Genomic DNA, 115343 nt, shown 5'->3' on the forward strand with positions numbered 1-115343 from the left:
CGGGGATTCAAATTTTGAACTGTTTCAAGGATAAAAACATTTCGCATCAAGAAGTGGAAATGGTACTAATTGGAAACCATGGCCCATTTACTTGGGGTAAAGATGCTGCTAAGGCAGTATATAACAGTAAGGTGCTGGAAGTGGTGGCAGAAATGGCCTATTTAACACTTCAAATCAACCCAAGTGCACCAAGATTAAAAGATTCATTAATAAAAAAACACTACGAGCGTAAGCACGGTAAAAATGCCTATTACGGTCAATAATTAATACACACAATTATGATTGATATATCACAAAAGGAAGTTTGGTTCATCACAGGAAGCCAACATCTATACGGCCCAGAAACATTGGAGCAAGTGGCCAAAAACTCTTCGGAAATTGTTGAAGCTTTGAACGCATCTCAGCAAATTCCTGTAAAAGTAGTTTTCAAGCCAACGGTAAAGACTACCGAAGAAATTTATGAAACCTTAACCGCAGCTAATCAGGAGGCTAACTGTATTGGGATTATTACTTGGATGCATACGTTTTCACCAGCTAAAATGTGGATTCGTGGGTTAACGGCACTTCAAAAACCTTTGTGTCACTTACATACGCAATTCAACAGAGACATTCCTTGGGATTCCATCGATATGGATTTTATGAACTTGAACCAAGCGGCCCACGGTGACCGTGAGTTTGGATTTATAGTAAGCAGATTGCGTAAAAACAGAAAAGTAGTGGTTGGTCACTGGTCTCAAGAATCTGTTCAAAAGAAAATTGGAGATTGGACTCGTGTTGCTGCAGGATGGGACGATTGGCAAGGTGCTAAGTTTGCTCGTTTTGGAGACAACATGCGTTTTGTTGCTGTAACTGATGGCGATAAAGTAGAAGCGGAAACTAAATTTGGTTTTTCAGTGAACACTTATGCTGTTGGTGATTTAGTAGAAGTTATCAACGGTGTATCTGATGAAGCTATCGCTGAATTGGTTAAGGAATATGAAAGTTCTTATAACATGGTTGATTCCTTGTTGGAAGGCGGAGAGTACAGACAGTCTTTAATTGAAGCAGCTCGTATTGAATTAGGACTTGAGAAGTTCCTGGTTGATGGTGGGTTTAAAGGATTCACCGATACGTTTGAAGATTTACACGGAATGGTACAATTGCCAGGTATTGCTGTACAACGTTTGATGCAAAAGGGATATTCCTTCGCAGGAGAAGGTGACTGGAAAACGGCTGCTTTGGTACGTGCTATGAAGGTTATGGGAGCTGGATTGGAAGGTGGAAATGCCTTTATGGAAGACTACACTTACCACCTAGATCCTAAAGAACCTAGAATTTTAGGATCGCACATGTTGGAAGTAGATCCTGTATTGGCGGCTTCAAGACCTTCTTGTGAAGTACATCCTTTAGGAATTGGAGGAAAAGCAGATCCTGTACGTTTGGTATTTAATGGTAGAGCAGGCGATTCTTTGGTTGCTGGTTTAATGGACTTTGGAAACCGTTTCAGATTGTTGATCAACAAAACAGTTGGTGAAGAAGTGAAAGAAGCCTTGCCTAAATTGCCTGTAGCAAGAATTATGTGGAAACCATTACCAGATTTCGAAACTGCATGTACGGCTTGGATTTTAGGAGGTGGAGCCCACCATACTTGTTACAGTGAAAATGTATCGGTTGAGCAATTGGAAGATTTTGCCGAAATTGCGGGCATAGAATCTTTGGTGATTGATGAACATACAACCATCAGGGATTTTAAAAATACCATACATACCAATGAGGCCTACTATAGATAATAGTAGGTTAGGACTAACTAAAATTAATTAAACATGAAGATTCTAAAACGTTCCTTGTTTTATGCACTAATGTTGCTGTTAACCTTGAGCAATATTCAGTGTAAAAATGAAAAAAAGGAAGAATCAGAAACAACAATTCCAGTGAAAGAGAAATTAACAATTGATAAGGAAATATTTGGCACGATGCCAGATGGTCAAGAGGTAGAGAAATTCACCTTGAAGAACCATAACGGGGTAGAAATGCAGGTAATAACTTATGGAGGAAGGATTACTTCCCTTAAAATACCTAATAAGCAAGGAGCGTTTGAGAATGTCATACTTGGGTTTGATAAGCTAGAGGATTACTTGGCGGATAACCCATTCTTTGGTGCGTTGATCGGACGCTACGGAAACCGAATTGCCAAAGGAAAATTTACTTTGGATGATAAGGAATATAGCTTGGCAACCAACGATGGACCAAACCACTTGCATGGTGGTGTGGATGGTTTTGACCGCGTAGTTTGGAAAGCCGAAGCTATCGAAGGCGAAGAGGATTCAACGTTGAGATTGAATTATTTGAGCAAGAATGGAGAAGAAGGTTATCCAGGAGATTTGAACGTGACCGTAACGTATGTGTTGACCAAAGACAATGAGTTGAAGGTTTCGTATAAAGCCACTACCAACAAAACTACGGTGGTGAATTTAACCCAGCACAGTTACTTTAACCTGTCTGGAGATTTTTCAAAATCTATTTTAGACCATGAAGTGGTATTGGATGCAGATGCATTTTTACCAGTAGATGCTACCTTGATTCCAACAGGAGAAATCAGAAGCGTGGAAGGAACACCTTTCGATTTCAGAACGGCAAAAACTGTAGGAAAAGATATTGAAGCAGATAATGAGCAATTGACTTTAGGAAAAGGTTACGATCATTGTTGGATATTGAACGGAGAAGCTGGAAGCTTGAGAAAAGTAGGTTCTGCTTTTGATGCTACTAGTGGACGTTTTATGGAAGTATTTACCGATGAACCTGGAATGCAATTCTACACCGGGAACTTTTTGGATGGCACTTTGCCAATGCCAGATGGTGGGACTTATGGACATAGAACAGGGTTTTGTTTAGAAACACAACATTATCCAGATTCTCCTAATCAGCCAGAGTTTCCTTCTACGGTTTTACAACCAAAAGAAACCTATACAACGACGACCATTTATAAATTTTCAACTAAATAAGAAGAGCAAATGAAGACTTTAGATACTTTAGATTGGATATTTATTGGGGTATATTTTCTGGTATTGGTAGGAATTGCCGTTTGGATCATCAGAAAAAAACAAAATAATACAGAAGACTATTTCCTCGCGGGAAGAAATGTGGGATGGTTTGTGGTTGGAGCGTCTATTTTTGCCTCCAATATCGGGTCAGAACACGTTGTAGGATTGGCGGGAGCCGGAGCAGGAAATAAATTACCAATGCTTATTTACGAGATTCAGGCCTGGGTGGTATTGATTCTCGGTTGGGTATTCTTACCATTTTATGCCAGAAGTGGTGTGTTTACCATGCCTGAGTTCTTGGAAAAACGTTTCGATTCGCGTTCACGTTGGATCTTGTCCATTTTCTCCATTGCAGCTTATGTACTTACCAAAATTTCGGTAACCATTTACGCAGGAGGTGTGGTAGTGTCCGCTTTATTAGGAATTGATTTCTGGACTGGAGCTTTGGCTACGGTAATCTTAACAGGATTGTATACCGTTGTAGGAGGAATGCGTGCGGTAGTATATACTGAAACCCTACAAGCAATTGTATTGGTAGTAGGTGCTGCAGCATTGACCTTTATTGGTTTGGACCACGTAGGTGGTTGGGAGAGTATGGCCGAAACGGTTTCTCCTGAGTACTTGAACATGTGGAGACCAGCTACAGATCCTGATTTCCCATGGCCAACCTTGTTTATTACAAGTACCATTGTAGGGATTTGGTATTGGTGTACCGACCAATATATCGTTCAAAGAACCTTGACTGCTAAAAACATTAAGGAAGGAAGACGAGGAACTATTTTTGGAGCTTTGTTAAAGTTGCTTCCTGTATTCTTGTTCTTGGTTCCAGGGATTATTGCCTTGGCATTAAAAATGAGAGGAGAGTTACATTGGGATACCCCAGATCAGGCCTTCCCTGTATTGATGAGTAATTTGTTGCCTTCTGGTTTAAGAGGATTGGTTGCAGCAGGACTTTTGGCAGCATTGATGAGTTCTTTGGCTTCGGTGTTCAACTCTTGTTCTACCTTATTTACGGTTGATATCTATAAGAAATTAAGACCGAATACACCTGAAAAGAAATTGGTGCAAACAGGACAAATTGCAACGGTGTTTATCGTAATCATCGGAATTATTTGGATTCCTATTATGGCCAATATTTCTGGAGTATTGTATGAATATTTACAAAGTGTACAGTCCTATATTGCGCCTCCAATTACAGCGGTATTTTTATTGGGAATCTTCTCAAAGAGAATCAACGGAACGGGAGCTTATGTTACTTTAGTCGTAGGATTGATAGTAGCAGCCATTAGAATTGTATTGGAATTGGTAAAAGGTTCGCTTGATCCAAACGGAGTATTGTTCTTCTTGGGAGACATGAACTTCTTGACCTTTGGTGCATGGTTCTTCTTATTCTGTGTATTATTGATCATTACAGTAAGCTTCTTGAGTAAAGCACCGTCAGAAGAAAAAGTGGCCAACCTTACGTTCTCTACAATTTCTGAAGAAGAAAAAGCCAACAACAAAAGCAGTTATAGCTGGGTAGATATCTTTATTTCTATCGTAGTTATTATTATTGTTATTGGAGTGATGGTATTCTTCAATGGAAAATAAAACATAAAGTGTTATACGAAAAAAGCGGGCCTTGGCCCGCTTTTTTTATAGGTGATGTTGAGGTTAAAACTTCATTACAAATCCACCGTAAGGTTGTACTTCTACAGTTTTTACAGTAGCTGCATTTACGGGTTCCAATACAAATTTATCATCTTCATCAGCAATCATGGTTCCGTTACCTTCTCCAATAAAAGAAAGGTCCATTTCTAAAGTTTTGGCTTTGTCTTCTCCATTGATGCCAACTACATACCAATTCCCGTTGTACTTTCTTGCCATTACGACATCTTTTCCTGGGAATCCGGACACAAATTTACTGCTGTCCCAATTTACTGGAATATCGTTTAGGAAGTCTACGATATAGTCTGGTTGCTTTTTCATGCCTTCTGGAATTTCTGCCATATGTTGCACCCCTGATGTAAATAGAATAGGCAACGCTAACTCAAAAGTGTTCGTCGTCTTTCTGTTGATGTTGGTAATGGAATCCAGTACCATTGGAGTGAAATCCATTGGGTCAAATACATTTCTGGTAAAAGGTAACATTGTACAGTGGTTAGGCTGTAAATCGGCGTTTTTTTGGTCGAAGGTTACAAATTCTTCCCCCATAATGGATTCCATCGTCATTAAGTGAGGGTAGGTACGTTGCCAACCTCTAGGCAGTGTACAACCGTGGAAATTCACCAAAAGCTTGTATTGGGCGGCATCTTTAAGGATGTCATGGTAATACGCAATCATGGATTGCCCATCGCCTCCAAAGAAATCAATCTTAACACCAGAAACCCCTAAATCCACTAACTTTTGAAATTCAGCTGCACGGTTGTCATGAGTAAGCAGTTTACTTTTTGGAGTATAAGGTGTCTCATTCCAATCTCCTGAAGAGTTATACCAAACCAATATTTTAACACCTTTAGAATTGGCATATTCGGCTAATTCCTTGATTTTCTCATTACCTATTTTTTGGTCCCAATTCACATCGATAAGGCAGTAAGGCCAATTCATGGAAGCAGAATAATCGATGAACTTTTTTGTAGTTTCATAAGTAATAAAATCATCTTTCAACAAAACCCAACTCCAAGAGGCAAGCCCTCCTTTTATAAATGATGTGTCCATATCCATAGCAGGCTTGGCAAGGTCGGTTCCCAAGGTGCTTTCGGTAACTGTGGCAAGATCGCCAATGGCAAGGATGCGCCAAGGAGTTTCCCAAGGTAATTTGGATTCTGGGTTAAGGGCACCGCCTGGGAAGAACTCTTCTTTTTGTGGAAATACCACTTGCAGCGACTTTTTGTCGTCCTTATACTGTAAATGGGTACCACAGTAATTAGGTTCCAAAGCAGTTTCTGAAATCAATACCCAAGTATTATTGCTATTGAAAAGTGCAGGGTATACCCAGCCTTCTCCAATCTCCGATTTGGTGTTGATAGCTACATTTTGATAGTAGTGTTCTTCGTAGGAAGGATTGGTGCTGCTCCAGCCAGTTTTAGCTTTGGACATAGGTTGTACCCAAGCTTTGGCTGACGTTGGGAAGTTGTAAGTAGTCAGTTCTTCCGTGATTTTTTTAATGTCTTCAGAAGTGTTTGGGAATATATATTTAAAGGCAATCCCATCATCTGAGAGATTAAAGACAATTTGCATAGGTTGTCCATTTTCGTTTTCAAGGTCAACGGTGTATTGGTTGGCCTCATAGCTCATATGCTTTTGCTTGCCGTGAAGCATGCTATACTTATCCGAAACTTTTGTTGCTTCGGAAATGCCCTTTAAGGTCATGTTGTTGAAAAAGTTGGCATCCTCGCGCACAAGCCCCAAACTTGAAGAGTCAATCACTAATTCGGTCTTGTCATACACTAGGTAGTATGGCTGCTTGTGGGCGTTTAGGCCAACTTCAACGGATATGTTATTTGAGGGGTTGGACAGTAGTTTTTGCGTTTCCTTTTTGGAACAGGAAACACTTATAATTGCAATAAGTAGTAGGGTTAATTTTTTCATTTTAAATGTTAATTAGACACTTTAAAAGTACTAAATATCTATGGTTTTTACTGTCGATTTTAGGCTAGAAAGGATCTGGTTTTTGCAACTGTTTGTGACAGAGAAGGTTTGTTAAAAATAAAATGCTGTCAATTTCAAAAAGTCATTGGTTTTTGGTAAATTAACTATCTGTTAATTAATTGTTTAAACCGTAAAAAGACTATGAGACATTTTAAAAAATTAATGGTATTCCTTTTGGTAGGGAATCTGGCGTTGACACTGTCCGCACAATCAAGTAAAGATCAAAAAATAATCGAGGAAGCCGATAAGGCGGTTGCAACCTTATTGGAAGTGAATCCAGGATTACGTGAGTATTTCGACAAATCGGCTGGCTGTGTGGTATTTCCCAATGTAGGGAAAGGTGGGCTTATTATTGGCGGGGCTTCAGGTAATGGTGTATTGTATGAATATGGCCATAAAAAGGGAATGGCAAGTGTAAAGGAAATCAGTGTGGGGGCTCAAATTGGAGGGCAGGCCTTAATAGAGGTGATCTTTTTTGAAACCAAGGAGGAAGTTGATAAGTTTAAGGAAAGTAAATTTGAATTTGACGCAGGTATTTCGGCAATAGCACTAACAGAAGGGAAAAGTATGGATATGAAATACAAGGATGGCGTAGCGGTGTTTACACACACCAAGGGAGGTTTGATGGCCGAAGTGTCTGTTGGAGGTCAGAAATTTAAATACAAATCATTCTAAAAAGATGTATTCAAGACGTTATAAAGGGCCTTTTAAAAAGGTCTTTTTTTGTGGGGCATTTTGGGCAAGTTAATTGAATTATTACTAGCTTCTTCAAAACTCTTTCGTACATTAGGTGCTTCGTAATGCGTTGCCATGTTAAAAAGAGAAAATGATGTTTTTCAGCTCCTTTTTGAATCTGTTTCGGAGGGAGTTGTTGTTGTAAACCAAAATCACAAAATAATTGCTACGAATACTTCTGCCGAAAGAATGTTTGGCTATGAACATGATGAACTCTTGGAGCAGCCGTTGTCAATTCTTCTTCCTAAAGCTAATCAACACGGTCATGAGAAAAAAGTAAGCATGTTTATTGCTGAAGACAGGTCTCGACAAATGGGGAAAGGTATGGATCTGTTCGCATTGAGAAAGGACGGAAAGCTCTTTCCGGTGGAAATTGGTTTGAATATTATAGAACTTCATGGCGAAAAGATTGTCATGGCCATCATTAGTGATATTTCCATAAGAAAGCAGCACGAGAAGGAGATTCTGGACTTGAATGCCGAGTTGGAGCAAAAAGTAGCCAAGAGAACACAGGACTTAAGTGATTCGGTAGAGGAGCTTCAACTGCTGAATTTGGAATTAAGAAAGGAAAATGAAAAGCGCTTGGAAGCCGAAAGAAAGGTGAAAAAGGCCCTTAAAAAGGAAAAGGAACTCAACGATTTAAAGACCAAATTCCTCTCCTTGGTATCGCATGAATTTAAAACGCCGCTAAGTGGTATTTTAACCTCTACCATGCTGTTGAGCAAATATAAACTGGAGGAGCAGCAGGAAAAGCGCGATAAGCAAATAGGCAACATCACCAATAAAGTACATTACCTTAATAACATTCTTACAGACTTCCTTTCCATAGAAAAATTGGAAACAGGGAATATCAGCTATCAGGTAAGCACTTTTAAGTTGAGTAAAGTGGTGAACGAAGTAGTGTATGACTGTAATATGCTATTAAAAGAAGGTCAGAACATCATTTACCCAGAAGATATTGATGACATCAGTCTTACCCAAGATGAAAAAATTGTAGAATTGGGATTGTCCAATTTAGTACGTAATGCCATCAAATATTCTCCAGAAAATTCTACCATCAAAATCGTGATCAAGCAGAAAAAGGACGATACCATTTTTAAGGTGATTGATGAAGGTATGGGGATTCCTAAAAAAGATCAGAAAAACATATTCAAACGTTACTTTAGGGCAGAAAATGTATTGCTGGTAGAAGGTACCGGAATTGGACTGAATATTGTGAAAAGTCACTTGAAAAATTTGGGCGGGAACCTTACCTTTGACAGCAAAGAAAATCAGGGGACAACCTTTATCATGTCGATCCCAAATAAAATTGAAATATGAAGAAAATACTGTTGATTGAAGATGATACCATGCTTAGGGAAAATACCGCCGAATTATTAGAACTTTCTGGGTATACGGTAAATACGGCTCCTAATGGTAAACAGGCAATTGAACATATAAAAGAGGACCTTCCAAACATTGTGATATGCGATATTATGATGCCCGAGCTTGATGGTTATGGGGTGTTGGAAGCCTTATCCAAAGATGAAGCAACAAAGTATATTCCTTTCATATTTTTATCTGCTAAAACAGAGCGTAAGGACGTTAGAAAAGGGATGGAACTGGGTGCCGACGATTATATCCCAAAACCTTTTCAGGAAGACGAGCTTATCAATGCCATAGAAAGCAGGTTGGCCAAGTCTGAAATTTTAAAAGACCAACGCGCTACCAATGATGTTGCTGTGGAAGAAGCTGATGTTGATGAATTGGAAACCCTAAACGACCTTAAAAACTTTTTTGATGACAATGGCGAAGTGCTGTGTTTTCAGAAAGGGGACACCATTTATGAGGAAGGCCAAAATTCAAACTTCATTTATTTAATCACTAAGGGATCTGTAAAAAGTCATAAACTGGACGAGTTAGGCAAAGACCTTACCACAGCACTTTACAATGAAGATGATTTGTTTGGTTACGCTTCTTTTTCGCAGGACAGACCTTATCAGGAAACTGCTACGGCCATTGTAGATACCCAAGTGGCTTGTATTTCAAAGAAAACCCTCAAGGAGTTGTTGGATCACAATCACAAAATTGCCTTGGAATTAATGCAATTGCTTACCAACGATATTTTGGGGATCAAGGATCAATTGCTGCAAATGGCCTATAGTTCCGTAAACAAAAAGACGGCTACGACCATTATTAAATTTGCCGAAAAACTGAACCACGATACCAATAAGGCCATTACAATTTCGAGAAGTGATTTGGCTAGTGTGGCTGGAATTGCACCGGAAACTTTAATAAGAACGCTTTCCAATTTTAAGAAACAAGGCATTATAGAAATCAAAGGTAAAAACATCCGAATCCTAGATTTGGAGCGGCTTCAGGACATGCATTAGCATTTGTTTCCTTTGAGGGTATGATTTAAATCATATTTTTAGTTTCACTTTCAAATTACTTTTGTGTAAGAAAGTGTGAACAATGAAAAATATACTATTACCAACAGATTTTTCAGAAAATTCATTGAACTCTATAAGATACGCCCTTAAGTTTTATGAAGGGGAAACTTGTGAGTTCTTTTTGCTGCATATAATTGTGTTGAAAAATGGTATGTCCAATTTGTCGGCAGCAGAACTTTCTGCCCATCAGGAAAAGGTACTTGCAAAATTGGAGCAGCTGCGTCAAACTTTGGAACAAGAGTTACCACAAGGGCATCACTTCACATTACACATTTTGACAGACTATAACTTTTTTGTGGAATCCATCCGCAATCAGGTGAAAACTCAAAAAATAGATGTCATTGTTATTGGTACCAAAGGTGCCAATGAATTTAAGAATGCGGGAATAGGAACCCATACCCACGAAATCATTACCAAGGTAAAATGTAATGCTTTGGTGGTACCTGAACATGCCAAGTTTAAAGATTGCAAGGAAATTGTCTTTCCAACGGATTTTTCCATGATTTATAATGATGATACCTTAAAGTCTATAGGTGCTATTTTAAAGCGCTTCGACACTAATTTTAGGGTATTGCATGTATGTAAAAAGGACAGTGAACTCTTCCCAGATCAAGTAAAAAACAAAACCTACTTAGAAGCTTTTTTGAAATATTTTCATCATAGTTTCAATTTCTTCAATGATAAAAAATTGGAGGCAGCCATTCAGTCTTTTGTAGAGGATCAAGGGGTAGATTTAATTGCCTTGGTAGCAAAAAACCTTAACTATATGCAACGCTTGTTGTTTCAGCCAAGTGTTAAGAAACTAACCTATTTAACGAATATTCCATTTTTGGTGTTCCATGAACACCGGCCAACCAAATAGCTTTTTTTATTGCATGAAAACCAATTGTCTCCTATTGGAGATGGTTGGTTTTTAAACTGATATATGTCATATGCAAATGATGGCATACATTTTATTTTTGGCAAAAATTATATTGAAATGAATTGTAACCTAGTCAATAAATATAACGTTCCAGGACCTCGATATACCAGTTATCCAACGGTACCATTTTGGGATGTGGATTCCTTTTCTTTGGAACAGTGGAAAGCCTCCTTAAAAACATCCTTTGTTGAAAGTAAGGAAGAGGGCATTAGTCTTTACATCCACCTGCCTTATTGCGAAAGTTTATGCACTTTCTGTGGTTGCAATAAACGTATTACCAAACGTCATGATGTAGAGAAACCTTATATAGATTATGTTTTACGTGAATGGGCGCTGTATTGTGAAATTTTGCCTGAAAGACCTAGTATTAAAGAGCTGCATTTAGGTGGAGGAACCCCTACTTTTTTCTCACCAGAGCATTTGCAGCTACTTATCCAAGGTATTCTGGAGAATGCAGATTTGGCAGAAGGTTATGAATTCAGTTTTGAAGGACATCCTAACAATACTACGGAAGCACATTTACAGACCTTGTATGATTTAGGATTCCGAAGAGTGAGTTTTGGGGTTCAGGATTATAATGAAAAAGTACAAAAGGCCATTCACCGTGTGCAACCTTTTGAAAATGTAAAGAGAGTCACCGAATTGGCAAGAGCGATTGGATATACTTCGGTTGGACATGACATTATTTTTGGACTGCCATTCCAGGAGATGCCACATATTGAAACAACCATAGCATACACAAAAGCCTTAAAGCCAGATCGCATTGCCTTTTATGGCTATGCCCACACACCGTGGATTAAAGGGAATGGTCAACGAGGATTTAATGAAGAAGATTTGCCTTCGGCAGAAAGTAGACGCCAACAATACGAAAACGGAAAAGCCTTGTTGGAGCAGGTAGGTTATATGGAGATTGGTATGGACCACTTTGCCCTGCCTACAGATTCTATGTATACAGCTATGAAAACTGATCAGTTGCATAGAAACTTTATGGGCTATACGGCTTCAAAAACCCAAATGATGATTGGTTTGGGAGTTTCCGCTATTGGAGATAGTTGGTATGCTTTTGCCCAAAATGCCAAAGATATTGAAACCTACAAACAGTTGATAGATGAAGGATTGATCCCTGTATTTAGAGGTCACATATTAAATGAGGAAGATTTAATCATCAGAAAACATATTTTAGGATTGATGTGCCAATTCAAAACGTCTTGGGAAAATGAGGGAACATACTTTGAGAGTTTGCCAGAAGTAGTGTCTCAACTGGAAGAAATGCAACAGGACGGCCTTATTGAAATAGGGGATCACGCTATTAAGATTACAGAAAAGGGTGTGCCATTTGTGCGGAATGTATGCATGGCTTTTGATGTGAAACTTCAAAAAAAGAGTTCGGGAAAACCTATATTTTCCATGACTATTTAAATGAAAATCGCCTTTGGGCGATTTTTTTATTTTCTTCTTTTTAATTCAAAAGAATTTTCCATTCTTGCGAACCCTTGTAGTAAAAATTTTACATGGCTCAAATTGCTTATTGTCAGTTGTTTATGTCAGTGTATGATTATCGTCATATTTTAATTCTTACATCGGTTGCATCTTTGTACCATAATTAAAAACAAAACGGATATGAAAACGCTTAACAAAATGAACATCGCTCTTAGTGTACTGGCACTTCTGTTCATTTCGTCTACGGCCTCTTTTGCACAACAGTTCAAGTTGAACAACCAAAGTTCTACTTTGGTGGTGAAAGGAACCTCAAGCTTGCACGATTGGGAGGAGACTGCAGAAACTCAAAAAGGGAGTTTGGACATTGCAACAACAGATGGCCTTACAATCAATAGTCTTAAAATTGAAATCGAGGCAGAAAGCTTGAAGAGTGGAAAGTCTGCAATGGACAAGAACACTTATAAAGCCTTAAACACTGGAAAATATAAGTACATCACTTTTGAGCTTTTAAACACCAAAAGTGTTCAGGATCTAGGAAATGGAAAATATAAAGTGGCCGCCGAAGGAAACTTGACCATTTCAGGAGCCAGCAATAAAGTGACCTTGGATTTCGAGTTAACGCTAAAAGGAAATCAAGCAACGCTTAAAGGTAGTAAGGATATTAAAATGACCGACTTTAAAGTTGAACCTCCAACAGCAATGTTTGGTGCAGTAACCACTGGAGATGCGCTTACCATAGAATTTAATACCATCATGATAAACTAAATAAAAACAACAAAATCTAACGCAAAAAAAATTAAAACATGAAATCAATTTTTACAAATTCAGTAGTGGCAGTAATGTTAATCGGAGGACTTAACGGTTTTGCCCAAAAAAATAATAGAAGTTTAGACAATTATAGAGAGCCAGATAAAAACGGGGTTAATGTATTCGAAGATGTGAAGGATACTATTTCAACTTTCGATGGTCTTAGAGTAAGAGTAGGTGGATCTTTCGCCTTACAATTCCAAGGTTTGGATCATGAAGCTTCAGGAGTAGATGTAGATGGAAACCCTCTTGCTTTAGCAGAATTAGGAAGCAACTTTAACCTAGCGACAGCAAACTTAGATTTGGACGTGGCACTTGCAGATGGGGTACGTATGCACTTAAGAACTTATTTGAGTTCTAGACATCACCCAGAACCATATGTAAAAGGGGGATATTTCCAAATTGACAAATTAGACTTCATCAAAGAAGGACTTTTGGAAGACCTAATGAAACACACCACTATTAGAATTGGGCACATGGAAAACAACTACGGTGATGCTCACTTTAGAAGAAGTGATAACGCGCAAGCTATCTACAACCCATTTGTTGGAAACTTGATCATGGATGCCTTCACTACAGAAGTAGGCGCTGAACTTTACTATACTCACAGTGGATTCCTTGGAATGGTAGGTTTCTCTAACGGTAAATTGAACCAATCTACAGTGAAAAACGATGCTAACGGAGCTTCTTTCTTAGCAAAAGTAGGATATGACAGCCAAGTTACAGATGATTTGAGATTACGTTTAACAGGATCTCTTTACAACACAGGTAGCGTTGCAAGTTCTTACCTATACAGTGCAGACCGTACAGGATCTAGATACTACCACGTAATGCAAGCAGAAGGAGCTGATGACAACTTCAGATCTGGACGTTACAATCCAAACTTTGGTAACAAAGTAACAGCTTTCATGATCAACCCATTCGTGAAATATGGAGGATTGGAGTTCTTTGGAACTATTGAAATTGCTAACGGTAGACGTAATTCTGAAGCTGAAAGAAGAAGTGCTAACCAATACGCTGGAGAGTTAATCTACAGATTTGGACGCAACGAAAACTTCTACGTAGGTGGTCGTTACAACATGGTGAGTGCTGAAGAAAGAACTGGTGAGGATGTAGATATTTCAAGATTCAATTTAGCAGCAGGTTGGTTCATGACAAACAACATTCTTGTAAAAGCTGAGTACGTAAACCAAACTTATGATGGGTACGCAGTAGACAACATCTTACACGATGGTCAATTCGATGGACTAATGATGGAAGCCGTAATTAGCTTCTAAATTATAAAAGAGCTGCTTAATATGTTGTATTAAGTTAGTGTTGATTGATGGATAAGGCCTCATTTAAAATACTAAATGGGGCCTTTGTTTTTAATCAATTTAAAAAGAGCCAACAATCTTTTAAATTTAATTGTAGTGTCACCCATCTTTGGGTTTTGGATTGGAAAATAATCCTTAAATTCGTAGTTAACTATTTTTATTACAGATGTTTAAGGTGGGTTTTGAGTCAAGTGGGCTCAATTTAGCCAGAGTATTCAATAGAATGGGAGGTAATAAAGTAGTTTATGTAAATTCGCACCCCGATTACCAAAAACAGCTACAAAGCCAAATTGCACTAAAAGATATTGGTAAATAACACGAAATCTTTTTCGATATTGATCTTAAAGATTTCAATTCATAAAATAACAAGGAATCTCAGTTATGCGATTCTTTAAATTACTAACCAAAAGTAAACAACCATGAACAAAGGACTTTATATTGCAACCTTGGAGACCAATAGTGGTAAGTCAATCGTGTCCTTGGGACTTATGCAGGCGCTTTTAGGAAAAACTCCCAAAGTAGCATATTTCAGACCCATTATAAGTAATCAGGAGGAGGGTGTTAAGGACAACCATATAGATACAATTCTTACATATTTTAATTTAGACATCCCTTATGAAGATGCCTACGCCTTAACCCGTCAAGAGATCATTCAGAACCGAAATGCTGGGAAAATAGGCGAGTCCTTGGATATCATTATCAAGAAGTACAAGGAACTCGAAGACCAATATGATTTTGTGTTGGTAGAAGGTAGCGATTTTGTTGGAGAAGGCAGTGTGTTTGAATTTGACTGGAACGTTAATATTGCTAAAAATCTGGGTTTACCTACCGTAATTGTGAGCAGTGGGGTAGGGAAAACTTTAGAGAAGTTTATTGGCAGTTTAGAAATGGCCTATAAAACGTTTAAAAGTCAAGATGTGGAAATTTTGGCACTGATAGCCAATAAAATCCAACCAGAAAATACCAAGTTACTTCAAAAATCTATCAAGTCATTTATTCCGGAGGAAGTGGAGGTACTTACCATCCCGTTGGTGGATACTTTGGCATTTCCAACCTTAACCGAAATTACAGATGCCTTGGAAGGAAAGGTGTTGTTTGGAGCAGAGCATATGGGCAACCAATCGGGGAATTTTGCCGTGGGAGCTATGCAGCTTCGCAATTTCCTGACACATATTAAGGAGGGAAGTTTGCTAATCATGCCAGGGGACCGTGCCGATTTGATTTTGGGATCCTTACAGGCCCATTTGTCGAGCAACTATCCAAATATTTCAGGAATCGTCCTTACAGGAGGTTTGATGCCAGAAGAGCCTATTTTAAAATTGATCGATGGACTTTCCAATGTGGTGCCTATCGTGTCTGTGAACAAAGGTACTTTTGAGGTGACCCAAAGAATAGGTAGTATTAAATCTAATATTTATGCCGAAAGCAAAGAGAAAATACTAACCTCGATAGCTACCTTCCAGAAAAATGTTGCTATAGATGACATATTCGAGAAATTGACGGCTTTTGAAACCAAGGTGATGACACCTCGAATGTTTCAGTATAAATTGATTCAGAAGGCTAGAAAGGAGAAAAAATGCATCGTACTTCCAGAAGCGACAGATTCACGTATCCTTACGGCAGCGGCAAGACTCTCATTGTTGGATTTGGTAGACTTGGTATTGTTGGGTAATAAGAAGGAAATCAAAACCAAGATCGATGAATTGGGATTGAACATGGATGCTTCCAAAATCCAGATTATTGAACCTGCCAAATATGAAAAGTTTGAGGATTATGTAGAAACCTTCTACGAATTGCGCAAACACAAAAAAGTAAACATGGACATGGCTAGGGATATGATGTGTGATCTGTCCTATTTTGGTACCATGATGATTTATAAAGGCGACGCCGATGGTATGGTGTCTGGAGCCATCCATACCACGCAACATACCATTCGTCCCGCACTTCAGTTCATTAAAACCAAACCGGGTTGTTCCATTGTATCGTCTATATTCTTTATGTGTTTGGATGATAGAGTATCCATTTTTGGGGACTGTGCCATCAATCCAAACCCAAATGCCGAACAATTGGCCGAAATTGCAATTTCTTCTGCAAGAAGTAGTGAGGCCTTTGGTATTGAGCCAAAAGTAGCCATGTTATCTTATTCTTCTGGATCTTCTGGTAAAGGTGAAGATGTTGATGTGGTAAGGGAAGCCACCCAAATAGTAAAACAACAGTGTCCAGATTTGAAGGTGGAAGGGCCAATTCAATATGATGCCGCGGTAGACCCTGTGGTTGGAAAAAGCAAAATGCCAGATTCGGAAGTGGCAGGACAGGCCACAGTGTTGATTTTTCCAGATTTGAATACAGGAAACAATACCTATAAAGCGGTTCAGCGTGAAACTGGCGCTTTGGCCATCGGACCAATGTTGCAGGGACTCAATAAACCCGTAAACGATTTAAGTAGAGGTTGTACCATAGACGATGTGTTCAACACCGTGATTTTAACAGCCATTCAGGCCCAAGGCCTATAATTTTTAGACTATTATATGAAAACACTTGTAATAAATTCAGGAAGTTCTTCTATTAAATTCCAATTGATTGAAATGCCTTCAGAAACTGTCGTTGCCTCTGGTTTGGTGGAGCGCATTGGTTTGGATGTGGGGGCAATTGTTTATAAAAAAGGTACTGAGGGGATTACCCTAAACATACCGGTTTCGGACCATGCTTTCGGTTTGTCCGAAGTAGCCAAATTGCTAATGGATCCTAAAAAAGGTGTCATTTCCAACGTAGATGAAATTGATATAGTTGGTCACCGTATTGTGCATGGCGGAAAGGATTTTTCGGATACTATCGAAATTGATGAGAAGGTGAAAAACAAAATCAAAAGTTTGTTTTCTTTGGCGCCTTTGCACAATCCTCCAAATTACGAAGGTGTTTTGGTAGCTGAGCGTATTTTTCCAAATGCCAAACAAGTAGCAGTGTTTGATACGGCATTTCACCAATCGTTGCCTAAAAAAGTATACAAGTATGCTATTGAAAACAAGTATTTGGATCAAGGAATTCGAGTGTATGGATTCCATGGAATTTCGCATAAATACGTATCGGAGCAGGCAGTTGAGTTTTTAGGAAATCCAAGTGCTAAGATCATCACCATCCATTTAGGAAATGGCTGTAGTATGACAGCGGTTCATGAAGGTAAAAGTTTGGATCATACTTTAGGATTTGGACCTAACGAAGGTTTGATTATGGGGACAAGGAGCGGTTCCATAGATCAATCGGTTATTTTTTACTTGATGAATAAGTATGGTTATTCCAAAGAAGAAATGTCAGACATTTTATCTAAAAAGAGTGGGATGTTGGGCTTAACAGGATTCAGTGACTTACGTGAGATAGAAGCAGAAGCAGAGAAAGGAAATGAAGAATGCTTATTGGCATTGGAAATGAACGCTTACCGTATTAAGAAGTTTATAGGCGCTTATGCCGCTGCATTGAATGGTTTGGATGCCATTGTATTTACAGCAGGAATTGGCGAGAATAGTGACGTGTTGAGAGGTTTGATATGTGAGGATATGGAGTTTTTGGGAATTAAATTGAATACAGAATTGAATGCCATTAGGTCTAAGGATTCCAGAGATATCAGCACACCAGATTCTAAGGTGAGGGTTTTGGTAATCCCAACCAATGAAGAGCTGGAAATTGCCAAAGAGAGTTATGAGTTAGTTGCTGAGTAAAAGGCATAAAAAAACCTCCCAATCGGGAGGTTTTTTGTTGTTATTCGGTTTTGAAATTGTTCAAACCATTTTCTAACCAAGTGTGATATTCTTCGGCGTCTGGAGTGTAACCAACAGGTGTGTTTAAATTGTCTCCGTTGTGGTCCATCAACACATAGAAAGGTTGTGTATTGGTCTTGTATTTAATGGTTTGGAATTCACTCCATTTTTGTCCAATATACTTTAATTGTTTTCCTGGTTTCAATTGCGATTCCATTACTTCTCCTTTAGGTAGCGGACGCTTGTCATCTACATATAATGAAATTAGTACCACGTCGTTTTTCAAAATGTTTAAGATGTTGTCTTTAACCCAAACATTTTGTTCCATTTTACGGCAATTTACGCAAGCCCATCCCGTAAAGTCAAGCATCACTGGTTTTCCAACTTGTTTTGCATAAGCCAATCCTTTGTCGTAATCGTTAAAAGCTAAAATTTGATGAGGGGCCAATAAATGGGCACCGTCAGGAAGGTCCTCGTGACTTGCAGAAGCAGCGGCTCCGCCACCTTTTGAATTTCCAACGCCGTATGGAGACTCACTATAATCTAATGGAGGAGGGAAGGCGCTGATTAAATTTAAAGGCGCTCCCCAAAGTCCAGGAATCATATAAATAGTGAACGACAATACTAAAAGTCCTAAACTCAATCTTCCAACAGAAATATGTGAAATAGGCGAATCGTGCGGTAATTGGATTTTTCCGAATAGGTAAAAAGCCAAGGCTCCAAAAATAGCAATCCAAATAGCTATAAATACTTCTCGTTCTAAGAAGTGTGTTTGTAATACCAAGTCGGCATTGGATAAGAATTTGAATGCAAGAGCTAATTCTAAAAATCCTAGAACAACCTTAACCGTGTTTAACCATCCTCCAGATTTAGGCAAGGAGTTTAACCATCCTGGGAATGCTGCAAACAAGGCAAAAGGTAAGGCTATGGCCAAAGAGAATCCTAACATTCCAACAATTGGTCCTACTTGACTTCCTCCAGCTGCAGCTTGTACTAATAAGGTTCCAACAATTGGTCCCGTACAAGAAAAGGACACGATAGCTAAGGCTAGAGCCATAAAAAAGATACCGATCATCCCGCCTCTATCGGCTTGTGAATCTACTTTGTTGGCCCATGAGTTAGGAAGCAATATTTCGAAAGCTCCCAAAAAGGAGGCCGCAAAAACCAACAATAAGATAAAGAATATGAGGTTGAACCATACGTTTGTAGATAGGGCATTAAGGGCATCGGCTCCAAATATTAAACTTACCAAAATCCCTAAAAGCACATAGATTACGATAATTGAAACACCATAAATAACAGCATTTCTGATTCCTGCAGCTTTACTTTTACTTTGTTTTGTAAAAAAGCTTACGGTCATTGGAATCATAGGGAATACGCAAGGAGTGAGCAAGGCGGCAAAACCAGAAAGGAAGGCTACAAAGAAAATTCCCAAAAGGCCTTTTTCATCTTCGGTGGATGTTTCACTAATCTCGGCAGAGTTGTCAACTGAAGCAGCTGCACTTTTCGACAAGTCGAAATTTAAATCTACATAAGTAGGGGCAGTACACTGCGTGTTATTGCAGGACATAAACTCTACTTCTGCAGTTACGGTTTTTAAAGTATTGTCTAATACTTTGATGCGTTGTCTAAATTCAGTAGTGTTTTCAAAGAATTTAATTTCCATATTGAAAACAGGGTCATTTACCGTCTGGCCATCTGCTTCTGTTGTATTACCAATAACTTGATAAGTGGCATCTTCATAGTACATGAAAGTGGTTGCGATAGGACCGTCATCAGGAACTTTTTGTGAGTAAAGATGCCAACCATTATCAATGGTGGCTTTGGACACTAAGTTGTATTCGGTATCAGAAACTTTTTCAACAGCAGTCGTCCATTTTACGGGTTCAATGATGTTGGAGTTTGCTGCGGCATTGTCTTCAGTTTTGTTAAAGACTGCTCCATCTTCGGCTGCTGCCGCTACACTTTTTGTAAGGTCGAAAGTTAAATCAACAAAGTTAGGAGGTAGACAGCGTTCGTCGTCACAAACCATAAATTCTACTTCCCCTTTTACTAAAGATAATTCGGAATTTAAAATTTTAATACGTTGCCTAAATTCGGCATGGTATTCAAAAAACTTAATCTCCATTTGGAAGACAGGGTCATCTACAACATGTCCCTCTTCTTCAAGGGTTTCTTTAATTAGTTCGAAATCGGTGGTTTTGTTGTAAGAAAAAGTGGTGGCTATAGGGCCATTTTCCGGAACATTTTGTGAGTAAAGGTGCCATCCCTTATCAATGGTGGCTTTGGAAATTAAATAATACTCAGTTTCGGAAATTTTTTCAACAGCAGTAGACCATTTTACAGGTTCAAGAACTTGTGCTTTAGTAGCGCTAATGGACAGGATTAAAAAAAATAAGCTTGATAAAAATTTCTTCATTAGGTAACATAATTTTAAAAAATCTGCAAAACATAAGTAGTTTTAGAGATAATTGTAAGATTGTCGGCAAATTTAAAAGAACTTATCTTATAAACCCATAAACGATTCTTAAAATTCACTTTAAAAAAGGACTTAATCACAACAAAAAAGCCGAACTTGAATGTTCGGCTTTTTTGTTGTTTTAAAGTATTTTATGATTTTGTGTCAATATCGAGTCCGTCGTGTTTCCATTTTGAAAATCCACCGTCCAAATCGTAGATTTTTACAAATCCAGCTTCCTTAAGTTTTTCGGAGCATTCAGCGCTTCTCTTGCCTGTTCGGCAATAGAGAATCACAGGTTTGCTTTTGTCCAATTTGGAAATATCCTCATCAAAAGTAGGGGAGTTGAAATCTATATTTTGTGATTCGGGGATGTATCCTTCATTATGTTCTTCTGAAGAACGTACATCGATAAGCTGAACATCTTCTAATTCCAAAAGCGTTTGCATTTCCTCGGGTGTCACCAAGTTGATTTCACCATCGCTTTTGGAATCTAATCCACAACTTGTGGAAAGAACCATCAAGGCCAAACTTAAGATGATTAGAAAATGTTTCATAAATATTGTTTTAGAGGGACGCTACGTCTCCAGTCCATTCGCTGAAACCTCCCAATAAATTGTTGGTTTTTTCAAAACCCAATTGGTTCATAATGGCACAAGCTTGACCGCTTCTATTTCCAGATCTGCAATACACATAATAGGTTTTACTTTTGTCCAAGTTTTCCAGTTCATAGATGAATCCTTGTCCTTTGTAGATGTCTATATGTATTGCATTAGGGATAATGCCTTCTTCGTCAACTTCGTCTTGGGTTCTAACGTCCAATACCACAGCGTTATTGTCTTGGGATAGCTGTTCAGCCCATTCTTCTTGTGTTAAATCTGCCATTCTTTTGTATTTTTAGAACTACAAAATTAACTTTTCTTTACCATATAGACGAAAAAAAATCCGAAGTGTTACACTCCGGATTCTTATTTTTAAGGATGTTAGGTCTTAAATCTTGATAGAGCACCCAATGGCCTTTGTGTGTGGTTCCTTGATGTCTTTACCTTGTAAAAGGGCGTCAACGGCATTTTCTACATATTTGGTGTTAACGGCAGAAGCATCTTGGTAGTTATCATCAATGGCTCCAATATATTTAACTTGGTTCCCTTTATTGGTTTTTTGAAGCACATACACATGAGGTGTTTTTGTCGCTCCATATTGAGGGAAAATCTCTTGGTTTTTATCTATCAAATAAGGGAACGTAAAGCCTTTTTCTTGAGCTCTTACTTTCATGGCTTCCAGGTTATCTCCTGGTTTAATGTCTGTGTTGTTTGGCATGATGGCAATAACGGGATATCCTTTTTGTGCGTATTTTTTATTCAAATCGTTGATGCGGTCTTCATAGGCAACTGCATACGGGCAAGTGTTACATGTAAAGACCACGATGAATCCTTTGGCATCACTGTAATCGGATAAGGAAATCATTCTTCCATCAATATTTTCCAGTTTAAAATCTGTTGCCATGTCTCCCACGCTATACCCAGGTTCTGTTGTAACAGAAGTGAAGGCCGAAAGAGTTAAAATGGCAACAAAGGCAAATAAAAGTTTCATTGTTTTCATAATAATTAGTTTATAAAGTGTTGAAGTTCGGATTCAAGTTCGCTATAATCAAATGATTTTTCAAAAAACTTTCGATCCTTGGCGTTGAAGATTAAGGTAGCAGGCAAAGCACCAGTCCAAGTGTCGCTTACTTTTGGGATCCAAGAGTTAGAATCTGGGTCATTTAAGGCAACGACCTTAGATTGCAATTGATTCTTTTCTATAAAAGGAATCAATTTTGACTCATATTGATTCGGAAAATCAAGGCTTATTAAAATGACTTCCACATTCTTGTCTTTAAAGTTAGTTCCCAATTGTTCAAAATAGGGAAGCTCTTTTACACAAGGGGCACACCAAGTAGCCCAAAAATTCACTACATAGGTTTTATCATCATTGGAAGTAAGGTAAGGTTGAATACCATCAAAATTATGCACTTCTAGAGCATATGGCTGTTTTTCAACTATGTTGTTTTCGGCAATCGGCTCCTTGGATTTGTTGTTTTGACAAGAGAATATTCCAAGTAGGGCAATAAAAACTAGAATCTTTTTCATTAGCTAAAGTTATAAAGTGTATCTGTAGGAATTAATTTTTTAACATAAAATTAAGGACAAGAAAAGGAAGGCTGATGAGGTATTTTCTCTCTGAAAATTATTTTTTGAGAAAAAATTTGAAAAACAGGAGAACATTTATATCTTTGAAACTCAATAAACAAACAATGCAAACAATTTTAAATAATACATGGTGGTGGAGTTCCCGAAATCAAATTTTCGTGAATTAGACCCTATTGTATATTTAAATTTCAATATAAAGGCTTGTCGTTCACGACAGGCCTTTTTTTATATCATGAATTATCCAACATTATGAAAACCTTTAGTCTCTATACACATTACAAGAAAATCTTGGCAGATACCATTACGCCGGTATCAGTGTATCTCAAAATACGAGATCAATATCCCAATAGTATTTTGTTGGAAAGTAGCGATTACCATACCAGCGACAATAGTTTTTCTTATATCTGCTGTAATCCTATTGCAACGTTTAAGGTGGAGGATAATGTGATAACCCACACCTTTCCGGACGGCAGTGTATTGGTTAACAAAATCAAGCAGAATACAGAGGTGATAGAGAAGATTCATAAGTTTACACATCGTTTCAAGGTGCATTCCAATCATCAATTTAAGTTTATCAATAATGGGGTATTTGGATATATGGGCTATGATGCGGTGCGGTTTTTTGAAGATATCGAGATTTCAAAAAAGGAGGATTGTTTGGGAATTCCCGATATTTTTTATGCCGTTTACCAAAATATCATTGCTATCAACCACTATAAAAATGAGGCCTATATTTTTGCCCATTGTTTCGAAGCTGAAAATAATATTGATGAAATCCATCAACTCATACAATCCAAAAACTATACTGTTTTCAATTTTTCGAAGGAAGGAGAACCAGCATCCAATCTTTCCGACGAAGAATATATGGCCAATGTGGAACTGGCGAAACAGCATTGCGCTAGAGGAGATGTGTTTCAATTGGTACTGTCTAAAAAATTCTCACAGCATTTTAAGGGAGATGAATTCAATGTGTACAGAGCGTTACGAAGCATTAATCCTTCGCCGTATCTGTTTTACTTCGATTATGGCGATTTTAAAATTTTTGGAAGTTCGCCCGAGGCACACTTGGTAGTAAAGGATGGTCGGACGGAAATTCATCCCATTGCAGGTACCTTTAAGCGCACTGGGAATGATGAGGAAGATGCTCAATTGGCGAAGCAATTGGCCAATGATATTAAGGAAAACAGTGAGCATGTGATGCTTGTTGATTTGGCGCGCAACGATTTGAGTCGGCACGGAAGTGATGTTAAGGTGGAAACTTATAGGGAAATTCAGTTTTTTTCACATGTCATCCATTTGGTAAGCAAGGTTATTGGAGAAAAGCACGCTTATACCCAAACCATGCAAATTGTGGCTGATACCTTTCCTGCAGGTACGCTTACGGGTGCACCCAAACATATGGCCATGCAGTTAATCGAGAAATACGAAAAAACAAGCCGGGAGTTTTACGGTGGTGCGATTGGGTTTATGGACTTTGATGGGAATTTTAACCATGCCATTATGATTCGCACCTTTGTGAGCAAGGATCATGTATTGCATTGGCAAGCAGGTGCAGGGCTGGTTTCCAAATCTGTTCCAGAAACCGAACTGCAGGAAGTTTATAACAAGTTGGGAGCTTTAAACAAGGCGCTTGAACTTGCAGAAAATATATAGGAATTAAAAAAGGATATTCAGAATTAACGAATAGAGAAAATGAAAAAGATTTTAGTCATCGACAATTACGACAGCTTTACCTACAACCTTGTCCATTATTTGGAAGACTTGGATTGTGAGGTGACGGTAATACGAAATGACCAACTTAGTTTGGAAGACGTGGAGCCTTTCGATAAAATATTGTTGTCTCCAGGACCGGGAATTCCTGATGAGGCAGGGTTATTAAAGCCAATCATTCAAAAGTACGCGCCTACCAAAAGTATTCTTGGGGTGTGCTTGGGGCAACAGGCAATTGGAGAAGTCTTCGGAGGAAGTTTAATCAATTTAGAAACCGTGTTTCATGGCGTGTCTACTCAAGTAACCATTTGTGTGGATAATGAACAACTTTTTGAAGGATTGGATAAAACCATAGAAGTAGGACGCTACCATTCTTGGGTGGTGGCTCCAGACTTGCCAGATAGTTTGGAAGCAACCTCTTATGACAGTAATGGGCAGGTGATGTCCTTACGGCATAAAGTGTACGATGTAAAAGGAGTGCAGTTCCATCCTGAATCGGTTTTGACACCTCAAGGAAAACAAATGTTGGAAAATTGGATCAAGGAATAGGTTTCAATATAAAAAACGAGTTCCAACAAAAGATTTAAAACACATGAAAGAAATATTAAACAGACTTATCAATCAGGAGTACATTTCCAGTGAGGAAGCCAAAGAGGTTTTGGTGAACATTTCCAAAGGGGAATACAACAACAGCCAAATTGCCTCTTTTGTCACCATTTATATGATGCGCGGGATCACGGTGGAAGAATTGAAGGGATTTAGGGATGCTCTTTTGGAACTGTGTATCCATGTAGATTTGGATGATTATGATGCCATAGATTTATGTGGTACTGGTGGCGACGGTAAGCATACGTTTAATATTTCAACCTTGGCTTCTTTTGTGACAGCTGGAGCAGGGGTAAATGTGGCCAAACATGGTAATTATGGAGTCTCTTCGGCGAGTGGCTCTTCCAATGTGTTGGAACATTTAGGTATTAAATTCAGTAATAAAAGAAACTTTTTAAAACGGAGCTTGGACAAAACGGGCATTTGTATTCTACATGCACCCTTATTCCATCCTGCTATGAAAAATGTGGCGCCGATTAGGAAGGAATTAGGAGTAAAGACGTTTTTCAATATGCTTGGTCCCATGGTGAATCCGGCAAAACCTAAATACCAGGCGGTTGGGGTGTTTAATCTGGAATTATTGCGTTTGTATAGTTATTTATACGAAGGTTCCGATAAAGTATATAGTATCGTTCATGCATTGGATGGTTATGACGAAATTTCCTTAACGGGAACAGCCAAAGTGGTGCAAAGGGACGCTGAATTTATGTTGACTCCAGAATCGTTTGGGGTTCAAACCTTAACTTCAGAGTCTATTCACGGAGGTGGCTCTGTGGAATCTTCAGCGAAAATATTCATGCATATTTTGCAAGGTCAGGGCACCGAGGCACAAAACAGTGTGGTATGTGCCAATGCTGCTATGGCCATCGCGACGGTAAAGGGCACCGATTTGGAAACAAGCTATGGAATGGCTAAAGAATCCTTGGAGAGTGGAGAAGCCCTAAAACGTTTTAACCTGTTATGGGATTTAAGTCAGTAGCTATGGATATTTTACAACGAATTATCAAAGACAAAAGACAAGAAGTACAATTCCGAAAAGGACTCATTCCTTTTTCTCAATTGGAGCAATCGGTATTGTTTGGTAGAGCTACGGTTTCCATGTGTGAACGGTTGAAAAATAGTACTTCGGGCATTATTGCCGAGTATAAACGACGGTCGCCATCTAAAGCCGTAATCAATCAAGATACCAATGTGTTTGATGTGGCCAAAGGCTATGAAAAGGCAGGGGCTTGTGGCATGTCGGTGTTAACGGATGGAAAGTATTTTGGTGGCTCTTTAGACGATTTGCTTTTGGCTAGGGCCAGTTGTGGATTGCCATTGTTGCGAAAGGAATTCATAATAGATGAATTCCAAATAGTGGAGGCCAAGGCCCATGGTGCGGATGTCATCTTACTTATCGCTGCAGTATTGAGTAGGAATGAAATCAAACAATTTTCAGAATTGGCAAAAAGTTTAGGATTGGAAGTGTTGTTGGAAGTCCATAACCAAGAAGAGCTTCAAAAATCCCTAATGCCTAGTTTGGATCTGTTGGGAGTTAACAATCGCAATCTAAAGACTTTTGAGGTGAGCTTGGAAACGAGTAAAGAGTTAAGTGCCCTAATTCCTGATGAATTTGTAAAGGTGTCGGAAAGTGGTATAAGCAATGTAGAGGCTATCAAAATATTAAGGTACTATGGGTTTTCGGGGTTCTTGATTGGGGAAAACTTTATGAAAACAAGCAGTCCTGGGGAAAGTGCAATGGAATTTATGAAACAATTGGAGCAATGAAACTGAAGGTATGTGGTATGAAATATTCGGATAATATCAAGGCGGTAGCTGCTTTGAAACCGGATTATTTGGGGTTCATTTTCTATGAAGGCTCTAGTCGATTTTTTAAAGGAACCATTCCTGAAATTTCAGATGCTATTAAAAAGACGGGGGTGTTTGTAAATGCGTCCATTCAAGAGGTCATTAAAAAGGTAACTGATTACGGCTTGAAAGCAGTACAGTTGCATGGCGCTGAATCGGTAACGTTTATAGATGGTTTGAAAAAGGAATTGAATAAGATATCCGATTCATCTGTGGAAATTATTAAAGTCTTCAGTGTAGATAGGAATTTCAATTTTGATAACATCAAACCTTTTGAAACCATGAGCGACTATTTTTTGTTTGATACCAAAGGAGATTTACCGGGAGGCAATGGGGAGCTATTCAATTGGAAAGTTTTGGAGAGTTACCCCTCGGCGAAACCTTATATTTTGAGTGGCGGTATAGGACCAACAGATGTGCCGATATTGAAGCGGTTTTTAAAATCTTCGGCAGCAAAATATTGTTATGCCATAGATGTGAACAGTAGGTTTGAAATTACGGCAGGACATAAGAATGTGAATGAACTAGAAAACTTTATAAATGAGCTACAACGTCAATAACAAAGGATATTATGGGGAGTTTGGAGGGGCCTTTATCCCAGAAATGCTCTATCCAAATGTAGAGGAACTACGTCAGAATTATTTAAAGGTAATGGCTGAACCCGAGTTTCAGGCTGAATTTAATCAATTGCTCAAAGACTATGTGGGCAGACCTTCGCCATTATACTTTGCCAAGCGATTGTCCGAAGTGTATAACACCAGAATCTATTTGAAACGTGAAGACCTTAATCATACTGGCGCTCATAAAATCAATAATACCATTGGGCAGATTTTGATGGCTAAACGCTTGGGTAAAACCCGAATTATTGCCGAAACAGGGGCAGGGCAACATGGTGTGGCAACGGCTACGGTATGTGCCTTGATGGGATTGGAGTGTATTGTATACATGGGAGAAATTGACATTGAAAGGCAAGCACCTAATGTAGCCCGAATGAAAATGTTGGGTGCCACCGTGGTTCCAGCGTTATCAGGAAGCAAGACTTTGAAAGATGCCACTAATGAAGCCATTAGGGATTGGATCAATAATCCTGTCAATACGCACTATATTATTGGGAGTGTGGTAGGGCCGCATCCATATCCAGATATGGTGGCGAGGTTCCAATCGGTGATTTCAGAAGAAATTAAGGAGCAGTTACTAGCACATGAACAAACCTCAAAACCAGACTATGTGGTGGCCTGTGTGGGAGGGGGCAGTAACGCGGCAGGGGCTTACTATCATTTTTTAGAAGACACTTCTGTAAAGTTGATTGCTGTGGAGGCGGCAGGTCATGGGATTGATTCAGGAGAAAGTGCAGCGACTTCGGTTTTGGGTAGAGTGGGGATTATCCATGGAAGCAAAACCTTATTGATGCAGACCAAGGATGGCCAGATTACAGAGCCTTATTCTATTTCTGCGGGCTTGGATTATCCTGGAGTAGGGCCCATGCATGCGCATTTGTTTGCTTCTGGGAGAGCAGAGTTTTTGGCAGCTACAGATACCGAAGCCATGACCGCTGGAATGAAATTGGCGCAATTGGAAGGGATTATACCTGCTATTGAGAGCGCCCATGCTTTGACAGTTTTTGAAAAGAAACAGTTCAATCCCAATGATATTGTCGTGCTCTGTTTGTCGGGGAGGGGAGATAAGGATCTCGATACATACATCAATTATTTTAAGCTATAGAAGATATGATGAACCGCATTCAAACAAAGCTCAAAGAAGATAAAAAGTTACTGTCCATTTATTTTACTGCAGGATTTCCTAACCTAGAGGATACAGCATCCATTATAAATGAATTGGAGCAAAGCGGAGTGGATATGATTGAAATTGGCTTACCATTTAGTGATCCTTTAGCGGATGGCCCTACCATTCAGGCTAGTTCTACTCAAGCTTTAAAAAATGGCATGACCACAGAGGTCTTGTTTCAGCAGCTTAAAAACATTAGGGAGACAGTTTCAATTCCATTATTGCTGATGGGCTATTTCAACCCAATCCTACAATATGGAGTCAAAGAGTTTTGTGAAAAATGTCAGGAGGTTGGAATTGATGGACTTATCATTCCTGATTTACCTGTAGATGTTTATGTAGCAGACTATCAAAAAATGTTTGAAGCCCATGGCTTGCTGAACGTGTTTTTGATTACGCCTCAAACTTCTGAGGAACGTATAAAATTTATCGATTCTATTTCCAATGGGTTTATTTATATGGTGAGCAGTAGCAGTGTTACGGGGAGCCAAGAGGGGTTTGGAGAGGAACAAACCAATTATTTTAAGCGAATTGCCAAAATGCAATTGCACAATGCTCAAATAGTAGGTTTTGGAATTTCCAATAAACAAACCTTTTCACAGGCATCAGCTTATACTAAGGGAGCAATTATAGGGAGTGCTTTTATCAAACACTTAAGAGAAAATAGGGAAGGAACTATAAAAGACTTTGTAAAGACAATTTTGGAATAAAGTTAAAGGGTAATAAGTTGACTTTGAATTTTTAAGTGCCTGTATTTCAGCTTCTGAAGTGCAAGTTTCAGCAATAAAAGTAGTATTTTTATAATAGATTGTTGAATTTAAGTCCTTTGCAGTTAATGAAGCTAAAGTTACCACTATGCGTTTTTATGGTCTTAGGGTGTTCCTTGCAATTGCTCGCTCAAGAAACCAACTACAAGTTTGAAAATTACGGAAACCGTTCGGTGTTGCTCTTGGGTAATGTAACGGGAAGTGTAAACGATTTGGGGCTTACCTATTACAACCCTTCGCGTTTGGCGTTGGCCAAAAACACCACCTTTACCATTAACGCCAAGGCATACGACTACAGCAGGATTCGGCTCAATAACAATGTGGGGCCCGAAGATGCGGCTATCCGCAGCAAAAATTTCGACGGAATTCCATCCATGGTAGCAGGAACTTTTAAGTTTAAGGGCGAACAATTTGCCTATTCTTCATTTTCTAAATTCCGAAACAGTATAGATCTTAATTATGATACCCCATTCAAGGAAGCTGATATTGTTGATATCGTTGAAGGGAATGAGATGTATTCTACACGAATAAAACTCAAAAACGCTGTAAAAGATGAGTGGGTCGGGATTACTTGGGCCAAATCCCTAAATGATCGTTTGAGTATTGGGGTTAGTGGTTTTTTCTCGATTTATAGAAATTCCGGGGGAACTGCTTTAGGTAATACCGTAAAGTATGGAGAAGACAAAGTGGCCTATTTTAATGAGGAAATCAATTACAGTCAGGAATCTTATGGCTTGTTTTGGAAAATTGGTGCCAGCTATCGAGGTAAGGGGGTAGATTTTGGTATGACCATGTCTTTGCCATATTGGGAACTTCTCAGTAATAGCCGATACGGTTACAATAAGGTGATCTCAGGAGTTGGAACAGGAAGTGATCAATCGGTTATAGCAGGATTTAAGGATTTGGATGCCAAACGCAAGCAACCTTTTGGTTTGGCTGTGGGGGCTGGGATTCCTTTAGGGAAAAGCATGTTGCATTTGAATGTGGAGTGGTTTAATGGTTTAAATTCCTACTCGCGTTTTTCCGTGCCGGAATTTGAAATTAGTGATACCGAAACATTATCTCCTGATTTCTATCAAGATTTAAAATCGGTGGTGAATTTTGGAGCTGGAGCAGAAATCTATGTTCGTCATAATTTAAATGCCTATGTCAGTTTCTCGACAGACTATTCTGCTGAAAAGGAAAGTTCCAATTTCTTTGATTTATCCAGTTCCCATGCTAGTTTGCTCAATATGGGAGACGATTTTTTACATATGGCAGCTGGGTTTGATTATTCCCTAAAATGGGGTCGAATCATATTGGGAGGTACATATGCCAATGGTTCTTCTGAATATACGACTTCTCTAAATTTGTTGGGTGAATTTTTGGGAGCCACCAACGAAACTTCAAAATTAGACTATACCAGATGGCGCTTTGTGGTTGGAATTGAAGTGCCATTTTTTGACAACATCATTCCTATTAAAAAGGATGAAGAAAAAGAAGAGGAACCTTGATAGAATAGATATTTCTTTTTTAAGCCTCTGTTTATTGTAGTCCTTCAGTAAGAATTTTCAAAATGAAACAACTCTTGGTTTTGATAATACCTTGTTTATTGCTTTTTGGATGTAAAACCTCAAAAAGTATAGAAGCAATAAACTTTGCTCTTCAGGAAACCCTTTGGAATTATATGGATTCAGATTGGACCTATCAAGTGCGGTTTGAGAAAAATGGCCTATTGGTAACCACCCATCCTAATGATACTTCTAAAGATAATGATACTTGGGAACAGCATGGTGAAGAGGTTATTTTGAAATTTAATGACGGCTTTTCAACATATACAGGAAAAATGATTTCTTCCAACGTCATTGAAGGAACTGCTAAAAGTAAATACGCTACTTGGAAATGGCGTATGGAACGGATTGAATAACTTTTTAATCCAAATAATCCATTACCAATCGGTAGGCATTAGGAAAATTTAATAACTGCGCTTCCAAAATTTCAGGTGCCATAGAGGCATTAGTTGGGTATTGCCCATTTTTAGGCACCAAGCGTCGATAGCCTTTACTGTACACATAAAGTTCCTTCCATTCACCTTTTTGCTTTTGGTCATTTTCAAATGAGGTTATAGGAACATATATTGGTGGTCTGGTAACGGAAATTTCAGAGAGCACTTCCCCAGATTTGTTCAGGATAAACAAATTGCAGCCTCCTGTCCCACAAAGCATGGGGTCCATTACGTAAAGCAGGTATTCATAGTCGCTTGGGTCGTGGTTAAGATCCACCATAGCTTCCAAGAATTTTAGTTTGTCCAAATCTTCTTCGGAATAGCCAAGGTTTTGGGAAGTCATCACTTTTTTTAGTCGGCTTCTATCGGTTGTATTTAAAAAGTGGTTTATAAAACCTTGTTGGTATTCTTTAAATAAGCCCTTGTATATTTCACAATTGATTCTAGGTAGGCTTGCTTCTTGGCCATCCGGAGTTTGATAGCCTAATAAAATATGGTCTTCTTTTATGGCATAGGTTCTTTGTTCTTTGTAAGTTTCACCTTCGGCCAAATATTCCGCTGTAACATCAAATGCCTGCTTGTCTTTGTTCCAAACACCTTTTAGATGTCCTTTGGCTTCATCTTTTCCAAAATAGGATACATAAAATTGACCAGTAACTTTTCCGTCATCATCCTTTTCAAGACGAATGAATTCATAATTGTATTCATTGGGATAGTTAACCGCTTCCGATTTTTGGGCGAAACAAAATAGATGTTCCTCAAATGCTTGTACTGTATCGACGTTCTTTGTTGTGGCTTGGGAAAGCACAGCTTTTTTAATTAAAGAATCACCTTCTTCAATTATTGGATGCTCTTTATCAGATGTTTGAGATTGTTTACAGCTTTGTATAAAGCATAGAAGGATTAAGTAGCAAATTAGAAAGGTATAATAAGGTGTAATCTGTTTCATAATCCACAATATTACTAGGTTGGAACAGGGCTAAGGCTAAGTTGAACTAACGATTTGAACGCTTAGGCTTAGTGAATATAAGTAATTTACATGGAATTGTAACAGAGGACGCTACATCAAAATGAACTCGTGGACTTAGGATCTCGGCTTGCCAATACCTCTGTCGTACATCACGATGCTTCCCGCAACGGAAACATTCACACTTAATTGTGAGTTGAACTTTACTAAGAAATGAGCCTTTTCAATAGCCTTTTTGGAAAGTCCGTGGTCTTCGGCCCCCAAAAGGTAGACACAGCGTCTAGGATGGTGGAAAGTTTCCAAAGGAACGGCATCTTCAGTAAGTTCTACACCCACCAAACGAGCACCTTTAGGCATATTATTGAAAAAATCCTCAAAAGTATCATAATGAAAATAGGGCATGGCCTTTACGGCATTGTGGGTATCACAGGCCTGTTTGGCATAGCGGTTACCAATGGTAAAGATAAAACTGGCCCCCATGTTTTGTGCCGAACGCCATAGCATGCCTAGGTTCTCTGGAGTTTTTCCATTTTGGATTCCAATGCCAAAAAACTCATTTGTAAAGTTATCGTTCATAGGCTGCAAAAATAGGAAAAGCCTAAGCTTTTAAAAAGTATAATTAGGCCTTGGTGTCCAAAATAAGCTTATAATCGCCTTCAAAAATATTGTTGGGGTAGCGGGTTTTCAATAATTCTGCAATATGTGGTAAAGCAAGGTTGTCCAAAACAATTTTCACATCCACACCTTCTTCAGGAATTATCAATACCATGTCCAACCGATTATTGTCATTGGCAAGCTCTTCGTTTTGCAGTACATGGCGAATACCAACCCTTAGGAAATTGAGGTTTTGGCGGATAAGTAGTTCTTCGGCAGCATCTTTTCTTTTGCCACCAAGACGAAGCAGTTCAAATTTTACGTCCATAGTAAGTAGGTTAAATGGTAAGGTGAATTTCAATAATATTTATGGGATTTACAACACAATTTATGAGTCTGTTTACCATTTTATTTCTACCTCATTTAATACCAAAAAAATACCCCCTGTAGATACAGAGGGTAAGAACTTTAAAAGAGTTTAAAAAAAAACAATTTATTGTTTTTTAGATGCCGTTTTGAAGGTATAGGTAATCCCAATGTTGATTCCAAAAGATGAATACGGCACCTTTTGTGCTAGTTTTCTAGAAGGATCAGTATTGTCGTTTGGCAATTCATCTACATAGGTAGTTTCTTTAGAGTATCCCGGAGGCAAGTTGTCCAAAGTATAGAATCCTTCAACGGCCACAGTACCATCAGGTAATACAATATTGGTGTTGAATTCAACAAGTTCAGAGTCTTTTCGCTTTAAGCTGATACCGTAATATTCCGCTTCAGCAAACAAACTAATGTTAGGGCTTACGTCAAACTTATATCCTAAAGCACCTACAAATCCTAAAGGGAATTTTCCGTGGAAATCTTCAACATAATGGGTGTCTGAATAAGACCCTTCCGGAAGGTTTAAAGCGGTAGCTTCTGCAGCTGAGAATACTGATTTTTGATTCACAACAGCTTCTGTTTTTCCGCCAACTTTAATCAAGGCTCCAAAACGTCCGTAAATATTATTGCTAAATCTATAAACCATAGACAAAGAAGCTCCATATGCACGGGCTCTGGCAATAGCGTCCAACTCTAGGTTTGGTAAATTAACCTCAGAAACGGTTTGGTCTGCCCCATGAAGGTATCCAAAACCTAAATCGGCTCCAAAGTGTTCATTAAAGAAATAAGTCCCTCTTAATTGGAAATTCACACCTTCTCCGTAGCTTCCATAAGAGTTCTCGGTAGTAGTAGTGCTCACTTTTTCGCCTAACTTAATTTCAGCACTTCCAATGGCATACCCGCCACTGGCAGAAATTTGCAACTGTGCAAAAGACATACCGCTCAACAATAGGCCAACTACTGTAAATAGTTTTGTTTTCATATTTGTTTGGTAAAAATTTTTGCAAAGATACTACCATTAAACAGCTAGAGCAACAAACACGGGCTCTAGTTTCGGTTTTTATAGGCTTTTATAAGGGATCTATTATAGGCAATGGAGAAAATGACTATCAAAAATTTGTATTTGATAAACGGATTGTTTGGCCAAACATCTGTAAGAGCAATGATTACTAAGGCTAGGGTAATAATGGAAATAACAATTGCTAAAGGTCTTAAAAGTTTGTTCATGTATTAAGCCAGTTTGAATAAACAAGAATTCTATGGTTGATATTGATAATAATAAAAGTAGATTTTTTGTTGTAACTTTATAAGACTTCCTGAAAACATGAAACAGTACTAATTAATTGGCAAACAATAGAAACACCTTGAGTTGCCTCCGTGAAACGAGGTGGGTGCAACCAATTTAAATGTATTGTCATGAATACTCATACAGTAACTGCCGCTCGCTCCAATATTAAATCTTTTGAGCATTATTTTTTCTCTATTTCGGCTATTCTATTTTTTATTATTTGTGTTTTAGGTTTTTCTGCTAATATTTTTAGGAGAGTAGACGAAGGCAATATGGAGGTGTATCCATTATTGATATTGCACAGTGTTTCAGCAACACTCTGGTTATTGGTGTTTATAGCACAAACGCAATTCGTGTTTTGGAATCAATTTAAATACCACCCTAAACTTGGGAGATGGGCCGTAATCATTTTATTGGTTTGGCTGACCTCTTCTATATTGATATCACTTACTGACCTTTCAAAATGGGGTTATCCTGATAATTTCTTTACCGATGAAAAGGTGAGGAGGGGATGGGGAAGGTTAATGGGGAATGATTTATTAGATTTTCTATATACTGCAGGTATGATAAGCATTGGTATAATAAATAGAAAAAGGCCATTTCTACATAAACGCTTCATCTATTATGGTACTTTATTGATGGTGGGAGCAGGCATTGCTCGTTTGCCAGTTGCCTTTGGAATGGAAAGAGGAGACTTTAGTTTTGTGTTGCCTTTATTATTGCCTTTGCCTTTATTGCTGTATGATTTAATTGGTCAAAAGAAAATCAATTTTAAAGTATGGGCATTGTCTTTGTTTCTAATACAATATTTTGATGGACAAGCATATCGATTTTTAAATCGTAACGTGTTTAATACACAAGAATGGATTGATTTTTGTATTGCTATTAACTTTTAATCTCAGCAATAGGTGTTAAGAAGGAATTTTAAAAATGACTGAATAAATTAAGAATAAAAAACAAACCCCCTGTAAAAACAGGGGGTCTGGGATGTTTTGGTGGAGTCGGAGAGAATCGAACTCTCGTCCAAACAAGTAACTAAAGAGCTTTCTTCACGCTTAGTCTTTTCTTGTGTTTTCGATTGCAACCTGGCTAAAGACAGCCTAGCGACAACTTATCTTTTTTAGTTTCAAAAGCAGGTCAAAGCGCCCTACTTTCTATATTGACATTTACGATGCCTCAAAATGGAACGCCGTCAATCAAGGCTTTCCGGAGACATTTAGCTTGTACACCTTGTGTACCTAGGCAAATCTTACTATAATTCAGATTAAGCAGCTAAAGCGTAGTTATTCTCGCCGTTTAAAAGTTTGACCTAGCCTTTAACGTGTTTCAAAGTCATTACACGACGTGCTTACCGTTTAATTAATCTCGCTGTCAAAACCAGTCGACCCCAAGGTAATCATATCACTTCTAGAGTTGGTCGAGAAGTGGGCGTTTCCCTTACGGGGCAGGCTTTCGCAACTCGCTTTTTTGGGCGCTTCTCCCAAAAAGAGCTCATACAAATTGCTCAATCCTTAACGCGGATGCAAAGTTATTAAAAAGTTTGTATAACCATACTATTCCACTTATTTTCGTGCAATCATTATACCAAAGCGGTATGTGTCAGTTACCTTAAATGCTTCATTGTTATGAAATTTGCCATCATCAAGGAGCGTAAATCACCACCGGATAGACGTGTGGTTTTTTCGCCCGAAACCCTAAAAAAAGCGAGTCAGTTATTCCCTCAGGCCACTTTTAAAGTGGAAGCTTCCAATATTAGGGTGTTTCCGGATGAGGCATATCGCAGTCAAGGATTTGAGGTGGTTCACGATGTTAGCGATTGTGATGTGTTGATTGGTGTAAAGGAAGTTCCTGTAGATTACTTGATACCAAATAAATCCTATTTCTTCTTTTCGCATACCATTAAAAAGCAACCTTACAACAGGGATTTGCTGCGTTCCATTTTGGAAAAAAACATCACGCTTTATGACCACGAAACCATTGTTAGGGAAAATGGCGCAAGACTCATAGGTTTTGGACGTTATGCAGGCATTGTTGGGGCCTATAATGGATTCAGGGCTTGGGGCTTGAAACATGATGCTTGGAATTTACCTAAAGCCGAGACCTTGGCAGACCAACAGGCTTTGATAGCACAGCTTAATACCATTGCCTTACCTCCAATAAAAATTTTGCTTACAGGAAGTGGTAAGGTGGCAGGAGGTGCCAAGGAAATGTTGGATGCCATGAATATTAAACAGGTTGAGGTAGCGGCCTATTTGGACCAAACTTTTGATGAACCTGTATATTGTGTTATTGATGTATTGGATTATAACAAGCGCAATGATGGACAAGTGATTGATAATTTGGACTTCTTCAATCATCCAGAAGCTTATGAATCCAACTTTATGCGCTTTGCCAAAGTCACCGATTTCTTTATTGCGGGTCATTTTTATGGAGATGGTGCACCTTATTTGTTTACTCGGGAGGATGCCAAATCCAAGGATTTCAATATTTCAGTAGTGGCCGATATTAGTTGTGATATCGATGGACCAGTGGCAACCACTATTAGGCCATCTACCATTGCAGAGCCAATTTATGGTTACGAACCACAAACCGAAACCGAAATCGATTTTAAAGATTCTAAAGCAATCGTTGTCATGGCAGTAGATAATTTGCCTTGCGAATTGCCTAAAGATGCCAGCGAAGGTTTTGGAAGTTTGTTTTTGGAGTATGTGTTGCCTGCATTTTTTAATGCCGATAAAGATGGTATCTTGCAGCGAGCAAAGGTGACCGAGAATGGTAAGTTAACTGAGAGGTTTGCTTATTTGCAGGATTATGTGGATGGGAAATAATTCTTTGTAAAAATAGAAGTATAAAATAAGTCAGTTGGAGTGTTTTTTCGAATTGCAATTGAGAAAAAATGTATCGAGAACAGGTGTTCATCTAAATTGATCTTGGAGGTTAAAATAGTAACATGCATTACTGACGAAAAATTAGATTAAAGATATAATGGTTAAAACGGTATTGATAACAGGCGGCGCTTCAGGATTGGGATATGAATTGGCATTGCTGTTTGCAAAGGATACATATAATTTGGTGTTGGTAGATATCAATGCAGATAATTTAAAGCAGGCAAAAGAAACGTTGGAAAAGAAGTATAATGCCAATGTCCGCGTAATGCTGAAGGATTTGAGCCAAGTCAATATCTCTGAAGAAATTGTGGCTGAACTTGGAGATACTTCAATAGATGTGCTGGTAAACAATGCCGGTTTTGGATTGTTCGGTACTTTTGCCACAACCGATTGGGACCGTGAAGCCAAAATGTTGAACCTTCATGTGGTTACTACTACGCATTTAACCAAACTTATACTAAAAGGTATGGTGGCTCGAGGATCAGGGAAGATTTTAAACCTGTCTTCTTTAGCAGGTTTTCAACCAGGGCCTTTAATGTCATTATATTATGCTACCAAAGGGTATATTCTCTCCTTTTCTGAGGCTATTGCCAATGAACTCAAAGGCACAGGAGTGACGGTTACGGCACTTTGTCCTGGTCCTACAAAAACGTCTTTTCAACAAGTGGTTTCAGAAGGGACTTCCGAAAATAAAATCACCTTTAATATGGCAACGGCTAAGGACGTTGCTGCCTATGGTTATAAAGCGATGAATAAAGGGAAATCTGTGGCCATTCCTGGTGGATTCAATAAGTTTTTGGCAACACTTCCACGTATCATGCCTAGAAAATTAGCCACCTCTATTGTTAGAAATATCCAAGAAAAAAATAGAGCCGACTAATTGGCATTCCGAATACTTTTAAAAAGCCAATAACCTATTCCTAGAAATATTCCGAAGCTAATGGTAAAGGTCCATGCGCTGAGATGCTGATTGGGATGTGCAAGAATACTCCAAATATCATTGAAAATGGTAAGAGGATGTTGTAGCACTTCCCAAGAATTGAAACGTAAATAGCGACCTAAGTACATACCAAAACTTATGACAAAGAATAGTGGCAACATTAAGAAGGAAATGGTTTTCCTTTGCCAATAACGTTTCATGATGAGTTCTATATCCAATAAGGAAAGGAAAAACAAGAGTACTCCCGTTAACGCAAAAGAGCTCACTACCAATACATCCAACCACAGAATATCATGACTGCTATTCTTGAGATGGAACAAATCCGTTATGATATAGGGGGCATTGGGGACGAAGAGTAACCAAATGCCAAATCCTATAAGTGCGCCAAATTTGTTGAGTTGACTCAGACTTGTCATGTAGGTGGAAATCGCAAAGGGCACTATGGCTAAAAATAGATTCCAGACCAAAAACAGAAAGTAAAAGGAGTAGGTGAGTTTCATCCGTACCATGAGGAGGAATATGCTTAAAGTGGCTGCCACTATGGGCAGCACTATAATCTTGAATCGAGAAAACAACAAGTATTTAATATTATTCATTAGTAAGTAATTTAAATTCAACAATAATTACGGTAATAATACCTAGCGAGTAGGCCATAAGGTCGGTATAGTTAAAGGTGTTGCCAAGGATTAATTTGGCGAGTGTACTGTGTTCCAAGTTCAGCAATTTCAACAAGTGGAAGGCTTGTAATATTTCAATGATATAGGAAACTGCTAATACCAATATGGCTGTTGGAAAGATAGCTAGCTTGGTAAAACTTCTTACTAAACAGTACAAGAGGATTACAACTAGAAAATCTCCGAACGTATGACGGATAAAGCCAGTTTCTAGGTTGGTAGCAATGAGTGTTTCAACTGCAAAAAGTATCAGGGTTAGAAGGAAATATGATTTATGAAATGTTAGTGTCATATGTTTTTAATTGGTGAATGAGATCTAAGGAAAAATGCGCCCTGCAAGATGGTTAAGTCTATATTCAGTAGCTTTTTGAAATCTAAGTTAAGAAATGTATTGGCTTTTTTGCCAATGGTATATGAATCTAAATAGTAGCTTAAATAATCTGGCAGAATTAGGGTGCCCAACAAAATGGCGCCGTACATATAGGGGCTTTGTTTGCCGTTGCCAAAGCTTAAATATTGTAAAGCTATTTCATCTTCTACGGTAATACCGTATCCTGTCAAAACATGGTAGCAATCGTGACGTTCTACTTTTGGAATCAATTCAAAACCGTGTTGGTTTAAAAATTCGCCCAAGTGTCTGCCGAAGGAAGCTTCAGGGAGTTGGAGGAGTTGATTTGTAGTAATGCCCCATGGTTCATGATGTTTGAAAATTCGTGTGTATATAGTCTTTGATATTTCAAAGAGCCAATGGATAAGTTGTTTTCTGTATGTTTTCATTATGTGGTAGGTTTTAAAACTCCCGCCCCTTCAATGGAATGAAGGGAACAGGAGTTGTTTTGGGGAAAAGATTACCCGTTATTCCAATCAATTTTTCTGGATACAAACATGACGGTTGCCAAAATGATGAACAGTCCAATGCTGCCAACTAAAAGCGCATAGTTTTCCAATTGAATGATGACATAGATGAAGGTGTAAAGCGCCGTAAGGCTCAATCCAATAAAAATTGGAAATTTAAAAGTTTTGAGTATCGATTTGGAGTACAGTGTTATAAGAGTCACCACCGAAATACCTGCCACCAAATAGGCTTTTAGGAAATTACTGTGTTCTGAAATGGAAACGAGCAAAGTGTAAAACATTGTGAGAGCCAAACCAATCATTAAATATTGAAATGGGTGTATATTAATGTTGCTCATGGTTTGGATCAGGAAGAAAATGAGGAAGGTTAACCCAATGACAAGGAAGCCATATTTGGCCGAGCGCTCACTTTTTTGGTATTCGTCTACCATGACGATAAACTTGGTACCGAAGGCAAATTCTTGTAAATCTGGTACGTTGTTTAAGTATTGCTGAGAAAAGGCCCTGTTGATATGCAGGATTTTCCAATCGGCTTCAAAACCTTCGTCTGTAATTGTTTTTGTTTCGTCGTTGGGAAGAAAATTACCTATAAAACTGGGGTTGGCCCAATTGGAGGTCATATGCATGGTGGTTGTTTTTCCTATTGGAATGAGTTGAATGTTCTGGCTTCCGTTAAAGGTCATGTGGAAACTAAAATTGGTATTGGCAGATTTTGGGACATCCGTTTCTTTTAAAAATCCAGATTCCAATTCATCCAATTGTGAGCTATTTCTAGAATTGTTTTTAAAGTTGGTTTCGAAAGAATAGGTGCTGTCGTTCAATTTTAAAGACATTTCATTCTTTATGCCTTTCAGATTGGACGTTTTAATAAGAATTGTGGCTTTGTTCCACAAGATGTCCTCATCCTTGATGTCTTTTATTTTAAGGTTAGGGATTGGAAAATTTCCGTTGAAATCCATGTTAGCGGTGTAGACGGCCGATTCATAATTGTTTCGGTTCAAAGATTTAGAATCGACATCTACCCCAGATGATAGGGATTCAGGAAAGATATAGGCATATTTTATTTCTGAAGTCGTTTCGGTAAAATAAGTTTTTGTTTGTTCGTTGAAGGTTTTTGTTTCCGAATAGGTTTTGTATGGTAGTTTTAAAATAGGGCCGTAAATCATCACGTGGTTTCCCCATTTGTCATTGATTTCGTTGACTACATCCTGTTGTCGCATGGAACGTTCAAAAATGAGGCTTTCAATAAATGAAAGGGGAATCAATAAAATCAATACCAAGAAGCCTACCATGAGCATTCGTGCTGTAATGGAGGTTTTTAGCCAGTTGCCAAATTTGTTCGGTTGAGGTTTTTGTAGTTGTTCCATGGTTGAATGTTTAAAGTACTTTGAAATTCAAAGTAAGTTGATAAAAAAATATCTTATTGTTTATTGATCAATTTTTCAAGGGCTTCGATGTGCTTTTGAAATTCGGCTCTGCCAAGTTTTGTCACCGAATAACGTGTGTTAGGTTTTCTTCCTATAAATTGTTTTTCCACCTTTATATATTCTGCCTTTTCCAGAGCCTTAGTATGGCTGGCAAGATTCCCGTCCGTAGCACCGAGAAGTTCTTTTAAGGTATTGAAATCGGCGTATTCGTTTACCATTAAAATGGACATAATGCCCAGCCTAATCCTGTGGTCAAAGACCTTATTTATGTTGTTGATAATGCTCAAAACCTATGCTCTGTCATATTTAAAATGCATCCAAGTACCGTAAATGATGTGCATAAGGCCAAAGCCAATGACCCACAACCAAAAACCATAACCAGGATATAGGGCGCAAATTAAGCCTAAAATTATTTCGGCGAAACCTAAATAGCGAATATCTCCTATACTATACTTTGACGCGTTGATTAATGCCAGTCCATAAAAAATAAGCATTAGGGCACCAGTTTGACCATATTTTTGTTGACCCAAAATTATCAAGATGTAGATACCGCCTACTACCAGAGGAATCAAAAAATTTATGACCAATCTTTTGGAAGCGCCATCCCATATTTTTTCACCTGCTTTTTTAGCTTTTCTTGTGGTTAGGATCACACCTGTAACAGCACTCAAAAAGGCAATCAAGAACAGATCTAACATCACCAATTTGAAAATCATTCCATCCAATATTAAATATTCCCTATCGGAATTGGCAACGAGCCAATAGGCAACACTGGCTCCAATAAGGGCGTAAATACCAGCGAGAATTCCAGAGAGGCCACTTAATGAAATAAATCGCGAGGATTTGTTCATTAGGTTTTTAATTTCGGTAATGTCTTTTAGATAATCTTTTGATTCCATATAAAAGTACTTTGAAAAACAAAGTAAATAAATTTATTTTAATTTTGAACTATGTTTTTATGAAAAAAAAATCTAGAGGTTTAAGGAATGAAAGATTATAGTAATAGACCTAAGTAGAGATCAATGATCAAAAGCTTATAAAGCTTTACTCACCAAATAGTTTTGGAACACGATGCCTTTAAAGGGTTTCTTCTGTTTTTTGATGACATCAAAATAATGGTTCTCGAAAAAGGGAAGTGCTGTTTTGCTAACATCAGAGCGCATCTCTTCAAAGCCTTCTCCAATGGCATAAGATTCCATAACTCTTAAAAGTTTAGAGGCAATGCCCTGGCGCTGGTAATCCTTGTGTACAAAAAGTCCGTCTAGATAATTACCGTTTTTAAGGTAGGCAAAGCCTGTGATGGTGTCATCTTGTTCGGCAACAATGAAATAAAGCGACTCAATGCGTTCTTCCCATTTCTCGATATCATTGGCACCAGAAGCCCAAACTTCTATCTGTTTTTCAGAATAGTCCTTACTGTTAACATTCTGGATGGTATCCCTGAAAAGTGCAGTAATAAATGGAATGTCTTCTTTGGTTGCTTCTCTAATTTGAATCATGACCTTTTGTTTGGCTTAGGAGTTACAAAATTATAACAATTCTTGTAAATCAATAAAATGTGATGTGGGAGGTTCAGAATCTAAACTCTGAAAATCCCACCAACAGCTATAATGCTTTGCAAGAAGAAAAAATGCTGGGAGGCACTTTCCTTAACATTGCTTGTAGTTCTAATATCTGGCATATTAATGTAACCGCCTTTTACGTCTGTTTGAATGAAAAAGTATTTAAAGAACGTAAAGTTGATACCTGCGTTTACTGAAAAACCATATCCCGAAATGTGAAATTCATCATAACGGTCTTTGTTCAATAATGTGGTATTGGTTTTAGGGTATAGAACACCGCCACCTATGCCTTCCATCAAGTTGATTTGGAATTTATCGGTATTTGGAAGGTGAAAAATAGATGAAATATCATCAGACCTACCAACTTCAACATACACATAGTTTAATCCGTTGGTATGTTCAAACTTTAAAAAATCGGCAGAAACCAAAAATTCTTCATTATCATAAATCCCGTTGTATTGTGAGCCTTCCTCAGAAGTAGGTAAATCGATATATCCATCAACTGTTCTGGTTTTATCACGTTCCATGACGTATTTCATATGGTCCACACCAATGGAAACATAATAATGGTCGGAAACAAAATAGCCCAATTTGGCATTGGTTTGCGGAATGGTGATGCGTGTAGGGTTGATGTAATCGATATGCCAGCCTTTTGGTTTATCGTGGGCCGTGGCCTCCTTTATCGTGAAATCGTAGTTTTCACCCTTAAAATGGATATCCGATTTTGAATAGACTTCCCTGTTGCCTCCCCAACTAAAAAAGAGCTTCCCTTTTTGGGAAGCGGTATATTTAATGGTATCTGCAGTTTGTGCTTGGGCTACTGTAGAGCTCAAAGCAAAAATTACCCCCAATAATGAAGGAATTGTGCGTATTCTCATTTATCGGGGACCTTATAAAGAGTTAATTGTTTTTCTGATTGCAACAAGGTTTGTAAGAAGGTTTTCCAAGTTGTCCAAATGCAACATGTTCGCTCCATCACTTTTGGCATTGGCCGGGTCAAAGTGTGTTTCAATAAATAAACCGTCAACATTGTTTACCACCCCTGCGCGGGCAATAGTTTCAATCATATCTGGTCTTCCGCCTGTTACACCTACTGTTTGGTTGGGTTGTTGAAGAGAATGCGTTACGTCCAACACCACAGGAGCGTATTGCTTCATGGTTGGGATGCCCCTAAAGTCAACAATCATATCTTGATAGCCAAACATAGTACCTCGGTCGGTTATCCAAGCTTTGTCGCTCCCGGAATCCTTAACTTTTTGCACCGCATGTTTCATGGCTTCAGGACTCATAAACTGTCCTTTTTTAAGGTTAACTACTTTACCGGTTTCAGCAGCAGCTACAACCAAATCCGTTTGTCTTACCAAAAAAGCAGGAATTTGAAGCACGTCTACATATTCGGCAGCTTTGGCAGCATCTGAAATCTCGTGAATGTCCGTTACGGTTGGGATGTCAAATTCTTTGGAAACTTTTTGTAAAATCTTAAGCGCTTTTTCATCTCCAATACCCGTGAAACTATCAATTCTACTTCTGTTGGCCTTTTTGAAACTTCCTTTAAATACATAAGGAATTTCCAATTTGTTGGTAATGCCAACCACTTTTTCTGCAATACGCATTGCCATGTCTTCGCCTTCAATGGCACATGGGCCAGCCAATAAGAAGAAATTGTTTGAATTGGTGTGTTTTATCTTAGGGACATCGCTGAGTTTCATCTGCTTGATTTTTCTAAATTAAGCCGCAAAGATACATATTTAAAAGCTTTTTTTAATACTGTTTCGTATCATCCAAAGAGACATGATAAAATTGGCAAAAACAAAGAGTCCGCTATAGAGCACAAATCTTTTTATGAAACCTGAAAATTGAATGATATTGAGGGCATCTGAGAGATAGGCCCAAATCATATAAGAGGACAGGCAAACAAAGGTAATTCCCAATGAAAAGTTGAGTTGTTTACTTGGCTTTATGAGCTGCCATACAAAAGGCAGAGCGAAGATTAAAATAGGGTAGGCCTCAATTCCTAGATGTCTATTAACGTCTGTAAACCAAAATGCAATCACCGATAGAAAATATAGGTAGGGGATGAATTTCGAATATTTTTGAATAAGGTTCATTTTTGACTAAAATGTGAATTGTTTCTTGATGTTAAGTAGGTGAAGTGATTTATGGTAGGTCATTCTTCTTATAAATATACGTATTGAACCCCTGTTTTTGGATTATTCTAACATAGAATTAACTAAATTAATAAATCTTTAATAGAATGATGGAAGTTTTAAGATGTTTACATTCAGTTGGTTGCTTGGAAGGTTTAGAGTTAAGTTGAAGACTTTGAAAAATTATATGGTAGGATGCTAATAATTAATGATAATTCCTTTTTCCAAAGGAATTTAATGTACCTTTGCACGCTTAAAATAAGGCGTCATTATGGCTAATATTAAAAACATAGCAATTATTGCTCACGTAGACCACGGTAAAACAACGTTGGTTGATAAGATCATGTACCACTGTCAACTGTTTCGCGAAAACGAAAACACAGGAGATCTTATTTTGGATAATAACGACTTGGAACGTGAAAGAGGAATTACCATTACTTCCAAGAATGTGTCCGTAACTTATAAAGACACTAAAATCAATATTATTGACACTCCTGGTCACGCCGATTTTGGTGGAGAAGTAGAGCGTGTTCTTAACATGGCCGATGGTGTATTGTTGTTGGTAGATGCTTTTGAAGGGCCAATGCCGCAAACAAGATTCGTATTGCAAAAAGCTATCGACCTAGGTTTGAAGCCTTGTGTGGTAGTAAATAAAGTTGATAAAGAAAACTGTACTCCGGAAGAAGTTCATGAGAAGGTATTCGACCTGATGTTTGAACTTGGGGCGGAAGAGTGGCAGTTGGATTTCCCAACAGTTTATGGTTCGGCGAAAAACAATTGGATGAGTGACGACTGGAAAAACCAGACTGAAAACATCGAGCCATTATTGGATATGGTAATTGAGCATATTCCTGCGCCAAAATTTGATGAAGGAACTACTCAAATGTTGATCACTTCATTAGATTTCTCAAGCTTTACAGGACGTATTGCTATTGGACGTTTGACTCGTGGAGAATTGAAGGCAGGACAGAACATTTCGTTGGTAAAGCGTGATGGAACTGTGGTTAAAAATAAAATTAAAGAGCTTCATGTATTTGAAGGTCTTGGACGTGTAAAAGTAGATCACGTACAAACTGGAGATATCTGTGCTATTGTTGGATTAGAAGGTTTTGAAATTGGAGACACTGTTGCCGATTTTGAAAATCCAGAGGCTTTAAAAACTATCGCCATTGATGAGCCAACAATGAGTATGTTGTTTACTATTAACGATTCTCCTTTCTTTGGAAAAGACGGAAAGTTTGTAACATCTCGTCACATCAAAGAGCGCTTGACAAAAGAATTGGAGAAAAACTTGGCCTTACGTGTTCAGGAAACAGATAGTGCCGATAAGTTTCTGGTATTTGGTCGTGGGGTACTTCACTTGTCTGTGTTGATTGAAACGATGCGTCGTGAAGGGTATGAACTTCAAATTGGACAGCCACAGGTAATCATCAAGGAAATTGATGGTGAGAAATGTGAGCCAGTAGAGGAGATGACTATCGATTTGCCTGAAAACGTTTCTGGTAAGGCAGTTGAATTAGTGACCATGCGTAAGGGAGAAATGTTGAGTATGGAAGCTAAAGGAGATCGTATGGTGATTGAATTTATGGTGCCATCTCGTGGAATTATAGGTTTGCGTAATCAATTGTTGACAGCTACAGCAGGTGAGGCTATTATGGCACACCGCTTTAAAGAATACCAACCTTTAAAAGGAGGCATCCCTGAGCGTCAAAATGGATCGTTGGTATCTATGGAAAAAGGGCAAGCAATTCCTTACTCTATTGATAAGTTACAGGATAGAGGTAAATTCTTTGTAGATCCAGGAGAAGATATTTACGAAGGTCAGGTAATTGGTGAAAACTCTCGTCAAGATGATATGACAGTAAATATTACCAAGACGAAAAAATTAAGTAACGTACGTTCGGCTGGAGCAGATGATAAAGCTAGAATTGTACCTGCTATTAAATTCTCTTTGGAAGAAGCCTTGGAATACATCCAAAAGGATGAATATGTAGAGGTTACTCCAAACCACTTACGTATCCGTAAAATTTTATTGACGGAAGTAGAGCGTAAGCGTAATAAGAACATCTAATATATGGATGTTACAAAACATCATAAAAAAAGAGAAGCCATAAAGGTTTCTCTTTTTTGTTTATAGGTCTCACGGGTTTCCTATCTTTACAGAAAAAAGAAGAATGGTACATTTTCTATATTTTGATCCTGGTTTAGGGGCGATGGTTGTACAAGCCGTTATTGCTGCAGTTGCTGGTGTTGTCTTGTTTTCTAAAAATTTGATGTTTAAGATCAAATCACTCTTTGGTTTTTCACAGGATAAAAATGAAGAGCTTTTTGACGATATAGATGTTACTGACAAGGATATAGAAAATACCGAGAATAGTGACCGATAAGATTCAACACTCTTCTTCCTTCAGAGACCCTTCTGGGTATGTTTTTACAGAGGGAAATATTTTAAAAAGACAGATATCTCCCCTTTATTTTAAGCAATATATAGCATTAAAGGAGTCTGGTTTTTATCAGAAATTAATCAAAGCAGGACTGTTGATTCCTCACAAGGAAATTACGGAAGACAATACAGGAGTTGTTATCCAGCCTGAATTTATTCCTTTTGTAACATATCCTTATGAATGGAGTTTCAACCAATATAAGGAAGCAGCTCTTTTAACCTTAAAGTTACAGAAATTCTGTTTGGAACATGATTTTTCACTGAAAGATGCAACAGCCTTTAATGTGACTTTTCATTTGGGCAAAGCAATTTTTATAGATACATTGTCTTTCGATTTTTATCAAGACAATTCTCCTTGGCGGGCATATAAACAATTTATTAGTCATTTCTTTGGGCCATTGGTGTTAGCCCATTATCATGGAGGGCAATCCTTGAAATTGATGCACAGTTTTATTGATGGAATTCCTGTGAAACTATTATCGTCAATGTTGCCTGTCAAAACGAAGCTTTCTCCGTTTTTATATTCCAACATTCATTTATTATCTAAATATGAAGATAAGCATAGCGAAGATTATAAAGGGGAAGTGAAGCATGGAACATTATCCAAAGGTGCTCAACAAAAAATAATTAAAAGTCTTTACGAATATATTAAGAGGTTGACACTTAAGGAGGCTAGCGAATGGGGTGATTATTATAACAAAACCAATTATACAAGTGATGCCTTTCTGCAAAAGGAAAAAATAGTGAATGCTTGGGTAAAGGAAACCGGAGCCAAAACACTTATAGATGTAGGTGGTAACGATGGTACTTTTGTTAGAAAGATAGATACGGAGCTAAAACAGGCTTTGGTATGCGATATTGACAATAATGCGGTAGATATTAATTACAGGGAAGTTAAAAGTAGGAAGGAAATTTATATGACTCCTTTTGTGCAGGACGTTTTAAATCCATCGGCATCTATTGGGTTTAATAACGATGAGCGATTTTCATTTAAGGAAAGGCTACAGAAATTTTCTCCAGATATTACCCTGGCTTTGGCGGTGATACATCACATATCTCTTTCAGGGAATGTGCCTTTTAAAAAGTCAGCTGAGTTTTTTGCTGCTTTTTCCAACTATCTAATTATTGAATTTCCCAAAAGAGAAGACTCATGGGTGCAACGACTGTTAAATGCTAAATCTGAATTCAAGGGACATTTTGATTTTTATAATCAAGAAAATTTTGAAGAAGAATTTATGAACTACTTTAGTTTGGAGAAAAAAGAAACGATTGCTAATTCGCATCGGATCATGTATTTGTTAAAATCAAAGAATGCCAAATAAATTAAGGGAACGATTAGTAGAATTTACGACCAACGATAAACAATATCCAATATTAAGTGCTTTGGGAGCAGGATTGTACCCTCTGATTTATTATTATAATAATAATTTTTCATTGGTAAATTCCTGGGGGCAATTTGTACTATTTGTGTTGTGGTTTCTTGTTGTCCCTATTGTTGTTTTTCAGATTGTTTCAGTAATTTCCAAAAAGGTATTGTCACAAAAAAAATATGGCTATGTTTTGCCTGTTCTTAATTTTGTGCTTTTTGGAGGGCTAATGATACTGAGTACTTATGGTGTTGGTAAAAAGAGATATCTTTTGGTGACAGTAGCCGCTTTGGGGTTGGGTTTTTTACTTCAAAAACATTTCAAGAAAATATTGGTCATTCAATTTATATTGATCTTGTTGGCAGTGCCAAAATTAATAGCGAATATTCAAAGACATGTTTCTTATGATAGAACATGGATGAGCTTATCTGATAATATTGAAGAAGTCAAGTTTACAAGAAAACCAAACGTATATGTAATTCAACCAGATGGCTATCCTAATTTTGAAGAGCTGAAAAGAGGTTATTATAATTTTGATAATAGCCAGTTAGAGGGATTTTTACAAGATAATGGTTTCACACTTTATGAAGGTTTTAGAAGCAATTACTTCTCCACACTTAGTTCTAACTCTTCGATGTTTGCAATGAAACATCATTATTACAATAACCCGCCAAAAGGTGAAAATGAGTTTTATAATGCTAGGGATATCATTGTGGGGCAAAACTCAGTGGTCCCAGTTTTTAAGAAAAACGGCTATAACACGTCTTTGCTTTTGGAGAAGTCCTATTTACTACTTAACAAACCAGAACTACAATATGATTTTTGCAATATAGCCCAAGATGACCTGTCATTTTTAGCAAGAGGTTTTGAGATAACAAAAGATCTAAAAGCTGATTTAGAAAATTCTTTGCAGAATCAAACCAATGAGCCTAATTTTTATTTTATAGAAAAAATTTCCCCAGGGCATATTACCACTTACAAAAATCGGTCATTGGGAAAGGAAAAGGAGCGTTTGAATTATCTTGAAAAGTTGAAGTCCGCCAACGACTGGCTTAAGGAAATGGTACAGCTAATCCAAACACATGATGATAATGCATTAATCGTAATTGTGGCAGATCATGGGGGGTTTGTTGGAATGGATTATACATTGGAATGTAAGGAAAAGCAAACTAATAGGGATTTGATTTATTCTATTTTTTCAACGGCCCTAGCTGTTAAATGGCCGGAGAACCCAATGAATTATGATAAGGATCTTAAAACAAATGTGAATCTCTTTAGAGTGTTGTTTTCCTATCTTAGTGAAAATCCAAAGTATTTGGAGAATTTGGAGTCTGATACCAGTTTTGTTGTTCTTAAGGAAGGGGCCCCTTTTGGTGTCTATCAGTATATAGATGAGGAGGGGGAGGTTGTTTTTTTAAGGAAAGAATAGGTTTAAAGTAAATAAAGATTTATTGTTTTTTTAGTAAAGTGATTGATAGAAACTTTTCGGCAAGATGATAGTTGGATACCTATTATTTGTTTTTTAATCCCAAAATACTGAAAAATAGACTAAACAAGACCACTTGAACACCAAGTAGCATTGTGAAAACTGCAGGTATAACTACCCGTAGGGTATTCGTAGGATTTAAATTTCCGAAGCCAGAATGTTTCCAAATCGATACCCCATAATAACTCAAAGAAATTCCAAAAAGGAACATACCTATGCCCAATATTAAACCACGTTCTAAATTGATGTATTTAAACAGTTTATCATAGCGATTGCTTTTTGGTAACAAATCATTTTCAACTGCGTAAATCTTAGTCATACAATAAAAAACAAAGAATTGAAACCCTATTAAGATTGCACTAGTTGTATATAAAAGGGTGTGGATATCAAATGCAATATTTCCAAAATGAATAGGTTTCATAATCAGAATTGTTGAACTAATTAGCCCTAAAAACATTAGGCATATTGCAGGATATAAGAAAAGCCAATTTGGGCTGTATAATGATAAAAAGCGCAGATGTCTCCAGCCATCACTCCAAGTTTTTAAATGAGGTTTTCTACTCCTCCCATCAGGGTGCAAAACTGTTGGCACCTCAGTAATTTTTAGATTTTTAAGTTTTGATTTTACGATCATTTCTGATGCAAATTCCATTCCTGGAGTTTTTAGATCCATTTTTTTATAGGCTTCTTTAGAGAATCCTCTTAAACCACAATGAAAATCTCCAATGTCGATTTTGTAAAAGAGCCTTCCGATGAATGATAAAACAGGGTTGCCCAAATACTTGTGTAGAAAAGGCATTGCGTCTTTTTTTATACCTCCTTTAAATCGGTTACCCATAACTAGATCAGTTCCTTTGCGAAGCTTTTGTAAAAATGGCAGAAGAGATTCAAAGTCATAGCTGTCATCTGCATCTCCCATTATTATATAGGTGCCTCGGGCTGCTTCAATGCCTCCTTTTAGGGCGCTTCCATAGCCTTTTTCTTTTATGTTGACAACCGTTGCTTTTAATCTTTTTGCAATATGAATGGAATCATCAGTACTACCATTGTCAGCAATTATGATTTCCCCGTTTATATTGTTTTTCGAAAAAAATAGGTTCGCTTTTTTAATGCAAGTTTCTAAAGTTTCAGCCTCGTTCAGGCAAGGCATAACGACAGATAGTTCTATTTGCATGGCTTAAGGCTATTAAATGTAGATGAATTTATTAGTGAAAAGATAATTAGGAAAAATACCCAATCATTATAAAATGTAAAACGCTTTAAAGTGTGCATTCCAATTGATACTAGTACAACATTGAGGAGGCTGAGCATTGAAATTATGAAAATAACCCTGTATTCTACAATGTTGGTTTTTAAAACTTTTATAAAACTAAATAGCATGATTATTATTAATAATAAGGTGTATTTGGCATTTCCAAAGGCCTGGGTTAAATTTTTAATGTATAATTTTAACCAAGGTCTAAAATTGTTTATAATTAAAGGAATACTCATTCGCTTGGTCATCCTGTCCACCGATATCAACTTTTTCTCATTGCTTAGTTCTTGATCAACATGATCTGTTCCAATGGGTAAAATAGTAGAATTGGCAATTTCACTATAATTCTCGGTATAGACCACAACTTCATCCTTTTTATTGGAGCTGGCCTGGAAACTATGGATGTTCAAATTCTTTTTAGCTAATTCTGAAAAGGTTTTTTTATAAAACTCCTGTTCATCCTTTGATTTGTATATTGAAAAGTCTTCTGCATCCGAAACAAAAAAGGCAGGGGTCATTAAGTGTATACCTGTCCAAGGAGTATTTACAAAATACCCATGAACCAATTTATGATATGTTTTATCACCTAGGGATGTGAGTAAAGGAAATATAAAGAATAGGATTAATAACCATGAGTTGTTCAATTTCTTTTGGACTATGAACATCCAAATTAATATACCAATGGCAATAGGCACCAAAAACAAAAATTGACTACGGGTCTGTATTAAAAGAAAAAGAAAGGGAAGAGATATAATTAAAGGTTTGAAACGATTGGATATAGTTGCATTTAAAAAAAGTGCGGTTGTTGTTAGGTAAAGTGGATAGGAAAGTGCCTCCGATAAAAAGACATTGGCTAATGTTTGATTGTAGAGGTAGGGAATAATTAAAACAAAGGTTAAAAGGATTAGCCAAATGCAATCTAAGTTTAAATGTTTTTTTAAAGTTGATATAAAAAAGTAAATTCCAGAAACTCCTAGCAAATATTGTATTGCTTTTGTCGCAGGGTCAAAATAGGAACCAAAAATGGTTTTTATAATATGTAAAAAAATAGGATAGCCCGCAGATCTGTTTATAGAAATATTTAAATACTCCAATGAGTCATTTACTATTTCTATTGGTTTGTAATTTACAATTAGGAATCCAACTGCAAAAATTAAAAATATGCTATAATAGTATGTCTTTTCTGTGAGTTTGCCCGACACGTTTATTGGAATTTTGGGTTGTAAATATATGTCAAAAGAATTATTCAAGGCCATTTATTTTGTGATACCTCCTTGATGGATCTTTTGGATTGTAAATTGTGAAAAGTGTTCAAATAGAAAAGAACTCTTCCCATTTTAGTTATCTTCGCCATCTTTATGGAATAAAATTTTTATTACGCATTCTCTAAAGTCATTTTTTGTGAAAATGGACAAATCCAAAGGAATGTTAATATAAAAGGAAGTTTTTAATGTTATTTAATTCAATAGACTTTGCTTTGTTTCTTCCAATAGTTTTTTTGTTCTATTGGTTTGTATTCAATAAAAGTATTAAAGGTCAAAATATATTTATAGTAGTTGTCAGTTATGTGTTCTATGGTTGGTGGGATTGGAGGTTTTTAAGTTTGATATTTCTGAGTACTACTGTAGATTATGTTATAGGTCTGCAGCTGTCTAAAACTGAGCCTATAAAAAGGAGGCAGTTACTTTTGTTAACCAGTGTTGCTGTTAATTTGGGCTTACTTGGGTATTTTAAGTACAGCAATTTCTTCTTGGAAAATTTTGTACAAGCTTATACGTTTTTTGGGGGGGAATTACGGTATAGTAGCCTTGAAATCATATTACCTGTAGGGATAAGCTTTTATACCTTTCAAACCCTTAGCTATACTATAGATATTTATAGGAGGGAACTTGAACCCAATAAACATTTTATTAGTTTTATGGCTTTTGTTAGCTTTTTTCCTCAATTGGTGGCCGGTCCAATTGAACGCGCCAAAAAACTATTGCCTCAGTTTGAATCCAAAAGAGTATTTAGTCATGAAAAGTCTGTAGACGGTTTAAAGCAGGTGCTTTGGGGGCTATTCAAGAAAATGGTCATTGCGGATAATTGTGCTCTATATGTCGACGAATTTTTTGCCAATTATGAGGCTTATTCCGGGAGCACATTGTTGTTGGGGGCATTTTTATTTACTATTCAAATTTACTGTGATTTTTCAGGGTATTCTGATATTGCCATTGGAGTGTCACGATTGTTCGGGTTTAATTTATCTAAGAATTTTGCATTTCCTTATTTTTCAAGAAGTATTGCTGAATTTTGGAGACGCTGGCATATATCTTTAACAACTTGGTTCAAGGACTATTTTTATATTCCTTTAGGAGGGAGTAGAGGTACAAAGGTAATGCAGCTTAGGAATACTTTGCTTATTTTTCTTGTGATAGGATTTTGGCATGGAGCTGCATGGAAGTTTATTGTTTATGGGTTTATCAATGCGCTTCATTTTGTTCCGTTAATTTTAATAGGGAAAAAAAAGGAAAAATCGCCTTATTCTAATTCATTGTTTCCTTCGATGGTTGATACTATTGGAATATTGAAAACATTTGCTTTTTTAGTATTGGTGAGGGTATTTTTTAGGGCGAAGGATTTACAGGTTGCATGGGGATATTTGAGGAGAATTTTTTCTGAGTCATTGTTTAATATTCCTGAGTTTTCAAATAGAGTTGGTGCTGCGTTATTGGTAGGGATGATAGTTTTTTTTATGATTATAGAATGGTCTGGGAAAAATAAAGAGTATGCCATCGAAACATTGGGAGGTGAATGGAAGAGATCTTATAGGTGGACTTTTTATTATGGTTTGGTGTTCTGTATTTTCTATTTTTATGCAAAGCCTCAACAATTTATATACTTTCAATTTTAATGAAGAGGTTTGGTAATCTTTTTATCGTTTTTATCCTGCCAATTCTATTTGCTGGAACGGGAATAGAACTTTTGTTAAGACAAATACCTAATGATTACAAAATTAAAGGTGAATATTTGCGAAGATATGCTAGCAATGTAGAAACTCTTGTGTTGGGTAGCTCGCATAGTATGTACGGCATTAATCCAGAATATTTAGATGCTTCTGCTTACAATGCTAGTTTTGTGTCGCAAACAACGGATTTAGATTTAGCTATTTTGGAAAAGTTTATGCCAGAACTTTCAAATTTGAAAACTGTTATTGTAAGATTGTCATATGCCACATTATTTGAGACTTTATCGGAGACATCTGCTAATTGGAGATTGAAGGATTATATCATATATTTTGATTTAAACACTAAATCCACTGTATTAAGACATTCCGAATTATTCAGTCTAAAGTTGAAAACTAATCTGGATAGGTTATGGGATTATTATGTTTTAGGGAATTCAGAAATACAATGCGATAGCTTGGGATGGGCCGATAATTCGTTTTTACAATCCCCAATGGATTTAGATTTAGCGAGCCTAAGAGCAGCCCAGAGACATACTATTTCGAATGATGATCAATATGTCGATAACGTTGAGGCATTTGAAAGAATGGCGAAACTATGTCAAGACAATAATATCAATTTAATATTAGTGACCTTACCAGGATATTTGTCCTATCGTGATAATTTAGATCCTTTACAGCTACAGAAAATGTTGGATTTTGCTTCCCAAATTGAAAGTAACTATAAAAATACTAAGTACTATAATTTTCTTTCGGATCCAGATTTTAGTGAAAATGACTTTTTTGATGGAGATCATTTAAATGCCCAAGGGGCAAAAAAAATTACAGATAAATTAAATGCCTTACTGCCTTAATTCTTTTTATTAGAATTAATAACACGATTATAAATGGTTGATTTATTGTCTGTATTTTATTTTAGGTCATTTTTCACTATCTTAATCAATCAATTTAAGATTATGGAATTTTTGGGAGTGAGCTTTACTGAATGGGTGGGGTATCTTGCCTCAGCTGGATTGTTACTGTCTTTTACCATGAAGGATTTGGTGAAGTTACGCATTATTAATTCCGTTGGGTGTGCATTGTTTGTAATTTATGGGTTTATGTTGCAGACGGCATGGCCCATTATTGTTACCAACGCAGCAATTCTGCTTATCAACTTCTATTATTTATTCTTCAAAAGGAAAACTTAAATTCTACAGAGGTCCGTTATCTAAGGCATCGAAATAATATTATATTTGAAAAGTGTTATGAGTAGTCATGTAATAGGCGTGATTTTTGAGTTTTAGGACCCTTGAACTAACCAAACAAAGATTTGAAATTTACTGTAAGATTATATACACCAAACGACTTCGATGTTTGGAACCTTTTTGTTGCTAAGGCAAAAAATTCTACATTTTTATTTCATAGAAATTTTATGGAATATCATAGTGATAGGTTCCATGATTTTTCTCTTATGGTATTTAAGCACGGTGTCCTAAATGCTCTGTTACCGGGAAATAGGGTTGGGGAAGTATTGCATTCACATCAGGGATTGACCTTTGGAGGATTACTTTTGGAGCCCAATATAGGTTTTGAGCAGGTAAACGAGATGTTAAGTGCTATTTTAGAGTTTTTGCCAAAACAAGGGATAAAACAGTTTAATGTGAAAACTTTGCCCTCTTTTTATTGCAGATCGGCAGCCAATGAAATGACTTTTATGCTTCAAAATAAAGGAGCAAGTTTAGCCAAGACATTTATGGTATTGGCCGTTGATTATGCTCATCCTTTATCCATTCACAAAACGAAGCTTAAGCATTACAAACGGAATAGTGATATGGGGTTTGTAATTAAAGAAAGTACAGACTTTTCTCTGTTCTGGAACGAAGTATTACAGCCACGTTTACAAAGTAGGTTTGATACAAAACCAGTTCATAGTTTGGAAGAGATTCAGTTGTTAAGGGAGAGGTTTCCTGATAATATTAGGCAATTTGATATTTTTTATGAGGGTAGAATTTTGGCTGGAATCACCATATTTGAGAATGAATTGGTGGTAAAATCGCAATATGGAGCAACTACCAAAGAAGGTGAAAAATTGCGGGCATTTGATTATTTGTTCATACACTTAATAAAACATTTCCAAGAAAAAGGGAAACACTATTTTTCTATGGGAACCGTTATGGATGATAGCTTCGAACAAGGGTATAATCCAGGATTATTAAAACAAAAGGAAGAATTGGGTTGTGATCTTTATCTTCAGGAAATATATCGTTTGAAATTAGCATGATTAAATTTCTAGATCTACATAAAATAAATGCCGAATATGAGGAGAAATTCAACTTTGAATTTCAACAGTTTTTAGAAACAGGTTACTATATTTTAGGAAATGGCGTAGAACAATTTGAAGCTAATTTTGCAAAATATTGTGGTGCCAAACATTGTGTAGGAGTTGGAAATGGATTGGATGCGCTGACCCTGATTTTTAAAGGGTATATGGAATTGGGGAAACTAAAGGAAGGAGATGAAGTTATTGTGCCAGCCAATACATATATCGCCAGTATTTTGTCAGTCTTGCATGCTGGTTTGATTCCTGTTTTTGTGGAACCAGATAGGAATACCTATAATATTTCCGCTGAAGAAATTGAAAGACATCTATCTCCTAAAACAAAGGCGATTTTAGTAGTGCATCTTTACGGCCAATTGGCCGATATGAACGCAATCAATTCTTTGGCAAGTGCTAATGGTTTGTTGATAGTTGAGGATGCCGCACAGGCACATGGTGCAGTCAATTCAAAAGGTATAAAAGCCGGAAATTTGTCAGATGCCGCTGGATTTAGCTTTTATCCAAGTAAAAATCTTGGAGCTTTGGGTGATGCTGGTGCGGTAGTTACCAATGACTCGGAGTTGGCAAATTGTATTTCAGGATTGAGGAACTACGGCGGATTGCAAAAATATGTAAATGAGTATATAGGCTATAATAGCAGGATGGATGAATTGCAGGCCATGTTTTTAAGTGTCAAATTACCAAATTTAGATAGGGACAATGAAAAACGTCGAAGTGTTGCTCGTAGATATTTGTTAGAGATCAACAATTCAAAAATAAAGTTGCCTTTTTATGATGGAAGTGACAACCATGTGTTCCATGTGTTTGTGGTAGAGGTTGAAAATAGAGATCATTTTTCAAAATACCTGGATGATAACGCCATTGGTTGGTTAATTCACTACCCAACGCCGCCGCATCGTCAAGAAGCCTTGATAAATTTTTGTAACTTGTCACTCCCATTAACCGATCAAATACATCAAAAAGTGATAAGTATCCCGATGAGCCCTGTTATGGAGGATAAAGAGGTAAGCCGTGTAATTGATATCTTAAATGCCTACTAATTGAGAAAGTTACTGCACTATATCAATACAAAGGTTTTATTTAAGGTAGCCCATTTAAATTCCGCTACAATCATTACCAAAATTTTGGCGGGAATAGTTACTTCAAAGGCAATTGCTATTTTTATTGGTGTAGAAGGTTTGGCACTTATTGGTAATATTCGAAACTTCTTAAGTGCGGTTCAATCATTTTCTATTTTAGGGTTTTATAAGGGGTTGGTGAAGTATATTGCGGAGTTTAAAAACGATGCGGTTAAGTTAAGCCAAACGTTGTCTTCGGCCTATTATTTTGGATTCATCGCCACAATGCTCATCGCGTTTATCTGCTATTACAATGCAGATGCTATCAATGATTTTCTGTTTTCGTCCATTCATAATTACGCTTATATCATAAAAATTATGGCTCTGGCATTGCCGTTCTATTCGCTGAATATGTTCAGTTTTTCCATTATGAACGGATTTTCCAAATACAAGATCCTTCTTATCATTAATATTATCGGTCAAATTTTAGGGTTACTGGTAACCTTGCTGCTGATTTACCAAAATAATATTGATGGTGCGTTGATTTCTGCAGTAATAGCACCTTCATTGATATTCTTGATAACATTTGTGGGCTTTATGAACCAGAGAAGTCTGGTGTCTTCTATCAAAATTACCAGCGTCAATTTTGAAATCCTAAAGAAATTCAGTCCGTTCACCCTAATGGCCTTGGTGTCAACTTTTGCCTTGCCTTTGGTGTCAATTCTTATTAGAAATTATATTATAGATAAAGTTGGTCTGAAGGAAGCTGGTTATTGGGAAGCCATGAACCGGATTTCGGATTATTATTTAATGTTCGTCAATTCTTTAATGTCACTTTATATTTTGCCAAGGTTTAGCGAAATTGATAACAAGACTGAGTTTCGGGCCGAAGTTTTTAGTTTTTATAAATCTATAATCCCAATATTTGGATTAGGATTGGTGGCTATTTATTTCCTAAGGTCATTTCTGATTGATATTATTTTTTCAGAAGAATTTCAGCCAGTTGAAAGCTTGTTTTTATGGCAATTGTTAGGTGATTTTGTCAAGGTGCTTTCCTTTGTCATTGCATTTCAATTTCTGGCAAAGAAAATGTTCACGCACTTTATCATCATCCAATTGTTTTTAGTGGTGATGCTTTATTTTTCCAGTGTTTACTTAATAGATGATTTTGGGGTGAAGGGGGCTGTAATGGGGCATTTTGCGAGTTACCTAATGCACTATGGCGTAATACTGTTGATATTTGGAAGTTCTCTTTTTGGTATTGTGGCCGACAAAAATGGAGAACAAAAAAACTCATGAAGACGCTAATTAATATGAATACTCAAGGGATAAATGAAGCAGAAATTAAAATCTTTCTTTAGGGATAATCACCTTATTAAGTTAGCCTCCTTAAATTCCATTTCTATTGTTATAAGGGTTTTAACAGGATTTATTACTTCAAAATTCATAGCTATTTTTGTTGGGCCAAGCGGTATGGCTTTGGTAGGGAATTTGAGAGACTTTATGACGTCGGCTCAGGTATTTTCTACGCTAGGACTCTATAATGGTATTATTAAATATGTGGCTGAGTTCAAGGCTGATGTTAGGGAGTTGAGCAAAACTGTTTCCACTACTTTCTATCTACTTATAATCTCTTCTTTAATAGTAGGAGCCTATTGTTTTTTTCAAGCACAATATTTGAACGATGCCTTGTTTACAAATGAACATAACTACGTTCATATCATAAAGATTTTGGCCGTGGCATTGCCTTTTTATTCTATGAAGACATTTGTGTTTGCTGTATTAAATGGTTTGTCCAAACAAAAGAAGCTTCTTTTTATTACTATTTTATCTCAAATTCTCGGGGTTATTATAAATGTCTTCCTTATTTGGAAATTTCAACTTTCAGGGGCTTTGATTCATATTGCCGCTGTTGAAATTGTCTTGTGTCTGATTACTTTATTTAGTGTTTCTAAATTTTGGAAGGCAACCAGTTTTATATCATTAAAAAAAATAAAGCTGAAGAGTATTAAAAATTTAAGTGCTTTTTCAATCATGGCCCTGTTTTCTGCTACGGTATTACCAATGATATCTGTTTTGATAAGAAACCATATAATTGATAATTTAGGAGAAGCATCCGCGGGATATTGGGTGGCTATGGGGAGAATTTCCAATTATTATTTAATGTTCATCAGTAGTTTGATGACGCTGTATATTTTGCCTCGGTTTGCTGCTATTTACACTCATTTTGAGTTTAGGAAGGAAGTTTGGAATTTTTACAAAACTATTGTTCCAATATTTGCATTGGGGCTTTTCATTATTTATCTATGCCGCCACTTGATAATTAAAGTCATTTTTACCAAAGAGTTTATTCATGTTGAAGAATTGTTTTTATGGCAGCTTCTGGGTGATTTTCTAAAAGTGCTTTCCATGGTAGTTAGCTATCAATTTTTGGCCAAAAAAATGCTCTGGCATTATATGCTCAGTGAAATATTCTCTGTTATATTATTGTACTTCGCGAGCATTTATTTAATAGATGTTTTTGGTTTAAAAGGAGTGGTAATCGCCCATTTTATAGATTATTTGTTGTACTATATGTTGTTATTGGCAATTTTTTACAGGCCACTTTTTGGAAAGCAGAAAGAAGATTAGTTTAGGACTTAAACCAATTGTTCCTCCCATTTTTTTAAATATTCTTTAGCCATATTAATGTAATTATGCTCACTTTCAATAAACGCTCTAGCATTTTTACTAATGGTCAATATGTTTTCAGGGTTTTCAATTAACCATTCTAACTTTTCGGCCAAGGATATTGGATCTGGAAGGGCATTTATAGCTACAGTGTCTTTTTCTAATCCATAATGATCAAGCCATTCTTGTTCGGCCCCTGTAAATACTACTTTTCCTTTTGCCATGGCTTCAAGGGCATTGTAGCCTTGGTCATAAGCGAATACTTGATCTAGTATAATGTGAGCACGGTTAAAAGCTCTTATGTAGTCTTTATAGGGAAGGTCTTTTGTCGTGACTATTTCAATTTTAGAACGGTGTTTTTCATTTATCAAAGCTAAGGCTTTGTCGAAAATGTCATTTCCTTTTTTAAAATATTTAGAGGTGTTAATGCCGTGAAAAATGACTATTTTATCAGTAATTCCTAATTGTTGACATTTTAAGATGTCCGTGTTGATAGGATTGGGGACCATCCCTAGATATTTTCGATGGCCTTCTAGAGGTAAGTGGTAATCCAGATCGGAAGCAATGACTCCTCTTATGTTTTTAAAAATGAACTGATGTAATTTTTTATAGTTTTTTTTACTGAATTTTAAGGCGTAAACAAACTCCTTTTCTTTTTCTTTTCCTTCAAAATAGGGGGTTAGTATGGAATATTTGAAACCTCCATTAATTGCAAAGTTTATACTGGTGTAATCTGTGCCGCAGGATAATAAATAGACGTTTTGATTATTTTGAAAAATATAATCAAGCAGTTTTTCTTCAACTTCGGGAATTGTGTTGAAGGCATTTTCATTTATAAGTTGAACAATATCAAAGTTGGTGAATTTGTGTTTTGCTTTATCAAATTGGCTTTGAATATCTAAGGAAATTAGGTCTATTTTAAGAAGCTTGAAAATAACTCTTTTAAAGAAGCGAGATAGGCCTTGTTGATAATTTAATTGTAATTTAATATCCACTGGGTAATTTTTAAAATAGTCCCCAAAGCCAACAATTGTTACTTCATGTCCAAGTTTTTCTAATCCCTCTTTTAGGGAATTATGAAGTCTACTATACTCCCCAATTAATAAAATCTTCATTTATATTCAATACATTTGCGCTCAAAGGTAGCTATTAATGACCGAATCAAAAAGCAAGAAAATTTGTATTGTAGCGTCGTCTTTAGGGAAGGGAGGAGCTGAGCGTTCCTGTGCTCAATTATCTTTTTTGCTAAATAGTTTAGGGTATGAAGTCCATATGGTAACCGTCTTAAATAAGATTGCTTACGAATTTAAGGGGGAGTTACTAAATTTAGGGGAATTTAAGGATAAAGATAATTCAATTTTAGGGCGTATAAAACGTTTCCGATATTTCAAGAAGTATCTAAAGGAGCAATGTTTTGATGTCATTATTGATAACCGTTCGCGAACGGCAGCAATGCGTGAGTATTGGGTGACTTCGAGTCTCTATAAAAATCAGAAGGTAGTTTATGTACTTCATAATTTTAACTATCGTTCTGTTTTTACCGCTTATCGTTGGTTAAATATTTTGTTGTACAAAGAGAAGCAAATGGTTACAGTTTCTAAAGCCGCAAATCAAGAGTTCAAAGAACTATTGGGATTAAAAAATATAACGACTATCTATAATGGATTCGATTTCAATAAAAATTTTGAACAAGCAAAACAGTTACTATCAGAAGAAATAAAAGATGACTATATTATTTATTTTGGACGTTTAAATAACGAGGCAAAAAATATTATTCTTTTGTTGGACGCTTACAAACAATCCCAACTTCCAGCGCAAAATGTGAAGTTGATGATTTTGGGTAATGGCCCTGATTATGGAATGTTAAAACAATATGTTAGTAAGTTGGGGCTTGAAGACAAGGTATTGTTTAAAGCATATTGTGCAAACCCCTATCCCTATGTGAAAAAAGCCTTGTTTTCATTGTTGACAAGTCGTTATGAAGGGTTTCCAATGGTTATCCCGGAATCCTTGGGATTGGGGACTCCTGTAATTTCTGTGGATTGTAAGTCTGGGCCTAGTGAAGTTATTGTAACAGGTAAAAATGGCGTATTGGTAGAAAATTTTAATGTAGAAGCCTTATCAAAAGCTATGGATAGTTTTATCTTTGATGAGGTGTTGTACCAAACATGTAAAGCCAATGCAAAGCAAAGTGTAGAGCGATTTTCTTTGAAATGTATTGCTGATGATTGGAAGAATCTTTTAAATTTAATTGATGAAAAATAGTATTGAAGAGGTAGGGTTGGTAAAAATACCACAGGTACATGATGAACGTGGGAAATTGGCAGTTGTAGAAAAAGATAGCATTCCATTTGCAATAAAGAGGGTTTATTATTTGTATGATATACCCAGTGATGCCTATCGAGGGGGGCATGCACATCTAAAACAGGAATCCATTGTCCTAGCTTTAAGTGGGAGTTTCGAGGTAATTGTAGATGATGGTTTAGAAAGAAAGCGCATCATGCTAAACAAGCCCAATTACGGTCTTTATATTCCAACAGGTATTTGGAGGGAAATTGAAAATTTTTCATCTGGTGCGGTGTGCCTAGTATTGGCCTCGACTGAATTTGATGAATCTGAATACATCAGGAATTATGAGGAATTTAAATTATCGGTAACTACTTAAATTGATGCCCTTTTGTCTCAGTTTAAATTTTAATTGGAATAATATTTTTAACAACCTGCTATTAACCTTTAAAAGTAAATTCTGTTTCCAGTTTAAGTTAGAGCGATCTAGATTTTTTATGTAATCGTTAGCTTTTTTGTTGTTAAATGCTAGCTTATATTGAAGGGCAATAGAATATCTGTTTAAATCTAGATAAGTTTTTAGTGATTTGTTGCTTTGAGACTCAGGATTGTATTTATCCAAATCAAGGAATTGTCTGATATTAGTATTTGTGTTGGAAATTCTGTTTTCTGTATGTAGCATGTGTATAGCGCTTACCTTATTATGAAATACAACAGGGAATTTAAGGGCAATCCTCATCCATAAATCAATATCTTCCCCAGCTCCCATGGTAATTTTTTCGTCAAAATTGCCAACATCCTTAAAAATCGATTTAGGAACCATAACAGCAGAAGTCCATGCAATACAATTGATATGACTCGATGCAAAATAATCATCAACAATTCCTTTCCAATTTTCAGTTTGGGGAATTTTGTTGAATATGGAAGCGATTTTAACATTTTCAAACTGTTTGAAGTACGCTTTTGCATACAATCCACAATTCGGAAACTCCTCATAGAGTTGTTTTAAATCACTTAGGTGGAATGGATACCAATAGTCATCAGCATCCAAAAAAACGATTAGTTTGGAAAATGCTTTTGATATTCCATAATTTCTAGCATGGCATACCCCTTTGTTCTCAATGTCAAATTTAAGGATCCTTTCATCTTGGATGGAATCCACAATAGTTCCACTGTTATCAGTAGATCCATCATTGACGATGATAATTTCAAAATCACCAAAACTTTGATTGAGGACACTTTTTATGGTGCCTTTTATATGCTTTTCTTTATTATAAAGAGGAATGACTACTGAGAAAAACGGCATGTTTAAGGGTTTAGTTCTTTATAGCACATATATGAAATTCTATAAATCTGCAATATGAAAATTGAAGGATTTTTACTTGTTAAATTTCTTTTTAACAAAGGGCCGAACATTTGGAATACTAAAGAAATTAAATAATTCAGTCTTAATTTTTTTAGCTTGGTGAAAGTAGCCAATAAACTATTGTCATGTTTAACTATTTTATTATCCTTGGTTAGCTGTAGCAAAGTTTCGGCGGCCTGCTCTTTTTTTGTGAGGTATATGTTGCTTTTTTCTATTCCTAAATGGTAAACTTCGTTGTCTATGTGTAAGACTTTTATACTATTTTCCTTTAGAAGAGCACCATAATAGTTGTCAAATCCATATCCCTTAGTTTCAATTTTAGAACTGATTAGACTGAAGACTCTTTTTTTGATGAGACAATTAGCCGATATGATTACTTTATAAGGCTTTTGGTTTCTAATATGTGCTTTTACCTCTTCATTGGTTCTTCCATATTTCCAACGCAACATATAATCTTTGTGGGGCTTTGTTTTATGATAGGTAAATCCTCCATAAATAGCTTCAGAACCTAAAGGTATAGCATCTAAGTATTGCTGGATAAAGCTGCTTTTTTTGGGCATAACATCGGCATCTAAAAATAAGAGCCAGTCATAATTAGCCGAATCGCATAAAACCTGTCTAGCTTTGGTTCTTCCAAGATTGGTGTTTGAGATTAGCTGCCTAGTATTCTTAAAATTCTCAATGGCTCTATTCTTTTCAATGAAGTCATTATTTGAACCATCTTCCAAGCACAAAATTTCAAAATCTATATCTGCAACTTTCAATTGGTTGTAAAGGGCTTCTACAAGCTCCAAAACAGCATAGTTATATGTTGGTATGAGTACGGAAAGCATTCTTGAAAATAATGCTCAAAAATACATTTTTTAATCCATCTCACAGGGCTTTTTGTGAAAAGGTGTAAATTGCGATGTTTTTAAAATACTTTTAATGGAAGCTCTTTCATCAAGCGATATTTCTAAATTAATTTACGATAAAATAAATAGCGAAAAGGAACATCTTATGTCGTGCTATAATAGCACGAAGTCTGGAATTGGATATTTTTATATCGATGATTTGTTGCCAGAAGAGCTAGCTAAACAATGCTATGATGTGTTTCCTGATTCTTCGGAAATGAGAGAGTTGAAGAGCTTAAGGGAATATAAGCATGTATCTGCCCAGATGAACCAGCACAATCCCCTTTTGGAGAAAGTTATTTACGCATTTCAAGAAAAAAATATTGTGGAGTTGATAGGGGAAATCTGTAGCGCTCCTTCACTATTTGCGGATGACTCTTTGTATGCTGGGGGTATATCCTTAATGGCTCAAAACAATTTTTTACACCCTCATCTAGATAATTCACATGATGCCGAAAGAGAGCGTTGGAGAGTATTCAACTTATTATATTATGTAACTCCAGATTGGCAAACTGACTTTGGGGGTCATTTAGAACTTTGGCCAAATGGACCAAAAAAGGAGCCTTTAGTTGTAGAGAGCAAGTTTAACAGGCTGGTTGTTATGGCCACTCATGACACTTCTTGGCACTCAGTAAATAAAGTGATGGTAGATATGAGCAGATGTTGCATTTCGAATTATTTTTTCAGTGATACGCCCCTGAAAACTACAGATAAATTCCATGTCACTAAGTTCAAGGGAAGACCAGAAAATAAGTTCACAAATATTGTATTGGATGTAGATTCCAATTTAAGAATGATGCTGCGAAAATTGTTCAAGAAAGGGGTGAGGAAGAATCCTCACATCTATAAGAAGTAGTGAGGTGAAATCTCAATAATTACCCCCTGCGCTGTACCACTTCAAACACCTTATTCTCGTCACATTTTAGGGTCTTGCTTGGGTATTTCAAAAGCAAGGCATAGTCGTGTGTAGCCATAAGGATGGTATTGCCATTTTTGTTGATTTCACGCAGCACTTCCATTACCTCAATGCTGGTTTGAGGATCTAGGTTTCCAGTAGGCTCATCGGCAAGGATGAGTTCTGGTTCGTTCAATAAGGCCCTTGCAATGGCAATGCGTTGTTGTTCCCCTCCAGAAAGCTCATGTGGAAATTTAAACCCTTTGGTCTTCATACCCACTTTGTCCAATACCTTCTCGATGCGTTCGGTGATTTCGTTTTTGTTTTTCCAGCCAGTTGCTTTTAAAACGAATTCCAGATTGCCATTGATGGTTCTATCCGGTAGTAATTTGAAATCCTGAAATACAATTCCAAGCTTGCGACGTAGAAAAGGAATGTCCTTTTCCTTTAGCTTTCTTAAATCAAAATCCACGATGGAACCTTCTCCTTTGGTAAGTTCCAAATCCCCGTAAAGGGTTTTCATAAAACTACTTTTTCCGCTCCCGGTTTTTCCAATTAAATACACAAAATCACCCTTGTGCATTTCAAAATTCACATTGCTGAGGACCATGTTTTCACCTTGGAAAATGGAGGCGTCTTTTAATTGTAAAACCATTTCGGACATCTTGTAGTGGGGTATTTTTTAAGCGTTGTAAATGTATTGTTTTAAAATTCAAAATTCAAATTTTATGTTTTTCAAAGTCTATGGGCTGAATGTCAACTTGAATTCGTCAAACAAAAAATTGTAAGTATTCAAAAGTGTAAGGGTTTAGCTTCTTTTTGTAAATGTAATTTTTAATAAATCCGTTTATAATTATACGTAAAATCCGTCGTTATAGTATAAGGATTCATTTATCTTTGAACATCAAAAAAACGAACTTAATGGCTCACAAAAAAATAATCACTTTAGCAAGCTTTGCGATGCTAAACGTTTATATACAAGCACAGGAATCTTCAATTTACACCAACGATTTGGTGGATTACCAAAAAGCCCTCACACTTTACAATAACAAACAATACCAAGCATCCCAAACATTATTCGATCAGGTTAAGGACCAGGCCGATAATGAGCAGGTGGAGTCGGATTGTGCCTATTACATCGCCAATTGTGCGGTACGATTGAACCAAAAGAATGCTGATTTTTTAATGCAGCAGTTTGTGGACAATTACCCAACGAGCACCAAACGCAATACGGCTTTTTTGGATGTAGCCGATTACTATTTTGCCAACGGTAAATATTCGTATGCACGCAAGTGGTACGAGCGTGTGGAAGAAAACAGCATTTCTCGTACAGAGCGTGATCGTTTCTATTTTAACTATGGATATTCATTGTATTCAACCAAAGAAGAAGTGGAAGCCCAAAAGTATTTGAACCGTGTGGTCAATTCAAAAACGTATGGATCACAGGCCAAGTATTATATTGGTTATATGGCTTATGAAGGGGATGATTATGATACCGCCAATGAATACTTCGAGCAAGTTAGCGATCAAGAAGGTTACAAAGAAAAACTTTCCTATTACCAAGCGGATTTAAATTTCAAATTAGGAAACTTTGAAAAAGCAATTGAACTAGCCAAAGCCCAAATGGCAAAAGGTAACCGTGATGAAGTATCCGACCTTTCCAAAATCATTGGGGAGAGTTATTTCAATTTAGGACAATATGACCAAGCTATTACTTATTTGAAGGCTTATAAAGGCAAAAAAGGCAAGTGGACAAATACAGATTACTATCAGTTGGGCTATGCCTATTACAAGCAAAATGATTTTGAAAGTGCCATTTCAGAATTCAATAAAATTATAGACGGAACAAACAGTGTGGCGCAAAATGCCTATTATCATTTAGGAGAAAGTTACATCAATTTGGATAAAAAGCAGGAAGCCTTGAATGCTTTCAGAAATGCATCTCAAATGGATTTCGATTTGAAAATTCAGGAAGATGCTTGGTTGAATTATGCCAAGATCAGTTACGAAATTGGAAACCCGTACCAATCCGTGCCGCAGGTATTGACAGGTTATTTGGAAAAGTATCCTAATACGGCTTATAAGGAAGAGGTGGAGACTTTATTGATAGACTCTTACATTACTTCAAAAAATTACGAAGAGGCTTTGGAGCTGTTAAAAGGAAAGCGAAGTTTCGAAAATAGGGTAGCGTATCAAAAAGTGACCTTTTACCGCGGAATTGAAATGTATAACGAGGTTAAGTATAACGAAGCAAAAGATATGTTTTCCAATTCAGCTCAAGAGGCTAAAGACCCTGTGTTCACCGCTAGGGCTATTTACTGGAAGGCGGAAACAGATTACTTGCTAAATAATTTCAACGATGCACTTATTGGCTTTAAGCAGTTTTTGCAGCAGGCAGAGGCCAACAATGTGCCTGAAATGGAGCATATAGACTATAACTTGGCCTATACCTATTTCAAACTGAAAAATTATCCGAAGTCTACAGAGCATTTTCAAGAATTTATCAATGCAAATAAAGAGGACAAATTAAGGGTGAACGACGCTTACCTAAGACTTGGTGACGGTTATTTCGTGTCCAGCGATTACAGCAATGCCATTGCTGCTTATGATAAAGCCATTGCCTTAAAAGTTTTGGAATCGGATTATCCGTTTTTTCAAAAGGCGATGAGTTATGGTTATTTAGGACAAGGTTCCAAAAAAATCCAGGAGCTCAATGCTTTTATCAATAGCTATCCTAAATCGGCGTTACGCGACGATGCTATTTATGAATTGGCTAATTCTTATGTAAAGGCAGGTGAAACTGACAAAGCCATGGTTATGTATGACCGATTGAATTCAGAATACAAAAACTCGGTTTTCGTTTCGAAATCATTATTGCGTCAGGGATTGTCTTACTACAATACCAATGACAACAATAGAGCCTTGACCAAGTTTAAAACAGTTGCCAAAGATTTTCCAAATTCAGAAGAGGCGGTGCAAGCAGTCGCCACAGCGCGTTTGATTTATATCGATTTGGGACGTGTGGACGAATATGCTGAATGGGTAAGAACTCTAGATTATATTGATGTTTCCGATGCCGAGTTGGACAACACTTCATACTTAGCTGCCGAAAAGCAGTATTTGGATAATAATTCTGAAAAAGCCATCAAGCAATTCAATACATACTTGACGGAATTTCCTAATGGTATCCACGCCTTGAAATCACATTTCTATTTGGCAGAACTGTATACCAAAAAGGATTTACCAGAAAATGCCCAATCTCATTATGAATATGTGGTGGACAAACCGAAAAATGAATACACGGAGCAGGCTATGGTAAAGCTTTCTGAAATTTATTTGAATACCTCTCAATTGGATGAGGCCATTCCGCTGTTGAAGCGTTTGGAAACAGAAGCCGATTATCCTCAAAATATCACCTATGCGCAATCCAACTTAATGAATGCGTACTACAAGCAGGAAAAGTATTCCGAAGCGGTAAGCTATGCCGAAAAGGTATTGTCGAATTCTAAAATTGACAATAAGGTGAAAAGTGATGCCCAGATTATTATTGCACGTTCGGCTATTAAAACTAGGGATGAAGCCAAGGCTAAAACGGCCTATGCCAATGTTGAAAAGATTGCAACAGGTTCCTTGGCGGCAGAGGCACTTTATTATAATGCCTATTTCAAAAACAAGGAAGGGCAGTTTGAAGCTTCCAACGCAACGGTTCAACAGTTGGCCAAAGATTACTCCAGTTACAAGTATTACAGTGCTAAAGGTTTGGTGATCATGGCCAAAAACTTCTATGCTTTGGATGATGCTTTCCAAGCCACTTATATTTTGGAAAGTGTTACCAAGAACTTTGTAGAGTTTGATGATGTTGTGCAAGAAGCCCAAGAGGAATTGAACAAAATCAAAACCGAACAGGCCAAGACCAATTCATCAGTAATTTCAGAACCAGGCAACTAATTTTTCCCTCAAAACAAATAATAGATATTCATGTTCAAGCAATTTAAATATATAGTACTTACGGCCTTTACGGGAACCGTATGTCAAACCTATGCGCAGGAGCGTAAACAGACCAATGATACCATCGATACCCAAGTGGTAACTGTAGTAAAACCATATACACCTACTATTTCCGATGCCTTTAAAATAAAGGAAGAACCTACTTTGGATGATAAAACCACCGCCACCAAAAAAGAGGTGAAATACAATATTTTCTCCATTCCTGTGGCCTCTACTTTTACGCCTGCCAAAGGGAAGGCGGAGGCTGTGGCAAAGACCAAATCTGTAAAGTTATATGACAACTATGCATCTTTGGGGTTAGGGACCTATACGACTATTTTAGGGGAAGTGTATCTAAACCATAAATTGAGTAATACTGAAACGGTTGGTGGGTATTTTAGTCACCATTCGTCTCAAGGAGGCATCGATGGGTTGCTATTGGATGATAAATTTTCAAATACCCACCTTCACGCCAATTTTACCCAAAGACAGCGCGATTATACTTGGCGCGTTGATGGAGGAGGAAAATTCCTGACCTATAATTGGTATGGATTGCTGCAACCATATTTTGATGGAACTACTGCCAACGATTTAAATGTAAAGCATGCGTTTTACAATGCCAATGTAGGAGGTAAAATCACTTTTGATGATGCCATAGCAGAAGAGGCTAGTTTGCGTTTTAGACATTTCGGTGATAACAAAGGCTCTGGTGAAAACCGTTTGTTGGTAAAAGGAACTTTTGGTATTCCTGTAATGGACGAAACCATTAAAACAGAAGTAACCGTAGATTATTTGGGAGGTGCTTTTGAGAGAAATTATTATTCCGAGGATAAATTGGAATACGGGAATTTCAATGTAGGATTGGCGCCTAGCTATCAGTTGGTGCAGGATGATTTAACCCTTAATTTGGGGATTGGATTGGTGTATTTAAACAATACAAAAGATGGTGACAATAAACTGTATATCTATCCAAATATTACGGGATCTTACCGTTTGGTAGATGAGTTGATGATTGCATTTGGAGGCATTGAAGGCCGCTTGATACAAAATTCGTACGAGGATTTTGCAATGGAAAATCCATTTGTGTCGCCAACCTTATTGGTGGTACCAACAGACCAACAGTACAATGCTACTTTAGGGGTGAAAGGTAAATTGACCAATACTATTGGGTATAGCGTTAGTGGAAATTATACGGCCGATAGAAATAAGGCGCTTTTTAAGGCGAATAGCGTATTGGGAGAAGCCACTGAAGATTACCAATATGGAAACTCTTTTGGAGTTGTCTATGACGATGTTAAAACCTTTTCTTTTGAAGGGGAGCTTAGCGTAGACATCAATAGAAATTTTAATCTTGGAGCAAAGGCCGCATATTTTATGTATAATACGAATAATCAAGACGAGGCTTGGAACCTTCCAGAACTTAAGGCCTCTTTGTTCGCGGATTATCAAATTACTGAACAATGGTTTGCAGGCGCTAGCTTGTTCTATGTAGGAGAGCGTAAGGATGTGTTCTATGAAGAGGGTACTTTGATCTTACCAATTGAAGAAACCAGAACGCTTGATGGCTATTTTGATGTCAACTTGCATGCTGGTTATAGAGTGAATGAAAAACTATCTATTTTCCTTAAAGGGAATAACCTTTTCAATCAGGATTACGAACGTTGGATGCATTATCCAGTACAAGGCTTACAGATTCTTGGAGGAGCAACTTACCAGTTCGATTTTTAGATAACCTTTTTTTTGAATAATATTTTTTGAAGCTTCAAACCAAGCGTAAAACCTTGGATTGGAGCTTCAACTGTATTTGGTAGGTACAGTTTTTCTTCAAAAAATGGCATATTTATTGTTAATTGCATAGCAGCACTAAATCGATTTTTATGAAAAAAATCTACTTTTTTGGCTTGGCAATGGTGTTGTTGAGCTTTACGTCATGCAGTAAGTATGGGTATGTCCGCTTAAATTATCCCCAAGCTCCAGTGGTGTCGTTACCAGATAATGTCAACGATATTGTTGTAGTGAACCGCTCTCTTACAAAGGAAGAAGACAAAAATTCTGAAGCTATTGAAGCTATCACCACAGGTGAAATAGCGGGTTCAGATAAGTTAGCTTCTGACGAAGCCATTAAAGGTGTGTTTGATGGTTTACAGAATAACAGTCATTTAAAGATTATTATCCCGGACACGCTTAGAATGTTTGGTACTGGAACACGTCAAACTCCTGATAGATTAAGTTGGGAGCAGGTATCACGAATCTGTAATACTGCCAATGCCGATATGTTGTTGGTATTGGAAACTTTCGATTCTAATTCCGATCTGCTGAGGTCCGCTGTAGCAGATCAAGTAAATGCTGTGATTACAACTGGAAAACCTAGTGCAAGATTCCCAACCCAAGCACGAATTGATGTGAGGAGTTATTGGAGACTTTATGATCCCGCTAACCAAACTATTTCAGACCATTTTCAGCAAACCTATTTTATGGATTTCAATTTAATAAATGGTTTACCTCCGTTGAATGCCCTTCATGAGACTGCTTATGCAGCTGGACAAGATTATGTATCTAGGTTTTTGCCAAGTTATTATAGAGTGAAACGAGACATGTACAAAAAGGGAAAAGGCGCTGATAAACGACAATTTGAAATGGGGTGGCGCTCTGCCGAAGTTGCCAAATGGAATGACGCCATAGAAATTTGGAAAAATATCGTTAACGATTTTGGTAGTAAATCGGCCGGAAGAGCCGCTTTAAATATTGCGGTGGCTTATGAAGTGTTAGGAGATACCGAATTGGCTTTGGAGTGGGCCCAACGTGCCTATCGAGATTATGGAGATGATTTGAGTAGAGACTACGCTAAAATTTTACTAAGAAGAAAGAACTTGGAGCTGTAAATTAAATTTTTATTCAACGAAAAGAAGTCTATTGGGGAAATAACAAAGATCCAGTAGACTTCTTTTTTATAGATTATTATTCCTCAAACTGAAGCTCTTCAATAAGTGATTGAGCTTTTTCAGCATCGGTTTCATCAACTGAAATTTCAATATTTCCGAAAAGATTGGCATAAGAGGTATCTCTCTTATCAATTTCGGTAAAGGAAATATCGTTGTCGGCTAACAAATTTTTTATTGCCATGGCTTTAACATCCGATTTTGCTGAATATACAGTAACCTGTTTCATGATATATTGGGTTTATTGGTTGTCATTGTTTGGTTCTTGGTCATCGTTTGCTTCACTTTCCTTTTCCTCTACTTCTAAATCGTGTCCTGGATCTCTGTGCTCAATTGGAATCACCACTTTCGGAATCTCAGTGTCGTCTATATTGGTTTCGGTATCTGGTGGATCATGAGGTGGCGGCGTTTTATAATTGGAAACAATCTCGGGAATATTTTTTACATGGATATCACGTTGTGGGAACGGAATTTCTATATCTTCCTCTTTGAACTGGTTATATATTTCAATAGAGACATCACTTCTTGCTTGTAGCCAGTTTTCATAATGTACCCAAAACCTTAAGGTGAAATTTAGTGAGCTATCACCAAAATCAACAAATAAGGCTTGGGGTGTTGGTGTTTTTAGAGTATCCTCGTAGTTGATAGCAACATCATATAAAATTTTTAGGACCTCATTGGGGTCCGAGTTATAGGACGTTCCAACTATGATTTCCACTCTCTTGGTATTGTCGGAAAGTGTCCAGTTAATGAGATCGTTTGAAATTAGGCTATTGTTTGGCACAATCACTTCGGCGCCATCAAAAGTAGTAATGGTGGAAGATCTCACTCCAATTCGATTCACGGTTCCCAAGAGGTTGTCAACTTCAACGGTGTCTCCTTGTAAAATGGGGCGTTCGAAGACCAGGATCAACCCTGAAACAAAATTGGAAATAACGGTTTGTAAACCAAAACCGATCCCCAATCCTAAAGCTCCGGCCATAAGGTTAAATTTGCTCAAGTCGATTCCCAAGGATGATAAGGCTAAAATGATTCCAAAACCAATAATCAGGTATCTTATTACCAGAGATATTGCAGCAGGAATTCCTTTAGGAAGTTTAAACACTCTTAAAATTCCTTGATCATCATTAATAAGAAAGGATATGATTCGGGTGAGCGCAAAAGAGATGAATAATACTAATAGAAATGATAGGACTTCATTTGGGGTGAATGACAAATTTCCAAACTTATAGGGTTCACTGGAGGTGTCTGTAAAATAAGTTAGGATAGGGGCTAATTGATCTATCATTTTTAAAAAAACCAATCCCCAAATGATAATGATAGTTACTCTATTGAACTTAAGTACTTTCTTTTCTGTTAGCAGTTTTAGCTCAGGATCAAAAGATGGTTGTACACAAAAATGCCTATGGACCACGCTTAATAAAATGGCATTGCAAATAATTAATAGGGAATAGAACAAAATGATGAACACACCACTTCTAGTACTAATTTTTAAGGTTAAATCGGTTAGGTTGATATATCCAATTATATTGGCAAGTATGGAAATACCACACAAAACGTAAAGCAAAGGGGTAAGTTTTAAGAGAAATATACCAAAAGTCCCCATTTTCATTTTTTTTGTATCTACATATGGATTGGTGAATGAAAATAATACCACTATAACCAAAGCAGCTTCTATAAATGTATAAAGCCTATATTGTTCTGCATTGAACCAGACATAGGTTTTAATGGAGTCGAACACATAAAAGAATATTGCAAAATAAATAAGTTTTTTAAAACGTTTGTACATTAGTGGTTTAACCAGAGAAATTGCTGAGAACAAGGAGAGCAGTGTCAAGATATCCAAGAATAATTTTGGAGCCGGTACAAAATAGAACCTGGCCAACAGAAACGTAATGAAGAAAATGGTTGCCAGATAATGCTCCGTGAGAACATCTTTGGCATGTTGTAAATCGGCATTCTCATCGGTGAAGGGATAGGTTGTAAATGCTTTTTTTAAATAGAGAACCAAAAGTGTAATTAGGGCCACCAAAATCACAAAAAGAGGAAGCGATCTTTTAAGGTTCTTTACAAAATCGAAAGTGCCCAAAGTACTTTTTTTAACCGAATCTATGTTGTTGGTGCCGGAGCGTTCCCAAATTTTACTAAAGGAAGTTGTCCAAATTGGCTCAAGGCGTTGATAGAATAAGTTGTAAACTTCGGAATCTTTTAGAGAGGTCAGTTCTTCGATGACTTCTTCAATTTCATTTATTTCTACATTGATCCTGGATTCCATACTCAAAAAGTCATTGTTGTTTTTCAGAATGATTTCTTTGAGTTTTATGACGCTATCCCTAATGGCTACAATATTGTTTAAAATCTCTGGAGGGGCATTTTCCTCCAGGGCATTGTCATAGGTTAAATTCCATGTAGTTTCTGCGGGAGCTATAGTTTCGTAAAGCCTAGAGTTGCGTTCTTCAAATTCATTGACTTCAGATTGCCAGATTTCCAAATATTCGCCGTAGCCTTCCCACATAATTATGAGATTGTCTATTTTTTCACGGTTGGGATCGGCTTTGATAAATTTGTTAACCTCCTCCTTCTGGATTTTTAAAAACTCCTCATAAATGGGGAACATCGAATCTATTTCTGTAATCTTTCTGTCCTTGTTGATTTTTTTATTGATGCTCGAAATCTCTTTGTTGGTAACTTCTATCCCTTCGATTATATGGGTAAGCGGAATGACCTTTGGCGTTTTTGTCTTTATGGAATCTGATATAACATTGGGGATTTCCGTATCCAAAATCTGTCCAATGGTAAGGATAGGAAATGTAAGCAGCGCAAGAAATACAATAGTTTTATATATGTGCGAGGAAATTTTAAACATAAATATTGGCCATGGACTTACATAGCTAATATACTATTTTATTTGTCTGATTTATAGTTGTTTTGGTGATATTTTGCTTCCTTTTGTATGAAAGTCAACTAAGGACACTTATCATAGAATTTTTCCCAAAAACTCTTGAATGCTCTTTTGGTTTTCAGTGATAAGCGCTTCTTTGGCCTGTACAAATTCTTGATGAGGTTTGTCCTGCGAAAGTTTGAATTTGCCCTCCCAATGGGTAATGTCTATCTCAAAACCACTCACGTAGTTGATAAGTTGCTCCATCCTTGGATTGTCCTGTTCCAAAATGTATTTATGGTCTGGAGCTTCTAAAAAATGGGTCATGGCTACCATGGAGTCCTTGATGGCATTTGCATCTGAAATTTCAATGGCATTTCCTTGAATATGAACAAAAATATAATTCCATGTTGGCAATTGTTCCGACTCAAAATTGCTGGGCGATATGTAGGCCTGTGGTCCTGAAAAAATAGCGGTTACGGGCTGATTGTTTTTTAGAAGTTCGGCTTGTGGATTTTGTTTGTCCAAATGGCCAATGAGTTTACTTTCTTTATAGACCAATGGGATATGAGTGACTATTGGGCGGTTGTTTTCTACAGAAATTACCGTCGCCAAAGGATATTCTTTTACAACTTCAAGCAAATGAGGTAAAGAGCTGTCCTGATATGTTTTTGGAGGATAGGCCATAAAAACGTTATACTCCAAATTGGGTAAAGTGATGATCTAAATGTTTATACTGCATCATGCCCCATTGTTCGGGGGTAAAAGATCCAAAATAGGGGTGCACAGGCCAAGTGGTTTGGTCCTTTTTAGCGTGGAATTCGTTGATGAGGTCTATCAGTTCTTTTTTGGAATTGCCGAAATTGGTGTCTTGGGTAATTTTGTATTCCTTGGTGGTTGGTAGGCCTTTTTTCCAAGGTTTGTCATCGTAAAGGGAAGTTCTGAAAAATGACAACATAAACTTCATCATAAAATTCGGTTTTTCCAATTCAAGCTTCCCCAACGACACTTTTAAAGGACCGCAACAGTGTGCAAACATTTTTGCGGCATTCATTTCTCCCCAAAGCGGAATACTATTTTCTTGAATGTTTTCTATTCGCTCTAGAAGTTCTGTATGTGCTGAAGTGTCAAAAAGGGATTTCATAATAAGGTTTAAATGGTATCGGGTAAATTTACAATAAAAAGGATTTCAAAGAATGTCAGGCAAAATTTAATATGCCTAAAAGTTTGATTTACTTTATGTAAATTTAAGGAACACTAACCCTTAAGTTTTATTTATGCAGAATAACCAGCCATCATTCTCCATTAAAAATTGGTCACAAGACGACCAGCCCCGAGAAAAATTACGAGACAAAGGAAAATCGGTATTGAGCGATGCTGAATTGCTTGCTATTTTAATAGGTTCGGGAAGTAGAAGTGAAAGTGCTGTGGAACTCTGTAAACGTATTTTGGCAAGTGTAGATAACAATCTGAATGACCTTGGAAAATTGAGTATTACTCAGCTTATGGAGTTCAAAGGGATTGGTGAGGCCAAAGCCATTAGCATTGTTGCGGCTATGGAATTGGGGAGAAGACGAAGAGGGGAGGAAGCCTTGGAAAAACAAAAAATACTCTCCAGTGCTTCGGTGTTTGAACTTATGCAGCCCATTGTGGGTGAGTTGCCCCATGAAGAGTTTTGGATACTTTATCTCAATAATTCAAATAAGGTAATTCAGAAAAATTTGTTGAGCAAAGGCGGGATTACAGGAACTCTTGTTGATGTGCGATTGGTTTTGAAAACAGCGCTCCAAGTGGGAGCTACAGGACTTATTTTAGTTCACAATCATCCTTCTGGAACTTTAGTGGCTAGTGAAGCCGATAAACAAATCACCCAAAAATTAAAGCAGGCAAGTTCTAGTTTGGATATAAAAGTGTTGGATCATTTAATCATTACCGAAAGAGCTTATTTTAGTTTCGCCGATGACGGCATCCTGTGAAATTAAATTTATAGGGAGATGCTATCGGTGGACTTTCGGAATTTCTTATTTTTGATTGACAACACTGGTTGAGACCTTCCAATACTATCTATGCTATTAGTCTATACCCATAAAATAACCCCGCGTTTAACTTATACTTTCAAGCATATCTGCACTAGGATTTTGGGAATTCCTGTTGGGTTTACTACTACTATTGAAGAGTTTATTGCCCATGAGGACATTAAAATGTCGTATACCAAACAACCTTTGGGCAATGAAATTTTTATAAGAAGTCATGAGTTGTTGTTTGAGCAGGGGCTGAGCGATGTGGAAATTAACGTGATGGAGTGGGACGATACCAAATGCTTTTTTACAACCAGTGATAAAAGCAGTTTGCCGTTCGATATTTTTGCTGCAGCATTTTATTTGTTGTGCCGTTATGAGGAGTATATGCCTCATGTTAAAGATCCTTATGGGAGGTTTGTGGCCAAGGAAAGTCTGGCCTATAAAAATGGGTTTCTCAATCAACCGGTTATCGATATTTGGGCCTATAAATTCAAGGCTGTAATCCAAGAGCAATTTAAGGAGTTTCAATTTCCTGAAAAGAAGTATAAAGTACAACCTGTGATAGATGTGCCAATGGCCTATTACTACAAACAAAAAGGGTTGTTGAGGACTATTGGAGGAACAATGAGCGATTTGTTTCGTTTTAAACTGAAAAGTGTCTATACCCGGTTTTTGGTGATTTTTGGGTTTCAAAGGGATCCCTACGATAATTTCAAATGGATCATTAACCGCCAAAAACAGTTTAAGGATAAATTCATGGTGTTTTTCTTGATAGGTGATTTTTCTACTTATGATAAGAATATCAATGTGAACAAGAAAAAGTTTGTGGCTCTCATCAAATCGGTGGCAGACTATTGTAAGGTAGGGCTTAAGGTTTCTTATTTTGCTTTGGATAACAAGGACGTTTTGAAGAAGGAAAAGGCCAAAATGGTAGCTATCACCAACTATAATTTGGAAGCATCTCGTAATTCGTTTTCAAAAATCAATCTGCCAGAAACTTACAGAAGTTTGATAGAGTTGGAAGTGACTCAGGATTTTACCATGGGGTATATTAACGAATTAGGTTTTAGGGCAAGTACCTGTACGCCATTTCAGTTTTACGATTTGGATTATGAAATCCAAACGCCTCTGCAGATTAATTCCTTTCATTTTATTGATTTTGCACTGTTAAAAAAGCAGTCTCTTTTAGATAAAAAAGAAGAATTACAGCGGTTGATTAAGAGTGTGCAAAAAGTAAACGGTACCTTTACGCCCATTTTCCATAACTATACGTTTAGTGAGAACCATAGATGGAAAGGATTTAGGGAATTGTTTAATATTGTTTTGGATTCTGTAAATGAAGCTTCATAAAATCAGGCACGTATTTTTTGATTTGGATCATACCCTTTGGGATTTTGATAGAAACTCTGCATTGACCTTTGAAAAGATCTTCCAAATCCATAATGTAAAGGCGCCATTGGATAGTTTTTTAAATGTGTATAACGAAGTGAACCGAAACTATTGGAAACTCTATAGACATGAAAAGGTGGACAAAGAAAAGTTGCGCTACGGCAGGTTGCGTGACACGTTTGATAGCATAGAATTTGAAGCTTCGGATGAACTTATTTTGCAACTTTCACTTGACTACATCACCTATTTAACCACGTTCAATCACGTGTACGAAGGGGCTTTGGAAATTTTGGATTATTTAAAGCCAAATTATGAACTGCATATCATTACCAATGGTTTTAAGGAAGCCCAAAACAAAAAGATGGATGGTTCCAAAATGGGCCATTTTTTCAAAACTATGACCAATGCGGAAGTGGTAGGAGTGAAGAAGCCCAATCCCGAAATCTTTAAGTTTGCCCTAAACGAAGCCAATGCCAGGCCTGAAGAGAGTATTATGGTAGGGGATAGTTTCGAAGCGGATGTACAAGGCGCCATGGAAGTTGGATTGGATGCCATTTTTTTTAACTGTAGAAACGAGAACGTTGAAGAATCTGTAAAACAAGTAACACATCTTATTCAATTAAAAAACTATCTTTAGGCTATATTAAATAAGCCTATAATTAAAAAAAGAAATACAATGAACTTTTATAAACGTCTTTTATTGTTGGTATCGATAAGCTTGTTCTCAATTGGAAGCTTTGCACAGGATGCTGTAAACAACTATAAATATATCATCGTTCCAACGAAATATGAATTCCTAAAGGCAAACGATGAATATCAATTAAATTCATTGACTAAGTTCCTTTTTAATAAATATGGTTATACGGCCTTTTTCAACAATGAAACACTTCCCGCAGATTTACAGTCCAACAGGTGTTTGGCTTTGTATGCCAATGTTACCCAAATAAAAGGAGGGCTTTTCAAGACGAAATTGCAGATAGATTTAAAGAATTGCGACGGAAAACTTATACAGTCATCCAAAGAAGGGGAGTCTAGGGAAAAGGAATATGGGAAAGCTTATACAATGGCCTTGAGAGATGCTTTTGAAACTTTTCAGTTTATGGACTATGCCTATGAGCCAGTGTCTGGGGCAAGTCAATCAGTCATGCCGGTAACAGAAGCCGCTCCAATTACTTCAAATACAGTAAAAGAAAATACCACGGTTGTAGCAGCCTCGGCTTCGGTGAGCAATACTATTAAACCTGCTCCTTCATCAGTTACGGAAACTGAAACCTTGTATGCGCAGGCTTTGGATAAAGGGTATCAATTGGTAGATAGAACTCCAAAGGTTGTGATGATTCTTTTGGAAACTTCCAAAGCAGATGTTTTTGTGGTAAAAGGTAGCGATGCTATTGTATACAAGGAAAACGGTACTTGGTACTATTCCCATAACGATGGCGCATCAGTAAGTGCTAAAACCTTAAATATTAAGTTTTAATAGCCGTATTTGTCTTTCCAACGCTGTTTTAAAAACTCACGTTGCGATTGTTCCCTTGCATTGTTTCCTGGTTCGTAGAGCCTCGTATTTTTAATTTCGTCCGGTAGAAATTCCTGAGGAGCGAAGTTGTTCTCGTAACTATGTGCATACTTGTAATCTTCCCCGTAACCTAGCTCCTTCATGAGTTTGGTTGGTGCATTTCTTATGGATAATGGCACCGACAAATCTCCCGTTTGTCTTACCAGTTGTTGCGCTTTGCCTATGGCTTGATAGGAAGCATTACTTTTTGGAGAGGTGGCCAAATAAATAGCACACTGACTTAAAATTATGCGGGATTCTGGATAGCCAATTGTGGAAACAGCCTGAAAAGAATTATTGGCAATGACAAGGGCAGTGGGGTTGGCATTGCCAATATCTTCACTGGCTAAAATAAGAAGTCGGCGTGCAATGAATTTAACATCTTCACCGCCTTCAATCATTCTTGCCAACCAATATACAGCAGCATTGGGATCGCTTCCCCTTATGGATTTTATAAAGGCAGAAATAATGTCGTAATGTTGTTCGCCTGTTTTGTCATAACGAACCGTATTGTTCTGCACTTTTTTAAAGACATCGTCATTGGTGATCACAATGTCCTGGTCTTCTTCAAATGAAGAGACTATAAGCTCAAAAATATTGAGAAGCTTTCGGCCATCACCTCCTGAGAGCCTTATTAAAGCCTCGGTTTCCTTTAGTTTAATGTTCTTTGTAGATAGGATGTCATCTTCTTGGATGGCTCTGTTGAGAAGTGCTTCCAAATCCTCTTTGCTGAAGGAATTCAATACATAAACCTGACAGCGAGAAATAAGTGCAGGAATCACTTCAAAACTCGGGTTTTCCGTAGTCGCGCCAATAAGAGTTACCCAGCCTTTTTCTACAGCTTGTAACAGGGAATCTTGTTGCGATTTACTAAACCTGTGGATCTCATCAATAAACAAGATTGGATTTTTGGTTGTAAATAAACCTCCACTTTGCTTGGCCTTTTCAATAACATCTCTCACATCCTTAACTCCCGAGCTAATGGCACTCAAGGTGTAAAAAGGACGCCCAGATTCATTCGCAATGATATTGGCTAAAGTGGTTTTTCCAGTGCCGGGAGGTCCCCAAAAAATCATGGAGGGGATGACACCATTTCTTAATTGTTGCGATAGAGAACCTTGTTCGCCAACCAAATGGGTTTGGCTAAGGTAGTCTTTAAGGTGCTTGGGCCTGAGTCGTTCTGCTAAGGGTTCATTCATAGGGTAAAATTACAAAATTGAGAGGCAAGTTTGTAGGCTGATTGCGATTCAATTTTTCAATTTATATGAATAATAAAGATGACAATATTTCATTAAACTTATAAATGGTTAGTATTTTGACAAGAATATTCTAAATTTAAATATGGACAATTCACAACAATTTAAATATTCTACCGGAGTTGTCGCTTATCCTATTTTTATGGTGCTGGCGATTTGGATTGTATTTTGGCTTCAAGTGCGATTTTTTCACGGTATTAAAAACTTTGGGGTGTATCCGTTAACGTTAAAGGGACTTCGGGGTGTGTTGTTCAGTCCGTTTATCCATTCCGATATCAAACATCTGTACCACAACAGTATTCCGCTTTTGGTATTGTCCATGTCCTTGTTCTATTTCTACCGAAAAATAGCTTGGAAAGTACTGTTATATGGAATCATACTGTCGGGATTCATTACCTGGTGTATTGGGCGACCAGCCAACCATATTGGAGCTAGTGGTTTAATATATGTATTGGTGAGTTTTATATTCTTTAAGGGTATTTTTGCCAAGTATTATAGGTTGGTGGCACTTTCCTTTCTGGTTGTTTTTTTATACGGGAGTATGATTTGGTATGTATTTCCGGGAGAGAGGGGGATGTCCTGGGAAGGACATTTGGCAGGTTTGATTACAGGCTTTTTGTTTGCGTTGCTATTCAGAAAAACCATTGCGAAGCCAGAACGTTATGTATGGCAGCAACCAGATTATAACGAGGATGATGACCCTTTTTTGAAACATTTTGATGAAAATGGTAATTTCATCGAACTAAAGGACGAACTAGATGAATCTGAAGAAAATCAAAACAATTTGCAACAGGAAAGTCAGGTAAAGATAGTTTACGATTTTAAAGAAAGTCCGGCCGAAGATTAACGTCTTTGGCGAATAGCTTCATATAAAAAAGCACCACAAGCTACGGAAACATTTAGAGATTCAATCTCTCCCAAAATAGGAAGTTTAGCTTTTTCGTCTACAACACTCAACACCGAAGGGTTGATGCCCTTTCCTTCAGATCCCATGATAATGGCACAAGGTTCCGTAAAAGAAATATCGTAAAGGGTTTGGTCTGTTTTTTCAGTCGCAGCAATGACTTTAATTCCCGATGCTTGCATATAGAAAACGGCATCCTTAATGTGGTCAACCTTGCAAATAGGCATTTTAAAAATAGCCCCAGCACTGGTTTTTACGGTGTCACCATTTACTGGTGCGCCACCTTTCTTTTGAATTATGATTCCGGAAACGCCCGTGCATTCTGCTGTTCTCACAATGGCTCCAAAATTGCGGACGTCGCTAAGTTGGTCGAGTAGGAGGAAAAGAGGTGTTTTACCAGATTCCATCACTTCCATTACCAACTCTTCCAAGTCGTAAAAAGTAATTGGTGCAATTTGGGCAATGACCCCTTGATGGTTTTTATTTGAGAGTCTATTGAGCTTTTCAATAGGAACGTAGGAGGTGTTTAAACGCTCTTTTTTTAGAAGTTGTTCCAATTCTGAAAACAAATCTCCTCGTAGTCCTTTTTGGATGAAAATCTTATCGATGTTCTCCCCAGATTTAATCGCTTCAATAACAGCTCTAATCCCAAAAATTGTAGTCTCTTTTTCCATTGGGACAAAGGTATAAAAAACAAGTTTTACAAAAATGTATTGGATAAAATAAATAGTAGAAGCAATTCAAAAAAAACCACCTCTTAGAGGTGGTTTTAAAAGACTAACTATAATAATTGGTGAATTATTCCTTATTATTCCTCTAGAACTAAAGAGGCTGCAAAATAGGTTGTGTCACTATATCCGTTAGTATACAACCATTGGCTAGGAGAGAACCCTTCTTGATCCAACTCATAATTGATTGTTAAAGTTGCAGGGGTAACACTTTCATCTAAAACTCCTGTTCCAGATACGGTATAGTCATACAACGCACCACTATATAATGTTGTGAATATGTACTGAGAAGGTATGGTGACATTTCCAGATTCATCTACTGTGTAATAAACAGTTCCTTCTGTTTGAATAGACTCACCCCAAGTAGTTTGCATCCATTCTCTGTTTAATCCATATATTAATTTTCCTTCACAATCTACCTGAGTTGTTACATGGCTAGGATAGCCCCCTTCAGGACCTAAAGCATCTACACTATCAATACCTCCCCACGATTTCAATTGTGATGCAAAGTTATTTGTACCAACTTCTTCAAATGTGTAGGATCCTCCTGTTTTTGTAACTTTACCTAATATAAAATAGTTGTCAACACAAAGGAAATCTGTACTTAAGGCATTGCTAAAAGTGTAAGTATCACCATTTATAACCCCAACTTGATCCAATGTTAAAGTTAGGTTTAATTCTCTTGAAATATCAACAGCATCATAAAAGTCTGATACAATGTAGTACTCACCATCATCTGAATCTGAAGAGATGGTAAAGCTTTCAAAGCTACCTCCATCAGCACCTCCTAAAATTTGAGTGTAAGGAACATCTGTTACCAATAAACGTAAATCTGCTAAATCAGTGGCATCAATTTCAACTCCTGAATTATCAGTCGTCATTTCTGAGGCTTCCCAAGATAATCCAATCATTAAATCTCCTTCTACAAGATTTTCAATGCTAAAAGTAACTATTTGCTCATTAACAGCAGAAACATTGGATTCAAATCCTGTTCCAATCTTAATAGTGGCAGTTTCAGTTTCTTCAATTAAATCATCGGCGTGGATTGCAATAACATCTGATACTGATGTTGAGCCAGCAGGAATTGTTACACTATGAGGAAATGAAAAGTCTTCACCATCTGTTGCGTCACCTCCTGTTTGTTCAAGATATACTCTAACTGCTACAATTTGTGGTTCGCTAATACTTACGGTAAACCCATAAGTTGTTTCCTCTTCAACTAATGTTTGGCTATTGGCAAAATCCAAAGCTACACTAAGAGTAGGGGAGCTAGGCTCCTTGGTGCTATGCCCCGTTAAATCATCATCACTACAAGATGTAGTAAAAATGGTAGCTAGAGCCAAAAGAGATATTTTTATAAAATTATTTTTCATATGTTTTTCATTTATTATTCTACAATTTTTTCCATTACTTGATAGAATGTTCTTGGGCCAGATCCAGATGTATAATAACCGAATGTCATGTATAACTTGTCTTCTCCATTAACATCATCGCGCTCTACGTAATTGGTTGCAGATCCGCATGGAACATCTCCAAAATCCCCAGCATTAGATTCACATGTAATTAAAGGTTGACCGTTTCCTGTTTGGGCATCACCACTTGGAGTTTCATCTGGATAAGAAATTTTGTCATTTTCATCAATTTGAAAATACCATTCATTTCCGTTAAAAGCGCCAAAATACTCAACTACTCTATAGGTAGTGGCGTCAACTGATTCAATAGTGGTTTCTGAAGGCCAATCAGAAGCGGTATAGGTGAGTACTCCAATTCTATAGTATTCTGCTTCAAGACAACGATAAAGTCCAGCGAAACGAGTCCCTACAGAAACTTTTGTAATTGCTGCACCAGCTACTACCTCTCCATTATCTAGAGTGCTCTCGTACCTTAAAGTCCAGTAATCTCCAATATTTAATTCGGAGTCACTTGCAGGTAAAGGGCTACCATCTAAGGTTAGGCCTTCAATTAGATCTTCATAAGTAAAAGAGGTTGAAAAAGGAGCATTTGTTCCCAGTTCAGTGTCTGTGATGGCTACAGAGTCATATAAGATTTCTTCAGTACTATTTCCGGAGGCAGAACTCGTAAAGGACTTATAAATGTCTACATTTACTGTTTTAACCTTTCCTTGATAAATATTTCCTGAGGCAGTATATGTTGCTCCATTTCCAACAACATAACCTATGGCAGCATTATTAAGAGATATAAGGCCTCCTGTTGTGGCTCCTCCAGTTAATTCGTCATTGTCATCATCTATGCAAGAAACCATCATGGAGAGTGATAACAACGATAATATTAAGAATTTTATATTTTTCATATGTATAAATTTATAGGTTTATTATTGCCAAAATAATGCAGATGTCAACTCATCGCCTCCAATAGAGGATGCAGCAGCAGCATTGTTTTCGCTGTTAAGAGATGGTTCTGTTGTTGGATAGTAGTATCTAGAAGGAATTTGATTAATGTCCCCTTCAACAGCTGGAGTTAACACAGGGAAATTAGTTCTTCTCCATTCCGTCCAAGCTTCAAAACCTTGTCCAAATAGAGCTAGCCATTTTTCTTCGCCTATCTTTTGACGAGCATCATTTTGATTGGCAAACCCTAAACCTTCTTGTGCTATGTAAGCAGAAGGACTTATGCCATGGAACTCATAACTAGCCTCGATACCTGTGTAGTAGTAGCTTAAGGCTGCATCCAATCCTCCAGAGATATATCCTTCGGTTGCCGCTTCAGCCATTAAAAAGCTTAACTCAGAGAAAGACATTAAAACTCCTGGTAGTTCAGGGTTTAAATAGAAATCACCCAATCCAGAGATGTTGGCGTAAGTGTAACCAAGTGCTTCGTTAGGAAGTGCTGTAAGGTCACCATATCCAGCTGGTTTACCTCTATATTCTCCGTCAGAATCTGCAGGAGCTGCATATAATGGTAAACGATCATCGTTAAGAGTCTTCATTCTTTCAACTACAAGCTCATTCACTTTGTATTCCAATCGCGCTCCATAATCGATTAATTCGTAAATAGGGTTAGCGTCTGGCTGTACTGCAGTATAGCTCACTTGGGCATCGTCATCGTTGGATGTCATCAAGTATCCTCCATTAACCAAAGCCTGTAATTCAGAACTTACATTTTGAGTTGATGAAATTCTCATTAAAGCTCTAAATTTTAAAGTGTTTGCTAATTTTCTCCATTTGGTGACATCACCCCCATAAAATAAATCGGAAGATGCTACAATTTCCCCTGAACCATTAGCAAGCAACGAAGCTGCTTGAGAGTACATGTCGATGATGCCATTGTAAATGGTAGTTTCATCATCATAAACAGGTTTTAAAATTGATGGATCCATTGCTTCGGTAAATGGAATAGGTCCGAAAAGTTCTGTCATGAATTGGAATCCAGAGGCTTGCATGATGATGGCTGCGGCCTGTAAGTTGGTGTTGCCTTCGGCTGCAGCTAACTCTTCCATGGCGGATGCTTCTGAAATTACACTAGCGAAAGTATTGTCCCATATGTTATCGATAACCGTTCTTCTTGGGATATAGCGTTCCTCTGAGTTATACTGTACTTTGCTCCACAACTGGGCCCAAACTGCTCCCATATCACCTCCTGCACCACCTAATACACCATGCATTACGTTCATATAAACTCTTTGAGTTGTCCCTAATAAAAGGTGAGCAGGTACCGCTACAGGATTGTTGGGGTCTGTATTTAGCTCTTCATAATCTTTAGTACACCCTGTAATCACTGAAAGTGTGATTAAAGTGCAAATGATGAATTTTATTTTTTTCATAATCATTTTTTTAGAATTTTAAGTTGATGTTGAAACCTATGTTTCTGGCAGATGGATATTGTCCAAATTCCTGCCCTTGTTGTCCATTGGCACTACTAAACCCTGTTTCAGGATCAATGTGCGGCGCTTTTTTGTACAACATTGCAAGGTTTCTTCCTACAATCGAGAATTTTAAACCTTCTACAACACTGTTCTTGAAAAATTTCGCAGGAATTGCATATCCTAAAGTTATCTGTCTTAACTTAACATAGGACGCATCAAAGATCGAACTTGATTCTACATCATTACTGTAAGCAGCTTGGTTAAACACTTTGGCATCTACCACAACATTGTTTGGTATATAACCTCCATTACCGTCTGACATTACACCATTACCAACAACTCCAGTTTCTCTACCTATTAAAGATTCTTCTAAGGTACCTGCATATCTACCCCAAGCATAGGTCATACTGTGTACTTCACCTCCGATTTTAGCGTCGATAAGCGTTGATAAATCAAAGTTTTTATATCTAATGGCGAAATTGGCACCTCCTGTCCAATCAGGAGCAATATCTCCCAATACTTTGTAGTCTTGATCAATAACAGGAAGTCCATCTTCGTAGATTACTTTTCCGTCTTCGGTTCTTTCAAAGTCTCTACCAACTAATAATCCGTAAGGTAGGCCTGGTCTAGCTTCAAGATTTAGCCCCCATTGACCACCTAAAATATAAGTATCCAATTCTCCAAGTGAAGTAACTTCGTTATCATTGGTTGCCCAATTAAGGTCTATATCGAAGCTGAAATCTTCCGTCTCGATTACTGTAGCTCCAAAAGAAACTTCAAACCCTTTATTGGTCATGTCTGCTACGTTATCCCATACATTTGTAAAACCAGTGGCTGCAGTTACTTGAATTGGAACTAAAAGGTCTTCAGATTTTTGATCGTAGTAAGTGAAGCCAAAACGTAATCTGTTTTGGAAAAATTTACCATCGATACCAACTTCAACTCCGGTAACTGTTTCTGCTTTTAAGTTTGGATTCCATTGAGTGTTAGGCAATGAAGCTTGGTTTCCGAATCCTGTGTTTCCAAGTCCAAAAGTTGGTTTGATACTGTAAGGGCCTAATGCACCTGTACTACCTACTTTAGACCAACCTCCTCTAATTTTCAGAAAGTTTACAGCGTCACTAGTTATTCCTAAGGCATCTGTAAGAATTAAGGAACCACTAACGGAAGGGTAAAAGAAAGAGTTGTTGTCTACAGGTAAGATACTAGCCCAATCATTTCTTGCCGTAAAATCAATAAAGAATAAGTTTCTAAATCCAATTTGACCGTAACCGTAAACACTACTAATTTCTTGGTTTCTTTCAGTATTATCAAGAACAGCTGTCGCGCCTGTTTGTAAGTTGGCTAAATTGTATAAATCCGGTAATTCTAATGCAGGAAGCTGACCATATGTACTATTGTACTTTCTTTCCATTTGGTTAGCCCCAAGATTTAAAGAGAAGTTAAAGTCATCTGTAATATCCTTATTGATGGTAAATAAAATACTGGAATTAATCTCTTCGTATCTTCTTTGGATTTCCGTGTAACTTCCATCAGGAGCATTGTTACTTCCTTTGGCTTGTCTGCTAGTTTCTAGTTGGCTATAGAAGTCAACACCTACCATAGAACTTACGCTCAACCAATCGTTAATTTCGTAGGCTAAATTAATATTTCCAATTACACGATCCTTTTCAAACGTATTTCTGTTGGTTTCCAATACCCAATATGGGTTGTTTTGGAAGTTGTGGTTCCAGTTAAGAGGAGTTCCTTCAGCGGCCGTTCCTTCTGGCGCTAATGGGAAGTTTCTCCAATCTCTTAATTCAGAAAAGTTAACTTGTCTAGCAGACCAAATAAACTGCTGGAAAGGGTTTTCATTATTGTATCCCGTGATAGGTAAGTTGTCGCTATCTATATTGAAATAGTTTACAGAGGTACTAGCAGTAAAGCGCTCTCCTAAATCAAGTGTTCCGTTAAATCCAATAGTGGTTTTTTTCAATTCGGTATGAGGTACCATCCCTTTTTCATCTGAATTACCAATGGAAAGACGGATTTTGTCCGTAGTTAAGGAGACGTTGTTGCTAATGTTTATACCAGTGTCCAAAAAGTCTTTAACGTTGTCTGGATAAGAGCGCCAAGGAAGTGGTTGCCCTCCGTTCAATTGTGAATTCCATTGAATAAATTCTAGGCCAGTATCTAAAGCCGGTCCCCAGCTTTCATCTACACCATCTCCAACACCAGCTCCAGCACCATTAACAAATTCAAAATAACTAGGGTCCCCACCTTGTCCATATGAATTTTGGTAATCAGGGAGTAATAAAGGATTAGAAAAAGTCACGTTCGTGTTAATGGATATACCAAACTTTTTGGCTCCACTACCGCTTTTAGTAGTGATTACAATAACTCCGTTTCCAGCTCGTAAACCATATAGAGCAGCAGCGTTAGGACCTTTCAGAATTGTAACAGATTCAATATCATCTGGATTAATATCGGCTGCACCATTAGGTAAATCGACACCTCCACCGCTTCCGGCGTTACCAAACGATCTGTTGTCAATTGGAACACCGTCTACTACGTAAAGAGGCTCGTTGTTCCCTGTAATAGAGGAGTTACCTCTCAATACAATACGAGAAGAGGAACCAACACTACCTGATGTTCCTGTAACCTGAACCCCGGCAACTTTACCGCTAATGGCATTTGAGATGTTACTTTCTCTGGCTTCAGTCATTCCTTCGCCTTTAATACTTTGTACAGAATAACCAAGCGCCTTTTCTTCTCGCTTGATCCCTAAAGCAGTTACGACAACTTCATCAAGAACAGCAGCGTCTTCCAACATGGTGATGTTGATCGAGCTTGATGATCCTACCGTAATTTCTTGGGTTTTTAGTCCAATATAAGTAAATGTTAAAATGTCACCGGCTTTTGCTGAGATGGCATAGTTTCCATCAAAATCGGTTTGGGTTCCGGTAGTTGTCCCTTTAACAATAATGTTAACTCCAGGGAGAGGAAGTCCGGTCTCATCCGTAACCGTCCCTGAAATTGTTTTTTCTTGTGCAAAAGTTATCTGCACAACAAACGCCAGTATTAGCGTTAGAATTCCACTAAACTTTGTTTTCATATTTAAATTAATTTGAATTAGCCTGTCCGAATATCTTAATAAAAAGTTAATAAAACAACAAACTTGTATTAAAATTTTTAAAAGACTATTAACAATAATGTTAAAACGTGGAAGAGATGCTTATGTGGATTTTTGAATCTGAAAATTTAAAGCTCTGGTTTTCAGTCTTTCCGTTAGAGTAGTTGAGTTTGAAGAGGCCGGTATTTGTTAGTAAGCCAAAACCAAAGCCTATACCGAAGAGTTTTTCTTTGGTGTTATTTAGTTGGTTTTCAAAATATGAGGCGTCCAAAACACTGTGAATATAAAGGTTATTTGAGAGGCGGTATCTATATTCTGTATTGAGTACGGCGTAAAGGTTGGCCAAGATGCTGTTTTCTTCAAAGCCCCTAATGGAATTGATGCCTCCAAAGCGATACAATTCGTTTTCTAAATATTGGTCGGAATTTAAATAGGCTCCATTTAAACGAGTGAATAGGCTGTTCCTGTCGTTTAAGTTGAAAATTTTATAGCTATTGACTTGAAACTGGGTTTGCCTTTCTGTTTTGAATTCTGATGAGCGTTTTCCAAAGCCGGTAGAAAAATCAAACAGAAAGTTTGTTGGAAATAGGTTATCATAATATTGTGGTTTTATGAAAGAGTAATTGATTTTATAAAAAGTCGATTTGTAATCTGTAATGGTACTCGTGGAGTTGTCTAGTAAATTGTTGGAGTTGATTCCGTGTATCCCGACTGATAGTTTGTTCCTAGAGTTTAGTTGGTAAAATAGGTTGGCGGATTGTGTAATGTTTACAAACGAGGAATCTCTTCTGAAAATATTCAAATTGGCATCAATGCCTATTGGTGTTTTGAAAAGATAGGGGAGGCTTACATCAAGGTTGAATGTTCTTTGGTCGTTTTCGTCACTCTTATAAAGAAGATTTAGGGATTCTCCATAATTAAGGTTGTTGATGAGTGCTAAGTTTAAATAACCGTCAAATTCCAAATTTTGAGTTTCCGTATTAGTTCCAAACCCTAAGAAGCCATCAAAAGAATTCGCTTTGGTCTTTTCTATATACAAATATAAGGTAGTGGAATCTTTGGTAAATAAAACTTCGGGATCCTTAATTTGGTTGGCAAATTGTAAATCGTTTAACAGGTTTGTTTGTTCTTTTATTTTAGAAAGGTTAAATGTTTGGGAAGTCTTTATTTTTAAAAAGTGTTTGACATATGACCTTGGAAATTTTTCATAACCTTTAATTACGATGCCATCGATGGTCCTGATTTTATTGCTAGTGATTTTCAGTTTAGCCGATAGAGTGTAATCGTTTATTTTTTTTAGGTCCGTTAATTCAAGTGAACTAAATGGGTCTCCCGTATTGGCAATCTCAGTATTGAGGGCTTCTAGAGTGTCTTCTAATTCTGCAATACTAATGAGTACATAGCCATCAAGTGTTTTTAGGTTGAGTGCTTTTAAATATTTAGGGTCTAATTCCTTAATATATATATGGATACTTTTGTAATGGTTGTTTAAATGTAAATGAGCAACGTAGCTTGAATCGGATTCTTTTGTGAGGTCTTCGAGGTTTGATTCCAAATATCCCAGTTTGTTTATTTTTTGTTGAAGGGAAAACAGCTCAGTTTCCAACTCGCTATAATTAGAGTTGATTTTTTTGTACCCTATGGAGTCAATGATTTGGGTTTCTTTTTCGTTTTTACCCTGAACGCTTAAGCGAAGTGATTGAGCGTGAATGATGTTGCAAAGCAACGTCCAAAAAATTAATTGCATTAACAATTTTGAGGAGGGCATCATACGGAATTTGATTTCAAAGCTAACGGAAATTATTCAACTAAAATATGCAGAGCAAAAAATAATTCACCAAACTTTTTAAAATTAATCACTTAACATTTGAAAAATTCATTTTTATTCCTACCTTTGCAGCCCTCTAAATAGAGGCTTTAATAAAAATTATATAGTAATATATGCCAACAATTTCACAATTAGTACGAAAAGGAAGAGCCAAAATAACCAAGAAGAGTAAATCGGCTGCTTTGGATTCGTGCCCACAAAGACGTGGTGTGTGTACTCGTGTTTATACTACAACGCCTAAGAAACCTAACTCAGCAATGCGTAAGGTAGCAAGGGTTCGTTTAACAAACGGTAACGAGGTTAACGCATACATCGGAGGTGAGGGTCACAACCTACAAGAGCACTCGATAGTATTGGTTAGAGGCGGAAGGGTAAAAGATTTACCAGGAGTTAGATATCACATCGTTCGTGGAGCTCTTGACACCGCAGGTGTTAATGGTAGAACACAACGTAGATCTAAGTATGGTGCAAAACGCCCTAAGAAGTAATTAAAAAAACTTTAAGAAGAAGACATGAGAAAAAGACAAGCGAAAAAAAGACCGCTTTTACCAGATCCACGTTTTAACGATCAGTTGGTAACACGTTTCGTTAATATGATGATGTGGGACGGTAAGAAGTCTGTAGCTTTTAAAATATTCTATGATGCTATTGATATTGTAGAGTCTAAGAAAGCTGATGATGAGAAAACAGCGTTGGAACTTTGGAAAGATGCTTTATCAAACGTTATGCCTCACGTAGAAGTACGTAGCCGTAGAGTTGGTGGTGCAACATTCCAAATCCCTATGCAAATACGTCCAGATCGTAAAATTTCAACTGCAATGAAATGGTTAATTGGTTATGCGCGTAAAAGAAATGAAAAATCTATGGCACAACGTTTGGCTTCAGAAATTTTAGCAGCAGCTAAAGAAGAAGGAGCGGCCGTTAAGAAAAGAGTAGATACTCATAAGATGGCAGAGGCTAACAAAGCATTCTCACACTTTAGATTCTAATAAAATGGCAAGAGATTTAAAACTTACAAGAAATATAGGTATTGCGGCTCACATTGATGCTGGTAAAACAACAACAACGGAGCGTATACTTTATTATACAGGAGTTTCTCACAAAATTGGTGAGGTGCACGATGGTGCTGCAACTATGGACTGGATGGAGCAAGAGCAAGAGCGTGGTATTACTATCACATCTGCAGCTACAACTTGTACATGGCAGTTCCCATTGGAGAATGCGCAGCCTACTCCAGAGACTCAAGGGTATCACTTTAACATTATCGATACTCCGGGTCACGTTGACTTTACCGTAGAGGTAAACCGTTCATTACGTGTATTAGATGGTTTAGTATTCTTATTTAGTGCGGTTGATGGTGTTGAGCCACAATCTGAAACTAACTGGAGACTTGCTGATAACTATAAAGTACCACGTATTGGATTTGTTAACAAGATGGACCGTCAAGGATCTAACTTCTTAGCAGTATGTCAACAAGTAAAAGATATGTTGAAATCTAACGCTGTGCCAATCGTATTGAACATTGGTGACGAAGCAGATTTCAAAGGTATCGTAGACTTAGTAAAAAACAGAGCTATTGTATGGCATGATGAAACTCAAGGGGCAACTTTTGATGTTATCGACATTCCTGAAGATATGAAAGAAGAAGCACGTAAATACCGTGCGCTTTTAATTGAAGAGGTAGCTACTTACGATGAGAACTTATTAGAGAAATTCATGGAAGATGAAGATTCTATTACAGAAGAAGAAGTGCACGCTGCACTTAGAGCTGCTGTAATGGATATGGCTATCATTCCTATGATCTGTGGTTCTTCATTTAAAAATAAAGGAGTACAGTTCTTATTAGATGCTGTTTGTCGTTATTTACCTTCTCCATTAGATAGAGATAACATTATTGGTACTAACCCAGACACAGGAGCTGAAGAGACTCGTAAACCAAGTGTTGACGCGCCTTTCGCTGCATTGGCATTTAAAATTGCTACCGATCCTTTCGTAGGTCGTTTGGCATTCTTTAGAGCTTACTCTGGACGTTTAGATGCAGGTTCTTACATCTTGAACAACCGTTCAGGTAAAAAAGAGCGTATCTCTCGTATCTACCAAATGCACTCTAACAAGCAAAATGCTATCGAATATATCGAAGCTGGTGATATTGGAGCAGCAGTAGGGTTTAAAGACATCAAGACTGGTGATACTATGTCTGATGAGAAACACCCAATTGTATTGGAAAGTATGGACTTCCCAGATCCTGTAATTGGTATTGCGGTTGAGCCTAAAACTAAAGCTGACGTTGATAAACTAGGTATGGCTTTAGCTAAATTGGCAGAAGAAGATCCAACTTTTACAGTAAGAACAGATGAGGCTACAGGACAGACCATCATTTCTGGAATGGGAGAGCTTCACTTAGATATTATTGTTGACCGTTTGAAGCGTGAGTTCAAGGTTGAAGTTAACCAAGGACAACCTCAAGTAGAGTACAAAGAAGCTATTACTCAAACTGCACAACACAGAGAGGTTTACAAGAAGCAATCTGGTGGACGTGGTAAATTCGCGGATATCGTATTTACTCTTGAGCCTGCAGAAGAAGGTAAAGTTGGTCTTGAGTTCGTTTCTGAGATCAAAGGTGGTAACGTACCAAAAGAATTTATCCCTTCAATCGAGAAAGGATTCAAGATGGCTATGGTAAATGGTCCATTGGCAGGTTACGAAGTAGATGCTATGAAAGTAACTTTGACAGACGGATCTTACCACGATGTGGATTCTGACCAGTTATCATTCGAATTGGCTGCTAAACTTGGTTTCAAAGCTGCTGCAAGAGCTGCTAAAGCCGTGATTATGGAGCCTATCATGAAATTGGAAGTAATCACTCCAGAAGAAAACATGGGTGATATCGTAGGTGACCTTAATCGTCGTCGTGGACAGGTTAACGACATGGGCGATAGATCTGGATCTAAAGTTGTAAAAGCGCACGTGCCATTATCAGAAATGTTTGGTTACGTAACTGCTTTACGTACGTTGTCTTCTGGTAGAGCAACCTCTACTATGGAATTTTCACATTATGCTGAAACTCCTTCGAACATTGCGGAAGAAGTGATTAAGGCAGCTAAAGGAGTTGAAGCTTAAATCTTAAGAAAATGAGTCAAAAAATCAGAATAAAATTAAAGTCTTACGATCACAACTTGGTTGACAAGTCAGCTGACAAGATTGTAAAAACAGTAAAAAGTACAGGTGCTGTTGTAACTGGACCAATTCCATTACCAACTCACAAAAAGATTTTCACTGTATTACGTTCACCACACGTAAACAAGAAGTCTAGAGAGCAGTTCCAATTAAGCTCTTACAAGAGATTGTTGGATATCTACTCTTCATCTTCTAAAACAATCGACGCTTTAATGAAACTTGAATTGCCAAGTGGAGTTGAAGTAGAGATCAAGGTGTAAGTAAGCACATCAAGAAACAAATTTCTTGATCACATGTCCGGCGCTTCGTGCAAAGGAAAAACGGAAAAAGTACAATTCAGGGTTGAAACGTATTTTGACCCTGATTTTTTTAAAATAATATAGTAATCAATTTAATAATTAATAAATATGTCTGGGTTAATAGGAAAAAAGATCGGTATGACCAGCATTTTCGATGAAAATGGAAAAAACATTCCATGTACAGTAATCGAAGCTGGACCATGTATCGTTACCCAAGTCAGAACCGAAGAGGTTGACGGGTATAATGCTCTTCAACTTGGTTTCGATGACAAGACAGAAAAAAGTGCTACAAAAGCGGAACTTGGTCACGCCAAAAAAGCTGGTACTTCTGTTAAGAAAAAAGTCGTTGAATTCCAAGGATTTGAAGGAGATTACAAATTAGGTGATGCAATCACAGTAGAGCACTTCATCGAAGGTGAGTTTGTGGACATCTCAGGAACTTCTAAAGGAAAAGGATTCCAAGGGGTTGTAAAACGTCACGGATTCGGTGGGGTTGGACAAGCTACCCACGGTCAGCACAACCGTTTAAGAGCTCCTGGTTCTATCGGTGCAGCATCTTATCCTGCGAGAGTATTCAAAGGAATCAAGATGGCCGGAAGAATGGGTGGTGAAAAAGTGAAAGTTGAAAATTTAAGAGTTTACAAAGTAGTTCCAGAAAAGAACCTTCTTGTAGTTAAAGGATGTGTTCCAGGACACAAAAACTCTTATGTAATCATTGAGAAATAATGAAAGTAGCAGTTTTAGATATAAACGGAAAAGACACAGGTAGACAAGCAGAGCTTTCTAAGGATGTGTTTGCTATTGAGCCTAACAATCACGCAGTATACTTAGACGTTAAGCAGTATTTGGCTAACCAACGTCAAGGTACGCACAAGGCTAAGGAAAGAGCTGAAATCTCTGGAAGTACTCGTAAGCTTAAAAAGCAAAAAGGAACTGGTACAGCTCGTGCGGGTAGTATCAAGTCTGGAGTATTTAAAGGTGGTGGACGTATGTTTGGTCCAAGACCAAGAAACTACAGTTTCAAATTGAACAAAAACCTTAAGCGTTTGGCTCGTAAATCAGCTTTGAGCATTAAGGCAAATGACAAGTCAATCGTAGTTTTGGAAGACTTTAGCTTTGACACTCCAAAAACAAAGAACTTCACAGCGGTTTTAAAAGCCCTTGATATTCAAGACAAAAAATCTTTGTTTGTATTGGGAGCGTCAAATAATAATGTATATTTGTCGTCGCGTAATTTTAAAGGGTCTGAAGTGATAACTGCTTCGGAATTAAATACTTATAAAATTTTGAACGCAAGTAAAGTAGTCCTTTTAGAGGGGGCTCTAGAGGGAATTGAAACGAATTTAAGTAAATAAGAAAGTCATGAGTATCTTAATTAAACCTATTATCACAGAGAAAGCAACAGCTCAAGGTGAGTTGAACAACTGCTTTAGCTTTGAAGTGAGCACAAAGGCGAACAAGGTAGAAATTAAAAAAGCAGTAGAAGCTGCTTATGGCGTTTCTGTTGAAAAAGTTCGTACTATAAATGTCCGTCCAGAAAGAAGAACCCGTTACACAAAAACAGGTATTCAGCATGGTAAAACAAATGCCGTTAAAAAGGCATTTGTACAACTGGCGGAAGGTGAGACAATTGATTTATACAGTAACATGTAATTAGACGAAAATGTCAGTAAGAAAATTAAAACCGATTACATCAGCTCAGCGTTTTAGAGTAGTTAATGGATTTGACGCCATCACTACTGATAAGCCGGAGAAAAGCTTGCTTGCTCCGAAAAAAAGATCTGGTGGTAGAAACAGTCAAGGAAAAATGACCATGCGCTACATTGGTGGTGGTCACAAAAAGAAGTATCGTATCATCGATTTCAAAAGAAACAAAGCGGGAATCCCTGCTGAAGTGAAAACTATCGAGTATGATCCAAACAGAACCGCTTTTATCGCGTTGTTGAACTACCAAGATGGTGAAAAAAGATACATCATTGCCCAAAATGGTTTACAAGTTGGACAAAACGTTGTATCTGGTGCCTCAGGAGTAGCTCCAGAAATTGGAAACGCAATGCCTTTAAGCGAAATACCTTTAGGTACTATTATTTCATGTATTGAGTTGCACCCAGGACAAGGAGCTGTTATGGCTCGTAGTGCTGGAGCTTTCGCTCAATTGATGGCAAGAGACGGTAAATTTGCTACCGTTAAATTACCATCAGGTGAAACCAGATTGGTACTTGTAACTTGTATGGCTACTATTGGAGCTGTATCTAACTCAGACCACCAGTTGATCGTATCTGGTAAAGCAGGTAGAAGCAGATGGTTAGGTAGAAGACCAAGAACAAGAGCCGTAGTAATGAACCCTGTAGATCACCCAATGGGAGGTGGTGAAGGACGTTCATCTGGAGGACACCCACGTTCAAGAAAAGGTTTACCTGCTAAAGGTTACAGAACCCGTTCTAAGACAAAAGCGAGTAATAAATATATTGTAGAACGTAGAAAGAAATAATAGGACATGGCAAGATCATTAAAAAAAGGACCTTACGTTCATTATAAATTAGATAGAAAAGTTCAACAAAATGTTGAGTCTGGCAAGAAGACAGTTATCAAAACTTGGTCTAGAGCTTCTATGATTACTCCAGACTTCGTAGGACAAACTATCGCAGTGCACAACGGTCGTCAGTTTGTACCAGTTTACGTAACAGAAAACATGGTAGGTCATAAATTAGGAGAATTTTCACCAACACGTTCTTTTAGAGGGCATGCAGGTGCAAAAAATAAAGGTAAAAAATAAGAAGAGCTATGGGAAGTCGTAAAAAACAAATGGCAGAGGCTATGAAAGAAGACAGAAAGCAAATTGCGTTTGCAAAATTGAACAACTGTCCTACCTCACCAAGAAAAATGCGTTTAGTAGCTGATTTGGTTAGAGGTCAAAAAGCTGAAAAAGCTCTTCAGATCCTTAGATTTAGCTCGAAAGAAGCATCACGTCGTTTAGAGAAACTTGTACTATCTGCAATCGCTAACTGGCAAGCTAAAAACGAAGATGCTAACATCGAAGAAGCTAACTTATTTGTAAAAGAGATCAGAGTAGATGGTGGAACAATGTTGAAAAGATTGCGTCCAGCTCCTCAAGGTCGAGCACACAGAATTAGAAAACGTTCTAACCACGTAACAGTTGTGATTGGAGCATTAAATAACAACACACAAAGCTAAGATAGAGATATGGGACAAAAAACAAATCCAATCGGAAATCGCTTAGGAATCATCAGAGGATGGGAGTCTAACTGGTACGGAGGCAATGACTATGGAGACAAGCTTGCTGAAGACGATAAGATTAGAAAATATGTTCACGCTCGTTTATCTAAAGCTAGTGTGTCTAGAGTAATTATTGAGCGTACGCTTAAGCTTGTAACCGTTACTATCACTACTGCCAGACCTGGTATCATTATCGGTAAAGGTGGCCAAGAGGTAGACAAGTTGAAAGAAGAGCTTAAAAAGATTACAAACAAGGAAGTTCAGTTAAACATCTTTGAAATAAAGAGACCAGAACTTGACGCATTCTTGGTAGGGTCTAGCATTGCTCGTCAAATTGAGAACCGTATCTCTTACAGACGTGCAATCAAGATGGCTATCGCGGCTGCGATGCGTATGAATGCAGAAGGAATCAAAGTACAGATCAGTGGCCGTTTGAACGGTGCTGAGATGGCACGTTCCGAGCACTACAAGGAAGGTCGTATTCCATTATCGACATTTAGAGCTGACATCGATTATGCTTTGGTAGAGGCCCACACTACTTACGGTAGATTGGGAGTAAAAGTATGGATCATGAAAGGTGAAGTGTATGGTAAGAGAGAACTTTCTCCGCTAGTTGGGTTATCCAAAAAGCAAGGAAAAACAGGACGTGGAGGTAATACAAACAAATCTCGACGAAGAAAGTAATTTTAAAAGTAAAAGAAGATGTTACAACCAAAGAAAACAAAGTTTCGTAAGCAACAGAAAGGTCGCATGAAAGGAAATGCCGGAAGAGGGCACGTACTTTCAAATGGAATGTTTGGTATAAAATCGCTTGACTCAGAATTTATTACTGCGCGTCAAATCGAAGCTGCCCGTATTGCTGCAACACGTTATATGAAAAGAGAGGGGCAACTTTGGATTAAAATTTTTCCAGACAAGCCTATCACAAAGAAACCTCTTGAAGTACGTATGGGTAAAGGTAAAGGTGCTGTTGAATATTGGGCTGCTGTGGTTAAACCAGGTAGAATGTTATTTGAAGTTACCGGTGTGCCTTTAGAAGTTGCAAGAGAAGCCTTGCGATTGGCCGCACAAAAACTTCCAGTTAAAACTAAGTTTATTATAGCTCGAGATTACGACGAAGCTCAATAAGAATGTATTATGAAGCAATCAGAAATTAAACAGCTATCTACAGCCGAGTTACAAGAACAACTTGGTATGACCAAAAAGAGTTATGCAGACCTAAAAATGGCTCATGCAATCTCTCCTTTAGAAAATCCAATTCAATTGCGTTCGGTAAGACGTTCAATAGCAAGAATTGAGACTGAATTAACTAAAAGAGAACTACAATAACTGTATTCTGCTGAAAGATGGAAAAAAGAAACTTAAGAAAAGAACGTATAGGAGTTGTTACAAGTAACAAAATGCAGAAGTCAATTGTGGTTTCTGAAGTTAAGAAAGTAAAACACCCTATGTATGGTAAATTCGTGTTGAAAACGAAAAAATACGTTGCACACGATGAAACAAACGACTGTAACGTTGGAGATACTGTAAGGATCATGGAAACAAGACCTATGAGTAAATCTAAATGTTGGAGATTAGTAGAAATAATTGAAAGAGCGAAGTAATTATGGTACAACAAGAATCAAGATTAAAAGTAGCCGACAACACTGGAGCAAAAGAAGTATTAACAATACGTGTTCTAGGTGGTACTAAGAAGAGATATGCTTCTATTGGAGATAAAATTGTTGTTTCTGTAAAAGATGCAACTCCTAACGGAAACGTAAAAAAAGGAGCAGTTTCTACTGCTGTTGTTGTACGTACCGTGAAAGAAGTAAGACGCCCAGACGGATCTTACATTAGATTCGACGACAACGCTTGTGTACTTTTAAATGCTCAAGGTGAGATGAGAGGTACACGTGTATTTGGACCTGTTGCTAGAGAACTTCGTGATAAACAATTCATGAAAATTGTATCATTGGCACCTGAAGTGCTTTAATGACTAAACTAAGATGACAAAGCTTAAAATAAAATCAGGAGATACCGTAAAAGTAATTGCTGGAGACAACAAAGGATCAGAAGGTAAAGTACTTAAAGTATTTGTAGATAAGAACAAGGCCATCGTAGAAGGAGTGAACATTGTGAAGAAGCACACTAAGCCAAGCGCACAAAATCCTCAAGGTGGTATCGTAGAGAAAGAAGCACCAATCCACATCTCGAATTTATCTTTGGTAAATTCTAAAGGTGAAACTACTAGAGTAGGTTACAAAATGGAAGGTGATAAAAAAGTAAGATTTGCCAAAAAATCTAATGAAGTAATATAGTAGTTATGACTTATACTCCAAGATTAAAACAAGAGTACCGCGACAGAATCGTTGCGGCTCTTACAGAAGAATTCGGTTATCAAAACGTAATGCAAGTGCCTAAACTAGAAAAGATTATCTTATCTAGAGGAGTTGGTGCTGCGGTTGCTGACAAGAAATTAATCGATCATGCAGTTGAAGAATTAACTAAGATCTCTGGACAAAAAGCTGTAGCTACACTTTCTAAAAAAGACGTTGCAACTTTCAAATTACGTAAGGGAATGCCAATTGGTGCCCGCGTAACCTTAAGAGGAGAGAGAATGTACGAATTCTTAGATCGTTTGATTACTTCAGCTTTACCACGTGTAAGAGATTTTGGTGGTATCAAAGCTACTGGATTTGATGGTAGAGGTAACTACAACTTAGGTATTACCGAACAAATCATTTTCCCAGAAATTGATATTGACAAAATCAACAAAATATCAGGAATGGACATTACCTTTGTAACGTCTGCAGAGACTGATAAAGAAGCACATTCGTTATTAACTGAATTAGGACTACCTTTTCAAAAGAACTAAGATATGGCTAAAGAATCAATGAAAGCCCGTGAGGTAAAAAGAGCAAAAACAGTAGCTAAGTATGCTGAGAAACGTAAAGCTTTAAAAGAAGCTGGAGATTACGAAGCATTGCAAAAGTTACCAAAAAATGCTTCTCCAGTACGTATGCACAACAGATGTAAACTTACAGGAAGACCTAAAGGGTATGTTCGTACATTTGGAATTTCACGTGTAATGTTGCGTGAAATGGCAAATAAAGGACTTATTCCAGGAGTGAAAAAAGCTAGCTGGTAAAAAAAGAATTATAAACTGGTTTGAAGTTCGGAGCCGAAGGTCGGCTCCGAAAACCAAAACCGCAAATTAATATACATGTATACAGATCCTATCGCAGATTATCTAACAAGAATTAGAAATGCCGTGAAAGCCAACCATAGAGTGGTTGAGATTCCAGCATCTAAGCTGAAAAAGGAAATTACTAAAATATTATTCGATCAAGGATATATTTTAAGTTACAAGTTTGACGATTCTTCAGTACAAGGGAGCATTAAAATCGCCCTTAAGTACAACAAAGAAACTAAAGAGCCTGTAATCAAAAAGATTCAAAGAATCAGTAAACCAGGTTTACGTAAATATGCAGGTGCCAATGAAATGCCGAGAATTCTTAACGGTCTTGGAATTGCTATTGTTTCAACATCTCACGGTGTGTTAACAGGGAAGCAAGCGCAACAACAAAACGTTGGTGGAGAATTATTGTGTTACGTTTACTAATTTATAAAAACAGAAAGACATGTCAAGAATAGGTAAAAACCCAGTAGCTATCCCAGGAGGAGTTACAGTTGAAGTTAAAGACAATGTAATTACTGTAAAAGGTAAATTAGGTGAATTAACTCAAGAATTTTCTGGTGTAGAAATTAAAGTAGAAGAAGGAAACGTTATAGTTGAGCGTTCTTCAGATAAAAAAGACGAAAGAGCAAAACACGGTCTTTATAGAGCCTTGATTAACAATATGGTTAAGGGTGTATCTGAAGGGTGGACCAAGCAACTAGAGTTGGTGGGTGTTGGTTATAGAGCATCAAACCAAGGACAAAAATTGGATTTAGCATTAGGTTTTTCTCATAATATTATCTTAGATTTAGCTCCTGAAGTTAAAGTTGAGACCATATCTGAGAAAGGTAAAAATCCAATCGTTAAATTAACCTCTCACGACAAACAGTTGGTAGGACAAGTAGCTGCGAAAATCCGTAGTTTCAGAAAACCAGAGCCTTACAAAGGAAAAGGTATCAAGTTTGTTGGTGAAGAATTAAGAAGAAAAGCAGGTAAATCAGCTTAATAGTTAAGTTATGGCATTAACAAAGAATCAGAAAAGACTAAGAATAAAAAGCAGAATCCGTAAAATAGTTTCAGGAACTGAAGCTAGACCACGATTGGCTGTATTTAGAAGCAATAAAGAAATTTATGCTCAACTTATAAACGATGTAACTGGTACAACTATCAGTTCTGCATCTTCAAGAGATAAAGAGATTAGCGCTGCTGCTGGAAACAAAACTGAAATTGCTGCCTTGGTAGGTAAAGCAATCGCAGAGAAAGCTCTTAAAGCAGGTGTTGATACTATTTCTTTTGATAGAGGAGGATATAAATATCACGGAAGAGTTAAATCATTGGCAGAAGGTGCTAGAGAAGCAGGACTAAAATTCTAAGAAATTATGTATCAAAAATATAAAAACGCAGAATTGGTAAAACCAGGTGGATTAGATCTTAAAGATCGTTTAGTTGGTGTACAAAGAGTTACTAAAGTAACAAAAGGAGGTAGAGCATTCGGTTTTTCAGCTATCGTAGTAGTTGGAGATGAAGCTGGAGTAGTAGGACACGGTTTAGGAAAATCTAAAGACGTTGCTACTGCTATCGCTAAAGCTGTAGAAGATGCTAAGAAAAACTTGGTGAAAATTCCAATTATCAAAGGAACTTTACCACACGAGCAAAAAGGTAAATTTGGTGGTGCAAGAGTAAACATTATTCCTGCAGCTCCTGGTACCGGGGTAATTGCTGGTGGTGCTGTAAGAACAGTTTTGGAAGCAGTGGGAGTACATGATGTATTGTCTAAATCTCAAGGATCTTCTAACCCTCACAACGTGGTAAAAGCTACTTTTGACGCATTATTACAATTAAGAAGCGCTGAATCTGTGGCTAGGGATAGAGGAATTTCTCTTGAAAAAGTATTTAACGGTTAATTTATAGGACGATGGCAAAAATTAGAGTAACAAAAGTAAGAAGCGCAATCAACCGTACGCAAACCCAAAAGAGAACTTTGGAAGCTTTAGGTTTGAGAAAGATCGGTCAGGTTGTAGAACATGATGCCACTCCAAACATCGTTGGTATGGTGAATAAAGTTAAACATTTAGTTTCTGTTGAAGAAACAAAATAATACAGCATAGAAATGGACTTAAGTAATTTAACACCAGCTGAAGGCTCAGTTAAAAATCAAGGTAAGAGAGTAGGTAGAGGACAAGGTTCTGGAAAAGGTGGTACTGCTACACGTGGACACAAAGGAGCTAAGTCTCGTTCTGGATATTCTAAGAAAGTTGGTTTTGAAGGTGGACAAATGCCTCTTCAAAGACGTGTACCTAAATTTGGATTTACTAATGTTAACCGTGTAGAGTACCAAGGTGTAAACCTTGATACATTACAACAGTTGGTTGATGATAATAAGGTGAAGGATACTGTTGATTTTAATACATTGGTTGAACTTGGTTTGGCTGGTAAAAACGAACTAGTGAAAATCCTAGGTCGTGGAGAATTGAAATCTAAACTAAAAGTATCTGCTCATAAATTTACTGCTTCAGCAAAAGCTGCAATTGAAGCTGCAGGTGGAGAAGCCGTAACTTTATAAGACCTATTAGAGTATGAAATTTATAGACACTTTAAAAAATGTTTGGAAAATAACGGAACTAAAAGACAGGATCGTGCTTACGCTCGGCCTGCTTTTGGTTTATCGTTTTGGTGCACAAGTGGTGCTTCCTGGTATTGATGCATCTCAATTGGGAGGTTTGGCAAACAATACCGAAGATGGACTTCTTGGGCTCTTAAATGCATTTACAGGCGGAGCATTTGCTAATGCTTCTGTTTTTGCGTTGGGTATTATGCCATATATCTCTGCTTCTATCGTAGTGCAGTTGATGGGAATTGCGATTCCTTATCTTCAAAAACTACAGAAAGAAGGAGAAAGTGGGCGTAAAAAAATCAACCAGATTACTCGTTGGTTAACCATTGGTATCTGTTTGGTTCAAGCACCAGGATATTTGGCAAGTTTACCTACTTTAGGTATTCCTCAAAGTGCCTTTTTATTGGGTACAGGAGGGATGTTCTATTTTTCATCTATAATCATCTTGGTAACAGGTACTGTTTTCGCAATGTGGTTGGGTGAAAAAATCACCGACAAAGGAATTGGTAATGGTATTTCATTATTGATTATGGTAGGAATCATTGCTAAGTTGCCGCAAAACTTCTTGCAAGAATATGCAGCAAGGGTTACACAATCAAACGGTGGTTTGATCATGATCTTGATCGAGCTTGTAATTTGGTTGTTGATCATCCTTGGATCTATCATGCTAGTTATGGGAGTACGTAAAGTAGCTGTTGAATATGCTAGACGTACTGCTACTGGTGGATATGAAAAGAATGTTTTTGGTACCAGACAATTTTTACCTTTAAAATTGAATGCTTCAGGTGTAATGCCAATCATCTTCGCACAGGCAATTATGTTCGTGCCTAGTTTAATTGGAAAATCATTTGGTTCTGGAGCCGTAGGTACATGGATGCAAACACAGTTCTCAGATATCTTCGGATTCTGGTATAACGTGGTATTTGCATTATTGATTATTGTATTTACATATTTTTATACTGCTATTACTGTTCCAACAAACAAAATGGCAGATGATTTAAAGCGTAGTGGTGGTTTTATCCCAGGTATTCGTCCTGGATCTGAAACTTCAGAATATTTGGATAAGATAATGTCGCAAATTACCTTACCTGGTTCTATCTTCTTGGCTTTGATAGCTGTGTTCCCAGCAATCATCGTAAAGCTTATGGATGTACAGGCAGGTTGGGCCTTATTTTTTGGAGGGACATCATTACTAATTATGGTAGGAGTTGCAATAGATACCATGCAACAAGTAAATTCTTACTTGTTAAACAAACACTATGATGGCTTGATGAAAACTGGTAAAAATAGAAAAGCAGTAGCTTAAATTATTATACTATGGCAAAACAGGCAGCAATAGAACAAGACGGATCAATCATCGAAGCATTGTCTAACGCAATGTTCCGAGTTGAGTTGGAGAATGGTCATATTGTGACTGCGCATATTTCTGGTAAAATGCGTATGCACTATATTAAACTGTTACCAGGAGACAAAGTGAAATTAGAAATGAGTCCTTACGATTTAACTAAGGCTAGAATAACTTATAGATACTAATACGATGAAAGTAAGAGCATCAGTTAAAAAAAGAAGCGCAGACTGTAAACTAGTGCGCAGAAAAGGTAGACTTTACGTGATTAACAAAAAGAATCCTAGATTCAAACAAAGACAAGGGTAATTATGGCAAGAATTGCAGGTGTAGACATACCAAAACAGAAAAGAGGAGTTATCTCTTTAACTTATATCTATGGAATAGGTAGAAGTAGAGCGAAAGAAATTTTAGCGGCAGCTAAAGTTGACGAGAGCACAAAAGTACAAGACTGGACAGACGACCAAATCGGAAGCATCCGTGAGGCTGTGGCAGCTTATACTATTGAAGGTGAGCTTCGTTCTGAAACTCAATTGAACATTAAACGTTTAATGGACATTGGATGTTACAGAGGTATTCGTCATAGAGCGGGACTTCCATTAAGAGGTCAACGTACTAAAAACAACTCTAGAACAAGAAAAGGTAGAAGAAAAACAGTTGCAAACAAGAAAAAGGCAACTAAATAATAATTAGTAACATGGCAAAGTCAAATACTAAAATTAAAAAGCGTAAAGTAATTGTTGACTCTATTGGAGAAGCGCACATTGCGGCCTCTTTCAACAATATCATCATCTCTTTGACTAACAAAAAAGGAGATGTTATAGCATGGTCATCTGCCGGTAAAATGGGGTTTCGTGGTTCTAAAAAGAACACGCCATATGCTGCGCAATTGGCTGCAGAGGATGCTGCAGGTGTAGCTAAAGAAGCAGGTTTGAAAAAAGTGAAGGTTTATGTAAAAGGACCAGGTAACGGAAGAGAATCTGCTATTAGATCTATCCATAACTCAGGTATCGAAGTATCAGAAATTATCGATGTTACTCCACTACCACACAATGGATGTAGACCTCCAAAAAGAAGAAGAGTATAATTTATTCAGAAATTTTATAATTAATATCAATTGTTTTTACAATTGATATTAATTATTTCTGTTAAATTTGCAAGCTGAAAAATTTATAAACAAGTATTAACGGGAGATTTATTGTTTATCGAAGGATAAGAATAAGACCTTAATTCATAAACACTCCCACAATTAATTTTAACAAATGGCAAGATATACTGGTCCTAAAACTAAGATAGCCCGTAAATTCGGTGAAGCTATCTATGGAGATGACAAGGCTTTTGAAAAAAGAAACTATCCTCCAGGTCAACACGGTATCAACAAGCGTCGTGGAAAAAAATCTGAATATGCTGTTCAATTGATGGAGAAGCAAAAAGCAAAATACACTTACGGTATTTTGGAAAAGCAATTCAGAAACATGTTCAAAAAAGCAACTGCTGCTCCTGGAATTACAGGTGAGGTATTGTTACAACTTTGTGAGTCTAGACTTGACAACGTAGTTTACAGAATGGGTATTGCCCCTTCTCGTAGTGGAGCTAGACAGTTGGTTTCTCACAGACACATTACTGTAAACGGAGAAATCGTAAACGTTCCTTCTTACCAATTGAAAGCTGGTGATGTTGTAGCAGTAAGAGAAAAATCAAAATCTTTAGAAACCATTCTAAATTCATTGGCTAATTCTAGTGAGGTTTATGAGTGGATTACTTGGAATAGCGAAACCAAGCAAGGAACTTATGTTTCAGTTCCTGCAAGAGTGCAAATTCCAGAAAATATCAACGAGCAATTCATCGTCGAATTATACTCTAAATAATAACTAGAAACAAAACACACAATATGGCAATATTAAATTTTCAGAAGCCTGACAAAGTAATCATGATTGATTCTACTGATTTTGAAGGTAAATTCGAATTTAGACCTTTAGAACCAGGATATGGATTGACAGTAGGTAACGCTTTAAGACGAGTGTTATTATCTTCTTTGGAAGGATTTGCCATTACATCTGTTAAAATAGAAACCGTGGATCACGAGTTTTCTACCATTGCAGGAGTAGTGGAAGATGTTACAGAAATTATTTTGAACTTAAAGCAGGTTCGCTTCAAGCGCCAAATTGATGAAATCGATAACGAATCTGTTTCTATTTCTATTTCTGGACAAGAGCAAATCACAGCAGGTGATTTTCAAAAGTTCATTTCTGGTTTCCAAGTGTTGAACAAAGATCTAGTGATCTGTAACTTGGATCCAAAGGTGAACATCAACATGGAAATTACTATTGAAAAAGGTAGAGGATATGTACCTGCTGAGGAAAACAAAAAAGCTTCTGCTCCAATTGGTACTATATTTACCGATTCAATTTATACGCCAATAAAAAATGTGAAGTATAGTATTGAAAACTATCGTGTTGAGCAAAAGACCGATTATGAGAAATTGGTTTTCGAAATCATCACAGATGGATCAATACACCCAAAAGATGCTTTAACAGAAGCTGCTAAAATCCTTATTCACCACTTCATGTTGTTCTCTGACGAGCGCATTACCCTTGAAGCGGATGAAATTGCACAAACAGAAACTTATGATGAAGAATCACTTCACATGAGACAGCTATTGAAGACCAAATTGGTTGACATGGACCTTTCTGTAAGAGCATTGAACTGTTTGAAAGCGGCTGAAGTAGACACATTGGGAGATTTGGTTTCTTTTAATAAGAACGATTTGATGAAATTCAGAAACTTCGGTAAAAAGTCCTTGACAGAGTTGGAAGAACTTGTAATCGTTAAGGGATTAAGTTTCGGAATGGATTTGAGCAAATACAAATTAGATAAAGACTAACAAACAAATTCCTTCATAATTTGCTCCCCAATCATGGGTTGAGCAAGATGAAGGTTAACATCAAATGTCATGAGACACGGAAAGAAATTTAACCATTTAGGAAGAAAGACAGCTCATAGAAAAGCAATGTTGGCCAATATGGCTTGTTCTTTAATCGAGCACAAGCGTATCAACACCACTGTTGCTAAAGCTAAAGCTTTAAAGCTATTTGTTGAGCCTTTGATTACAAAATCAAAAGAAGACACTACGCATAACAGACGTATTGTTATGGCTCGTTTAAGACAAAAAGAAGCGGTTGCTGAGTTGTTCAGAGATGTTGCTGCCAAAGTAGGCGATCGTCCAGGAGGATACACAAGAATCATTAAATTGGGTAACCGTCTTGGGGATAACGCTGATATGGCAATGATCGAGTTGGTTGATTACAATGAAATCTACAATGCTGGGAAACCAGAAAAGAAAACTACCCGTAGAAGTAGAAGAGGTGGATCTAAAGCTGCTGCTCCTGCACCAGCTGCTGCTGAAACTAAAACTGCAAACGAGGAAGAAGAATAGAAAGTATTTTAATACTTTAAGTTCAAAAGGGATAAACAAATTGTTTATCCCTTTTTTTTTATCCATCTTTAAACCGATTAACCATAAAACCAACTTATTATGAAATCCAAGTTTTTTGTTTTTATTACCACCTTCCTCGTGATTAGTGCTGTTATTGCCCAAAATTTTAGTTCGGGACAAACCAGCAACGATTTAAGGAGAGACCTCTCGCTAGGAGGAAGTATTTGGGTGTCTACTAGCTCGAAAAACACTAACATTGAAGGAAGTGTTTACTTGTTTAGTAGTTGGGTTAATATTTCAACAGTTTATATGAAGGAAGCCTCTTATCAAATACCAAACCTTAATTATAATATAGATAAGGATCAATTGGAAGCAAAGTTTGCTGAGGATTCGGTTCTAGTTCTTAATTCTCAAGAGGTTTTAAGGGTTAAAATCTATAATGTTGAACTGGCTCAATACTATAATGCTGAGAAAAAGAAAAGGGGCTTTTTTCAAACAGTTGTGGACACAGATGAATTTATGTTGCTTAAACAATATTCCGTTAGTATTAAAGAAGGAACATTTAATCCTATGACACAACAAAGGACTAAGCCTGATGAATATGTGAAACACGAAGAATACTTTGTCAAAAGAAAGGAACAAGAAGCTTTAAAAGCCATAAAATTAAGGAAAAGTGCAATTTTAGAGTTAGTAGGCTCAAAAGGTGATCAAATCAAGGCCTATGTTAAGGATAATAATCTTCGTTACAATAACGATTTTGATATTAGCAAAATTTTAACTTACTATAATTCCCTGTCAATTTAAAATATAGCCCCTAACATTTTAGTTTGTCCTTTTTTTTGTGGAAATTTGCAAAACTTTTCGAACAAATGAAGTACAATAAAAGAGACAAAGCTTTAGTATTATTATCTGACGGAACCATTTTTTACGGGAAATCGATCGGACAATCTGGAACTGCTTTTGGTGAAGTATGTTTTAATACGGGAACTACAGGGTATCAAGAGATTTTTACAGACCCATCGTATTTTGGGCAAATTATGGTAGCAACCAACGCCCATATCGGGAATTATGGTACCAAAGAAGAAGAAGTAGAATCTGATTCTATCAAGATTTCAGGTTTGATCTGCAAAAATTTCAGTTTCAATTATTCACGTGAAGCTGCCGATGATTCTTTGAAAAATTTCTTTGAAAAGAATAACGTTTTGGCAATTTCAGATGTGGATACGCGTGCCTTGGTAAGCTACATTAGAGAGAACGGGGCTATGAATGCTGTAATCTCTACTGATGTTGACAATATTGAAGGTTTAAAAGAGCAATTGGCAAAAGTACCAGAAATGAATGGTTTGGAGTTGGCATCAAAAGTGTCTACCAAAGAGCCTTATTATTTTGGTGATGAAAACGCTACGTATAGAATTGCTGCGTTAGACTTAGGAATCAAGAAGAATATCCTACGTAATCTAGCAAAACGTGACGCGTACATTAAGGTATTCCCATACAATTCTACTTTTGAAGAGATGAACGAATGGAATCCTGATGGATATTTCTTATCAAATGGTCCTGGTGATCCAGAACCTTTGGAAGGAGCTCAAGCGGTTGCAAAGAAAATAATTGAAAGAAACTTGCCGTTATTTGGGATTTGTTTAGGGCATCAAGTAATTGCTTTGGCCAACGGTATTTCTACATACAAGATGCATAACGGGCATAGAGGAATCAATCATCCGGTTAAAAACTTAGCAACTGGAAAAGGTGAAATTACTTCTCAAAACCATGGATTCGCTATTAACAGAGAAGAAACCGAAAGCCACCCAGATATTGAGATTAGCCATGTTCACCTAAATGACAATACGGTAGCAGGGATCAAGATGAAGAGCAAAAATGTGTTCTCGGTACAATACCACCCGGAGGCAAGTCCAGGACCACACGATTCTTCTTATTTGTTTGATCAATTTATAGAAAACATCAAAAATAAATAATAGAAAAACCTCAAAGAAATTCACTTTTTTTTGAGGTTTTTTTTATTCGAAAACAATGTAGTAAGATTAATGTATAATAATGGTTTTGGAGCCATTATTTGGGTAACTATTTCGTAAATTTGTTAAAGAAAAAATAGATAATTAAGTAATAAGTAATCAACCTTAAACTAAGCATTATGAGCATAATAATTAACATTCACGCAAGACAAATATTAGATTCAAGAGGAAATCCAACCGTAGAGGTTGATGTAGTAACTGAAAACGGCGTTATGGGAAGAGCTGCAGTACCATCAGGAGCATCTACTGGTGAGCACGAGGCTGTGGAGCTTAGAGACGGTGGCGATTCTTATATGGGTAAAGGCGTTTTAAAGGCTGTAGAAAACGTAAATTCTGTAATTGCTCAAGAGTTGTTGGGTGTTTCTGTATTTGAACAGAATGTTATCGATAAAATGATGATTGATTTGGACGGAACTCCAAATAAATCAAAATTGGGAGCCAATGCCATTTTAGGAGTGTCTTTGGCTGTTGCTAAAGCGGCTGCTAATGAATTGGGAATGCCTCTTTACAGATATGTAGGAGGTGTGTCAGCTAAGACATTGCCTGTACCAATGATGAACATCATCAATGGAGGTTCTCACAGTGATGCGCCTATCGCGTTCCAAGAATTTATGGTGATGCCAGTAAAGGCTAAAAACTTTACGCACGCTATGCAAATGGGAACTGAAATTTTCCACAACCTTAAAAAAGTATTACATGATAGAGGTTTAAGTACTGCTGTAGGTGATGAAGGAGGTTTTGCGCCTACTTTAGATGGTACAGAAGATGCGATTGAATCTATCCAAAAAGCTGTTGAAAAAGCAGGTTATAAATTTGGTGACGAAGTAATGATTGCTTTGGACTGTGCTTCAGCGGAATTCTATGTAGACGGAAAATACGACTATACTAAATTCGAAGGAGATAAGGGAGTGGTAAGAACTTCTGAAGAGCAAGCAAATTACTTAGCAGAATTGGTATCTAAATATCCAATTATCTCGATTGAGGATGGTATGGATGAAAATGATTGGGATGGTTGGAAATATTTAACTGAACTTATCGGAGATAAAGTACAATTGGTAGGAGATGACCTTTATGTAACTAACGTAGAACGTTTGGCTAAAGGTATCGAGAATGGAATTGCTAATTCCATCTTGATCAAAGTAAACCAAATTGGAACACTTTCTGAAACTATTGCAGCTGTAAACATGGCGCACAACGCTGGGTATACTTCTGTAATGTCTCACCGTTCTGGAGAAACTGAAGACAACACAATCGCAGATTTGGCTGTAGCTTTAAATACAGGGCAAATTAAAACAGGATCTGCTTCACGTAGTGACCGTATGGCAAAATACAACCAATTGCTACGTATTGAGGAAGAATTGGGAGATGTTGCTTACTATCCGCAAACAAATGCGTTTAAAGTAAAATAACCATAATTTTAAGTGATAATACATTTAGAAGAGCCCTCTGTGAAAACAGAGGGCTTTTTTATTGCTAGTGAGAAATTATTTTAATTTTAATATTGAAATAATGTGTAAACATTTTATTACTCAATTTATTTTAAGTAATTTATGATGAAATAAAGTACGTTAAGCCAAACCCATATAATTCAGTGTTGGCATTTCAAAAAAAGCATAAAATAAGTCATTAGTTAAAACTAAAACCTCAATACATGCAGTCAAACTTTCTTTTTGTTTCAGCCGAAAATGACGCAATCAAAAACTGTAAAGCAGGGGGGATGGGAGATGTAGTTAGGGATGTGCCTAGGCAGATTGCAGCATTTGGAGATAGAGCCCATGTTGTAACGCCGGCTTATGGCAGGTTGCATGTAAACGGGGAAAAGCTTACTGAGGTACATTTTTCTTATCGTGGCCAAGAAGAAATGGCCGAAGTCTACAAGGTTACTCCCAAAAAGGAATATGATAATATTACACATTACGTCATTCATCATCCTGAAATTGTTTCCGGAAATATTGCACATATCTACTTTAACGATCCAGAGCAGCCTTTCTTTACAGATGCCTGTATGTTTTCATTGTTTTGTACGGCCGTTGCCCAAGCCATAAAACAGGACGTTTTTGGGCATCTTGATGTCGTACATCTACACGATTGGCATTCTAGTATGGTACTATTTTTGAGAGCTTACCATCCTGCGTATGGTTTTTTAAATAACATTAGGTTTGTATATTCCATTCATAATTTAGCTATTCAGGGCATTCGTCCCTTTGAAGGTAGCACGTCCTCACTAAAGGCCTTTTATCCAGAGGTAGAGTTTGATTACGATCGTTTAAAAGATCCTAGGTACCATGATTGTATTAACCTTATGGCTTTGGGAATTAAGTTTGCAAATGCCGTACATACCGTATCACCCTCGTATAAGGAGGATATTATGAAACCTAGTGATTTTCCAAACTTTATTGGGGGAGAGGGCTTAGAAGGCTTTTTAAAAGAGGCTAATGATGAGGAGCGTTTGTTTGGAATTTTAAATGGTTGCAACTATAAAAACATCAATTTGGTTCCACATGGTGCTTTTTATGTAAATGCTATTCAAGCTATTTTTGAATGGCTTCAAAACCCGGATAAAGAATACAAATCGCAGTTTTTGGTACATACTGGTGAGAAAATCGTTAAGTTGATCAAAGACCCAGCGAAGTTTGTTTGCGCCAGTGTAGCGAGGCTTACGGAGCAGAAGTTTTATTTTTATAAAAACTCTCCAGAATTATTGATTTCTATTTTAGAAAAGCTTAAACCTGTAAATGGTATATATGTTATTTTGGGTACTGGTGCCCCGGAATACGAGGAGTTACTTCATAAAATTAGTTACGATTACGAAAATTTTATTTTCTTCAACGGACAGTCAGAAGAAGTTATCGATTCCATCTATACCGAATCTAACCTGTATTTAATGCCTAGTCTTTTTGAGCCCTGTGGTATCAGTCAAATGTTGGCAATGCGAAATGCCCAGCCTTGTTTGGTGCACCATACTGGTGGATTGAAGGATACGGTGAAGCATATGAAAACGGGCTTTTCTTTTGACGGGGCAACTATTGATGAAAAAACACAAAACTTCATAAAGGTGTTCCAAAAGGCCTTGGATGTGTTTTTCAAAGATAAACCCAAGTGGGATGACATTTGTCTTAATGCAAAGGCCCAAAAATTCACATGGAAATCTTCAGTGATAGAATATTACCACAAATTATACAAATTGGAAGTTAACGAGGAAATTTATCAAGAATAAATCCTAAATATTGAAAATAAGACACTTACGAAATTTGTAATTCTAACCTTGTTTTCGGTATCAATTTTATTAATATTTCAATAGTTAAATCCTTTGTTGAGAAGCTTTAATAATCGTGAGATATTTCATAAATTTGGGGCTGTCGTTTCAAGACAACCATTTAAAAACTTTTTATTGAAATATGTCAGATAAAGCTATATTAGAAATTAACGGTCAAAAACATGAGTTTCCTTTAATCAAAGGCTCAGAAGATGAAGTTGCCATCGATATCAAAAATTTACGAAGTGCTACCAATGGAGTA

122 protein-coding genes and 1 other RNA gene (2 of these 123 running past the window's edge) are annotated in these 115343 nt (G+C 37.2%); 84 read left to right on the forward strand and 39 right to left on the reverse strand.

The annotated features are described in order from the left end of the window. The 4 genes in view from BKM32_RS12385 to BKM32_RS12400 are tightly spaced (at most 33 nt apart) and all read left to right on the forward strand, a layout consistent with a single transcriptional unit that may run on beyond the window. A protein-coding gene (locus tag BKM32_RS12385) for an L-ribulose-5-phosphate 4-epimerase (RefSeq protein WP_076664085.1) crosses the window boundary here: on the forward strand, window positions 1-263 show its 3' end. It extends 439 nt beyond the left edge of the window; 263 of the gene's 702 nt are visible here — the last part of the coding sequence; its start codon lies off the left edge, out of view; the stop codon is at window positions 261-263. 15 nt (window positions 264-278) lie between these two features. Further along, on the forward strand, window positions 279-1769 hold the full coding sequence (araA, locus tag BKM32_RS12390) for an L-arabinose isomerase (RefSeq protein WP_076664086.1): 1491 nt from the start codon (window positions 279-281) through the stop codon (window positions 1767-1769). 33 nt (window positions 1770-1802) lie between these two features. Next, the gene (locus BKM32_RS12395) at window positions 1803-2981 is read left to right on the forward strand and encodes an aldose epimerase family protein (protein WP_076664087.1); all 1179 of its coding nucleotides are present in this window, start codon (window positions 1803-1805) and stop codon (window positions 2979-2981) included. Window positions 2982-2990: 9 nt separating this feature from the next. Beyond that, a complete protein-coding gene (locus BKM32_RS12400; protein WP_053975825.1) occupies window positions 2991-4610 on the forward strand; it encodes a sodium:solute symporter in 1620 nt (539 codons plus the stop codon). A 63-nt stretch (window positions 4611-4673) separates the two neighbouring features. On the opposite strand, the gene BKM32_RS12405 is transcribed toward BKM32_RS12400, so the two are convergent. Next, window positions 4674-6590, reverse strand: a complete 1917-nt coding sequence (locus BKM32_RS12405) for a glycoside hydrolase family 97 protein (protein ID WP_076664088.1) — start codon at window positions 6588-6590, stop codon at window positions 4674-4676. Window positions 6591-6791: 201 nt separating this feature from the next. Between BKM32_RS12405 and BKM32_RS12410 the strand changes: the two genes are divergently transcribed. From BKM32_RS12410 to BKM32_RS12450, 9 genes are all read left to right on the forward strand, one after another. After that, on the forward strand, window positions 6792-7325 hold the full coding sequence (locus tag BKM32_RS12410; protein ID WP_076664089.1) for a YSC84-related protein: 534 nt from the start codon (window positions 6792-6794) through the stop codon (window positions 7323-7325). 135 nt (window positions 7326-7460) lie between these two features. Further along, on the forward strand, window positions 7461-8705 hold the full coding sequence (locus BKM32_RS12415) for a PAS domain-containing sensor histidine kinase (protein ID WP_076664090.1): 1245 nt from the start codon (window positions 7461-7463) through the stop codon (window positions 8703-8705). Next, complete coding sequence (locus BKM32_RS12420; protein WP_053975821.1) at window positions 8702-9757, forward strand: response regulator; 1056 nt, start codon at window positions 8702-8704, stop codon at window positions 9755-9757. Before BKM32_RS12415 ends, BKM32_RS12420 begins: the two co-directional genes overlap by 4 nt. An 82-nt stretch (window positions 9758-9839) precedes the next feature. After that, the gene (locus BKM32_RS12425; protein ID WP_076664091.1) at window positions 9840-10679 is read left to right on the forward strand and encodes a universal stress protein; all 840 of its coding nucleotides are present in this window, start codon (window positions 9840-9842) and stop codon (window positions 10677-10679) included. Between the two features lie 117 nt (window positions 10680-10796). Continuing rightward, window positions 10797-12158: an oxygen-independent coproporphyrinogen III oxidase gene (hemN, locus tag BKM32_RS12430; protein WP_076664466.1), complete on the forward strand. Its 1362-nt coding sequence runs from the start codon at window positions 10797-10799 to the stop codon at window positions 12156-12158. Between the two features lie 201 nt (window positions 12159-12359). Then, on the forward strand, window positions 12360-12944 hold the full coding sequence (locus BKM32_RS12435) for a YceI family protein (protein ID WP_076664092.1): 585 nt from the start codon (window positions 12360-12362) through the stop codon (window positions 12942-12944). A 38-nt stretch (window positions 12945-12982) separates the two neighbouring features. Continuing rightward, window positions 12983-14263 (forward strand): hypothetical protein, encoded by a 1281-nt coding sequence (locus BKM32_RS12440; protein ID WP_076664093.1) that lies wholly within the window; start codon window positions 12983-12985, stop codon window positions 14261-14263. Window positions 14264-14721: 458 nt separating this feature from the next. Next, on the forward strand, window positions 14722-16815 hold the full coding sequence (gene pta / locus BKM32_RS12445) for a phosphate acetyltransferase (RefSeq protein ID WP_076664094.1): 2094 nt from the start codon (window positions 14722-14724) through the stop codon (window positions 16813-16815). 15 nt (window positions 16816-16830) lie between these two features. After that, window positions 16831-18015 carry an acetate/propionate family kinase gene (locus tag BKM32_RS12450; RefSeq protein ID WP_076664095.1) on the forward strand — a complete coding sequence of 395 codons (1185 nt, stop codon included), beginning with the start codon at window positions 16831-16833 and terminating at the stop codon, window positions 18013-18015. Between the two features lie 40 nt (window positions 18016-18055). Here the strand turns inward: BKM32_RS12450 and BKM32_RS12455 are convergent, their stop codons facing one another. The 5 genes from BKM32_RS12455 to BKM32_RS12480 all read right to left on the reverse strand — a co-directional run bounded on the left by BKM32_RS12455 (window position 18056) and on the right by BKM32_RS12480 (window position 22644). Further along, window positions 18056-20473, reverse strand: coding sequence for a protein-disulfide reductase DsbD (locus BKM32_RS12455; protein ID WP_083702188.1), 2418 nt, complete (start codon window positions 20471-20473; stop codon window positions 18056-18058). A 191-nt stretch (window positions 20474-20664) separates the two neighbouring features. After that, complete coding sequence (locus BKM32_RS12465; RefSeq protein WP_076664096.1) at window positions 20665-21069, reverse strand: rhodanese-like domain-containing protein; 405 nt, start codon at window positions 21067-21069, stop codon at window positions 20665-20667. A 10-nt stretch (window positions 21070-21079) separates the two neighbouring features. Continuing rightward, complete coding sequence (locus BKM32_RS12470) at window positions 21080-21397, reverse strand: rhodanese-like domain-containing protein (RefSeq protein ID WP_053975813.1); 318 nt, start codon at window positions 21395-21397, stop codon at window positions 21080-21082. A gap of 105 nt (window positions 21398-21502) precedes the next feature. Continuing rightward, window positions 21503-22114, reverse strand: coding sequence for a thioredoxin family protein (locus BKM32_RS12475; RefSeq protein WP_076664097.1), 612 nt, complete (start codon window positions 22112-22114; stop codon window positions 21503-21505). Between the two features lie 5 nt (window positions 22115-22119). Then, window positions 22120-22644, reverse strand: coding sequence for a TlpA disulfide reductase family protein (locus BKM32_RS12480; RefSeq protein ID WP_076664098.1), 525 nt, complete (start codon window positions 22642-22644; stop codon window positions 22120-22122). Window positions 22645-22953: 309 nt separating this feature from the next. On the opposite strand from BKM32_RS12480, the gene BKM32_RS12485 reads away from it, so the two are divergent. The 9 genes from BKM32_RS12485 to BKM32_RS12525 all read left to right on the forward strand — a co-directional run bounded on the left by BKM32_RS12485 (window position 22954) and on the right by BKM32_RS12525 (window position 31326). Beyond that, a complete protein-coding gene (locus BKM32_RS12485) occupies window positions 22954-24357 on the forward strand; it encodes an anthranilate synthase component I family protein (protein ID WP_076664099.1) in 1404 nt (467 codons plus the stop codon). 39 nt (window positions 24358-24396) lie between these two features. Then, the gene (locus tag BKM32_RS12490; protein WP_076664100.1) at window positions 24397-24963 is read left to right on the forward strand and encodes an aminodeoxychorismate/anthranilate synthase component II; all 567 of its coding nucleotides are present in this window, start codon (window positions 24397-24399) and stop codon (window positions 24961-24963) included. Window positions 24964-25006: 43 nt separating this feature from the next. Further along, a complete protein-coding gene (trpD, locus tag BKM32_RS12495; protein WP_076664101.1) occupies window positions 25007-25999 on the forward strand; it encodes an anthranilate phosphoribosyltransferase in 993 nt (330 codons plus the stop codon). A gap of 2 nt (window positions 26000-26001) precedes the next feature. Then, window positions 26002-26787 (forward strand): indole-3-glycerol phosphate synthase TrpC, encoded by a 786-nt coding sequence (gene trpC, locus BKM32_RS12500; RefSeq protein ID WP_076664102.1) that lies wholly within the window; start codon window positions 26002-26004, stop codon window positions 26785-26787. After that, window positions 26784-27428: a phosphoribosylanthranilate isomerase gene (locus tag BKM32_RS12505; RefSeq protein WP_076664103.1), complete on the forward strand. Its 645-nt coding sequence runs from the start codon at window positions 26784-26786 to the stop codon at window positions 27426-27428. The genes trpC and BKM32_RS12505 overlap by 4 nt, the downstream gene beginning before the upstream one ends. Beyond that, window positions 27409-28590 (forward strand): tryptophan synthase subunit beta, encoded by a 1182-nt coding sequence (gene trpB, locus BKM32_RS12510; protein ID WP_076664104.1) that lies wholly within the window; start codon window positions 27409-27411, stop codon window positions 28588-28590. The genes BKM32_RS12505 and trpB overlap by 20 nt, the downstream gene beginning before the upstream one ends. 8 nt (window positions 28591-28598) lie before the next feature. Beyond that, window positions 28599-29363: a tryptophan synthase subunit alpha gene (gene trpA / locus BKM32_RS12515; protein ID WP_076664105.1), complete on the forward strand. Its 765-nt coding sequence runs from the start codon at window positions 28599-28601 to the stop codon at window positions 29361-29363. 125 nt (window positions 29364-29488) lie between these two features. Beyond that, complete coding sequence (locus BKM32_RS12520) at window positions 29489-30913, forward strand: hypothetical protein (RefSeq protein ID WP_076664106.1); 1425 nt, start codon at window positions 29489-29491, stop codon at window positions 30911-30913. 62 nt (window positions 30914-30975) lie between these two features. Continuing rightward, a complete protein-coding gene (locus BKM32_RS12525; protein ID WP_076664107.1) occupies window positions 30976-31326 on the forward strand; it encodes a hypothetical protein in 351 nt (116 codons plus the stop codon). A gap of 4 nt (window positions 31327-31330) precedes the next feature. Here BKM32_RS12525 and BKM32_RS12530 read toward each other — a convergent pair whose 3' ends face one another. The 5 genes from BKM32_RS12530 to BKM32_RS12550 form a co-directional block, all read right to left on the reverse strand. Continuing rightward, window positions 31331-32353, reverse strand: coding sequence for a hypothetical protein (locus BKM32_RS12530; protein ID WP_076664108.1), 1023 nt, complete (start codon window positions 32351-32353; stop codon window positions 31331-31333). 135 nt (window positions 32354-32488) lie between these two features. Then, window positions 32489-32947 carry an RNA methyltransferase gene (locus tag BKM32_RS12535; RefSeq protein ID WP_076664109.1) on the reverse strand — a complete coding sequence of 153 codons (459 nt, stop codon included), beginning with the start codon at window positions 32945-32947 and terminating at the stop codon, window positions 32489-32491. A gap of 43 nt (window positions 32948-32990) precedes the next feature. After that, window positions 32991-33293 carry a hypothetical protein gene (locus BKM32_RS12540; RefSeq protein ID WP_076664110.1) on the reverse strand — a complete coding sequence of 101 codons (303 nt, stop codon included), beginning with the start codon at window positions 33291-33293 and terminating at the stop codon, window positions 32991-32993. 165 nt (window positions 33294-33458) lie between these two features. After that, window positions 33459-34322: an outer membrane beta-barrel protein gene (locus BKM32_RS12545; RefSeq protein ID WP_076664111.1), complete on the reverse strand. Its 864-nt coding sequence runs from the start codon at window positions 34320-34322 to the stop codon at window positions 33459-33461. Window positions 34323-34387: 65 nt separating this feature from the next. After that, on the reverse strand, window positions 34388-34567 hold the full coding sequence (locus BKM32_RS12550; RefSeq protein WP_076664112.1) for a hypothetical protein: 180 nt from the start codon (window positions 34565-34567) through the stop codon (window positions 34388-34390). Window positions 34568-34756: 189 nt separating this feature from the next. On the opposite strand from BKM32_RS12550, the gene BKM32_RS12555 reads away from it, so the two are divergent. Further along, complete coding sequence (locus BKM32_RS12555; protein ID WP_076664113.1) at window positions 34757-35524, forward strand: hypothetical protein; 768 nt, start codon at window positions 34757-34759, stop codon at window positions 35522-35524. Window positions 35525-35621: 97 nt separating this feature from the next. Here BKM32_RS12555 and ssrA read toward each other — a convergent pair. Then, window positions 35622-36017, reverse strand: a transfer-messenger RNA (tmRNA) gene (ssrA, locus tag BKM32_RS12560). A 236-nt stretch (window positions 36018-36253) separates the two neighbouring features. On the opposite strand from ssrA, the gene BKM32_RS12565 reads away from it, so the two are divergent. Continuing rightward, window positions 36254-37456, forward strand: a complete 1203-nt coding sequence (locus BKM32_RS12565) for an NAD(P)-dependent oxidoreductase (RefSeq protein WP_076664114.1) — start codon at window positions 36254-36256, stop codon at window positions 37454-37456. A gap of 157 nt (window positions 37457-37613) precedes the next feature. After that, window positions 37614-38396 (forward strand): SDR family oxidoreductase, encoded by a 783-nt coding sequence (locus BKM32_RS12570; protein ID WP_076664115.1) that lies wholly within the window; start codon window positions 37614-37616, stop codon window positions 38394-38396. On the opposite strand, the gene BKM32_RS12575 is transcribed toward BKM32_RS12570, so the two are convergent. The 10 genes from BKM32_RS12575 to BKM32_RS12620 all read right to left on the reverse strand — a co-directional run bounded on the left by BKM32_RS12575 (window position 38393) and on the right by BKM32_RS12620 (window position 45082). Continuing rightward, window positions 38393-39052: a DUF1361 domain-containing protein gene (locus tag BKM32_RS12575; RefSeq protein ID WP_076664116.1), complete on the reverse strand. Its 660-nt coding sequence runs from the start codon at window positions 39050-39052 to the stop codon at window positions 38393-38395. The two genes, BKM32_RS12570 and BKM32_RS12575, sit on opposite strands and share 4 nt — an antisense overlap. Then, window positions 39045-39422 carry a DUF2809 domain-containing protein gene (locus tag BKM32_RS12580; RefSeq protein WP_076664117.1) on the reverse strand — a complete coding sequence of 126 codons (378 nt, stop codon included), beginning with the start codon at window positions 39420-39422 and terminating at the stop codon, window positions 39045-39047. Before BKM32_RS12580 ends, BKM32_RS12575 begins: the two co-directional genes overlap by 8 nt. Further along, a complete protein-coding gene (locus BKM32_RS12585; RefSeq protein WP_076664118.1) occupies window positions 39419-39907 on the reverse strand; it encodes a Coq4 family protein in 489 nt (162 codons plus the stop codon). Before BKM32_RS12585 ends, BKM32_RS12580 begins: the two co-directional genes overlap by 4 nt. 71 nt (window positions 39908-39978) lie before the next feature. Next, entirely contained in the window at window positions 39979-41352 is a 1374-nt protein-coding gene (creD, locus tag BKM32_RS12590) for a cell envelope integrity protein CreD (protein ID WP_076664119.1), read from the reverse strand. Between the two features lie 53 nt (window positions 41353-41405). Continuing rightward, complete coding sequence (locus tag BKM32_RS12595) at window positions 41406-41699, reverse strand: transcriptional regulator (RefSeq protein ID WP_076664120.1); 294 nt, start codon at window positions 41697-41699, stop codon at window positions 41406-41408. A gap of 3 nt (window positions 41700-41702) precedes the next feature. Then, window positions 41703-42311 (reverse strand): hypothetical protein, encoded by a 609-nt coding sequence (locus tag BKM32_RS12600; RefSeq protein WP_076664121.1) that lies wholly within the window; start codon window positions 42309-42311, stop codon window positions 41703-41705. A gap of 135 nt (window positions 42312-42446) precedes the next feature. After that, window positions 42447-42911, reverse strand: a complete 465-nt coding sequence (locus BKM32_RS12605; protein ID WP_076664122.1) for a GNAT family N-acetyltransferase — start codon at window positions 42909-42911, stop codon at window positions 42447-42449. Window positions 42912-42991: 80 nt separating this feature from the next. After that, on the reverse strand, window positions 42992-43852 hold the full coding sequence (locus BKM32_RS12610) for a hypothetical protein (protein ID WP_076664123.1): 861 nt from the start codon (window positions 43850-43852) through the stop codon (window positions 42992-42994). A gap of 12 nt (window positions 43853-43864) precedes the next feature. Further along, a complete protein-coding gene (gene kdsA / locus BKM32_RS12615) occupies window positions 43865-44683 on the reverse strand; it encodes a 3-deoxy-8-phosphooctulonate synthase (protein WP_076664124.1) in 819 nt (272 codons plus the stop codon). A gap of 39 nt (window positions 44684-44722) precedes the next feature. Further along, entirely contained in the window at window positions 44723-45082 is a 360-nt protein-coding gene (locus BKM32_RS12620) for a hypothetical protein (RefSeq protein ID WP_053975785.1), read from the reverse strand. 310 nt (window positions 45083-45392) lie between these two features. On the opposite strand from BKM32_RS12620, the gene typA reads away from it, so the two are divergent. The 4 genes from typA (at window position 45393) to BKM32_RS12640 (ending at window position 50360) form a co-directional block, all read left to right on the forward strand. Continuing rightward, on the forward strand, window positions 45393-47192 hold the full coding sequence (gene typA / locus BKM32_RS12625; RefSeq protein WP_053975784.1) for a translational GTPase TypA: 1800 nt from the start codon (window positions 45393-45395) through the stop codon (window positions 47190-47192). Window positions 47193-47295: 103 nt separating this feature from the next. After that, complete coding sequence (locus BKM32_RS12630; RefSeq protein ID WP_053991471.1) at window positions 47296-47508, forward strand: hypothetical protein; 213 nt, start codon at window positions 47296-47298, stop codon at window positions 47506-47508. Beyond that, window positions 47498-48886 (forward strand): nodulation protein NoeA, encoded by a 1389-nt coding sequence (locus BKM32_RS12635; RefSeq protein WP_076664125.1) that lies wholly within the window; start codon window positions 47498-47500, stop codon window positions 48884-48886. Before BKM32_RS12630 ends, BKM32_RS12635 begins: the two co-directional genes overlap by 11 nt. Beyond that, a complete protein-coding gene (locus BKM32_RS12640) occupies window positions 48876-50360 on the forward strand; it encodes a sulfatase-like hydrolase/transferase (protein ID WP_076664126.1) in 1485 nt (494 codons plus the stop codon). The genes BKM32_RS12635 and BKM32_RS12640 overlap by 11 nt, the downstream gene beginning before the upstream one ends. Window positions 50361-50442: 82 nt before the next feature. Here BKM32_RS12640 and BKM32_RS12645 read toward each other — a convergent pair whose 3' ends face one another. Beyond that, complete coding sequence (locus tag BKM32_RS12645) at window positions 50443-51591, reverse strand: glycosyltransferase family 2 protein (RefSeq protein ID WP_053975781.1); 1149 nt, start codon at window positions 51589-51591, stop codon at window positions 50443-50445. Then, the gene (locus BKM32_RS12650; RefSeq protein WP_123812119.1) at window positions 51582-52922 is read right to left on the reverse strand and encodes a hypothetical protein; all 1341 of its coding nucleotides are present in this window, start codon (window positions 52920-52922) and stop codon (window positions 51582-51584) included. Before BKM32_RS12650 ends, BKM32_RS12645 begins: the two co-directional genes overlap by 10 nt. Before the next feature lie 200 nt (window positions 52923-53122). On the opposite strand from BKM32_RS12650, the gene BKM32_RS12655 reads away from it, so the two are divergent. From BKM32_RS12655 to BKM32_RS12685, 7 genes are all read left to right on the forward strand, one after another. Further along, a complete protein-coding gene (locus tag BKM32_RS12655) occupies window positions 53123-54565 on the forward strand; it encodes an MBOAT family protein (protein WP_076664128.1) in 1443 nt (480 codons plus the stop codon). After that, window positions 54565-55470 (forward strand): hypothetical protein, encoded by a 906-nt coding sequence (locus tag BKM32_RS12660; RefSeq protein WP_076664129.1) that lies wholly within the window; start codon window positions 54565-54567, stop codon window positions 55468-55470. Before BKM32_RS12655 ends, BKM32_RS12660 begins: the two co-directional genes overlap by 1 nt. 102 nt (window positions 55471-55572) lie before the next feature. After that, window positions 55573-55806, forward strand: coding sequence for a hypothetical protein (locus BKM32_RS12665; RefSeq protein ID WP_053991468.1), 234 nt, complete (start codon window positions 55573-55575; stop codon window positions 55804-55806). A 224-nt stretch (window positions 55807-56030) separates the two neighbouring features. Then, entirely contained in the window at window positions 56031-56879 is an 849-nt protein-coding gene (locus BKM32_RS12670; protein ID WP_123812128.1) for a GNAT family N-acetyltransferase, read from the forward strand. Then, window positions 56876-57976, forward strand: coding sequence for a DegT/DnrJ/EryC1/StrS aminotransferase family protein (locus BKM32_RS12675; protein WP_076664131.1), 1101 nt, complete (start codon window positions 56876-56878; stop codon window positions 57974-57976). Before BKM32_RS12670 ends, BKM32_RS12675 begins: the two co-directional genes overlap by 4 nt. Then, complete coding sequence (locus BKM32_RS12680) at window positions 57977-59293, forward strand: O-antigen translocase (RefSeq protein WP_076664132.1); 1317 nt, start codon at window positions 57977-57979, stop codon at window positions 59291-59293. It abuts the gene before it with no gap. A 33-nt stretch (window positions 59294-59326) separates the two neighbouring features. Then, on the forward strand, window positions 59327-60625 hold the full coding sequence (locus BKM32_RS12685; RefSeq protein ID WP_076664133.1) for an O-antigen translocase: 1299 nt from the start codon (window positions 59327-59329) through the stop codon (window positions 60623-60625). An 8-nt stretch (window positions 60626-60633) separates the two neighbouring features. Here the strand turns inward: BKM32_RS12685 and BKM32_RS12690 are convergent, their stop codons facing one another. Further along, window positions 60634-61779 (reverse strand): glycosyltransferase, encoded by a 1146-nt coding sequence (locus BKM32_RS12690; RefSeq protein ID WP_076664134.1) that lies wholly within the window; start codon window positions 61777-61779, stop codon window positions 60634-60636. A 37-nt stretch (window positions 61780-61816) separates the two neighbouring features. Here BKM32_RS12690 and BKM32_RS12695 point away from each other — a divergent pair, with 37 nt between their 5' ends. After that, entirely contained in the window at window positions 61817-62929 is a 1113-nt protein-coding gene (locus BKM32_RS12695) for a glycosyltransferase (RefSeq protein WP_076664135.1), read from the forward strand. After that, window positions 62919-63329, forward strand: coding sequence for an FdtA/QdtA family cupin domain-containing protein (locus BKM32_RS12700; RefSeq protein WP_076664136.1), 411 nt, complete (start codon window positions 62919-62921; stop codon window positions 63327-63329). The genes BKM32_RS12695 and BKM32_RS12700 overlap by 11 nt, the downstream gene beginning before the upstream one ends. On the opposite strand, the gene BKM32_RS12705 is transcribed toward BKM32_RS12700, so the two are convergent. Then, complete coding sequence (locus tag BKM32_RS12705; RefSeq protein ID WP_076664137.1) at window positions 63312-64256, reverse strand: glycosyltransferase family A protein; 945 nt, start codon at window positions 64254-64256, stop codon at window positions 63312-63314. The genes BKM32_RS12700 and BKM32_RS12705 overlap by 18 nt on opposite strands. A gap of 2 nt (window positions 64257-64258) precedes the next feature. Then, window positions 64259-65149 (reverse strand): glycosyltransferase family 2 protein, encoded by an 891-nt coding sequence (locus BKM32_RS12710; RefSeq protein WP_076664138.1) that lies wholly within the window; start codon window positions 65147-65149, stop codon window positions 64259-64261. 94 nt (window positions 65150-65243) lie between these two features. Here BKM32_RS12710 and BKM32_RS12715 point away from each other — a divergent pair, with 94 nt between their 5' ends. Continuing rightward, window positions 65244-66065, forward strand: coding sequence for a 2OG-Fe(II) oxygenase (locus tag BKM32_RS12715; RefSeq protein WP_076664139.1), 822 nt, complete (start codon window positions 65244-65246; stop codon window positions 66063-66065). Window positions 66066-66084: 19 nt separating this feature from the next. Here the strand turns inward: BKM32_RS12715 and BKM32_RS12720 are convergent, their stop codons facing one another. Then, entirely contained in the window at window positions 66085-66768 is a 684-nt protein-coding gene (locus BKM32_RS12720) for a cell division ATP-binding protein FtsE (RefSeq protein WP_076664140.1), read from the reverse strand. A gap of 257 nt (window positions 66769-67025) precedes the next feature. On the opposite strand from BKM32_RS12720, the gene BKM32_RS12725 reads away from it, so the two are divergent. The 3 genes from BKM32_RS12725 to BKM32_RS12735 all read left to right on the forward strand — a co-directional run bounded on the left by BKM32_RS12725 (window position 67026) and on the right by BKM32_RS12735 (window position 72973). Beyond that, the gene (locus tag BKM32_RS12725) at window positions 67026-70052 is read left to right on the forward strand and encodes a tetratricopeptide repeat protein (protein WP_076664141.1); all 3027 of its coding nucleotides are present in this window, start codon (window positions 67026-67028) and stop codon (window positions 70050-70052) included. Between the two features lie 30 nt (window positions 70053-70082). After that, entirely contained in the window at window positions 70083-71819 is a 1737-nt protein-coding gene (locus BKM32_RS12730; protein WP_076664142.1) for a TonB-dependent receptor domain-containing protein, read from the forward strand. A gap of 149 nt (window positions 71820-71968) precedes the next feature. Continuing rightward, window positions 71969-72973, forward strand: a complete 1005-nt coding sequence (locus BKM32_RS12735; protein WP_076664143.1) for a DUF6340 family protein — start codon at window positions 71969-71971, stop codon at window positions 72971-72973. A 76-nt stretch (window positions 72974-73049) separates the two neighbouring features. Here BKM32_RS12735 and BKM32_RS12740 read toward each other — a convergent pair whose 3' ends face one another. The 4 genes from BKM32_RS12740 to BKM32_RS12755 all read right to left on the reverse strand — a co-directional run bounded on the left by BKM32_RS12740 (window position 73050) and on the right by BKM32_RS12755 (window position 77055). Continuing rightward, complete coding sequence (locus tag BKM32_RS12740) at window positions 73050-73259, reverse strand: putative signal transducing protein (RefSeq protein WP_076664144.1); 210 nt, start codon at window positions 73257-73259, stop codon at window positions 73050-73052. 12 nt (window positions 73260-73271) lie between these two features. After that, window positions 73272-75896, reverse strand: coding sequence for a mechanosensitive ion channel family protein (locus tag BKM32_RS12745; RefSeq protein WP_076664145.1), 2625 nt, complete (start codon window positions 75894-75896; stop codon window positions 73272-73274). A 111-nt stretch (window positions 75897-76007) separates the two neighbouring features. Continuing rightward, complete coding sequence (locus BKM32_RS12750) at window positions 76008-76598, reverse strand: FMN-binding negative transcriptional regulator (RefSeq protein ID WP_076664146.1); 591 nt, start codon at window positions 76596-76598, stop codon at window positions 76008-76010. A gap of 7 nt (window positions 76599-76605) precedes the next feature. Further along, window positions 76606-77055: a DUF1569 domain-containing protein gene (locus BKM32_RS12755; RefSeq protein WP_076664147.1), complete on the reverse strand. Its 450-nt coding sequence runs from the start codon at window positions 77053-77055 to the stop codon at window positions 76606-76608. A 133-nt stretch (window positions 77056-77188) separates the two neighbouring features. Between BKM32_RS12755 and radC the strand changes: the two genes are divergently transcribed. The 4 genes from radC to BKM32_RS12775 all read left to right on the forward strand — a co-directional run bounded on the left by radC (window position 77189) and on the right by BKM32_RS12775 (window position 80798). Then, a complete protein-coding gene (gene radC, locus BKM32_RS12760) occupies window positions 77189-77887 on the forward strand; it encodes a DNA repair protein RadC (RefSeq protein WP_053975759.1) in 699 nt (232 codons plus the stop codon). A gap of 90 nt (window positions 77888-77977) precedes the next feature. Then, window positions 77978-79282: a polysaccharide deacetylase family protein gene (locus tag BKM32_RS12765; RefSeq protein ID WP_076664148.1), complete on the forward strand. Its 1305-nt coding sequence runs from the start codon at window positions 77978-77980 to the stop codon at window positions 79280-79282. Then, window positions 79269-79958: a YjjG family noncanonical pyrimidine nucleotidase gene (locus tag BKM32_RS12770; RefSeq protein WP_076664149.1), complete on the forward strand. Its 690-nt coding sequence runs from the start codon at window positions 79269-79271 to the stop codon at window positions 79956-79958. The genes BKM32_RS12765 and BKM32_RS12770 overlap by 14 nt, the downstream gene beginning before the upstream one ends. A 39-nt stretch (window positions 79959-79997) precedes the next feature. Then, the gene (locus tag BKM32_RS12775; RefSeq protein ID WP_076664150.1) at window positions 79998-80798 is read left to right on the forward strand and encodes a hypothetical protein; all 801 of its coding nucleotides are present in this window, start codon (window positions 79998-80000) and stop codon (window positions 80796-80798) included. Here the strand turns inward: BKM32_RS12775 and BKM32_RS12780 are convergent. After that, a complete protein-coding gene (locus BKM32_RS12780) occupies window positions 80795-82075 on the reverse strand; it encodes a replication-associated recombination protein A (RefSeq protein ID WP_076664151.1) in 1281 nt (426 codons plus the stop codon). The genes BKM32_RS12775 and BKM32_RS12780 overlap by 4 nt on opposite strands. A gap of 142 nt (window positions 82076-82217) precedes the next feature. On the opposite strand from BKM32_RS12780, the gene BKM32_RS12785 reads away from it, so the two are divergent. After that, complete coding sequence (locus BKM32_RS12785) at window positions 82218-82979, forward strand: rhomboid family intramembrane serine protease (RefSeq protein ID WP_076664152.1); 762 nt, start codon at window positions 82218-82220, stop codon at window positions 82977-82979. Here the strand turns inward: BKM32_RS12785 and rlmB are convergent. From rlmB to BKM32_RS12815, 6 genes are all read right to left on the reverse strand, one after another. Further along, window positions 82976-83710 carry a 23S rRNA (guanosine(2251)-2'-O)-methyltransferase RlmB gene (rlmB, locus tag BKM32_RS12790; protein ID WP_076664153.1) on the reverse strand — a complete coding sequence of 245 codons (735 nt, stop codon included), beginning with the start codon at window positions 83708-83710 and terminating at the stop codon, window positions 82976-82978. The genes BKM32_RS12785 and rlmB overlap by 4 nt on opposite strands. A gap of 134 nt (window positions 83711-83844) precedes the next feature. Continuing rightward, the gene (locus tag BKM32_RS12795) at window positions 83845-85137 is read right to left on the reverse strand and encodes a hypothetical protein (protein WP_076664154.1); all 1293 of its coding nucleotides are present in this window, start codon (window positions 85135-85137) and stop codon (window positions 83845-83847) included. Between the two features lie 14 nt (window positions 85138-85151). Further along, complete coding sequence (locus tag BKM32_RS12800) at window positions 85152-86075, reverse strand: hypothetical protein (protein ID WP_123812120.1); 924 nt, start codon at window positions 86073-86075, stop codon at window positions 85152-85154. A gap of 21 nt (window positions 86076-86096) precedes the next feature. After that, complete coding sequence (locus tag BKM32_RS12805) at window positions 86097-87545, reverse strand: SusD/RagB family nutrient-binding outer membrane lipoprotein (RefSeq protein ID WP_168155198.1); 1449 nt, start codon at window positions 87543-87545, stop codon at window positions 86097-86099. Window positions 87546-87555: 10 nt separating this feature from the next. Next, on the reverse strand, window positions 87556-90681 hold the full coding sequence (locus BKM32_RS12810) for a SusC/RagA family TonB-linked outer membrane protein (RefSeq protein WP_053975749.1): 3126 nt from the start codon (window positions 90679-90681) through the stop codon (window positions 87556-87558). A 100-nt stretch (window positions 90682-90781) separates the two neighbouring features. Then, window positions 90782-92446 (reverse strand): POTRA domain-containing protein, encoded by a 1665-nt coding sequence (locus tag BKM32_RS12815; protein ID WP_076664470.1) that lies wholly within the window; start codon window positions 92444-92446, stop codon window positions 90782-90784. Window positions 92447-92640: 194 nt separating this feature from the next. On the opposite strand from BKM32_RS12815, the gene rpsL reads away from it, so the two are divergent. The 37 genes from rpsL to BKM32_RS13000 form a co-directional block, all read left to right on the forward strand. Continuing rightward, window positions 92641-93015 carry a 30S ribosomal protein S12 gene (gene rpsL, locus BKM32_RS12820; RefSeq protein ID WP_053975748.1) on the forward strand — a complete coding sequence of 125 codons (375 nt, stop codon included), beginning with the start codon at window positions 92641-92643 and terminating at the stop codon, window positions 93013-93015. 24 nt (window positions 93016-93039) lie between these two features. Next, the gene (gene rpsG / locus BKM32_RS12825) at window positions 93040-93516 is read left to right on the forward strand and encodes a 30S ribosomal protein S7 (protein WP_053975747.1); all 477 of its coding nucleotides are present in this window, start codon (window positions 93040-93042) and stop codon (window positions 93514-93516) included. A gap of 4 nt (window positions 93517-93520) precedes the next feature. Further along, complete coding sequence (fusA, locus tag BKM32_RS12830) at window positions 93521-95647, forward strand: elongation factor G (RefSeq protein WP_053975746.1); 2127 nt, start codon at window positions 93521-93523, stop codon at window positions 95645-95647. A gap of 11 nt (window positions 95648-95658) precedes the next feature. Continuing rightward, window positions 95659-95964, forward strand: a complete 306-nt coding sequence (gene rpsJ / locus BKM32_RS12835; RefSeq protein ID WP_007650482.1) for a 30S ribosomal protein S10 — start codon at window positions 95659-95661, stop codon at window positions 95962-95964. Between the two features lie 147 nt (window positions 95965-96111). Beyond that, window positions 96112-96729 carry a 50S ribosomal protein L3 gene (gene rplC / locus BKM32_RS12840; protein WP_053975745.1) on the forward strand — a complete coding sequence of 206 codons (618 nt, stop codon included), beginning with the start codon at window positions 96112-96114 and terminating at the stop codon, window positions 96727-96729. Continuing rightward, on the forward strand, window positions 96729-97358 hold the full coding sequence (rplD, locus tag BKM32_RS12845) for a 50S ribosomal protein L4 (protein WP_053975744.1): 630 nt from the start codon (window positions 96729-96731) through the stop codon (window positions 97356-97358). Before rplC ends, rplD begins: the two co-directional genes overlap by 1 nt. A 7-nt stretch (window positions 97359-97365) precedes the next feature. Further along, complete coding sequence (gene rplW / locus BKM32_RS12850; RefSeq protein WP_076664155.1) at window positions 97366-97656, forward strand: 50S ribosomal protein L23; 291 nt, start codon at window positions 97366-97368, stop codon at window positions 97654-97656. Between the two features lie 10 nt (window positions 97657-97666). Further along, window positions 97667-98494 carry a 50S ribosomal protein L2 gene (rplB, locus tag BKM32_RS12855; RefSeq protein ID WP_053975742.1) on the forward strand — a complete coding sequence of 276 codons (828 nt, stop codon included), beginning with the start codon at window positions 97667-97669 and terminating at the stop codon, window positions 98492-98494. A 6-nt stretch (window positions 98495-98500) separates the two neighbouring features. Then, window positions 98501-98779 (forward strand): 30S ribosomal protein S19, encoded by a 279-nt coding sequence (gene rpsS / locus BKM32_RS12860; RefSeq protein ID WP_053975741.1) that lies wholly within the window; start codon window positions 98501-98503, stop codon window positions 98777-98779. Window positions 98780-98787: 8 nt separating this feature from the next. Further along, the gene (gene rplV / locus BKM32_RS12865; protein ID WP_053975740.1) at window positions 98788-99198 is read left to right on the forward strand and encodes a 50S ribosomal protein L22; all 411 of its coding nucleotides are present in this window, start codon (window positions 98788-98790) and stop codon (window positions 99196-99198) included. Between the two features lie 9 nt (window positions 99199-99207). Then, window positions 99208-99924: a 30S ribosomal protein S3 gene (rpsC, locus tag BKM32_RS12870; protein WP_053975739.1), complete on the forward strand. Its 717-nt coding sequence runs from the start codon at window positions 99208-99210 to the stop codon at window positions 99922-99924. Window positions 99925-99942: 18 nt separating this feature from the next. Then, window positions 99943-100368, forward strand: coding sequence for a 50S ribosomal protein L16 (gene rplP / locus BKM32_RS12875; RefSeq protein WP_053975738.1), 426 nt, complete (start codon window positions 99943-99945; stop codon window positions 100366-100368). Between the two features lie 9 nt (window positions 100369-100377). Beyond that, on the forward strand, window positions 100378-100569 hold the full coding sequence (rpmC, locus tag BKM32_RS12880; protein WP_076664156.1) for a 50S ribosomal protein L29: 192 nt from the start codon (window positions 100378-100380) through the stop codon (window positions 100567-100569). 17 nt (window positions 100570-100586) lie between these two features. After that, a complete protein-coding gene (rpsQ, locus tag BKM32_RS12885) occupies window positions 100587-100844 on the forward strand; it encodes a 30S ribosomal protein S17 (protein ID WP_053975736.1) in 258 nt (85 codons plus the stop codon). 2 nt (window positions 100845-100846) lie between these two features. Continuing rightward, complete coding sequence (rplN, locus tag BKM32_RS12890; protein ID WP_053975735.1) at window positions 100847-101215, forward strand: 50S ribosomal protein L14; 369 nt, start codon at window positions 100847-100849, stop codon at window positions 101213-101215. Between the two features lie 13 nt (window positions 101216-101228). After that, window positions 101229-101540, forward strand: a complete 312-nt coding sequence (gene rplX / locus BKM32_RS12895; RefSeq protein ID WP_053975734.1) for a 50S ribosomal protein L24 — start codon at window positions 101229-101231, stop codon at window positions 101538-101540. A 5-nt stretch (window positions 101541-101545) separates the two neighbouring features. Next, window positions 101546-102097 (forward strand): 50S ribosomal protein L5, encoded by a 552-nt coding sequence (gene rplE, locus BKM32_RS12900; RefSeq protein WP_053975733.1) that lies wholly within the window; start codon window positions 101546-101548, stop codon window positions 102095-102097. Between the two features lie 3 nt (window positions 102098-102100). After that, complete coding sequence (rpsN, locus tag BKM32_RS12905; RefSeq protein WP_053975732.1) at window positions 102101-102370, forward strand: 30S ribosomal protein S14; 270 nt, start codon at window positions 102101-102103, stop codon at window positions 102368-102370. Window positions 102371-102445: 75 nt separating this feature from the next. Beyond that, window positions 102446-102844, forward strand: coding sequence for a 30S ribosomal protein S8 (gene rpsH / locus BKM32_RS12910; protein ID WP_053975731.1), 399 nt, complete (start codon window positions 102446-102448; stop codon window positions 102842-102844). A gap of 19 nt (window positions 102845-102863) precedes the next feature. Further along, entirely contained in the window at window positions 102864-103406 is a 543-nt protein-coding gene (rplF, locus tag BKM32_RS12915; protein WP_053975730.1) for a 50S ribosomal protein L6, read from the forward strand. Window positions 103407-103416: 10 nt separating this feature from the next. Further along, entirely contained in the window at window positions 103417-103773 is a 357-nt protein-coding gene (gene rplR, locus BKM32_RS12920) for a 50S ribosomal protein L18 (protein ID WP_076664157.1), read from the forward strand. Between the two features lie 6 nt (window positions 103774-103779). Beyond that, on the forward strand, window positions 103780-104304 hold the full coding sequence (gene rpsE / locus BKM32_RS12925) for a 30S ribosomal protein S5 (RefSeq protein WP_053975728.1): 525 nt from the start codon (window positions 103780-103782) through the stop codon (window positions 104302-104304). Window positions 104305-104315: 11 nt separating this feature from the next. Further along, on the forward strand, window positions 104316-104498 hold the full coding sequence (gene rpmD / locus BKM32_RS12930) for a 50S ribosomal protein L30 (protein WP_053975727.1): 183 nt from the start codon (window positions 104316-104318) through the stop codon (window positions 104496-104498). Window positions 104499-104510: 12 nt separating this feature from the next. Next, window positions 104511-104963, forward strand: coding sequence for a 50S ribosomal protein L15 (gene rplO, locus BKM32_RS12935; protein ID WP_053975726.1), 453 nt, complete (start codon window positions 104511-104513; stop codon window positions 104961-104963). A 13-nt stretch (window positions 104964-104976) separates the two neighbouring features. Continuing rightward, the gene (secY, locus tag BKM32_RS12940; RefSeq protein WP_053975725.1) at window positions 104977-106320 is read left to right on the forward strand and encodes a preprotein translocase subunit SecY; all 1344 of its coding nucleotides are present in this window, start codon (window positions 104977-104979) and stop codon (window positions 106318-106320) included. Window positions 106321-106331: 11 nt separating this feature from the next. Then, the gene (infA, locus tag BKM32_RS12945; RefSeq protein WP_026753784.1) at window positions 106332-106547 is read left to right on the forward strand and encodes a translation initiation factor IF-1; all 216 of its coding nucleotides are present in this window, start codon (window positions 106332-106334) and stop codon (window positions 106545-106547) included. A gap of 4 nt (window positions 106548-106551) precedes the next feature. Further along, on the forward strand, window positions 106552-106668 hold the full coding sequence (ykgO, locus tag BKM32_RS12950) for a type B 50S ribosomal protein L36 (protein ID WP_008269159.1): 117 nt from the start codon (window positions 106552-106554) through the stop codon (window positions 106666-106668). A 2-nt stretch (window positions 106669-106670) separates the two neighbouring features. Further along, complete coding sequence (gene rpsM / locus BKM32_RS12955) at window positions 106671-107045, forward strand: 30S ribosomal protein S13 (protein ID WP_053975724.1); 375 nt, start codon at window positions 106671-106673, stop codon at window positions 107043-107045. Window positions 107046-107056: 11 nt separating this feature from the next. Then, window positions 107057-107446 (forward strand): 30S ribosomal protein S11, encoded by a 390-nt coding sequence (rpsK, locus tag BKM32_RS12960; RefSeq protein WP_053975723.1) that lies wholly within the window; start codon window positions 107057-107059, stop codon window positions 107444-107446. Window positions 107447-107621: 175 nt separating this feature from the next. After that, a complete protein-coding gene (rpsD, locus tag BKM32_RS12965) occupies window positions 107622-108227 on the forward strand; it encodes a 30S ribosomal protein S4 (RefSeq protein WP_053975722.1) in 606 nt (201 codons plus the stop codon). A 23-nt stretch (window positions 108228-108250) separates the two neighbouring features. Then, window positions 108251-109243 (forward strand): DNA-directed RNA polymerase subunit alpha, encoded by a 993-nt coding sequence (locus tag BKM32_RS12970; protein WP_053975721.1) that lies wholly within the window; start codon window positions 108251-108253, stop codon window positions 109241-109243. A 69-nt stretch (window positions 109244-109312) separates the two neighbouring features. Next, window positions 109313-109795 carry a 50S ribosomal protein L17 gene (gene rplQ / locus BKM32_RS12975; protein ID WP_053975720.1) on the forward strand — a complete coding sequence of 161 codons (483 nt, stop codon included), beginning with the start codon at window positions 109313-109315 and terminating at the stop codon, window positions 109793-109795. A gap of 309 nt (window positions 109796-110104) precedes the next feature. Then, entirely contained in the window at window positions 110105-110599 is a 495-nt protein-coding gene (locus BKM32_RS12980) for a hypothetical protein (RefSeq protein WP_123812121.1), read from the forward strand. A gap of 65 nt (window positions 110600-110664) precedes the next feature. Then, on the forward strand, window positions 110665-111768 hold the full coding sequence (gene carA, locus BKM32_RS12985; RefSeq protein WP_076664472.1) for a glutamine-hydrolyzing carbamoyl-phosphate synthase small subunit: 1104 nt from the start codon (window positions 110665-110667) through the stop codon (window positions 111766-111768). Window positions 111769-111944: 176 nt separating this feature from the next. After that, a complete protein-coding gene (eno, locus tag BKM32_RS12990; protein ID WP_076664159.1) occupies window positions 111945-113234 on the forward strand; it encodes a phosphopyruvate hydratase in 1290 nt (429 codons plus the stop codon). A 242-nt stretch (window positions 113235-113476) separates the two neighbouring features. Beyond that, the gene (locus BKM32_RS12995; RefSeq protein WP_076664160.1) at window positions 113477-115042 is read left to right on the forward strand and encodes a glycogen synthase; all 1566 of its coding nucleotides are present in this window, start codon (window positions 113477-113479) and stop codon (window positions 115040-115042) included. Between the two features lie 181 nt (window positions 115043-115223). Then, window positions 115224-115343, forward strand: the 5' portion of a protein-coding gene (locus BKM32_RS13000) for a citrate synthase (RefSeq protein WP_053975715.1). Its footprint extends 1167 nt past the window's final position; the window shows 120 of its 1287 coding nt (coding positions 1-120); its start codon is at window positions 115224-115226; the stop codon falls past the right edge of the window.

Origin of the sequence: Mangrovimonas sp. DI 80 (assembly GCF_001975575.1) — a bacterium.
Taxonomy (GTDB): Bacteria; Bacteroidota; Bacteroidia; order Flavobacteriales; family Flavobacteriaceae; genus Mangrovimonas_A; species Mangrovimonas_A xylaniphaga.

What these genes read in the sequence shown, in the direction of transcription:
- BKM32_RS12725 (WP_076664141.1), top strand. Translation starts at nt 67,026, where the DNA reads ATGGCTCACAAAAAAATAATCACTTTAGCAAGCTTTGCGATGCTAAAC.
- rpsH (WP_053975731.1), top strand. Translation starts at nt 102,446, where the DNA reads ATGTATACAGATCCTATCGCAGATTATCTAACAAGAATTAGAAATGCC.
- rplP (WP_053975738.1), top strand. Translation starts at nt 99,943, where the DNA reads ATGTTACAACCAAAGAAAACAAAGTTTCGTAAGCAACAGAAAGGTCGC.
- BKM32_RS12480 (WP_076664098.1), bottom strand. Translation starts at nt 22,644, where the DNA reads ATGAAAAAGATTCTAGTTTTTATTGCCCTACTTGGAATATTCTCTTGT.
- BKM32_RS12405 (WP_076664088.1), bottom strand. Translation starts at nt 6,590, where the DNA reads ATGAAAAAATTAACCCTACTACTTATTGCAATTATAAGTGTTTCCTGT.
- rpsQ (WP_053975736.1), top strand. Translation starts at nt 100,587, where the DNA reads ATGGAAAAAAGAAACTTAAGAAAAGAACGTATAGGAGTTGTTACAAGT.
- BKM32_RS12485 (WP_076664099.1), top strand. Translation starts at nt 22,954, where the DNA reads ATGAAAACCTTTAGTCTCTATACACATTACAAGAAAATCTTGGCAGAT.
- BKM32_RS12585 (WP_076664118.1), bottom strand. Translation starts at nt 39,907, where the DNA reads ATGAAAACATACAGAAAACAACTTATCCATTGGCTCTTTGAAATATCA.
- BKM32_RS12540 (WP_076664110.1), bottom strand. Translation starts at nt 33,293, where the DNA reads ATGGACGTAAAATTTGAACTGCTTCGTCTTGGTGGCAAAAGAAAAGAT.
- BKM32_RS12545 (WP_076664111.1), bottom strand. Translation starts at nt 34,322, where the DNA reads ATGAAAACAAAACTATTTACAGTAGTTGGCCTATTGTTGAGCGGTATG.
- BKM32_RS12750 (WP_076664146.1), bottom strand. Translation starts at nt 76,598, where the DNA reads ATGGCCTATCCTCCAAAAACATATCAGGACAGCTCTTTACCTCATTTG.
- BKM32_RS12745 (WP_076664145.1), bottom strand. Translation starts at nt 75,896, where the DNA reads ATGTTTAAAATTTCCTCGCACATATATAAAACTATTGTATTTCTTGCG.
- rplX (WP_053975734.1), top strand. Translation starts at nt 101,229, where the DNA reads ATGACAAAGCTTAAAATAAAATCAGGAGATACCGTAAAAGTAATTGCT.
- BKM32_RS12980 (WP_123812121.1), top strand. Translation starts at nt 110,105, where the DNA reads ATGAAGGAAGCCTCTTATCAAATACCAAACCTTAATTATAATATAGAT.
- BKM32_RS12715 (WP_076664139.1), top strand. Translation starts at nt 65,244, where the DNA reads ATGGAAGCTCTTTCATCAAGCGATATTTCTAAATTAATTTACGATAAA.
- rpsG (WP_053975747.1), top strand. Translation starts at nt 93,040, where the DNA reads ATGAGAAAAAGACAAGCGAAAAAAAGACCGCTTTTACCAGATCCACGT.
- BKM32_RS12440 (WP_076664093.1), top strand. Translation starts at nt 12,983, where the DNA reads ATGAAATCAATTTTTACAAATTCAGTAGTGGCAGTAATGTTAATCGGA.
- BKM32_RS12735 (WP_076664143.1), top strand. Translation starts at nt 71,969, where the DNA reads ATGAAAAAAATCTACTTTTTTGGCTTGGCAATGGTGTTGTTGAGCTTT.
- BKM32_RS12400 (WP_053975825.1), top strand. Translation starts at nt 2,991, where the DNA reads ATGAAGACTTTAGATACTTTAGATTGGATATTTATTGGGGTATATTTT.
- eno (WP_076664159.1), top strand. Translation starts at nt 111,945, where the DNA reads ATGAGCATAATAATTAACATTCACGCAAGACAAATATTAGATTCAAGA.
- BKM32_RS12575 (WP_076664116.1), bottom strand. Translation starts at nt 39,052, where the DNA reads ATGAATAATATTAAATACTTGTTGTTTTCTCGATTCAAGATTATAGTG.
- creD (WP_076664119.1), bottom strand. Translation starts at nt 41,352, where the DNA reads ATGGAACAACTACAAAAACCTCAACCGAACAAATTTGGCAACTGGCTA.
- rpmC (WP_076664156.1), top strand. Translation starts at nt 100,378, where the DNA reads ATGAAGCAATCAGAAATTAAACAGCTATCTACAGCCGAGTTACAAGAA.
- BKM32_RS12535 (WP_076664109.1), bottom strand. Translation starts at nt 32,947, where the DNA reads ATGAACGATAACTTTACAAATGAGTTTTTTGGCATTGGAATCCAAAAT.
- BKM32_RS12570 (WP_076664115.1), top strand. Translation starts at nt 37,614, where the DNA reads ATGGTTAAAACGGTATTGATAACAGGCGGCGCTTCAGGATTGGGATAT.
- BKM32_RS12565 (WP_076664114.1), top strand. Translation starts at nt 36,254, where the DNA reads ATGAAATTTGCCATCATCAAGGAGCGTAAATCACCACCGGATAGACGT.
- BKM32_RS12425 (WP_076664091.1), top strand. Translation starts at nt 9,840, where the DNA reads ATGAAAAATATACTATTACCAACAGATTTTTCAGAAAATTCATTGAAC.
- rpsK (WP_053975723.1), top strand. Translation starts at nt 107,057, where the DNA reads ATGGCAAAGTCAAATACTAAAATTAAAAAGCGTAAAGTAATTGTTGAC.
- infA (WP_026753784.1), top strand. Translation starts at nt 106,332, where the DNA reads ATGGCAAAACAGGCAGCAATAGAACAAGACGGATCAATCATCGAAGCA.
- BKM32_RS12555 (WP_076664113.1), top strand. Translation starts at nt 34,757, where the DNA reads ATGAATACTCATACAGTAACTGCCGCTCGCTCCAATATTAAATCTTTT.
- rpsE (WP_053975728.1), top strand. Translation starts at nt 103,780, where the DNA reads ATGTATCAAAAATATAAAAACGCAGAATTGGTAAAACCAGGTGGATTA.
- BKM32_RS12640 (WP_076664126.1), top strand. Translation starts at nt 48,876, where the DNA reads ATGCCAAATAAATTAAGGGAACGATTAGTAGAATTTACGACCAACGAT.
- BKM32_RS12395 (WP_076664087.1), top strand. Translation starts at nt 1,803, where the DNA reads ATGAAGATTCTAAAACGTTCCTTGTTTTATGCACTAATGTTGCTGTTA.
- BKM32_RS12505 (WP_076664103.1), top strand. Translation starts at nt 26,784, where the DNA reads ATGAAACTGAAGGTATGTGGTATGAAATATTCGGATAATATCAAGGCG.
- trpC (WP_076664102.1), top strand. Translation starts at nt 26,002, where the DNA reads ATGGATATTTTACAACGAATTATCAAAGACAAAAGACAAGAAGTACAA.
- BKM32_RS12605 (WP_076664122.1), bottom strand. Translation starts at nt 42,911, where the DNA reads ATGATTCAAATTAGAGAAGCAACCAAAGAAGACATTCCATTTATTACT.
- BKM32_RS12410 (WP_076664089.1), top strand. Translation starts at nt 6,792, where the DNA reads ATGAGACATTTTAAAAAATTAATGGTATTCCTTTTGGTAGGGAATCTG.
- BKM32_RS12810 (WP_053975749.1), bottom strand. Translation starts at nt 90,681, where the DNA reads ATGAAAACAAAGTTTAGTGGAATTCTAACGCTAATACTGGCGTTTGTT.
- rplC (WP_053975745.1), top strand. Translation starts at nt 96,112, where the DNA reads ATGTCTGGGTTAATAGGAAAAAAGATCGGTATGACCAGCATTTTCGAT.
- BKM32_RS12785 (WP_076664152.1), top strand. Translation starts at nt 82,218, where the DNA reads ATGGACAATTCACAACAATTTAAATATTCTACCGGAGTTGTCGCTTAT.
- rplO (WP_053975726.1), top strand. Translation starts at nt 104,511, where the DNA reads ATGGACTTAAGTAATTTAACACCAGCTGAAGGCTCAGTTAAAAATCAA.
- rpmD (WP_053975727.1), top strand. Translation starts at nt 104,316, where the DNA reads ATGGCAAAAATTAGAGTAACAAAAGTAAGAAGCGCAATCAACCGTACG.
- BKM32_RS12800 (WP_123812120.1), bottom strand. Translation starts at nt 86,075, where the DNA reads ATGAAAAATATAAAATTCTTAATATTATCGTTGTTATCACTCTCCATG.
- BKM32_RS12610 (WP_076664123.1), bottom strand. Translation starts at nt 43,852, where the DNA reads ATGAGAATACGCACAATTCCTTCATTATTGGGGGTAATTTTTGCTTTG.
- hemN (WP_076664466.1), top strand. Translation starts at nt 10,797, where the DNA reads ATGAATTGTAACCTAGTCAATAAATATAACGTTCCAGGACCTCGATAT.
- araA (WP_076664086.1), top strand. Translation starts at nt 279, where the DNA reads ATGATTGATATATCACAAAAGGAAGTTTGGTTCATCACAGGAAGCCAA.
- rlmB (WP_076664153.1), bottom strand. Translation starts at nt 83,710, where the DNA reads ATGGAAAAAGAGACTACAATTTTTGGGATTAGAGCTGTTATTGAAGCG.
- rplE (WP_053975733.1), top strand. Translation starts at nt 101,546, where the DNA reads ATGACTTATACTCCAAGATTAAAACAAGAGTACCGCGACAGAATCGTT.
- BKM32_RS12670 (WP_123812128.1), top strand. Translation starts at nt 56,031, where the DNA reads ATGGAATATCATAGTGATAGGTTCCATGATTTTTCTCTTATGGTATTT.
- BKM32_RS12780 (WP_076664151.1), bottom strand. Translation starts at nt 82,075, where the DNA reads ATGAATGAACCCTTAGCAGAACGACTCAGGCCCAAGCACCTTAAAGAC.
- rplV (WP_053975740.1), top strand. Translation starts at nt 98,788, where the DNA reads ATGGGAAGTCGTAAAAAACAAATGGCAGAGGCTATGAAAGAAGACAGA.
- BKM32_RS12520 (WP_076664106.1), top strand. Translation starts at nt 29,489, where the DNA reads ATGAAGCTAAAGTTACCACTATGCGTTTTTATGGTCTTAGGGTGTTCC.
- BKM32_RS12660 (WP_076664129.1), top strand. Translation starts at nt 54,565, where the DNA reads ATGAAGAGGTTTGGTAATCTTTTTATCGTTTTTATCCTGCCAATTCTA.
- BKM32_RS12450 (WP_076664095.1), top strand. Translation starts at nt 16,831, where the DNA reads ATGAAAACACTTGTAATAAATTCAGGAAGTTCTTCTATTAAATTCCAA.
- BKM32_RS12720 (WP_076664140.1), bottom strand. Translation starts at nt 66,768, where the DNA reads ATGTCCGAAATGGTTTTACAATTAAAAGACGCCTCCATTTTCCAAGGT.
- BKM32_RS12770 (WP_076664149.1), top strand. Translation starts at nt 79,269, where the DNA reads ATGAAGCTTCATAAAATCAGGCACGTATTTTTTGATTTGGATCATACC.
- pta (WP_076664094.1), top strand. Translation starts at nt 14,722, where the DNA reads ATGAACAAAGGACTTTATATTGCAACCTTGGAGACCAATAGTGGTAAG.
- BKM32_RS12435 (WP_076664092.1), top strand. Translation starts at nt 12,360, where the DNA reads ATGAAAACGCTTAACAAAATGAACATCGCTCTTAGTGTACTGGCACTT.
- rpsD (WP_053975722.1), top strand. Translation starts at nt 107,622, where the DNA reads ATGGCAAGATATACTGGTCCTAAAACTAAGATAGCCCGTAAATTCGGT.
- carA (WP_076664472.1), top strand. Translation starts at nt 110,665, where the DNA reads ATGAAGTACAATAAAAGAGACAAAGCTTTAGTATTATTATCTGACGGA.
- BKM32_RS12475 (WP_076664097.1), bottom strand. Translation starts at nt 22,114, where the DNA reads ATGAAAACAATGAAACTTTTATTTGCCTTTGTTGCCATTTTAACTCTT.
- BKM32_RS12665 (WP_053991468.1), top strand. Translation starts at nt 55,573, where the DNA reads ATGGAATTTTTGGGAGTGAGCTTTACTGAATGGGTGGGGTATCTTGCC.
- BKM32_RS12630 (WP_053991471.1), top strand. Translation starts at nt 47,296, where the DNA reads ATGGTACATTTTCTATATTTTGATCCTGGTTTAGGGGCGATGGTTGTA.
- BKM32_RS12645 (WP_053975781.1), bottom strand. Translation starts at nt 51,591, where the DNA reads ATGCAAATAGAACTATCTGTCGTTATGCCTTGCCTGAACGAGGCTGAA.
- BKM32_RS12525 (WP_076664107.1), top strand. Translation starts at nt 30,976, where the DNA reads ATGAAACAACTCTTGGTTTTGATAATACCTTGTTTATTGCTTTTTGGA.
- trpD (WP_076664101.1), top strand. Translation starts at nt 25,007, where the DNA reads ATGAAAGAAATATTAAACAGACTTATCAATCAGGAGTACATTTCCAGT.
- BKM32_RS12490 (WP_076664100.1), top strand. Translation starts at nt 24,397, where the DNA reads ATGAAAAAGATTTTAGTCATCGACAATTACGACAGCTTTACCTACAAC.
- BKM32_RS12700 (WP_076664136.1), top strand. Translation starts at nt 62,919, where the DNA reads ATGAAAAATAGTATTGAAGAGGTAGGGTTGGTAAAAATACCACAGGTA.
- BKM32_RS12775 (WP_076664150.1), top strand. Translation starts at nt 79,998, where the DNA reads ATGAACTTTTATAAACGTCTTTTATTGTTGGTATCGATAAGCTTGTTC.
- BKM32_RS12415 (WP_076664090.1), top strand. Translation starts at nt 7,461, where the DNA reads ATGTTAAAAAGAGAAAATGATGTTTTTCAGCTCCTTTTTGAATCTGTT.
- BKM32_RS12705 (WP_076664137.1), bottom strand. Translation starts at nt 64,256, where the DNA reads ATGCCGTTTTTCTCAGTAGTCATTCCTCTTTATAATAAAGAAAAGCAT.
- BKM32_RS12550 (WP_076664112.1), bottom strand. Translation starts at nt 34,567, where the DNA reads ATGAACAAACTTTTAAGACCTTTAGCAATTGTTATTTCCATTATTACC.
- rplD (WP_053975744.1), top strand. Translation starts at nt 96,729, where the DNA reads ATGAAAGTAGCAGTTTTAGATATAAACGGAAAAGACACAGGTAGACAA.
- rpsC (WP_053975739.1), top strand. Translation starts at nt 99,208, where the DNA reads ATGGGACAAAAAACAAATCCAATCGGAAATCGCTTAGGAATCATCAGA.
- rplQ (WP_053975720.1), top strand. Translation starts at nt 109,313, where the DNA reads ATGAGACACGGAAAGAAATTTAACCATTTAGGAAGAAAGACAGCTCAT.
- BKM32_RS12690 (WP_076664134.1), bottom strand. Translation starts at nt 61,779, where the DNA reads ATGAAGATTTTATTAATTGGGGAGTATAGTAGACTTCATAATTCCCTA.
- BKM32_RS12620 (WP_053975785.1), bottom strand. Translation starts at nt 45,082, where the DNA reads ATGAACCTTATTCAAAAATATTCGAAATTCATCCCCTACCTATATTTT.
- BKM32_RS12710 (WP_076664138.1), bottom strand. Translation starts at nt 65,149, where the DNA reads ATGCTTTCCGTACTCATACCAACATATAACTATGCTGTTTTGGAGCTT.
- BKM32_RS12995 (WP_076664160.1), top strand. Translation starts at nt 113,477, where the DNA reads ATGCAGTCAAACTTTCTTTTTGTTTCAGCCGAAAATGACGCAATCAAA.
- BKM32_RS12655 (WP_076664128.1), top strand. Translation starts at nt 53,123, where the DNA reads ATGTTATTTAATTCAATAGACTTTGCTTTGTTTCTTCCAATAGTTTTT.
- secY (WP_053975725.1), top strand. Translation starts at nt 104,977, where the DNA reads ATGAAATTTATAGACACTTTAAAAAATGTTTGGAAAATAACGGAACTA.
- typA (WP_053975784.1), top strand. Translation starts at nt 45,393, where the DNA reads ATGGCTAATATTAAAAACATAGCAATTATTGCTCACGTAGACCACGGT.
- kdsA (WP_076664124.1), bottom strand. Translation starts at nt 44,683, where the DNA reads ATGAAACTCAGCGATGTCCCTAAGATAAAACACACCAATTCAAACAAT.
- rpsL (WP_053975748.1), top strand. Translation starts at nt 92,641, where the DNA reads ATGCCAACAATTTCACAATTAGTACGAAAAGGAAGAGCCAAAATAACC.
- rpsM (WP_053975724.1), top strand. Translation starts at nt 106,671, where the DNA reads ATGGCAAGAATTGCAGGTGTAGACATACCAAAACAGAAAAGAGGAGTT.
- rplB (WP_053975742.1), top strand. Translation starts at nt 97,667, where the DNA reads ATGTCAGTAAGAAAATTAAAACCGATTACATCAGCTCAGCGTTTTAGA.
- rpsS (WP_053975741.1), top strand. Translation starts at nt 98,501, where the DNA reads ATGGCAAGATCATTAAAAAAAGGACCTTACGTTCATTATAAATTAGAT.
- BKM32_RS12455 (WP_083702188.1), bottom strand. Translation starts at nt 20,473, where the DNA reads ATGAAGAAATTTTTATCAAGCTTATTTTTTTTAATCCTGTCCATTAGC.
- BKM32_RS12580 (WP_076664117.1), bottom strand. Translation starts at nt 39,422, where the DNA reads ATGACACTAACATTTCATAAATCATATTTCCTTCTAACCCTGATACTT.
- BKM32_RS12470 (WP_053975813.1), bottom strand. Translation starts at nt 21,397, where the DNA reads ATGGCAGATTTAACACAAGAAGAATGGGCTGAACAGCTATCCCAAGAC.
- BKM32_RS12970 (WP_053975721.1), top strand. Translation starts at nt 108,251, where the DNA reads ATGGCAATATTAAATTTTCAGAAGCCTGACAAAGTAATCATGATTGAT.
- BKM32_RS12805 (WP_168155198.1), bottom strand. Translation starts at nt 87,545, where the DNA reads ATGAAAAAAATAAAATTCATCATTTGCACTTTAATCACACTTTCAGTG.
- ykgO (WP_008269159.1), top strand. Translation starts at nt 106,552, where the DNA reads ATGAAAGTAAGAGCATCAGTTAAAAAAAGAAGCGCAGACTGTAAACTA.
- BKM32_RS12740 (WP_076664144.1), bottom strand. Translation starts at nt 73,259, where the DNA reads ATGAAACAGGTTACTGTATATTCAGCAAAATCGGATGTTAAAGCCATG.
- BKM32_RS12765 (WP_076664148.1), top strand. Translation starts at nt 77,978, where the DNA reads ATGCTATTAGTCTATACCCATAAAATAACCCCGCGTTTAACTTATACT.
- BKM32_RS12755 (WP_076664147.1), bottom strand. Translation starts at nt 77,055, where the DNA reads ATGAAATCCCTTTTTGACACTTCAGCACATACAGAACTTCTAGAGCGA.
- rpsJ (WP_007650482.1), top strand. Translation starts at nt 95,659, where the DNA reads ATGAGTCAAAAAATCAGAATAAAATTAAAGTCTTACGATCACAACTTG.
- fusA (WP_053975746.1), top strand. Translation starts at nt 93,521, where the DNA reads ATGGCAAGAGATTTAAAACTTACAAGAAATATAGGTATTGCGGCTCAC.
- BKM32_RS12795 (WP_076664154.1), bottom strand. Translation starts at nt 85,137, where the DNA reads ATGAAAAATAATTTTATAAAAATATCTCTTTTGGCTCTAGCTACCATT.
- rplN (WP_053975735.1), top strand. Translation starts at nt 100,847, where the DNA reads ATGGTACAACAAGAATCAAGATTAAAAGTAGCCGACAACACTGGAGCA.
- BKM32_RS12600 (WP_076664121.1), bottom strand. Translation starts at nt 42,311, where the DNA reads ATGGAATCAAAAGATTATCTAAAAGACATTACCGAAATTAAAAACCTA.
- trpB (WP_076664104.1), top strand. Translation starts at nt 27,409, where the DNA reads ATGAGCTACAACGTCAATAACAAAGGATATTATGGGGAGTTTGGAGGG.
- BKM32_RS12675 (WP_076664131.1), top strand. Translation starts at nt 56,876, where the DNA reads ATGATTAAATTTCTAGATCTACATAAAATAAATGCCGAATATGAGGAG.
- rpsN (WP_053975732.1), top strand. Translation starts at nt 102,101, where the DNA reads ATGGCTAAAGAATCAATGAAAGCCCGTGAGGTAAAAAGAGCAAAAACA.
- BKM32_RS12420 (WP_053975821.1), top strand. Translation starts at nt 8,702, where the DNA reads ATGAAGAAAATACTGTTGATTGAAGATGATACCATGCTTAGGGAAAAT.
- BKM32_RS12815 (WP_076664470.1), bottom strand. Translation starts at nt 92,446, where the DNA reads ATGCAATTAATTTTTTGGACGTTGCTTTGCAACATCATTCACGCTCAA.
- rplW (WP_076664155.1), top strand. Translation starts at nt 97,366, where the DNA reads ATGAGTATCTTAATTAAACCTATTATCACAGAGAAAGCAACAGCTCAA.
- BKM32_RS12695 (WP_076664135.1), top strand. Translation starts at nt 61,817, where the DNA reads ATGACCGAATCAAAAAGCAAGAAAATTTGTATTGTAGCGTCGTCTTTA.
- rplR (WP_076664157.1), top strand. Translation starts at nt 103,417, where the DNA reads ATGGCATTAACAAAGAATCAGAAAAGACTAAGAATAAAAAGCAGAATC.
- BKM32_RS12685 (WP_076664133.1), top strand. Translation starts at nt 59,327, where the DNA reads ATGAAGCAGAAATTAAAATCTTTCTTTAGGGATAATCACCTTATTAAG.
- BKM32_RS12530 (WP_076664108.1), bottom strand. Translation starts at nt 32,353, where the DNA reads ATGAAACAGATTACACCTTATTATACCTTTCTAATTTGCTACTTAATC.
- BKM32_RS12730 (WP_076664142.1), top strand. Translation starts at nt 70,083, where the DNA reads ATGTTCAAGCAATTTAAATATATAGTACTTACGGCCTTTACGGGAACC.
- rplF (WP_053975730.1), top strand. Translation starts at nt 102,864, where the DNA reads ATGTCAAGAATAGGTAAAAACCCAGTAGCTATCCCAGGAGGAGTTACA.
- BKM32_RS12465 (WP_076664096.1), bottom strand. Translation starts at nt 21,069, where the DNA reads ATGAAACATTTTCTAATCATCTTAAGTTTGGCCTTGATGGTTCTTTCC.
- trpA (WP_076664105.1), top strand. Translation starts at nt 28,599, where the DNA reads ATGAACCGCATTCAAACAAAGCTCAAAGAAGATAAAAAGTTACTGTCC.
- radC (WP_053975759.1), top strand. Translation starts at nt 77,189, where the DNA reads ATGCAGAATAACCAGCCATCATTCTCCATTAAAAATTGGTCACAAGAC.